At 57.3% G+C, this 92,902-nt stretch carries 84 protein-coding genes (2 of these 84 cut by a window edge); 8 read left to right on the forward strand and 76 right to left on the reverse strand.

The features are described 5' to 3' along the window. The 16 genes from QGH30_01410 to QGH30_01485 form a co-directional block, all read right to left on the reverse strand. Positions 1 to 1,551 carry the 5' portion of a proprotein convertase P-domain-containing protein gene (locus tag QGH30_01410; protein MDP7020996.1) on the reverse strand. The gene continues 138 nt to the left of window position 1, outside the view, so only the first 1,551 of its 1,689 coding nucleotides appear in the window; it begins with the start codon at positions 1,549 to 1,551; its stop codon lies beyond the left edge, outside the window. 108 nt (positions 1,552 to 1,659) lie between these two features. Further along, complete coding sequence (gene trpS / locus QGH30_01415; GenBank protein MDP7020997.1) at positions 1,660 to 2,637, reverse strand: tryptophan--tRNA ligase; 978 nt, start codon at positions 2,635 to 2,637, stop codon at positions 1,660 to 1,662. 18 nt (positions 2,638 to 2,655) lie between these two features. After that, positions 2,656 to 3,633, reverse strand: coding sequence for an electron transfer flavoprotein subunit alpha/FixB family protein (locus QGH30_01420; GenBank protein MDP7020998.1), 978 nt, complete (start codon positions 3,631 to 3,633; stop codon positions 2,656 to 2,658). Positions 3,634 to 3,645: 12 nt separating this feature from the next. Next, complete coding sequence (locus QGH30_01425; GenBank protein ID MDP7020999.1) at positions 3,646 to 4,413, reverse strand: electron transfer flavoprotein subunit beta/FixA family protein; 768 nt, start codon at positions 4,411 to 4,413, stop codon at positions 3,646 to 3,648. After that, on the reverse strand, positions 4,410 to 5,558 hold the full coding sequence (locus QGH30_01430) for an acyl-CoA dehydrogenase family protein (protein MDP7021000.1): 1,149 nt from the start codon (positions 5,556 to 5,558) through the stop codon (positions 4,410 to 4,412). The genes QGH30_01425 and QGH30_01430 overlap by 4 nt, the downstream gene beginning before the upstream one ends. 39 nt (positions 5,559 to 5,597) lie before the next feature. Then, positions 5,598 to 6,188: a CoA pyrophosphatase gene (locus QGH30_01435; GenBank protein MDP7021001.1), complete on the reverse strand. Its 591-nt coding sequence runs from the start codon at positions 6,186 to 6,188 to the stop codon at positions 5,598 to 5,600. Beyond that, the gene (locus QGH30_01440; GenBank protein ID MDP7021002.1) at positions 6,185 to 6,976 is read right to left on the reverse strand and encodes a nitrilase-related carbon-nitrogen hydrolase; all 792 of its coding nucleotides are present in this window, start codon (positions 6,974 to 6,976) and stop codon (positions 6,185 to 6,187) included. Before QGH30_01440 ends, QGH30_01435 begins: the two co-directional genes overlap by 4 nt. Further along, positions 6,976 to 8,229 carry an ABC transporter permease gene (locus QGH30_01445; protein MDP7021003.1) on the reverse strand — a complete coding sequence of 418 codons (1,254 nt, stop codon included), beginning with the start codon at positions 8,227 to 8,229 and terminating at the stop codon, positions 6,976 to 6,978. The genes QGH30_01440 and QGH30_01445 overlap by 1 nt, the downstream gene beginning before the upstream one ends. Beyond that, complete coding sequence (locus tag QGH30_01450; GenBank protein ID MDP7021004.1) at positions 8,226 to 9,146, reverse strand: ATP-binding cassette domain-containing protein; 921 nt, start codon at positions 9,144 to 9,146, stop codon at positions 8,226 to 8,228. The genes QGH30_01445 and QGH30_01450 overlap by 4 nt, the downstream gene beginning before the upstream one ends. After that, positions 9,133 to 9,960, reverse strand: a complete 828-nt coding sequence (gene dapF / locus QGH30_01455; GenBank protein ID MDP7021005.1) for a diaminopimelate epimerase — start codon at positions 9,958 to 9,960, stop codon at positions 9,133 to 9,135. Before dapF ends, QGH30_01450 begins: the two co-directional genes overlap by 14 nt. Before the next feature lie 42 nt (positions 9,961 to 10,002). Further along, positions 10,003 to 14,685 (reverse strand): C25 family cysteine peptidase, encoded by a 4,683-nt coding sequence (locus QGH30_01460; protein MDP7021006.1) that lies wholly within the window; start codon positions 14,683 to 14,685, stop codon positions 10,003 to 10,005. 103 nt (positions 14,686 to 14,788) lie between these two features. After that, positions 14,789 to 15,565: a rhomboid family intramembrane serine protease gene (locus QGH30_01465; GenBank protein MDP7021007.1), complete on the reverse strand. Its 777-nt coding sequence runs from the start codon at positions 15,563 to 15,565 to the stop codon at positions 14,789 to 14,791. A 6-nt stretch (positions 15,566 to 15,571) separates the two neighbouring features. Continuing rightward, positions 15,572 to 16,507: a hypothetical protein gene (locus QGH30_01470; protein ID MDP7021008.1), complete on the reverse strand. Its 936-nt coding sequence runs from the start codon at positions 16,505 to 16,507 to the stop codon at positions 15,572 to 15,574. After that, entirely contained in the window at positions 16,497 to 18,176 is a 1,680-nt protein-coding gene (locus tag QGH30_01475; GenBank protein ID MDP7021009.1) for a hypothetical protein, read from the reverse strand. Before QGH30_01475 ends, QGH30_01470 begins: the two co-directional genes overlap by 11 nt. A gap of 67 nt (positions 18,177 to 18,243) precedes the next feature. Beyond that, entirely contained in the window at positions 18,244 to 20,604 is a 2,361-nt protein-coding gene (locus QGH30_01480) for a hypothetical protein (protein ID MDP7021010.1), read from the reverse strand. Further along, complete coding sequence (locus tag QGH30_01485; protein MDP7021011.1) at positions 20,601 to 22,076, reverse strand: amidohydrolase family protein; 1,476 nt, start codon at positions 22,074 to 22,076, stop codon at positions 20,601 to 20,603. Before QGH30_01485 ends, QGH30_01480 begins: the two co-directional genes overlap by 4 nt. Before the next feature lie 103 nt (positions 22,077 to 22,179). Here QGH30_01485 and QGH30_01490 point away from each other — a divergent pair, with 103 nt between their 5' ends. Further along, positions 22,180 to 22,788 (forward strand): energy transducer TonB, encoded by a 609-nt coding sequence (locus tag QGH30_01490; protein MDP7021012.1) that lies wholly within the window; start codon positions 22,180 to 22,182, stop codon positions 22,786 to 22,788. On the opposite strand, the gene QGH30_01495 is transcribed toward QGH30_01490, so the two are convergent. From QGH30_01495 to QGH30_01505, 3 genes are all read right to left on the reverse strand, one after another. Beyond that, positions 22,742 to 23,968, reverse strand: a complete 1,227-nt coding sequence (locus QGH30_01495; protein ID MDP7021013.1) for a HAMP domain-containing sensor histidine kinase — start codon at positions 23,966 to 23,968, stop codon at positions 22,742 to 22,744. The two genes, QGH30_01490 and QGH30_01495, sit on opposite strands and share 47 nt — an antisense overlap. 124 nt (positions 23,969 to 24,092) lie before the next feature. Next, the gene (locus QGH30_01500) at positions 24,093 to 24,677 is read right to left on the reverse strand and encodes a CDP-alcohol phosphatidyltransferase family protein (GenBank protein ID MDP7021014.1); all 585 of its coding nucleotides are present in this window, start codon (positions 24,675 to 24,677) and stop codon (positions 24,093 to 24,095) included. A 35-nt stretch (positions 24,678 to 24,712) separates the two neighbouring features. Next, positions 24,713 to 26,356, reverse strand: coding sequence for a hypothetical protein (locus QGH30_01505; GenBank protein ID MDP7021015.1), 1,644 nt, complete (start codon positions 26,354 to 26,356; stop codon positions 24,713 to 24,715). 56 nt (positions 26,357 to 26,412) lie between these two features. On the opposite strand from QGH30_01505, the gene QGH30_01510 reads away from it, so the two are divergent. Then, complete coding sequence (locus QGH30_01510) at positions 26,413 to 27,882, forward strand: bifunctional UDP-sugar hydrolase/5'-nucleotidase (protein MDP7021016.1); 1,470 nt, start codon at positions 26,413 to 26,415, stop codon at positions 27,880 to 27,882. Between the two features lie 56 nt (positions 27,883 to 27,938). Here QGH30_01510 and QGH30_01515 read toward each other — a convergent pair whose 3' ends face one another. The 5 genes from QGH30_01515 to QGH30_01535 form a co-directional block, all read right to left on the reverse strand. Further along, entirely contained in the window at positions 27,939 to 32,627 is a 4,689-nt protein-coding gene (locus tag QGH30_01515) for a C25 family cysteine peptidase (protein MDP7021017.1), read from the reverse strand. Positions 32,628 to 32,816: 189 nt separating this feature from the next. Next, positions 32,817 to 34,166, reverse strand: coding sequence for a TldD/PmbA family protein (locus QGH30_01520; GenBank protein MDP7021018.1), 1,350 nt, complete (start codon positions 34,164 to 34,166; stop codon positions 32,817 to 32,819). After that, positions 34,163 to 35,608 carry a TldD/PmbA family protein gene (locus QGH30_01525; protein MDP7021019.1) on the reverse strand — a complete coding sequence of 482 codons (1,446 nt, stop codon included), beginning with the start codon at positions 35,606 to 35,608 and terminating at the stop codon, positions 34,163 to 34,165. The genes QGH30_01520 and QGH30_01525 overlap by 4 nt, the downstream gene beginning before the upstream one ends. A 66-nt stretch (positions 35,609 to 35,674) precedes the next feature. After that, on the reverse strand, positions 35,675 to 36,100 hold the full coding sequence (locus tag QGH30_01530) for a divergent PAP2 family protein (protein MDP7021020.1): 426 nt from the start codon (positions 36,098 to 36,100) through the stop codon (positions 35,675 to 35,677). Continuing rightward, entirely contained in the window at positions 36,100 to 36,606 is a 507-nt protein-coding gene (locus QGH30_01535; protein ID MDP7021021.1) for a TIGR00725 family protein, read from the reverse strand. The genes QGH30_01530 and QGH30_01535 overlap by 1 nt, the downstream gene beginning before the upstream one ends. A gap of 177 nt (positions 36,607 to 36,783) precedes the next feature. Between QGH30_01535 and QGH30_01540 the strand changes: the two genes are divergently transcribed. Beyond that, on the forward strand, positions 36,784 to 38,502 hold the full coding sequence (locus QGH30_01540) for a FlgD immunoglobulin-like domain containing protein (protein ID MDP7021022.1): 1,719 nt from the start codon (positions 36,784 to 36,786) through the stop codon (positions 38,500 to 38,502). A gap of 12 nt (positions 38,503 to 38,514) precedes the next feature. Here QGH30_01540 and QGH30_01545 read toward each other — a convergent pair whose 3' ends face one another. The 12 genes from QGH30_01545 to QGH30_01600 form a co-directional block, all read right to left on the reverse strand. Then, positions 38,515 to 39,960, reverse strand: coding sequence for an NADH-quinone oxidoreductase subunit N (locus QGH30_01545; GenBank protein ID MDP7021023.1), 1,446 nt, complete (start codon positions 39,958 to 39,960; stop codon positions 38,515 to 38,517). Positions 39,961 to 39,963: 3 nt separating this feature from the next. Next, positions 39,964 to 41,511, reverse strand: a complete 1,548-nt coding sequence (locus QGH30_01550; GenBank protein MDP7021024.1) for an NADH-quinone oxidoreductase subunit M — start codon at positions 41,509 to 41,511, stop codon at positions 39,964 to 39,966. Between the two features lie 10 nt (positions 41,512 to 41,521). After that, positions 41,522 to 43,444, reverse strand: a complete 1,923-nt coding sequence (nuoL, locus tag QGH30_01555; GenBank protein ID MDP7021025.1) for an NADH-quinone oxidoreductase subunit L — start codon at positions 43,442 to 43,444, stop codon at positions 41,522 to 41,524. 4 nt (positions 43,445 to 43,448) lie between these two features. Continuing rightward, the gene (gene nuoK / locus QGH30_01560; protein ID MDP7021026.1) at positions 43,449 to 43,748 is read right to left on the reverse strand and encodes an NADH-quinone oxidoreductase subunit NuoK; all 300 of its coding nucleotides are present in this window, start codon (positions 43,746 to 43,748) and stop codon (positions 43,449 to 43,451) included. A 4-nt stretch (positions 43,749 to 43,752) separates the two neighbouring features. Beyond that, on the reverse strand, positions 43,753 to 44,241 hold the full coding sequence (locus QGH30_01565) for an NADH-quinone oxidoreductase subunit J (GenBank protein ID MDP7021027.1): 489 nt from the start codon (positions 44,239 to 44,241) through the stop codon (positions 43,753 to 43,755). A gap of 8 nt (positions 44,242 to 44,249) precedes the next feature. After that, positions 44,250 to 45,284 carry an NADH-quinone oxidoreductase subunit NuoH gene (gene nuoH, locus QGH30_01570; protein ID MDP7021028.1) on the reverse strand — a complete coding sequence of 345 codons (1,035 nt, stop codon included), beginning with the start codon at positions 45,282 to 45,284 and terminating at the stop codon, positions 44,250 to 44,252. After that, a complete protein-coding gene (gene nuoF / locus QGH30_01575; GenBank protein MDP7021029.1) occupies positions 45,281 to 46,564 on the reverse strand; it encodes an NADH-quinone oxidoreductase subunit NuoF in 1,284 nt (427 codons plus the stop codon). Before nuoF ends, nuoH begins: the two co-directional genes overlap by 4 nt. Beyond that, positions 46,564 to 47,031, reverse strand: a complete 468-nt coding sequence (gene nuoE, locus QGH30_01580) for an NADH-quinone oxidoreductase subunit NuoE (GenBank protein MDP7021030.1) — start codon at positions 47,029 to 47,031, stop codon at positions 46,564 to 46,566. The genes nuoF and nuoE overlap by 1 nt, the downstream gene beginning before the upstream one ends. A gap of 6 nt (positions 47,032 to 47,037) precedes the next feature. Further along, entirely contained in the window at positions 47,038 to 47,532 is a 495-nt protein-coding gene (locus QGH30_01585) for an NADH-quinone oxidoreductase subunit C (GenBank protein MDP7021031.1), read from the reverse strand. Beyond that, positions 47,529 to 47,945, reverse strand: a complete 417-nt coding sequence (locus QGH30_01590; GenBank protein MDP7021032.1) for an NADH-quinone oxidoreductase subunit A — start codon at positions 47,943 to 47,945, stop codon at positions 47,529 to 47,531. Before QGH30_01590 ends, QGH30_01585 begins: the two co-directional genes overlap by 4 nt. 109 nt (positions 47,946 to 48,054) lie before the next feature. After that, positions 48,055 to 48,894, reverse strand: a complete 840-nt coding sequence (locus QGH30_01595; protein ID MDP7021033.1) for a hypothetical protein — start codon at positions 48,892 to 48,894, stop codon at positions 48,055 to 48,057. Further along, positions 48,891 to 52,031 (reverse strand): UvrD-helicase domain-containing protein, encoded by a 3,141-nt coding sequence (locus QGH30_01600; GenBank protein ID MDP7021034.1) that lies wholly within the window; start codon positions 52,029 to 52,031, stop codon positions 48,891 to 48,893. Before QGH30_01600 ends, QGH30_01595 begins: the two co-directional genes overlap by 4 nt. 131 nt (positions 52,032 to 52,162) lie before the next feature. Between QGH30_01600 and QGH30_01605 the strand changes: the two genes are divergently transcribed. Beyond that, the gene (locus QGH30_01605) at positions 52,163 to 52,717 is read left to right on the forward strand and encodes an RNA methyltransferase (protein MDP7021035.1); all 555 of its coding nucleotides are present in this window, start codon (positions 52,163 to 52,165) and stop codon (positions 52,715 to 52,717) included. Positions 52,718 to 53,026: 309 nt separating this feature from the next. Then, complete coding sequence (locus tag QGH30_01610; protein MDP7021036.1) at positions 53,027 to 53,560, forward strand: molybdenum cofactor guanylyltransferase; 534 nt, start codon at positions 53,027 to 53,029, stop codon at positions 53,558 to 53,560. Here QGH30_01610 and QGH30_01615 read toward each other — a convergent pair. The 8 genes from QGH30_01615 to QGH30_01650 form a co-directional block, all read right to left on the reverse strand. Beyond that, entirely contained in the window at positions 53,555 to 54,331 is a 777-nt protein-coding gene (locus tag QGH30_01615; GenBank protein ID MDP7021037.1) for an exodeoxyribonuclease III, read from the reverse strand. The two genes, QGH30_01610 and QGH30_01615, sit on opposite strands and share 6 nt — an antisense overlap. Further along, positions 54,321 to 54,854: an NYN domain-containing protein gene (locus QGH30_01620; GenBank protein ID MDP7021038.1), complete on the reverse strand. Its 534-nt coding sequence runs from the start codon at positions 54,852 to 54,854 to the stop codon at positions 54,321 to 54,323. Before QGH30_01620 ends, QGH30_01615 begins: the two co-directional genes overlap by 11 nt. Further along, positions 54,847 to 55,230: a holo-ACP synthase gene (gene acpS / locus QGH30_01625; GenBank protein MDP7021039.1), complete on the reverse strand. Its 384-nt coding sequence runs from the start codon at positions 55,228 to 55,230 to the stop codon at positions 54,847 to 54,849. The genes QGH30_01620 and acpS overlap by 8 nt, the downstream gene beginning before the upstream one ends. An 81-nt stretch (positions 55,231 to 55,311) precedes the next feature. Next, positions 55,312 to 56,769 carry a leucyl aminopeptidase gene (locus tag QGH30_01630; GenBank protein MDP7021040.1) on the reverse strand — a complete coding sequence of 486 codons (1,458 nt, stop codon included), beginning with the start codon at positions 56,767 to 56,769 and terminating at the stop codon, positions 55,312 to 55,314. Then, positions 56,759 to 57,160 carry a molybdenum cofactor biosynthesis protein MoaE gene (locus QGH30_01635; protein MDP7021041.1) on the reverse strand — a complete coding sequence of 134 codons (402 nt, stop codon included), beginning with the start codon at positions 57,158 to 57,160 and terminating at the stop codon, positions 56,759 to 56,761. The genes QGH30_01630 and QGH30_01635 overlap by 11 nt, the downstream gene beginning before the upstream one ends. Further along, positions 57,160 to 57,393 carry a MoaD/ThiS family protein gene (locus QGH30_01640; protein ID MDP7021042.1) on the reverse strand — a complete coding sequence of 78 codons (234 nt, stop codon included), beginning with the start codon at positions 57,391 to 57,393 and terminating at the stop codon, positions 57,160 to 57,162. The genes QGH30_01635 and QGH30_01640 overlap by 1 nt, the downstream gene beginning before the upstream one ends. Positions 57,394 to 57,395: 2 nt before the next feature. Further along, positions 57,396 to 59,180, reverse strand: a complete 1,785-nt coding sequence (gene ccsA, locus QGH30_01645; GenBank protein MDP7021043.1) for a cytochrome c biogenesis protein CcsA — start codon at positions 59,178 to 59,180, stop codon at positions 57,396 to 57,398. Continuing rightward, positions 59,177 to 60,877 (reverse strand): cytochrome c biogenesis protein ResB, encoded by a 1,701-nt coding sequence (locus QGH30_01650; GenBank protein ID MDP7021044.1) that lies wholly within the window; start codon positions 60,875 to 60,877, stop codon positions 59,177 to 59,179. The genes ccsA and QGH30_01650 overlap by 4 nt, the downstream gene beginning before the upstream one ends. Positions 60,878 to 61,005: 128 nt before the next feature. Here QGH30_01650 and QGH30_01655 point away from each other — a divergent pair, with 128 nt between their 5' ends. Then, a complete protein-coding gene (locus tag QGH30_01655) occupies positions 61,006 to 61,638 on the forward strand; it encodes a hypothetical protein (protein ID MDP7021045.1) in 633 nt (210 codons plus the stop codon). On the opposite strand, the gene QGH30_01660 is transcribed toward QGH30_01655, so the two are convergent. After that, the gene (locus tag QGH30_01660; protein ID MDP7021046.1) at positions 61,622 to 62,440 is read right to left on the reverse strand and encodes an inositol monophosphatase family protein; all 819 of its coding nucleotides are present in this window, start codon (positions 62,438 to 62,440) and stop codon (positions 61,622 to 61,624) included. The two genes, QGH30_01655 and QGH30_01660, sit on opposite strands and share 17 nt — an antisense overlap. Positions 62,441 to 62,497: 57 nt before the next feature. Here QGH30_01660 and QGH30_01665 point away from each other — a divergent pair, with 57 nt between their 5' ends. Beyond that, entirely contained in the window at positions 62,498 to 63,343 is an 846-nt protein-coding gene (locus tag QGH30_01665; GenBank protein ID MDP7021047.1) for an MBL fold metallo-hydrolase, read from the forward strand. 6 nt (positions 63,344 to 63,349) lie between these two features. Here QGH30_01665 and QGH30_01670 read toward each other — a convergent pair whose 3' ends face one another. The 9 genes from QGH30_01670 to QGH30_01710 form a co-directional block, all read right to left on the reverse strand. Further along, the gene (locus QGH30_01670; GenBank protein ID MDP7021048.1) at positions 63,350 to 64,414 is read right to left on the reverse strand and encodes a hypothetical protein; all 1,065 of its coding nucleotides are present in this window, start codon (positions 64,412 to 64,414) and stop codon (positions 63,350 to 63,352) included. A 121-nt stretch (positions 64,415 to 64,535) separates the two neighbouring features. Continuing rightward, positions 64,536 to 65,366: a tetratricopeptide repeat protein gene (locus QGH30_01675; protein ID MDP7021049.1), complete on the reverse strand. Its 831-nt coding sequence runs from the start codon at positions 65,364 to 65,366 to the stop codon at positions 64,536 to 64,538. Between the two features lie 12 nt (positions 65,367 to 65,378). After that, complete coding sequence (locus QGH30_01680; protein MDP7021050.1) at positions 65,379 to 66,620, reverse strand: hypothetical protein; 1,242 nt, start codon at positions 66,618 to 66,620, stop codon at positions 65,379 to 65,381. Beyond that, positions 66,613 to 67,875 carry a hypothetical protein gene (locus QGH30_01685; GenBank protein ID MDP7021051.1) on the reverse strand — a complete coding sequence of 421 codons (1,263 nt, stop codon included), beginning with the start codon at positions 67,873 to 67,875 and terminating at the stop codon, positions 66,613 to 66,615. Before QGH30_01685 ends, QGH30_01680 begins: the two co-directional genes overlap by 8 nt. A 96-nt stretch (positions 67,876 to 67,971) precedes the next feature. Next, on the reverse strand, positions 67,972 to 69,438 hold the full coding sequence (locus QGH30_01690; GenBank protein ID MDP7021052.1) for a DUF6029 family protein: 1,467 nt from the start codon (positions 69,436 to 69,438) through the stop codon (positions 67,972 to 67,974). Next, on the reverse strand, positions 69,428 to 69,952 hold the full coding sequence (locus QGH30_01695; GenBank protein ID MDP7021053.1) for a TlpA disulfide reductase family protein: 525 nt from the start codon (positions 69,950 to 69,952) through the stop codon (positions 69,428 to 69,430). The genes QGH30_01690 and QGH30_01695 overlap by 11 nt, the downstream gene beginning before the upstream one ends. Before the next feature lie 34 nt (positions 69,953 to 69,986). Beyond that, the gene (locus tag QGH30_01700; protein ID MDP7021054.1) at positions 69,987 to 71,783 is read right to left on the reverse strand and encodes a T9SS type A sorting domain-containing protein; all 1,797 of its coding nucleotides are present in this window, start codon (positions 71,781 to 71,783) and stop codon (positions 69,987 to 69,989) included. Then, positions 71,783 to 72,790, reverse strand: coding sequence for a DUF1223 domain-containing protein (locus tag QGH30_01705; GenBank protein MDP7021055.1), 1,008 nt, complete (start codon positions 72,788 to 72,790; stop codon positions 71,783 to 71,785). Before QGH30_01705 ends, QGH30_01700 begins: the two co-directional genes overlap by 1 nt. 118 nt (positions 72,791 to 72,908) lie before the next feature. Then, entirely contained in the window at positions 72,909 to 74,384 is a 1,476-nt protein-coding gene (locus QGH30_01710) for a YifB family Mg chelatase-like AAA ATPase (protein MDP7021056.1), read from the reverse strand. A gap of 190 nt (positions 74,385 to 74,574) precedes the next feature. On the opposite strand from QGH30_01710, the gene QGH30_01715 reads away from it, so the two are divergent. Beyond that, positions 74,575 to 74,796: a hypothetical protein gene (locus tag QGH30_01715; protein ID MDP7021057.1), complete on the forward strand. Its 222-nt coding sequence runs from the start codon at positions 74,575 to 74,577 to the stop codon at positions 74,794 to 74,796. Between the two features lies 1 nt (position 74,797). Here QGH30_01715 and QGH30_01720 read toward each other — a convergent pair whose 3' ends face one another. The 22 genes from QGH30_01720 to QGH30_01825 form a co-directional block, all read right to left on the reverse strand. Beyond that, positions 74,798 to 75,115: a YraN family protein gene (locus QGH30_01720; protein MDP7021058.1), complete on the reverse strand. Its 318-nt coding sequence runs from the start codon at positions 75,113 to 75,115 to the stop codon at positions 74,798 to 74,800. Next, a complete protein-coding gene (locus tag QGH30_01725) occupies positions 75,039 to 75,977 on the reverse strand; it encodes a ribonuclease HII (protein MDP7021059.1) in 939 nt (312 codons plus the stop codon). The genes QGH30_01720 and QGH30_01725 overlap by 77 nt, the downstream gene beginning before the upstream one ends. A gap of 17 nt (positions 75,978 to 75,994) precedes the next feature. Continuing rightward, complete coding sequence (gene rplS, locus QGH30_01730) at positions 75,995 to 76,345, reverse strand: 50S ribosomal protein L19 (GenBank protein ID MDP7021060.1); 351 nt, start codon at positions 76,343 to 76,345, stop codon at positions 75,995 to 75,997. Between the two features lie 14 nt (positions 76,346 to 76,359). After that, on the reverse strand, positions 76,360 to 77,085 hold the full coding sequence (gene trmD, locus QGH30_01735) for a tRNA (guanosine(37)-N1)-methyltransferase TrmD (GenBank protein MDP7021061.1): 726 nt from the start codon (positions 77,083 to 77,085) through the stop codon (positions 76,360 to 76,362). Positions 77,086 to 77,092: 7 nt separating this feature from the next. Beyond that, a complete protein-coding gene (gene rimM / locus QGH30_01740; protein ID MDP7021062.1) occupies positions 77,093 to 77,584 on the reverse strand; it encodes a ribosome maturation factor RimM in 492 nt (163 codons plus the stop codon). A 17-nt stretch (positions 77,585 to 77,601) separates the two neighbouring features. Then, entirely contained in the window at positions 77,602 to 77,838 is a 237-nt protein-coding gene (locus tag QGH30_01745; protein MDP7021063.1) for a KH domain-containing protein, read from the reverse strand. Between the two features lie 2 nt (positions 77,839 to 77,840). After that, positions 77,841 to 78,434, reverse strand: a complete 594-nt coding sequence (gene rpsP, locus QGH30_01750; protein MDP7021064.1) for a 30S ribosomal protein S16 — start codon at positions 78,432 to 78,434, stop codon at positions 77,841 to 77,843. 202 nt (positions 78,435 to 78,636) lie between these two features. Further along, positions 78,637 to 79,326 carry a ribulose-phosphate 3-epimerase gene (rpe, locus tag QGH30_01755; GenBank protein MDP7021065.1) on the reverse strand — a complete coding sequence of 230 codons (690 nt, stop codon included), beginning with the start codon at positions 79,324 to 79,326 and terminating at the stop codon, positions 78,637 to 78,639. Further along, positions 79,298 to 80,020 (reverse strand): PASTA domain-containing protein, encoded by a 723-nt coding sequence (locus QGH30_01760; GenBank protein ID MDP7021066.1) that lies wholly within the window; start codon positions 80,018 to 80,020, stop codon positions 79,298 to 79,300. The genes rpe and QGH30_01760 overlap by 29 nt, the downstream gene beginning before the upstream one ends. After that, entirely contained in the window at positions 80,013 to 81,317 is a 1,305-nt protein-coding gene (rsmB, locus tag QGH30_01765) for a 16S rRNA (cytosine(967)-C(5))-methyltransferase RsmB (protein MDP7021067.1), read from the reverse strand. Before rsmB ends, QGH30_01760 begins: the two co-directional genes overlap by 8 nt. Continuing rightward, on the reverse strand, positions 81,314 to 82,261 hold the full coding sequence (gene fmt / locus QGH30_01770; protein ID MDP7021068.1) for a methionyl-tRNA formyltransferase: 948 nt from the start codon (positions 82,259 to 82,261) through the stop codon (positions 81,314 to 81,316). The genes rsmB and fmt overlap by 4 nt, the downstream gene beginning before the upstream one ends. A gap of 16 nt (positions 82,262 to 82,277) precedes the next feature. Beyond that, positions 82,278 to 82,799, reverse strand: coding sequence for a peptide deformylase (gene def / locus QGH30_01775; protein MDP7021069.1), 522 nt, complete (start codon positions 82,797 to 82,799; stop codon positions 82,278 to 82,280). 7 nt (positions 82,800 to 82,806) lie between these two features. After that, positions 82,807 to 83,094, reverse strand: a complete 288-nt coding sequence (gene yajC, locus QGH30_01780) for a preprotein translocase subunit YajC (GenBank protein MDP7021070.1) — start codon at positions 83,092 to 83,094, stop codon at positions 82,807 to 82,809. An 11-nt stretch (positions 83,095 to 83,105) separates the two neighbouring features. Then, positions 83,106 to 84,245: a tRNA guanosine(34) transglycosylase Tgt gene (tgt, locus tag QGH30_01785; protein ID MDP7021071.1), complete on the reverse strand. Its 1,140-nt coding sequence runs from the start codon at positions 84,243 to 84,245 to the stop codon at positions 83,106 to 83,108. Next, positions 84,242 to 85,291 carry a tRNA preQ1(34) S-adenosylmethionine ribosyltransferase-isomerase QueA gene (gene queA / locus QGH30_01790; GenBank protein MDP7021072.1) on the reverse strand — a complete coding sequence of 350 codons (1,050 nt, stop codon included), beginning with the start codon at positions 85,289 to 85,291 and terminating at the stop codon, positions 84,242 to 84,244. Before queA ends, tgt begins: the two co-directional genes overlap by 4 nt. Next, positions 85,288 to 86,331, reverse strand: a complete 1,044-nt coding sequence (gene ruvB, locus QGH30_01795) for a Holliday junction branch migration DNA helicase RuvB (GenBank protein MDP7021073.1) — start codon at positions 86,329 to 86,331, stop codon at positions 85,288 to 85,290. The genes queA and ruvB overlap by 4 nt, the downstream gene beginning before the upstream one ends. Position 86,332: 1 nt before the next feature. Then, positions 86,333 to 86,929, reverse strand: coding sequence for a Holliday junction branch migration protein RuvA (ruvA, locus tag QGH30_01800; GenBank protein MDP7021074.1), 597 nt, complete (start codon positions 86,927 to 86,929; stop codon positions 86,333 to 86,335). Further along, positions 86,926 to 87,411: a crossover junction endodeoxyribonuclease RuvC gene (gene ruvC, locus QGH30_01805; protein ID MDP7021075.1), complete on the reverse strand. Its 486-nt coding sequence runs from the start codon at positions 87,409 to 87,411 to the stop codon at positions 86,926 to 86,928. Before ruvC ends, ruvA begins: the two co-directional genes overlap by 4 nt. Before the next feature lie 8 nt (positions 87,412 to 87,419). After that, positions 87,420 to 88,169 (reverse strand): YebC/PmpR family DNA-binding transcriptional regulator, encoded by a 750-nt coding sequence (locus tag QGH30_01810; GenBank protein MDP7021076.1) that lies wholly within the window; start codon positions 88,167 to 88,169, stop codon positions 87,420 to 87,422. An 8-nt stretch (positions 88,170 to 88,177) separates the two neighbouring features. Continuing rightward, complete coding sequence (gene fusA, locus QGH30_01815) at positions 88,178 to 90,229, reverse strand: elongation factor G (protein MDP7021077.1); 2,052 nt, start codon at positions 90,227 to 90,229, stop codon at positions 88,178 to 88,180. 139 nt (positions 90,230 to 90,368) lie between these two features. Beyond that, a complete protein-coding gene (locus QGH30_01820) occupies positions 90,369 to 91,067 on the reverse strand; it encodes a YIP1 family protein (GenBank protein MDP7021078.1) in 699 nt (232 codons plus the stop codon). A 54-nt stretch (positions 91,068 to 91,121) separates the two neighbouring features. Then, a protein-coding gene (locus QGH30_01825; protein ID MDP7021079.1) for a putative glycoside hydrolase crosses the window boundary here: on the reverse strand, positions 91,122 to 92,902 show its 3' portion. 205 nt of this gene lie beyond the right edge of the window; 1,781 of the gene's 1,986 nt are visible here — the last part of the coding sequence; its start codon lies beyond the right edge, outside the window; it ends in the stop codon at positions 91,122 to 91,124.

A 92,902-nucleotide genomic window follows, 5' to 3' on the forward strand; every position in this document is an offset into this window, starting at 1 on the left:
CTCTCTGGGGAAAGATCGGACCAAACGCCCCGCTGTGTCAAAGATTTCCAGATGAAAAGTTTCCCCGGGAGGAACTTCAAAGGAAAAACGGGTGCGGGGGTTGAAGGGATTCGGCCAGTTCGGAGAAAGGCGAATCCGGGCTACTTCAGGACTGACGGTTGTGGAAGTGCCATCCAGCCAGTAGATCCGCAGACACCAGGAGTGCAGGATTCCCGTGTCGCCGCCGGCCCGGTCCGAGACATGGAGCTTCCATTCCCCGTCCGTGTGCGTCACCGTTGGCAGGAAGATCGGTGACACAGGATCCAGCTCTTCGGGATACCATCCATAGAGTTCATTGTTGCTTCCTCCGCTGCGGTTATGCAGAAGAAGCGGGGTGCCATCAGGAGCCTGTAACCAGACAATCAGGTCCCCGATCCAGCTGTGCTCGATGTCAACAAAGACGGAGAGAGTTTCAAAAAGCCCCCCCAGGGAAACCGTCAGCGTGTCGGAAACTCCGAAGAGATCATTGTCAGGAATCGGCAGTTCCGGACTGTTCCAGAACTCATCGCTGAGAAGAATCGACAGGAAGGCATTCAGGTTCTCCGAATCCTCGCCCTCCTCCAGTTCCAGGTCCCTGGAAAAGCTGCGGAATCCATCGTGCAAAAATACCAGTTCATACTGGTTGGGATGAAGTCCCGTGAACTGGTAGGCGCCCTCGCTGTCCGTCCAGACAAGCAGGCCTCCGGGTTGAAGGCGGCAGAGGGTTCCTGAGTGGTCGCTCTCCCCTTCCAGAGTCACGGTTCCCGAAATCGAAGCGCTCCCGGGAACTTCAGTCAGTAGCCAGTTGACGCTGTTCTCCAGAAGAAGTACGCGCGCAGTCTCCTCCAGTGCCTCATAGGAAAAACTGTAAAAGAGAATCTGCCCTCCTGATGGTTCAAAATCTGGATCATAGGCCAGAACTCCCGCCTCTCCCGTGTTCCCGGCCCACTCCAGAACCGGCTCAGCACCCCAGGCCGGCAGAACACGATCGGCATCGCCATAGGATTGCCAGGCAAGGGAAAGGGTGTCCGGAAGAACATGGGGAATCGTGGCGACGGGATGAGAGGAGACCGGAAGCAGGGTCTCCCCTTCATCTCCCTGCCAGGAATCAGCATGCAGAACCCAGTCATTGAAAAGCGCATCCTGACTGAGCCAGTGGTAGGCAAGGTCTCCGCCTTCAATCAAAAGGTGACTGCCATTTACGACAGCCTGCCTCAAGGATGCACGCCAAGCTGGATTGCTGAGAGGAAAGGGATGATCTCCCGCAGAGAAGAACAGGAGATCGTAGGCAGCCCAGGTCTCCGGGGCACTGGACTGGATCTCTTCACGAAGAACGGTATGGCCAAGAGCCAGAAGATCCGCTTCCAGAAGAAGGGCAGATTGACCGCTTCGAAGGTTTTCCTGTCTCAGGGCTTCGCTCTTGCAATAGCGAGCACCGGGATCCACCGGATCCTCCAGAAGAAGGATCGAGGCAGCCTGCGCCGTTGAAAACGCAGGGAGAAGACAGAAAACGACTGCGCAGAGAAGACGCATTCAGGCTAGACTCCTGTTAAGGTCTTTCCTCTAAGATATTCTACTGTATTATTTTAGCACATCAGGCTCGTAATCTCAACGCCTGCTGATATCAAGCGTGAAGAAGGCTCAGCGCATCAGGCCCATGGCGTCCCGGGCCTCATTAATCACCTCGCGGGCGATCTTGCGGCTGTGCTCGGCACCCGCCTGCAGGATCTGTCGAACCTGTTCCGGGTTCTCCCGGAATTGGGCATAGCGTTCCCGGATGGGAGCCATGGTGGCGTCGATGTGTTCGGCCAGGATCTTCTTACAGTCAAAGCAGCCGATCGAGGCATCTCGACAGCCGGCGGCAATCTCGCCTCGTTTCTCTTCCGGGGTGAAGGTCTCGTGGATGGTAAAGAGGTTACAGATCTCCGGATCCCCGGGATCGTCGCGACGGACCCGGTTCGTATCGGTAACGGCCGGGCGCAGCTTGTCCCAGATTTCCCCGGAATCGGCCAACATCCGCAGAGTGTTTCCCACGCTCTTGCTCATCTTTGCCTGTCCGTCCAGACCGAGAATCTTCTTGGCCTTGCTCAGTAGCGGGGCCGGTTCGGGGAAAACATCGCCATAGCGGGAGTTGAAACGACGGGCGATCTCGCGGGTCAGTTCCAGATGCTGAACCTGGTCCTCCCCCACGGGAACCCCTTCGGCCTTGTAGAGCAGGATGTCCGCTGCCTGCAAGACCGGATAGTCCAGCAAACCCGCAGTGATGTTCTTGCGGTTCTGGCGGCTCTTGTCCTTGAACTGGGTCATCCGCTCCAGTTCGCCGAGAGGCGTCACGCAGTTGAAAAGCCAGGCCAGTTCCGTGTGCTCCGGAACCTGACTTTGCACGAAGAGAGTACTCCGCTCCGGATCCACGCCGGCAGCCAGAACGGAGCAGGCCATGTCCAGAGTGCGCGTGGAGAGTTCCCCCACCTCGTAGGGCTGGGTGATCGCGTGATAATCCACCACGCAGTAGATGCACTCATACTTATCCTGAAGGCGAACCCAGTTGGCGATTGCGCCCGCATAGTTGCCCAGATGAGCTTCGCCCGAAGGCTGGATCCCGCTGAATACTCTCTTCATGCTGCCTTTCCCGGTCCTCTAGCTCAGGACCTTGCGAAACTCCTCCGTGAGGAGAGGAACCACTTCAAAGAGGTCTCCCACGATCCCGTAGTCGGCCACCTTGAAGATGGGTGCCTCAGGATCCTTGTTGATGGCGACGATGGTGCGGCTGGAACTCATTCCCGCCAGATGCTGAATGGCGCCCGATATGCCGCAGGCAATATAGAGAACCGGGCTCACGGTTTTCCCGGTCTGCCCGACCTGCTCGGCATGGTCCCTCCATCCGGAGTCCACGGCGGCGCGACTGGCACCCACGGCCGCCCCAAGAGTCGTGGCCAGATCTTCAAGAAGGGAAAAGTTCTCGCCCTCTTTCATCCCGCGGCCCCCGGAGACGATCACCGTCGCCTCCTGCAGGGAAACCTTGTCCATGGCACCCGCCACCGCTTCCTTGACCAGGCTGCGTAGATCGGCCACAGAACCCGCAGGCACATCTTCCCGACCGCAGTCTCGTGAAGCATCCTCTTCCGCTGCCGAAAAGAGATTGGGGCGAAGCGTAGCAATCGCCGGCTTGCCCTCAAGGCTGACCGTCTCCAGTGCCTTGCCCGCATAGATCGGACGGGTGAACTTCAATTGACCCTCTTCCGCAGAGATCGCCGTTACATCGGCAGCAAGCCCGCTTCCGAATTGTGCAGAGAGTCGCGCCGAGAGTTCCCGGCAGCGAACATTTACCGGAAGAAACAGATAATCCGCATCTGCACCTTCGAGAAGAGAAATCAGGGCCGGAAGAAGTGCTTCCGGATTCTGGTCTGCAAAGTCACCAGAGTCCGAAAGAAAGAGCCGATCCGCTCCACTACGGCCCGCCTGATCGGCGGCCTCTGTCAGTCCCTCACCCAGCATAACGGCAGAAACCTGTGCGGACAGGGCATCCGCCTGTCTGCGAGCCTCTCCCAGAACCTCCAGGGAAGCTTTGCTCAATCCTGCATTGCCCTTTTCCAGATATACCCAGATGGAAGCCATCGTCATCCCTCCCTATACTGCGTGCGCTTCATCGCGCAGAAGTTGAACCAGTTCGTGAACCTGAGCGGGAATCTCGCCTTCGAGAATCCGGCCCTCGGCTCTCTCGGGAGGCGAGTCCACACGGTGGATCCTTGATTTCGCTTTCAGATCCAGCCCCAGGTCCGCAGCCGAGAGGACTTCCTTCGGCTTGACTGCCGCCTGCATGATTCCCGGAAGGCTGGGGTAGCGAGGCTCATTCAGACCCTTGGTGCAGGTAAAGAGAGCGGGAAGGCTGACTTCCAAAGTCTCCCGAATACCGTCGGCATCGCGCTGAACGAGGGCTTTCTCCCCTTCAAGCTGGAAAGAGTCGATAAAGCTCACCACTGGCATGCCCAGTTTCTGGGCCACAGCGGGACCCACCTGATGGGTGTCACTGTCCACGGACTGCTTTCCGCAGAAAACAAGATCAAAGGAATCCCGGCTCAGCATGGCCGCCAGGCATTCGGCACGAAGAGAAGCATCGGCCTGACCGAGAGCATCATCGCGAAGAATCAGGGCGCGGTCGGCACCCATTGCGAGGGCCGTCTTCACGGCCTCATCGGCTGAATCCGGACCGATGTTTACGATCACCACTTCCGCCTCTTGCGCCTCCTTCAACTGAATGGCCTGTTCCACGGCATACTCATCATAGGGATTGAGCACCTTCTGGGCGCCGGACTCATCCACGCCGCTCCCATCAGAAAGCACGCCGATGCGAGCCGCTGTATCCGCTACCTGTTTTACCAAGACTGCGATCTTCATGAGACTCCTTCCTTCTCGCTCAGCATCTGGCGAATCATCACCAGACGCTGAACCTCACTTGTCCCCTCGTAGATCTCCGTGACTCTCGCGTCCCGGAAGATCCTCTCTACCTTGTAATCCTTCGTATAGCCGTAGCCGCCGTGGATCTGCACGGCAAGCTCCGCACAGCGGACGGCCGCCTTGCTGGCCGCCAGTTTTGCAGAGGCAGCGGCAAAAATGATATCCTGATAATCCTGCGCCGCCCGGTAGACCATCCAGCGGGACTGCTGCACCAGAAGACTCATCTCCGTCAGATGCTCCTGGATGGACTGATTCTCGACAATGGGCTTGCCGAACTGTTCCCGCTCGCGACTGTAAGCGAGGGCAAGGCGAAGCGCCTCACTGGCCAGGCCGAGAGCCTGTGCCCCAATTCCGATTCTTCCCCCGTTGAGCATTTCCAGGGCAATTCCATAGCCCCGGTTCACTTCCCCGAGAAGGCAGGACGCGGGGAGGAAAACGTCTTCTAAACTGACCATGATCGTGGAAGAGGCGTTCAGTCCCATCTTCTTTTCCTCGGGTCCGCAGACCAGCCCTTCGCTGGAAAAGTCCACGAGGAAGGCACTGATTCCCCGGCTTCTGGAGTCCCGGTCCGTGCGGGCATAGAGAATTCCGAAGGCGCTCTCTCCCCCGTTGGTGACGAAGGCCTTCGATCCGTTGACCGTCCACCCTCCCTCACAGGCATCAGCCCGGCAGCTCAGGGATGCGGCGTCACTGCCTGCCTCTGGCTCCGTCAGCATATAGCATCCAAGAACCTCCCCCCGCGCCGCGCTGGGCAGCCACTCCTGTTTCAGTTGCTCGCTTCCGTACTTCAGGAGGGTTCCGCAGGCCAGGGAATTGTGTACCGACAGGGTAACCGCCGTAGAGGCACAGGCCTTTGCGATCTCTTCAATGGCAAGAACATAGGAGAGCGGATCCATCCCCGCGCCTCCGTATTCCGCGGGGACGCTTACCCCCATCAGCCCGAGGGAAGCGGCCTTTTGAAGGATCTCCCGGGGGAAGGTCTTCTCCCGATCATTCCGGGACGCAGCCTCCTCGATTTCCTTGCGGGCAAAATCGCGAACCATGTCCCGGAGGATTCTCTGTTCTTCACTCAATCGAAAGTCCATGCACCACCCCTGCCTTCCAGCCATAGTAGGTCAAGGCTCCTACTTGGGCAAGTATTCACTGAGCCTGGGGAGCTTTCGCAAAATCTCCAGAAAATGAAGCGTAATCCGATAGGTGGCTCCCCAGATCAGCTCCCCTTCCAGAGGAAAAGCCGAGACCTCAAAGACAAGTCCTTCTTCCTCCACGCTTACCCTTTTTCGTGACTCGGGGTCGAGAAGATGGGCGAGGGGAACCGTGAAGATTCTCTCGACCTCCTCCGGGCTTTGAACCCTGTAGTCGTCCTCCGGCCAGAGGCTCAGGAAGGGATGGATGCGGAAGCGTCCCAGGGTGTCCGTGACAGGAAGCCGGGCAAGACACCGGACTCTCGACGGGTCCACGCCCACCTCTTCCACGGACTCTCGCAAGGCGGTTTCATAGAGGCTCTGGTCCCCTTCTTCCCGGATCCCTCCAGGAAAGGAGACCTGTCCACGATGGTGGGGAAGTGCCGAGGAACGACGCGTGTAAAGCAGACTGGGCCGCCCCTGGACTGAAAGAAGAGGAAGCAGCACTGCCGAGGGGCGAAGTTCGCTCTGGTCTTCCGGACTTTCTGCATCAGGAGTCCGGGACAGAGCCTCCGCAAGCCTTTCGATCACTGCCCCTCCAGACGGTAAAGTTCCGGCCTGCGATCCTCCATCAAGTGATTGCCTGCGGTAATCATCTTGTCCCTTGCTTCCCTCGGATCGATATTGACAAGCTCCGAGCCCTCATCCCCAGCACTCAGTCTGAGCAGTCTCTCCCCGCGAGGAGATAGAACCTGAGATTCCCCCGTGAAGCAAAGCTTGCTCCCATCCGGGAACTCTTCGCGCCCGATGCGGTTGGCCGTGGCCACAAAGACCGCATTCTCAAGAGCCCGGGTCTTCATCGATGTCTGACAGAGTCCCGGCATGACGAGGTTTGCAGGATGGGCGATCAGATCCGCCCCTTGCAGTGCAAGGCTTCGAGCCATTTCGGGGAACACCCAGTCGAAGCAGATCATCATGCCCAGCTTCATCCCGCGGTGCTCATGAACCTCGGGGGGCAGGTGACCGGGGTCGAAACAATTCTTCTCTCGATCGAAGAGATGGATTTTCCGATAGAAGACTGCTTCCTCCTTCGGTCTCAGAAGCACGGCGGCATTGTAGAGGGCATACCCCTCCTTGAGGGGAAGGCCCATAATCAGCGCAGTATTCCGGTGCTCGACAAATTCCTGATAGATCTCCAGGCTGGAAAACTCTTCACAATGCTCTTCAAACTGCAGACGGCTTCGCGCATAGCCGGACTCGGCCAGTTCCGGCAGAATGTGAAGGTCCGCATCCAGAGAGGAAATCGCCTGGAGGATCTTCCTTCGATTCGCCTCTCCCCTTCCCGGGAGAATGTCCATCTGGTGCAAGGCTAGTTTCATCAGGCTTCCCTCACCCATCGCCAAGCCTCCGCCAGAGAGGCCCGCTTGCCTGTGATCAGGATTCCGACGCGGAAGATTCTGGCCGAAGCAACAAAGACCAGAGCGGTGGATGCGAGAAGAATGCCGATCGAAAGCAAAAGTTGCCAAACCGGAGGAACAGAAAGGCTGACCCTCATGAACATCACCAGAGGGGATGTCAGGGGAATCATGCTCATGACCACGGCAACCGGAGAATCCGGATTCTGCAGGATGTACATCATGGCCACGATCGGAACAATCACGATGATGATCAGAGGCTGCATCAACTGCTGGGCTTCCTGGTCCGTCGTTGCGATGGCCCCTACCGCAGCAAAAAGACCCGAGAAGAAAAGGAAGCCGAGAACATAGAAAAGGACAAAGAAAAAGAGAGTCAGGGGCTGGATCAGGGAAATCCCGGCGAGGTCCATGGCGGCCAGTCCGCCGGACAGGGTGGCGAGAAGAGCAATGAGTGCCCAGGCAAGGTACTGGGTCATCCCCACCGCTCCAATACCGAGAATCTTCCCCGTGAAGAATGTCGTCGGGGAAATGCAGGACAGGATAACTTCGGTGATTCTCTGGTTCTTGTCTTCGAGAACACTGCGCATGATCATGGTCCCGAAGCTGAGAATGGTCATGTAGAGAATCATCACGAATAGAACGGTCCCCAGAAAGACGCTTTCGAAACCGGAGGAAGGTCTGTCCTTCCCGGAATGCTGAAAAGTCTCCAGATGAATCCGGGTCTTCAGCTTGTCATAGAGACCGGGATCCAGATTCAGCTCTGCGAGTTTTTGCTTGCGGATTTCCGAGGAAAGTCGTCCTTCCAGAGTCTCCAGCAGGGAGAAATTGCTCACGATCCTGCCGTGAAAGGCAACCCGGCCCTCTTCCAGGACATTACCGGGGATCTCCAGATACCAGTCCAGTTCCTTGGACAGGATTTTCGCATCCAGATCAGCGGTGCTTCCCTGAAAGTCCCCTGTCTGGTCAAGAAAGAGAAAACGAGCTTCTCCATTGGGCAACTCTCTTTGAAGCGACTCCTCCAAGCCCTGCTTCAGAGAACCGGTCTCATCGAGAATCAGTACCGTTTCCTGAGTCGTCGATTCCCGACTGGCAAACCAGGCCGGGAGAATGGTCACTGCCGCCATGAAAAGGGGCACAAGAACCAGACCTATGACGAAAGACTTCCTGCGAACCCGCTCCATGTACTCCCGGAGAAACACTGCCCGGAACTTGATCATAAAGCACCTCCCGCAGTTTCAGAAACCCCTCGTCCCACAGACTGAAGGAAGATGTTATGAAGGCTGGGCTGAACCGGCTCCACACTCAGGAGATCCAGTTTCTGGCTCCAGTCCCTCAGGGCTGCGGGAATCTCTGCCTCCGAATTGAGAAGAATCTCCACGCTGCCTTCACCGGTCTTCTCGCAGGATTGAACGCGTGCATCATTCATGAGAACATCCGAAGAACCCTGATAGCGGATCCGAAGCCTCACCGATCCGAAGCTCTCCCGAATCGAGGAGAGATTTCCAGAAAGGACGATCTTCCCCTCATCAATCAGGACGATCTCGTCACAGAGCTGCTCTGCCTGTTCCATCATGTGTGTGGAGAAGATGACGGTCCGTCCTTCATCCTTGAGTTCCAGGATGATCTCTCTCAGGGACTCGGTATTCACCGGATCCAGGCCGCTGAAAGGTTCATCCAGCAGGATCAGTTCCGGTTCATGAAGAAGGGTGCCGGCAAACTGGATCTTCTGTTGCATCCCCTTGGAGAGTTCCTTGATCCTGCTTCCGGAACGGTCCGAAAGACCCAGGCGTTCCAGCCAGTGCTCTGCACGAGCGGCAGACTCGCGGCGCGGAACCCCCTTGAGAGAGGCAAAGAACTGCAAGTGTTCCATAACCTTCATGTCCCGGTAAAGCCCCCTCTCCTCCGGCAGGTAGGCAGTCCGGTTGCGAGCCGCCTCGTTCATGACACGCCCCTCCAGCAGGACGCGCCCGGAATCGGGGACAAGGATATTCATGATCATCCGGATCGTGGTCGTCTTCCCCGCACCATTCGGCCCGAGAAATCCGGTCAGCTTGCCCGGGCTAAACTCATAGGAAAGGGAGTCCACCGCAATATTGCTGCCGAAGTGCTTGCTGATCGATTCAATCTGAATCAAGAGTACCTCCACTGATGCCGGAAACCGGGATGCTCTCCAGAGGATAATCGAATTGTCCCTGCCGTACTACTTCGCCTGCAAGGTGAAAGTACCCGGAACGGTCACGCCGGACTTCCAGAACACCTCCCGGATAGTCCACCTGACAGGACTCCCCCTTCGAAAGAGAGACCAATCCCGAGGCAGCAACCGCAACGGCCCCGGTTCCACAGGAGAGGGTTTCTCCGGCACCCCTTTCCCAGACCCGTACATTGAGGGTGTCTTCCCCCTTCCGCACAAACTCACTGTTGATCCCCTCCGGGAAATCCTGGTGCCGCTCAAGAAGCGGACCCAGTTCGCAGACCCGGGATTGAAGATCCCGGTCGCAGGAAATCACCAGATGGGGATTGCCGGTCCAGACTGCCCAGCCCTCGATCACTTCCTCCTCCAGAGAAACCGGGATCCCGGACTTCATGGAAGAGGGTCGCCCCGGAAGGTCGGCGGCCTTGCCCATCTCCGCAGTAACTCTCTTGCCCGCAATGAGCAGAGAACGCCGGCCCGAAGGCGTGTCCAGTTCGAATTTAGAGGGCCAGTTTCGTTCTTCGTGCAATAAAAGAGAAAGGCAGCGAAGGCCATTGCCGCACATGGCAGAACTTCCGTCGGGGTTGTGCATACGCATGGAATAGTCGGGAGCGTCTGCCAGAATCAGTCCGTCTGCAGAACCTGCGGCGCAGAGTTGCCTCGCCAGGGCAGAAGAGGCTTCTTCCCCGAGTTCTGCATCGAGGAGTACCCAAAAGGCATTCCCCGCAGCACTCATTTTTTCAAGATGAGCAGACATGCGGGGAGAATAGCCCAGGTGCGATAAGGGGTCAACGCGGCGTTATTTAAGTAGCGTCATCTTTCTCGTTTCCACTCGATCTCCCACCCTCAGACGCGCGAAATACACTCCGCTGGACAGGGAATGGCCGAGATCATCTCGCCCCTGCCAGTTCCTTTCATAGACACCCGGCGGAAGTTTGCCGTCTACCAGGAGCGCAATCCGTCTTCCCTGCACATCATGAATGGAAAGACGCACATTGCTGTCCTGCTCCCCATGAAGAGTGAAACGAATGCGGGTTTCCGGGTTGAAGGGATTGGGCCAGTTGGCATCGAGGCGAACCAGATTCGCAGGGGCAATGTCCTCCACACCCACATCCACCCCGATGACCCAGTCGAGAGTTTCCTCATTCCCGCTTCTCATCTGATCGTGGAGGAAGGTGTACCAGGGATTGTTCGTGGAATTGTACTCCGTGGGAAATTCCCAAACATAGAGGAACTTGTCCCAGCCTGCGAGAACCATGTCCAGGTATCCGTCACCGTCCACATCGGCGAGCGTGGGAGTCCCGATAACAGCATCTCCCAGATGGATGGGGAAACCCTCGGCGGCGCTGGCATCGTGGTGCCAGGCTTCGATCACACCCGACTCATTAGCGAGGATGGCTTCCAGATCCCCGTCCCCGTCCAGATCACCAATGACGGGAGAGGACTGGCCGGGATTGACGGTCTCCACGGGCCAGCCGGGCATCCAGTTTCCTAAACGATCCATCCAGCCAGCCCGGGTAATGAGATCATGGCCGAAGCTGGTGATAAACATCTCCGGGCGATGATCTCCGGTGATATCTCCAAAGGCAATGCTCGGGGCCATCCAGTAGGAATACTGGTGGTTCTTCATGTAGATCGGCCAACCGGCGTAGTGCGTTCCATCGTGTTCAAGTACATAGAGCGAGTCGTTCTTGGCGGCAATCGCAATCTCCAAACTCCCATCGCCATCGATGTCGGCAATGCTCGTACTCGAATAGATGGACGCGCCGAGGTTCACGGGGAAACCGGGCATCTGGCTTCCATCGGAATCGTAGGCATAGATGACACCCAGCCCACCGGCGACGATGATCTCCATGTCCCCGTTACCATCGATATCTGCAAAGTTGGGAGTAGAACGGGACCAGGGCCCAAGACCGGAGTCGAAGATCCCCTGCGTTGAGGGATTCTCATCGCCGTCCAGAACCTCCGTGCCGTCATGATGCCAGGCCATCAGGGTACCGGAAATGTCCACCGTAAAGATTTCCAGATCCCCGTCCCCGTCTACATCCCCCATGGAGGGACTGGCCCAGATTCCCGTGACGCTGGGTACTGACTGAGGCCAGCCGGGAGCAACTTCTGCGACAACACTGTCACCCTCCGTGACAAACTCCCAGACATAGACTTCCTGACTGTTCCAGCTTCCTCCCACAAGTTCCTCTGCCCCGCCGGTGATCAGGTCGCCCGCGCTCATGGCGCAGAAGTACTTGTCTCCCGCAGAACTGATCGGCCCTGTGGTATAGGGATCTGCATCTCCATCGAAGATTTCCTCGGCATTGGCGTAGAAGCCATAGACATCATCCGCACCAGCGAAGATCTCCAGGCTGCCATCACCATCGATGTCCACAAGCGCGGGGGTTCCGGCTGTTTCGCTGGCCATCTCTCTCGGCCAGCCGGACTTCATGGCGGGATTTGTCGTCACCTTCCCGGCCGGAGATGGCGAAGCAGAGAGGCAGGATGAGGAGATCGGAAGAACCCGATACCAGTACCCCGTAAAGGGACTGAGTCCCTGATCCAGATAGCTGGCTGAGGGCGCCCAGTCCGGGGTCACTTCCGCATAAGGGCCCGCCTCCTCGTCGGCTCTCTCAAGACGGAATCCCAGCAGTTCCTCCCCCTCGGGCATCTCCCAGTTCACCAGGATTTCCGAAGCATTTTGCCGGTAATCAAACTCCGGCGAAGAGGCAAGGGGCAGAGGACGCTGCAAGTCCAGAGACAGGGTGTCTGTGCGCCCCCGCTGGTCCTGCAAGAGGAGACGCAAAGTCGGTTCATTCGCATTGAGTCGCAGAATCTCAAAACCGGCAGGGCCAAGATCGGTGGAAAGTGCCGGCAGGTCTCCGAGAGATGAAATCGGCTGGAGAATCTGCAGACTGCTGGTGTCCGGTGCCTCGATGCTGGCCTGCACGGAAGGCGCAATGCCCCGCCCCCGGTTTTCAAGATGGATCAGCAGGGAAACACTTTCCCCCACCTCAATCTCACCGTTTCCATTGCCGCTGGCCGTATCGTCGATCTCGCTTCGGAAGAGGCCCAGAAGAGGGGAAGCGGCTTCCAGAAAGAAGTCATCCTCCAGAATGCCGGCATCATGGCTGATCGTGAGATCAAAGGGCAAAATCTCATCGTCGGGAATCTCCCCGACCTGCACAAGATAACCCATCTGCCCGCTCGCAGAAGAGGAAGCTGGAATGTCCTGGAAAACATCGGACCCAGCGAGCACGGTCAGCTCCGGGTGTACGCTGCTCAGGGTCGCCGTAACATTACCCGCCAGAGTGTCACCCTGGTTCTGCAGATCCATCAGGATCCGGAAGGTCTCCCCTCGCTCGGCAATGCCGTTTCCGTTTCCATCGACCACTCCATCATCGGTGTCATCCACCTGAACGCTGCCAATGCTAAGCCAGGAAGCGGAAGAGGGAAGCGTGGCAAAGAGCATCCCCGCCCATGAATTCGCCTTCCGCGCATCTACATGAATCTGGTAGACCCCGGAAGTTTCCATCGCAGGATCAAAGGAGGCATCCCCGTTTCCGTCGCTGTAGACTACCTGATAATCCTCCGTCCCCTTCTGAAGACAGACCCTTGCACCCGGCCAGGGGTCTCCGGAAACACTGGAGACTGAAACCGTGAGGGGGCCGCTCCCCGCCTCATAGCTGCTCGGGTGGCTTACAGAGATAGGATCGGGAAGGTCGTAGAAAACCCAGGAACTGGGATCGCCGAGAAGGGTCAGTGTCTGGTGAGTCCAGCGGTAGACCGAGTTGGAGGAGGTTCCAAAGTGGAAGGCATTCAGACTTCCCACATAGAGTTCACCAAGACTGAGAGAGGGATCATCGTAAAGAGTGTAGAAGAACTCGTTCTGATACTTCATGCAGATGTTTGAGTAGGTTTCGTTGGTGGACCCGATCACGGCATGGGCTCCGCCCTGCGGGTTCTGCAGGAAGTTCTCGGCCAGGCTGTTGTACTCGAAGGCAGCAGCGTTACAGTTGACCATGTAGAGCAGGAACGTCTCCTGGCCATTTGTCAGGTGATCGACATCATTGGAATTGATGCTCGCATCTCCCACGCTCATCGCCTGACGCCCTCCGTGGCCATTGTGCAGGACCACGGAAGGGCCGGCATTCAATGCGGCAATCGAGGCGGAACGGGACAGTTCCGAAGAGCCAGGGAACTCGTAGTAGTTTTCATAGAGCCGGGTCAGGTCATGGCTGGCATCCGTCGCATTGACGGTCACCGACTCGCAGTAGGCCGCGCCATCAGAGTAGATCGTGTCTCCGAGATTCCAGTCCTTGGGGAAGAGTACCTCTCCCAGAAAAAGAAGGGAGTTCTGGTAATCGGGAACGACGCAATTTTGGGAATCCATGGCCTTCTGAAGATGGAGCTCGCACTCCTCCCGATTCCCGGAAGGAATCCGTCCTGTGGCAATTTCGGGCAGAAGGTCTGCCTCATCACCCACGACACTCCCCCCCCCCGGTTCGCACCAGTGGGAATCCTGGTCCCCGTTCCAGGAACCGTCGAGGCAGGAGAAATAGAGGTCTGTTGGGACGAGTCGATCATCGGCAAAGAAGGTGCTGAAGGCATGGCGCACCGGCATGACTTCCACATCTCCCACAATCAGCAAAAATCGAATGGACCACTTCTCGTAAGCATCCTTCACGAAGTTCCGGATCATCTCGGCCCGGTCACTTCCCATGGGGTAGCGACCCTCCATCCACTCCACCGTGCGAACCACCGTGGGGACACCCCATCCACTGCGACTGTTTGCATAGACCTGGCAAAGATCCGCCAGAGAATCCACGGTCACGATGACCATTTCCACCGTGCTGCCTTCAAGAGAAGGAGCCTCCGTGGGGAAACCGCTCCCGCCGACAGCGCGATCGGAAGCAAGGGGCAGACTTTCGGGATTCAGGAGATGGCGACCAAGGCTACGAAGGACTCTCTCCCGGAGAGGAAAGTCCGGGCGCAGGGGGCGGATCGGCTTCTTCGAATCTTCACCGGAAGCAAAACGGATCCTCAGGCCCGCTTCACGAAGGGAATGGAGTTTCCCGTCACTTACAAGGATAGGAAGAAGAGAAATGGACTGGAAGCTGCGACCGTGAAGAAACTGGGGGCTCTCCACCTGAAGGAGGTAGTCCTCTGCGTAGAGCTGCTCCGATGCGGCCTCCCCCAGAAGGGGAAGAATCATGGGACTCTGCTCCAGGCCCGCCTCCACCTCTTCCTGACGGGGGAGCAGTTCCAGAGACTCGATGACCTGCCCTTCTTCAAGAGCCCACCACCAGCGAATCAGGGGGCGATGAGGGCGGTCCGTCCCGGGCCGGGACAAAAAGCGATGAAGTTCCTGCCCTTCAGGAGTTCCCGGGTTCCAGCTTTCTGAAAGGGGAAGGTCCACGATGAGGTCCGAGGCGAGAACCAAAGCGGGAAATGCGGCGAAACAGAGAAGCAGGGCAAGTGAGTAGCGAAGCATCCGCAGCCTTCCGAAAAGGGAAACATGACAAGGTCGTGAGGAGCGATCTTGTCTAATTTTACCGCTTTACAGAAGATAGATCAAGGAGACTGGGAGACAGATTTCAGTGGCGCTTTCGCATGCTTTCCAGAAAAGCCTTCTCGTTGCGAGTCAGGGAATGAATCCCTTCCCGATTTACCTTGTCGAGGATGGCATTGACCCGATTTCGATCCGTTTTCTGTTTCGAGATTTCCCTCTGCCTCCTCCGCTCCTCAATTCCCAGGATGCTTTTTCGATGCCAACCCATTTTCATCATCACAAGCCCGGTGAGCAGTCCTCCGATATGGGCAAGATGGGCAATGTTCCCGGTTCCCTGAATCGCACCGTAGAGATCCAGCACAGCAATGAACCAGATGAAGTATTTCACTCGCATCGGGATCACCATAAAGGCGAGAATTATCCTGTCGGGGAAGAGACGGCCATAGGCAGCCAGAATGCCAAGAACGGCACCACTGGCACCGAGGATGCTCGCATTCCACATCGTCATGCTGAAGAGACCGGCCACCAGTCCGGAGAAGAAGTACAGACGAAGAAAGGCGCGGCTTCCAAGCACAACTTCCACTTCCCGCCCCATCATCCAGAGCAGGAACATGTTGAAGAGAATGTGCATGAGCCCCCCATGAATGAACATGTAGGAGAGCAACTGCCAGATCATGCCCTTGGCGACCAGAGGCGGGTGCAGAATGAGAAGCTGGGTGACCATGTTCCCGAGAGGGCTGTTCTGGAAGACCAGCTGCAGCAGGAAGGCCAGCACATTCAGCGTTACCAGGCGCATCACCCAGGGATAGGGAGAGTCGGCAAAGGGAAGGGATGAAGACTTTCTGTTTCCTTGTCCGTGCATTCAGCCTCAATTTGCCGATAAAGGGCGGGTCAGGGTAATCCGGTGGCGAGCGCCTGCCGCCTCGACTGCAGAAGTCGCATGAGCATAATCAAGATACAGGGAACTGAGTGAAAGACCGAAGCCGAAGGAGAACTCCACAGGAAGCCGCTCATCAGACCAGTGGCGCAGGCCACAACGAAATACGGCAAGATCCTCGATAAAATTCCACTCCAGACCCAGGCCCAGACTTTCCAGATCATTGAAACGGTAGCGGGCCGCTGTCTCCAGCCGGAAATCACCGCGCAGGTAGGGCAGGTGCAGGTCGTTCATGCCAAGAGACAGAACCGGAGAAGCCTCCCGCTTCTTTACCGATCCCCCGTCCCAGAGAAATTCATGAACCAGGTCTTCCAGAAAGAATCCCGCCTCCAGTGAGGGACTCAGCAGGCGAGCCTTCAGGCCCAGTGACAGGGAGAAAGCCCGGCCGCGATCCAGGTCATCCTCGCTTCCCCCGCGTGAATGATCGGCACGAAAGCCGGTAGCAAGCCAGCGGAAGGGGCTCCAGGCTCCTGCGACACTCAGGGTCCACTCCTGCCAGCGGGAAGCATCGGCCAGGTCTGCACCTCGATACTGGAAGGCCGCAGCAAGAGCGGCACTGCTCTGGGGGCTTCCGGAACGGGAATCCTGATGCCCGGATCCCCTTCCAATAAGAAGCGTCGCCTGCTGAAGGGGAATCCCCCCGGACAGGTGTTCATAGACCAGAGCCATCCGGGCTGTTTCATCCAGGCTCAGCAGGGAAGCCGGTTGCAGGAAGAGAGCCTCCAGCCCGGTATCGTGAAGCCCTGCACAGGAGGAAAGGGCAAGCCCCTTCGCTCCCCCGCCACTCAGTCGGAAACTCCCTCCCTCGCTGGCAGAAAGAGCGAGAGGAATCAAAAGAGCAAGGATCAGGGAGCGTCTAGGGAACAAGAGCCACCACCTTCCTCTCACTTCTCAGGCTTCCGTCATTCATCGTACTGAGAACATTGACGAGGTAGAGGCCTCCCATGAGAGGTCGCCCACCGTCACCGAGAAGGTCCCAGTTCGCCAGCCACTCCTGTGGCCCTCCGGAGGCCTCCAGGCTGCGGACCAGTTTTCCCTCCAGGCTAAAGAAGCGCAGTTCCACAGAAAGCGCATCGCCGGGAGTATTGATCCGGATCGTTTCATCACTTCCACCCCGGAAGCGCCCCGGCATCAGAACCTCTGCCCCGGGCTCATAGACCAGTTCCAGTTCCCCGGAGAGAGCAGAGAGGTTTCCCGCCGGATCGAAAGCCTGCACCTGGAAAGTCTGGGGGCCATCTTCCAGTTGCACAAAGAAGGAGAAGTCATAGGAAGAACTGAGCTCCAGAGTATCGCGGGCGGTTTCCGAAGCACCCTGAAAGAGGAGAACCGTCAGATCCGCTTCCGACACCGTACCGTCCAGGGACAGAGAGGACTGAATTCTCCGTCCCCCCGGAGTGGTCCACTCCGGTGCCTCGGGATCCAGAGAGTCCAGCGTAAAGCTCAGGGCCTGGGAGGAGGAAATCTCCGTCATCCAATGGCCGGCCAGATCCCGTGCGTCGACCTGGATGCGGTAGGTACTGTCGACATAAGTGCTGTCGGCTGTCCAGGCCTCAGGGAGAAGAAGAGAGAAGTCCTCGCTGTCCCCACTTCCTGTTCCCAGGCTGATGGCTTCCGTATCAAACTCTGCATCCAGACCCCAGGCCACGCGGCAACTGTCTACATCGTGCCGATCGGAGACCCGAAGGAAAAGCGTGTCGGGGACATCCGCCGGATTCCAGTGGAAACTGCTCGCTGACTCGTAGCCGAAAACAGAAACACTGGGCGCGAGAATGTCCATGTCCAGATTGACGGAGGTGGAATCCGAATTGCCAGCATCATCCTCCAGAACGATCCAGCCCAGATACAGCCCGTCCGCACGACTCTCGAACTCGTCCATGCCGTTCCAGAGAAAGCGGTACTTCCATCCGAACTCCGACTCCACTCGATACCCGGAGTCTCTTTCAAGCAACCTCAGCTCCTGAGAAACACTGCCTTCCTCCAGTTGATAGATCCTCAGAAGGGCGGTGTCCGTCAGAGTGTCAAAGCTCGACGAGGTGAAGAAGACCTGTTGCAGGGAGTCCGCGCCCTCAAGCAGGGGAGTAAAGAAGGGAGAAGGCTCCAGGGCCGTGGAAACGAGATCGGGGGCGATCGTGTTGATTTCCAGTTCCACGGGAGTGTCCATCCAGAGTTCTTCGGTGCCGGTCAGGGCATAGAGGTGAAGATAGTAGAAACCATCGGGGAGAGTCTCGCCATCCTCCCCCTCACCTCCCCACTTCAGGCTGTAGCGGGAATCGTTTGTCCCCAGCGCGGACTCCTCCAGAAGAAGGCGGGCCAGAGTGCCTGAATCCGGGGGCTGAGTGGGATCCGTGTGAATTTCTGCCCGAACCAGTGCAAGATCCTCTTCTCCCCCGTCTACATGAAAGGACAGGGCGCAACTGTCCTGCACGCCGTCAGCATTGGGCGAGAAGGCACGGTCATAGTAGACCTGATCAATCTCAAGGGCGGAGGCAGCAGCCACAGCCAGGAGAAGCAGGATCCCTGTCCCTCTGTAGAACATATCATGCACCTTTCCGATGCAGAATAGACCTCAAAGCCTTGTAGGGCAAGGACTCGCTTTCGTCAAGTCAAAGACGGGTTCGCAGCAGAAGAAGACCGATTCTGGAAGCCGAAGGAGCCTCCACCAACATTTCGAGAATCCCCGGAGCAGCTCCCGTCTCCAGACCCTGAAGATCGAAAGACATGGGCATGAGCGAGGAACTCATGGATCCCGAGTTCAGGGGAATCGCCAGAGGTTCATCCTGATTTGAATAGGGAAAGTCCAGGCGGAGGTTATGGCTGCTGAACTGGTAGCGCGGATCGGAGTCCTCGCCCTCCCGGTCGTCCAGATAGATCGCCGCAATCCAGTCCTTGAAGACCTGTTCGAAATCTTCCTCGCAGGCGGAAGTGACATTCTCCCTGCCCGGCAGGACAGACTGCACCAGGTTCCGGACGCTCCCCGGCCAGCGATCTTCCAGATAGCGGCAGAAGAGATAGGATGCCCCCCGCTCCGCCAGACTGTTTCCCACGGTCGCCGCACCATCAAGAGACGCCAGAGCCCAGTTGCGATGAGCCCTGCTATGTAGATACAGGCTGACCCGGCTCTGGTTCTGCTCATCAAAGCCGCAAAGATTCTCGGCCAGATGGCTGAGCCCCTCGTTCAGCCAGAGCTCTTCCTGCGGAGTCTGGTAATTGCCGTGAACAATGTGCCGCTGGCCCATGTTGATCATGTGCTGAAACTCGTGGGCCAGAATGGGCGGAAGCGAGGAAAGGGTCGAGGAGAGGCTGTGAGGAACCGGGCTGAACTCGCCGACAGGATCCGGAACGATGGCAAAGAAGACCTCCCCATGATTGCTGCAACCGGAAGGAGAGCTCCAGACATCGAGATCCACGGGATTGAAAAAGCCGCCCACATAGCTTCCATCGCTCCAGGTGGTCATGGCATTGACTACCCGACTGAGCAGGATCATCACCTTTCCATTGGAATCAATGTCACTTTCCTCTCCAAAGCTCGCAGTGTCCTGCGGATGTATCAGCGTGTCGAAGAGAAGTCCCAGTTCGTCCACGGAAGCCTGGGGCAGGGAGGAGTCATCCCGGCTGTCCACGTAGAGAAGAGCCTGGCTGCCGCTGTATCGCAGGGTGGCCTGAACCGTCTCGTAATCCGAGGGAGAGTAGATATTGCCGAAGGCATCCGAAAGCACCTGGAAGTCTCGGACGCTGACAGGCGATGAACGAGGCGAGACGGCCGGTGGATTCCCCGGGCGGCTCCCCCGGGCCATCAGAAGCCGCTGGTGAAAGAGATCGACTGGCGAGAGGCTTCGATCCTGAGCGCGAGTCTCCGTCTCCCGATCGGGGCCCGCTGAGTAGGGAAGCAGTTCATAGGGTCCGCTCTCTTTCAGGCTGTAGACAAGAAAGAGATAATCGCTCTCTCCCCCGTCGAGCAGAAGTGACAGGGGGAGTTCTCCTTCGACCAGGCCCAGATCCGTCACGACTCCATAGCCGGGTGCAACGGCCAGGGAATCCAGCGAAGCGTTTGCCGACTGGCTACCCACAGAAAGGGTAAGTTCGTACCAGCCCATGGCCATGTCGTCGGGAAGACGGGAGCGAAGCTGGGTCTCTGTGGCACTTACGATGTCCAGATCACGGCCGCCCAGGCGCAGAGTGTTGAATTCCGGTTCCAGGCAGAAATTCTCTCCATAGACATTCAGAAAATCACCGGGCCCGAGAGGACCCGGAGGAGAGTAGTCGTTTACATGGGGAGGAAGGTCGGCTATGGCCGTCGCCTGCGCAGTGGCAATCCCGGCGCTGCTGGCCAGAAGTTCGTAGTCACCGAGGTCCCCTCCGAGAGTCCAGACAAAGGAACACTGTCCTTCGTCGTCACTGATCCCGCTAGCCGGAGTCACGGAAGATCCTCCCGGCGCTGTCACCCCCACGCTGACTCCTGGAACCCCGTTGCCCCACTCATCGAAAACACCCATCAAGAGGGTTTCCTGAAGAGTGGCAGAAGGAGCGTCCTTCTGCCCGGAACCGAAGATCCACTGCAGGTTTGCCGCATCACCGGGAAGGGCGATAAGCAGAAGAGACTCGGCCCCCGAAAACAGATCCGAATCAATGCCGGGAAGCACCCAGAGGTCTCCTGCCACCGTCCCCAGGGTCACCCGGGTTTCCACCAGGCCGTCTGCGGAACTCGGCGTGGAGGGCGGATCGAAGACAGCCTCCCCGTTTTCCATTTCGAAAAACACGGTTTCTCCCGCCACCGGATCCCCCTCCTCATCCACCACCCGGAAAAGAAGCGGAAGAGGGAGTTCCTCCTGAATGCGGGCTTCCTGATTCTCACCGGAAACCACCAGGATCCTTATCTCATCTCCGGGAGGAGGAAGAGGAGGACCTGTCGGGTGATCCGGGGAACAGGCCGCAAGGAGAAGTAGCGGAAACAGGATTCGCTTCATGAGCTTCCTTCATGAAAGTGGGTAACTTGTCCTGCACGAACCGTCATTGCGCTGGAAAGTGAGCGAGCGAAATCCTGAAGGAGAGGGTCTTCGGCGACAAGGAAAAAGTCTGCACTCTTCCCGGGTCTTACACTCCCCCGCTCTCCGTCTGCGGAGACAAGACGGGCGGCATCGAAGCTCACAGCCGACAAGGCCTGGGCGGGATGATCTGCTTCTTCCCCAAAGAGCGAAGGGTCCACGGCCGCCCTCATGGCAGCCCAGAGGTCCCGGGGCATCCCGTCGGTTCCATAGGCAGGCTGAAGCCCCCGTTTGCGGAAGGCACCCGGAGCCGGAAAGAGAGACTGGAAGTCTTTCCCGAAACGCTGCTCATACAGGCCCCCGGGACGACCCCAGCGATCCATGAAATTGGGTTGCAGGCAGGCTCCGACTCCGAGACGGGCAATCCTCTCCATCTGCTTCGGGTTTGCCATCTCCAGATGTTCGATTCTGGCGGAAGCCTGCGGAGCGGAGAGATCCTCCAAAATATCCAGCGCCTGATCAATGGCACGATCCCCGATGGCATGAAAGGAAACTCCCTGTCCCCGCCGGAAGATCTCATCACATCGTTTCCGCAGAGCATCCCTCTCCCATAGAAGCTGCCCTCGTCCCCCTTCCCGATACTCAGAGCGAAGAGCGGCGCTCCTTGCCCCGAGAGATCCGTCGAGGAAGAACTTGTAGCCGAGAAAGCGGTGCGGAAGCGGGGCGTGAGTAGCTTCGGGAAGTTCCTTCCCCGCAGAAACAGGAAGGTAGTAGTCAATCTCCAGCGGGAAATCGTCGGGAAGACTTCCCACTCTTTCATGAAGACGGGAAGCTCCCATTTCTGTCAGATGAGTAATCCCCTCCGATGCCATTTCCGCGCCCAGTTTGCCGGCTTCATGAAGCAGGCGCTCCTCTCCCGCTGCGAAGACTCGACGGATGGCATAGGCATCCCTTTCCAGCAGAAGACCGGAAGCACTTTCGGAATCCAGAAGGGAGCAACGCTGAAGGGCGGCTGTGGAGCCGACGGCCGCATGGCCACAGATGCGAACCAGTGCGATTTCGCGCCCCGGGAAACGCCGGTCCAGTTCTTCGCGACGGGGGAATCGGGAATCCTCCCACTCACTCTCATCCCAGCTCATCCCCAGCAGCGGGGCATCCCCCTCTGCTTCTTCCAGTCTCTTCCAGAGTTCGTCGCGGGAGGAAAGCCCGGAGAGATCGACCGAGCAATTTCTGTCGGCCTCGTGGAAGAGATGAAGGTGGGCATCGCAGAGACCGGGCAAAAGTGTCCAACCCCGCAGGTTCAGGCGAAGCGCCGCTGAGGACTCATCCGACACAAAACGCTCTCCGGAGATTCCGATCGAGGATTGGCGATGCAACGCACCCTCGCCGTCCCGGATGTTCAGGCCCTCGAGAAGGATCTGCCCAGGAAGGTTCTTATCCAGTGCTTCTTTCAAGGGAAGAAGTTCGTGCAAAGGGAAAACCTGCTTGCTATTCGGGTAAGAAGTCTTCAGGTTTTATACAAGTTTCCCACCCCCTACTGCAACCGGGGAGTCCCTTTTGCACAGGCTTCGCTGGATTCCTTTTATCCTGATCGCAGGTCTCTTGCTGGTCGTGCTGCTCTTTGAGTTCTTCCCGCGCTTCTTCGAGGGAATGCAGGGAGAGCCGGAGACCTGGGCTGCTTCCGGGGAATGGAATCCGGAGATCACCTGGGATCCCAGCGACCCCCGTAAGACGGAAGAGTCGCCCGAAGATCCCGCTGAGAGCAGTGAAGACGCTGTTGCCGAGAACGCGGAAGCTGTTCCCGAAGCGATACTGGAGACCCGGGAAATGACGGCAGAGAACTCCCGCCCCTCCACTCCCCCCAGGGAATCTCCCGGCCAAAGGGGACAGGGAAATCGCTCTGCGCGACTCCTTTATCAGGAATGGCCACGGATTGATGACTTTGGAGAGGGAGGCGTTTTCCGTTACCGGGTCTTTGTGGATCGCAGGGGAGAGGTCACTCGCTGGGAAACCCTGGACACCTTTGACTGCCCGCCCTGCGAGAAAGAGGCCGAGAGAATTGTCCGCGGACTTCGCTTCCGCCCCGCCTTGCGAGACGGGAAGAAGGTGCCCAGCCAGGTCAGTTATGAGATTCGTTTTGGAGAGGGCGGGGGACCGGAAGAGTAAAGGAGAAGGTGGATCCCTGTCCCACTTCACTCCTCACCCAGAGGCGTCCCCCCATGGCTTCGACCAGTTCCCGCGCTAGAGCCAGACCCAGACCGGTCCCTGCTTCCGCCCGGGACTCCAGGGTCCTCACCCGATAGAACTTCTGGAAAATCTTCTCCTGTTCCTCCCGGGGGATCCCCCGGCCCTGGTCTTGTACATCAAGACGCAAGAAATCACTGAGGTCGCTCTTTCTCCGCCCCGGAATGAAGCTCCATGACAGATGAACCGGATTTTCGTCCGGGGAGAACTTGAGAGCATTGTCCAGCAGATGATCCAGTACGCTCGAAAAGTGTCGGCAATCTGCAAGAACCCGGTAGCTGGGAAGCTCTGCAGGAACTTGAATGCGTTCTTCGCCTCCGGATTTCTCCTGCAGGTAATCGCGGATCAGGCTCGGGAAGGCAAACTCCTGCAGATCCAGATCCAGTTGCGGAGAGGACATGTCCGAGAGCGTGAGAAGTTCCCGCACCAGTTGATCCAACTGGGAAGCTGAATTACGGATCCCTTCCAGGAAATCCTGAAACTTGCTGCTCCCGGCTTCGGACTCTTTCATCGCAAGTTCTGAATAGGCAAGAATACTGGTCAGAGGCGTTCGAAGCTCATGACTGATGCTGTTGAGAAAATCCGATTTCCTCTGCTCCAGTTCATTCCCTTCTACAGAAGAGTCCTCCCGTCCGCGAAGCAGATGAAGGCGCTCTGCAGTCATGCTGAGAACCGGAAGAAGATTGCGGATTGTAGGCAGGTCATTCTTGTCCGTCTGCTTTCTCTCCGGGAGAAGCAGTGCGCCACGGAATTGCCCCTCTCCGCAAAAGGGAAAGACCCGAAAACAGTCCCGGGACCGGATCAGGAGCCCGGGCACTTTCATGGAAGAAGCCGTCAGACGCTTGGGCAGCGGGTCGGAGAGAAAGTCGCGGGGTAGAAAGTGACCCTCCGGTACGGGAAAGGGACTGTCGCCACTCAGGGGAAAGAGACTCCACTCCTTCGGCTGAAGGGACGGCAGCAAGAGAAAACCCCGGCTCTTCTTCTGTCCGAGCAGCTTTGAAGTAAGTCGCGCGATTTCCCGATAGCTCTGCAGGCTCGCATAGGAAGCCAGGCCCGAATCCGCCGCGGTCAATGGACTTGCTGGCACGAGAATATCCTGCACCGGTCACTCCTTGCGCAGGGGAAGCCCCCTGTCTCTCGAAAGCACTTTCGGGCAGGCCTCTAGTTGCCTATGGGACAATGACTTGAAGTTTCGCCCGATTTCACAATGAAGAGAGTTGCAACTCTCATTCCACCGTGCTGCGCATGGCTCCGAAGTAGCGAAAAGCGGAGACGGAGGCCAGGACCAGAATCAGGATCAGGGAGAGAAGAAGCAGCAGGGTAAAGGTCGGGCTCTTGGCAGATGCACCGAGGCCGAGCAGAATCAGAAGCCCGTTTCCTAGAATCGACTGAAGAAGCATCTTCCACTTTCCCAGCCGGTCGGCCGGAAGAGAAAGTCCGGTCTTTCTCTGGTAGCGTTCTCTCAGCCAGGTGATCCCCCACTCCCGGACAAGAAGCAGCAGAACAAAAACCCAGGCCAGCAAGCTGCCCGAAAAATGAGCCAGCGCGAGGAAGATCACCGAGATTAGGATCTTGTCCGCCAGAGGATCGAGGTGTTCTCCCAAGCGACTGATCTGGTTGGCTCTTCGGGCAATATAACCGTCGAGAGTGTCCAGCAAGGCCGCCACCGTACAGAGAAGAGCCGGAAAGAGAGTCGGCCCCCGAAAGAAAAAGAGAAGCGCCGCAAGCAGGGCCATCAGTACCCGGATCCCGCTGAGAAGGTTGGGGATCGTCAGAATGCGATCATACTGCCTGTGGGATGACTTACTCATGCAAGGATCCTATCAATTCCTTCGATCAGGATCAACTAGGGGAGGGTGAAAGTGCTGTCCGCATAACCGGTTTCCAGAACATTTCCACCTGCTACCCAGGTCCAGTCTACTCTCAGCGTTACTTCTTCAGTTTCGTAGGTCACGAAATAGATGGAAGATCCATCGATGCCGTCACTTTGCCCGGGATAGTAGGCGAAAGTCTCGTCCATATATCCGGAAGCCCAGTCGATGATGGGGCCTTCTTCCCGGCAGAAATAGACATCATCCGGGCTGCTCCATTCCAGAAAGAGCATGGCCTCTTCCGGATTGCTCAGGCTCAGGCGCAGAGCCGTTGCGGGAAAGCCGGAATGAGGAAGGGAGAAGTCGTAATCCTCGTAGTCCTCGTGGCCCTCCAGGGGATGGTTTTCAGAGTAGGTTTCCAGGCTCTGAAAAGTGACCTCGGCCTCCAGTTCACAGGTCTGGCTGGGCGGCGGCTCCAGAAGAGGGAGGAACTGCACTCCCACCGCCACCGCGCCGGAGTTGACAATTCTGGCTGCAATTTCCGTACTTGTCAGGCCTCCCCAGTAGTTACAGCGGGCATCAATCTGGGGAGCCCCTTCCTCGAAACCTTCGCCAATCTCAAGAAATGTCTCCACGGAAGTCGTAAAGTTGCAGCCTTGGGTAACGAGATAGGAGTTTCCCGACAGTCGAATCCCCAGAGCCGTGGCATCCGAGAAGACAGAATTCAGGCAGTAGCCGCTACTGGAGTTCCTCAGGGCAATGCCGTAGGAGTAACAATTCGTGAAGCCGCAGGTCTCCAGGGAGAGATTGCAGGCATCGGCTTCAATCCCCTTGCGAGTCGAATCCAGAGAAAGCCCCAGAATTTCGATGCGGGTGTCCGATGCCTTGACTCCCTGGTTGCAGTTCACAAACTTCGAAGACTGAATGGAAAGGAGAGCCAGATTCCCCCAAGTCTCATCGAGGACAGCATGTTCCGCGTTCTCAATGACGAGCCCCTTGATCCGCACTTCCTGATTCTGGTACTCCCCCACGCGGAGACCCTTCCACCAGGTTTCCGAAGAAGTGGACATGGTTCGGGGCTGAAAGTGAACGGGACGATCCGTCACTCCTGTTCCCTCGATATCCAGATCTGAATAGACGGTCACCCGACTCGAGGGATCACACCAGAAGCTACAGTTCTCCTCGATGCGGAGACTGACTCCCTCGGGAAGTTCAATCTGCCCGGTAAGAACATAGAAGGGAGGACCACCGGAATCCTCGTTTACCCAGAGGAGCTCACTCCCCTGAATCTCTCCATAGGAGGAGGGACTTAGTTTCAGTCCCACTTCCCAGGATTTGCTGTAGGAATCGCTCTTGTCGCCATCGGTCACGGAACAACTGACCGTCTGCGTTCCGTAGGACGCTGGCACGGTCCAGGCAATCGTGCTGGCGCTGAGAGTATCCGGGCTCAGGCCCTCTCCGCTCCATACAAACAAAAGAGGATCCCCGTCCAGATCCGTGGTCATCACCTGGAGGGTCACGGTCTCGCCTGCTGCGACGACTGGCTTGTCTCCCAGTATTTCCATGCTGATGATTTCCGGTGCATGATTGTCCAGCGGAGGCTGTCCGGGGTTTTCCGCACAGGAAAGCAGGAAAAGAAGCCCGAGGAAAACCTTGCCATGCCCTATCGTCGATTTCATAATCCCTCCCGGATGAAAACTACGCTGAAACAGAGCCTTCCTCAAGGAGAATCCCCATGCGCAGAATCCATCAGCTGACCCTCTTTCTGCTCATTCTTGCCTTCCTTCCTCTTCAGGCCGAAGAGGCTCCTGATCTTGTCATTGCCCATACCAATGACCTTCACGCACACTACCGCCCCTTTGAGAGTCGCAGCGGTGAAATCCGGGGCGGCATTGCGAGAATCGCCGGCAGGATTGCAGAGCTGCGCGCGGAGTACGGCGACCGTTTCCTCTACCTGGATGCAGGAGACCTGTTTCAGGGAACGCCCTTCTACCACTTTCACCGGGGAAGTCTGGGGGTGGAACTCCTCAGCGCAATGCACTGCGACCTGATGTGTCTGGGCAATCATGAACTCGACGATGGGTCGGCGAACTTCTTCCGGGCCATGAAGAAGTCGAGCTTTCCCGTCGTTTGCGCAAACCTGAACCGGGCCGATGGAAGTGCCCTGCTTCCTGCCGCCATGCGACTGGAAGCAGGCGGCTTCAGCATCGATGCAGTAGGACTGCTCACCGGCTCTCTGGACGAAATCTGCGGTGAGGCCGCTAGAGGAGAGCTCCTCGTCCTTCCGCCTGAAAAGGCGCTGGCAAGTTGGCTCCAGGACCGAAAGAGCCAGGCGGATCTGACGCTTGCCCTCAGCCACTGCGGACTGAATGAGGACCGGACCATTGCTGATGCAGTGCCGGAGGTTCCCCTGATCATCGGCGGACACAGCCACAGCTTTCTTTATGAACCGGAGCTTCGGGGCCCGGTTACCATCTGCCAGACTGGCTGCTACGGATACAATCTGGGGGTACTGAAGGCCTGGCAAAACGGAGACGGTAGCTGGCGCTTTGAAGAAACTCTGGAGGAGGTTCGGGAGGACTGGCCCCTTGATGAAAATGTGCAGGCGATTGTGGAAAGAGCCTCACATCTCGTGGACCGGGAAATGAATGTCGTGCTGGGCCGGCTTCGGGGTGACTTCGGCATTCCCGGAAAGTCGTCTCAGCCGGATCCTTTAGGGCAGATGGTTGCGTCCATCATGCAGCAGGCAGCCGGCGCGGACATTGGTCTCCAGAATGTCGGAGGCTATCGGACCTTTCTCAAGGAAGGTGATCTCCGCAGGGAAGATCTCTTCACCCTGCTTCCCTTCGACAATCATATCATGAGACTTCGATTCCGGGGGGACCAGATCCAGACGCTCTTCAATTTCATCGCCTCCGGACTGAACAGCCACCGTTTCGGGCAGACCTCCGGGATCGAGTACCGAATCCATGAGGGCCAGGCCAGGGACATCCGCATCGACGGACAGAAACTGGATCCCGCAAAAGACTATCTCCTGGCTACCCTGGACTTCCTCTATGGCGGCGGTGACGGCTTTACGCTTCTTCAGGAGGCCCTTGAGGCAGAGACCCTTGACATCTTTTCAAGAGACGAGTTTGAGAAGCGCCTATTGGAGGGCTTCTCCCCTGCACCCGAAGACTATGCTCCCAACTTCATCATTGAGTGACATAAAAAGCCCCGCCAATGAAGGCGGGGCAAAATCGCTTTCCTTGGCAAACGAACTTACTTCAAGAGCAGCATCTTCCGACTGAAGCTGTCGCCGTCGATTTCCAGCCGGGTAAAGTAGATCCCGCTCGGCAGAGCCATGCCCGAGGAGTCCAGCCCGTCCCAGTTCAGTTCCTGCATGCTTCCTCGTGCCATCTCTCCATCATGCAAGACCTTTACGCTTCTTCCCCGTACATCATGGATCGAGATCCGCACGGGCAGGGTTCCGCTTCCGGCCGGTGTCACGAAACGGATCGTGGTACTCGGATTGAAAGGGTTCGGGAAGTTGGCGTAGAGCATGGCATTGGCCGGTAGCTGTGGATCCTCATCCACTCCCACCAAGGGCACTTCCGGCGTGAAGACACCGGTGCGTGCGGGATTGGCACGAAACATCTTCCACTGGGCAAGGCCGTTGTAATAGGGCGTCGGCATATCCCAGACATAGACGAAGGCATCCCAGCCCATGAGAGCCACATCCACCGTGAGGTTTCCGTCCAGATCATCAATGGTCGGAGAACTGCGGACTTCCGCCTGTGTCAGAATCGGGAAACCGCTCATCAGGCTTCCATCCAGATTCCAGGCGTAAAAAAGACCCCGCTCGGTGCCGAGCATGATTTCCAGTTCGCGATCGCCATCAAGATCCACGACCACCGGACTTGCCTCACTGCTGTCTTCGAGGTGGACCGGCCAGCCGGGGAGGACATTCCCCTGATTGTCACAGACGATGACATTCATGCTCGTGTAACTCTGGATCCCGGCCGCCACGATTTCCATCTGCCCGTCGCCCTCAAAGTCCACGATTGCAGGACTGGGAGGCAGGCCAAGAGATGTGTTGGACAGAGGAACCGGGAAGCCGGCATTGAAGAGCATCCCCGTATTGCGAACCGCATAGAGGTAGCCGGCATCGGTCAGGAACACGACCTCGTTCACTTCATCTCCATCCAGGTCACCGATGGCCGGACTGGAGTAGACAGCGCCGCCCACGCTCACCGGCCACCCGGGGAGCGTACTACCATCGTGGTTCCAGGCGTAGACCTTGTTCAGCTTGCTTCCGACCACCACTTCCAACTCATCATCGTCATCCAGTTGGCAAAGTGCGGGGCTGGACCTCGACCAGTATCCGATTCCGGTCGCAAAGACTCCCCCTGCCCCCGACAAGTAGCTGCTACCATCGTGGTTGAAGATGTAGAGGATGCTGTTCAGGCAAAGGACTGCAATTTCCATCGTGCCGTCTGCGTCGATGTCTGCAACCGCCGGTGTCGCCCAGGCCCAATCCGGAAGAGAGACCGGCCATCCGGGAGCAACATCCCCGGTTCCACGGAATACATAGAGTTCATTCGTGTTCCTGCTGAAGCCCACAATCTCAAGACCCGGGCTCATGGGTTCCAACTGGGCAAGAGCAAGACTGGCCGTAAAGAGATCCCCCTCATCGGAAAGCACTCCATAGCTTCCCGAGTCGTTGTCCCCGTCGATCACTTCCGTGCCATCGGCATGCCAGGCATAGATGCGATTGGAGCCAACGACGATCTCCTTGCCCTCCTGGCCGTCAATATCCCCGATAACGGGGCTACAGGCTGTCCCCCAGGCGGTTTCCAGAGGCCAGCCTTCAAGCATGGAGGGATTTGTGCTCGCCTGGGCTTCTTCGGTAGGCAGGCTACGGAAACCGGACTCGCTGATACCTTCAATCAGGAAGTAGTAATCCGTGCTCTCGGAAAGCCCATCGTTTCGGAAGTAGGTAAAGTCCAGAGACTCGCTACTGACAAGTTCATAGGGTCCCCCGCTTTGCAGGGAACGGTACACAAGAAAGCCTGCCGCTGTGGTGTCCGGATTGTCCCAGACCATGTCGATGACCGTGCTTGCGAAACTCGAGTCAAGAAGCAGGTTCATGGGACGAGTCGGGCGACGAACAGTAATCGTATCCCGACGCTCTCCACCCCAGGGACCACTGAATACCAACTCGAAACGATTCGCAGAACTGACATCGCTCTCTGAGAACAGGAACTCGCCGCCCTCTGTTCTTTCCATCAGCCCCATCGCAGGAAGCGCAATCGGGGAGGACAGAACACTTCCGGCAGCATCCAGAGCAAAGGCCTCGACCGACCAGGCATCCGTAATGGTGGACCCGTAGTTCTTCCACTCCGGAAGCAGGCGATAGGTTTCCCCGACATTGGGTTCACCATCTCCATTTCCGGAACTGTCATCAATGAAGAAGCGGAAGAGCCGGGGCAGAGGAGCATGGATCGCAAGATCGGAGGCATCTGACTGGGTACCGGAATCGAAAGTGAAATCGAAACCGATCAGGGCATGGAGTCCGTCCTCCAGATTCGTAGGTGCCTGTACCAGGAAAACAAGGTCCAGATCCAGGGATCCCCCGCCCGCAAGATCGCCTCCGTGCGAATGGCTGGACTCCAGAATCAGGAACTCGCCGCCCGGGGAGTTGAAGCCAAGTTGGAGGTTGCTTGCGGTCTGGCTTCCCTCATTGAGGACACGGAAAGAAAGCCGGAAGGTCTCTCCCGCATCCACCAGGCCATCGGCATTCCCGGAGATCGCAAGATCCGTCATGGGATTATCTTCGACCTGCAGGTTCTCCACAGAAAGACGGGGACCACTGCCGGCCATAACCGGAACATCCAGGCGCGTGATCAGGCAGTTGTTGGCAACTGCTGCAAGCTGAAGGGTTCCCGGAGAGTCTGCATGCAGGGGCAGTGTCAGCAGTCCGCTGGCATCCGTAGTTCCCAGGGCCCTATCCTCAGCATCGATGATGGCGGTAATGCGGGCATCACCCACGGGACTCCCGTTCTGGCTCAGGGACAGGGAAAGAGACTCACTGTCCAGATCGAAGGGAGCCGTCAATGCAAGATCCATGCTCTCGGGATTATCCAGCCAGATCTCGATGGAGGGATCCCCGAAAAGCACACAGGACAACTGGCTCCAGCGATGGCTTCCCTCATTCACACCATAGATCGCCCATTTGTTATGGCTCCATGTGAAACTTCCTCCAAGAGAAGAGGAGTCTGCAAGAAGAGCCGCATAGTAGGTTTCCTGATAGATGTCTGCCGTCTGGGGAAATGCTTCCCGTACAGATCCGATCGTGGAAATGCTTCCGCCGTTTTCGGCAAGGAGGAAGGCCTCCCCCAAACAGGAGTAGTCAAAAGCACAGGAAGTACAGTTCATCGCATAAACGCTGATCAGGTGGTCCAGGCCATTCTGCATGGCCAAAGCGTCCGAAGCCATGAAGTTGCCCTCGCCGCAGGACATGTTGTAGCGGAAACCGTGACCCATGTGATGCACCAGGTGAGCGCGTTCCTCCAGATCCGCATGAACGTCCACCAGCAACTCAGGATAGGAACCTTCGTAAAGCCAGTAGGTCTCATAGAGGCGAAGCAGGTCCATGTCACCGGGAACACTCTGTTCAATGATCTCCTGACAGTAGTCAGCGCCATTGGAAGTAATCCATTCCACGGGGTCGGTGATTTCCCAGTCTGCGGGAAAGAGAACCTCTCCCAGAAACGTGATTGCTTTTGCGTAGCCGGGATCCGGGGTTTCGCTGTAGGTGATGATCTTGTCCACCATCAACTGGGCTTCCGCAACATTGGTCACAGGAAGGCGGCCCAGGAAAACATCGGCATACATGTCATCCCCGTCCCCCGTCTCGCTCCCGTAGGTCGGTTCTCCGAAGAACTCGTCCCCGTCTGCATTCCAGTCTCCGTCCAACTGTGCGTAGTAGAGATCCGACGGCAACATGACCCAGGGCTGATGGAAGAAACTGCGGATGTAACGAGCCGGGATACTCGGAGTGTCTCCGGCGAGCAGAACGAACTGCACCCCCCAGTTTTCATAGGCATCCTGCAGGAAGCTGCGGATGGTCTGCTGGAGATCTGCTCCCTGGGGATAGTGACTGCGAATCCAGTCAATGTCTCTTACGACCGTGGAGATTCCGATTCCGGTCTTGTAGTTGGCCAGGCTCTGAAAAATACTTGCGAACTCGGCGTCTGTTACGATCACCATGTCCACGCCACTGCCTTCAATGCTGGGGACATCCCGCGGTTGAAAGACCCCCCGATCCGAGCTTCTCATGCTGGATGGGGCATAGGAATCGATGGCCTCGGGATTGAGAACCAGCGAGAGCACTTCCTCACGACTGCGCTTGGCAGCCTTTCCGCTCTGGCGAAGAGGGAAAAGGGACGAGGGATCCGGCTCCGTCTCGATGATCACCTTGCAGGACTGAAGCCGATGAAGGACGGCTCCTCCCTCCCAGGCCTTCTCGTACTGAAGGGGAGCGAGAAGTACTTCGGCAATCCGGTAACCTCGCAGACTGGCTGTGCTGTAGGAAATGAGATGCTCTGCCGGATAGAGAGAGCTTCTCATGGCAGGAAGGGAGGCAATCGTTCCCTCGCTCCCGGGAAGCCCCTGAAACTCGGGGAGAAGTTCCTCCAGAATCAGTTCATCCGAAGTCCGGACTTCGATGCGGAGGCTGCTTACTTTCTCTTCTGCCGGAATCAGGTAGCGGAGGCTTTCGAGGGGAAGTTGCGGTTGACGGAGATGCTCCGTACTCACCAGCGCGGGGGCTCCTCCCTTGACCGTCTTCAGGTCCTTGCCGTATTCGGTCAACTGGGCCTCATGGACATAGGTAGCCGCCTGCAGGGAAACACCGGGAAACAGGCATAACAGCAGAAAAAGGGTGAAATACCGAAACGGGAGTCGCATCCATGCCTCCAGGATGAGTTCGATTGCGTCTTGCGGTCGAAGGCTAAATCGAGCCGGAACCCCTTAATTATAACACCCATAGATCGCAATGAGAAAGGGATCGGAGCGGGATTGCAAGAAGAATGCCCCTTTCTGCTTTCGCAGAAAGGGGCATAATTACCAGTAACTCCCTCAAAGAGAGAGTGATTTCTAGAAGTCCGTTCCGCTACTGAAGGTGAAATCCCGAACCAGCAAGTGCGGAAGAATTACCCCGCCAAGGGAGACCTCTTCGCCCAGTTCTTCCACCTGGCTGAAAAGGTCCAGAAGTCCCTGATTGAAACGGAAGTTCTTCACTGCAGGGCCGATTTTACCTTCCTGAATACGGAAAGTACCGTCTCGTGTCATCCCGGTAATGATCATGTTCATGGGATCCACGATGTTCGTGTACCAGAGGCGAGTCACCAGAACCCCGTCCTCCACACCGGCAATCATCTCATCGAGATTCTTCTTGCCGCCCTTCAAGAGCGGGAAGCGGGGAAACGCCCCCCAACTGTTGGGAGCGGGAAGCCCGTGGCCCGTAGGTTCAGAGTCCAGTTGCGAGGCACTCTTTCGGTCATGGAGATAGGAAAGAAGCCGACCATCGCGGATGAGATCCATCTTGCGCGAGTCCACCCCTTCTCCATCAAATCGCAGGCCCCAGAGATCCGGGTGATCCGGATCCTCACTCAGGGTGATGTTCTCTCCTACGATTTGCTCGCCGATCTTCCCGGCCAAGGGGCTGCGTCCCTCGGCGACCCCGAGGCCATTGAGACCGATGTAGTGAAAGAAGAAGATCAGATCGCGCACGGCTTCTGCCTCAAAGAGTACCCGGTACTTGCCGGGAGGCAGCGTCTCCGGATTTTGGCTTGCTTCGGCACGGTCACAGGCATCGCGAGCAATCGCAAGAGCATCAATCTTGCCGGCATCCCGGAAGGAAGCACGGGCGCGGCCTGCACCATCTCCTGCCGTAGCACTCACCTCCAGAACGGACTCACTGAGAGACCCGAATCGAAAGAGACCGGAACTGTTGGCCACGGCAAATGGCTCGATTTCTCCATAGTCCCGGATGCTCCCGTCCCGGCTCAGGGCAATTCCCCCGATTTCCATGCCCCGGGATTTCGCATGATCCACGGCAGTTTTCACCCAGCCTGCCCGCTGATCCGCACTCAGTTCGCTACAGGAGGCATGCCAGGCACCATCCTCCACCCTTCGATCCCCCCGGTGGAAAGAAAGAAGCGTCGGGTCATCCTTTTGGGCCCTTGCGATCTGGATCGCTTCGTCGGTCACGCGATTCAGGCTCTCCGAGGAAAAATCATTGGTCGTCGCCACTCCTGATCGTTGTCCCACACGAACCCGGATTCTCAACTCATAGCGCTCTTCGGAAACATTCTGCGTGATCCGGTTCTCGCCGAAACGTGTCAGGTTCTCCATCCCTCCCCCGAGAACCAGTTCCGTCTCGTCGGAGGAACTGTGGGAGAAAACAGTTTCGCATATCTGTTCGAATTCCTTTATCTCGATCATTCGCTCACCCCCACGCGGATGTTCCGGAAACGGGCCGGAGAGGAACCATGAGTCATCCGGGCAATCTGGCCCGGCTCCCCCTTGCCGCAATTCATAACCCCATAGGGTTTCCACCACTTCTCGTTGCAAACCGCATCACAGGCTGCCCAGAAATCCGGCGTCCGGCTCTGGTAGGTCGCTCCCCGCAACATTCGGGTCTTCTTGCCCTTGCGGATCTCCCAGGCCATCTCCGTGGAAAACTGGAAGTTCAGCCGCATCTGGTCGATGCTCCAACTCCGGTTAGTCTCCATCCAGATTCCGTCCTCGGTGTCTGCAATCAGGTCCTCGAGATCCCAGCTTCCGGGGGCAAGGCCGAGGTTCGGGATCCGAATAATCGGAATCCGGTTCCAGCCCTCCGAACGATTGCACCCCCGACTTCGATCCCGCCCCTCGATCTTCGCCAGTTCCCGGCTCGTGAAGTAGGACTCGAACTGACCCCCCCGAACCACATGCCACTTCTGCGAAGCGACACCTTCATCGTCCCAGCCGCGTGTGGCCAGGCCTCGTTCCAGCATGTTGTTGGCCACGATATTCACATGCTCACTGCCGTAAGTGAAATTGCCGAGCTTCTCCAGGGTCAGGAAGCTCTTGCCGGCGAAATTGGCTTCCATCCCGAGCACCCGGTCCAGTTCACTGGCATGTCCACAGGATTCGTGAATCTGAAGAGCCAGTTGGCTCCAGTCCAGGATGATATCCTTCTCTCCCACCGGGCAATCCTCTGCCGACAAGAGGGCCACCGCTTCGGAAGCCGTGCGCTCGGCATTCTCCTCCAGATCGTACTCATCGATGACCTCATAGCCCGCTCCCAGATGCATGCCACCGGCAGAGTCCGGAAAACTTCGACGCTGAATACTGCCCCCGTCCGAAGCAACCGCCATGATCCCACCACCACTGGTGAGAAGATCCTGTTCGAGATCCGCTCCTTCCGAAGAAAGAAAGTGAATCTTCATGCGATCGAAGTGCATCTGCGCAGAGCCCAGCTTCACCCTTTCGTCGCCATGCAGGGAGGCCTCCATTCGATACAGTCGATCCAGCTTCTCTTCCCTGGAAACGCTAAAGGGGTCAATCTCATAGGGAGTCGCCCAGCGGCCTTGCTGAGCCTCCTCGCCCGCCAGGGTCACAGGATCGTTGCTGACCCTTGCACTGGCCTTGGCGATTTCCACCGCTTCTGCGGCGGCACGATCAATCGACTCCTGATCTGCCCTGTCCGTGGACGCAAAGCCCCAGGCACCGTTCTTCAGCACACGAATTCCGATGCCCCGACTCTCTGCGAGACTTGCCTCGGAAATGGACGCATTCTTGACCTGCAGATCCTCCGACAGGGTTTCCTCATGCCGAACATCCGCATAGTCTGCTCCCCTGCTCACTGCTGTGTCCAGAGCTCGCCGGACTCGTTCCTTCATTCTGCACCTCTTTCTTTTGCCTTCCGGATTCTATCTGGCTTCCTCCAGAGAATCCAGACTCAAATCTCAAGCCTTTACGAACACCATCGCAATGAACAGACCCAGCAGGAAACCGAAAAAGACCTCGCTCCAGGTGTGCCCTCTCAACTCTCTCAGTTTTTCACGGGGGAAATGGCGGGTGTCGATCAATTCATCGAGAACTTCATTGAGAACCCGCGCCTGTTTGCCGACCTCCTGCCGAAGGCCGGTCGCTTCAAAGATGAAGTAGATCCCGGCCACCAGGGAGACGGCAAAGACGGGACTGCTGAATCCTTCGCTGACTCCCATCCCGGAGGCCAAAGTGGTGACCGCGGAGGTATGGCTACTCGGCATGCCCCCGGTCTCGAAAAAGCGATAGAGCTTCAGGCGTCTTTCGACCACGCTTTCGGCGATGACCTTCCAGGCTTGGGCGGCAAAGATACTCAGCAGGGTGGCCCAAAAAACCGGGTGCATCAGCTTCCCTCACCCAGAAGCCGGGACAGGAGATCGCAGGCCTCTTCCGGATCAGAAACCGGGTGAATGCGATCCTCCCGGCGATCATCCAGCGCGGTTCCCGCCAGTGTTTCGCTCCAACCACCAAAGCCGGTCACCGCAAGGCAGGGTTTCCCGTAGCCCCAGGCATAGGCAATCTCGCTCAGGGTGCCGGAGCGTCCCCCCAGGGCGATCACGGCATCTCCGGCGAGGACATTCAGGCTGTTTCGGGTCCAGCCCATATTCGTGGGCAGGAGAAAATGGCAGTGTTCATTCCCCTCCGAGTCGTCGTCGCCGGGAAGGATCCCCAAAACCAGACCCCCCTCTTCCCGGCAACCCTGGCTCGCAGCCTCCATCACGCCGCCACGGCCGCCATTGACCAGGTTCCACCCCCGGCGGGCAATCTCCCGACCAAGTGCTACGGCAAAGGCCTCCAGGTCCCCTGTTGCCTCGGAATCACCGATTACGCTGATTTGTTTCTTTCTCATCCTGCTCCCATAAATTGCGCCTCTCCACGAGGAAAGATGATAGTAGAAAGACCGGCATTGAGGGTCAAGGACTAGAGTCCTCCCTTTGCCGGATATGCTCTGGGATATCAAAGAAACTGCCCCCTGATTGTGTTACAATGCAATGCATCTCTCTCTACCCCTGCTGGGAGGTTCTCCATGAACATCCGCCACAGTAGCACTCTGGCCATGGTCCTCTTGATGATCTCCCTCTCCGCTCTTTCCTTTTGGCCCACCGATCCCGCAGCCAACTTGCCAATCGCCATCGGACCGGGCGATCAGGTGCTCCCCAAGATCGCAGCCACGCCGGAGGGAGGCTGCTATGTGGGATGGTACGATGCGCCCACAGGATACAATGTCAGACTTCAGCGCTATGACAATCTTGGGAACGAAGCCTGGGCGCCCGGCGGCATTCTGGTGAGCGACCATCCTCAGAGCAGTTGGATCACCCAATGGGACATGACCGCCGATTCCAACGGGAACGCCGTGCTGGTTTTCAACGACATCCGCTCCGGCGGAGACTGGGATATCTATGCCTACAAGGTCGCGCCCGATGGCTCGATGCTCTGGGGGCAGGACGGTGTCACCCTGTCCGACAACGCTGACTTCGAGCCTTCCCCCAAGGTAACCGAGACCAGCGATGGAGATTTCGTTTTTGTCTGGCAAAGACTCCCTGATGCGGGCAACGGCACGATCAGGATGCAGAGACTCTCTGCCGACGGAACAGCCCTGCTTCCCTCCGGCGGACTGGACATCGCAGGCGAGCCCGGCAAAAGCCCCGGCTTCTGCGTGATCTGCCCGGGCGATGCGGGTAGCAGCATCGTGGCCTGGCTACGAGACACCAACGGCTACATGGCCGACCGCCATTATCGCGCAGAAAAGTTTGACGCTGCAGGAGCATCGCTCTGGGGCGCGCCCGTGGATGTTTACGATGAGACCGTCCTTCCCATTGGCTATGAACCCATCATCCAGAGTGATGCCTCGGGGGGAGCAATCCTGCTCTGGCATCGCTACTACAACGGCCTGTACAATTCCTGTGTGCAGCATCTGGACGCTGCAGGTACAGAACTCTTTCCTCACAACGGGCTGCCGGTTTCCACCAGTACAAGCCACTACCACATTTCCCCCACCATGGCGCAAAGCGGAGGAGACCTCTATGTCTTCTGGGATGAGAGAAACACGAGCCAAACTCAATGGGGAATCTATGGTCAGCGCTTCGCAGCCGATGGAACCCGCCTCTGGGGAAACTCGGGGCAGATGTTCCTGCCCATCAACTCTCTCTACAAGTCCTTCTTGAGAGCGCTTCCGGCTTCCAGCGGGGCCACACTCTTCTGGATTGAAGAACCCTCTGGCTATGGCAGTGACCAGATCAGGGGCTTCGCTGTGGATCCGGACGGAAACTTCACCTGGCCCGGTGACATCATCGATGTAGCCAGCACCCCCAGCACAAAGGGGCGACTGCCCGTGGTGTCTATGCCCTCAGGCGCTGCCTTCCTTGCCTGGGAGGATGATCGCAACGGCTCAGTGGATGTTTACGGTCAGTATGTCAATGCAGACGGAAGTCTGGGCAGTCTGACGGCCGTGGAATCGCCAGCTTATGCATTCGATTCCCCACGGAATTTTCCAAATCCCTTCAACCCTTCAACGAAGATTCGTTTTCACCTGGAGCAATCTGCTGCTGTGAAACTTGCCATCTACGATCCCGCAGGACGCCTCATTCGAGAGCTGCTCCCGGCCACAGTTTTGGAGGAGGGCGAACACGTCATTGACTGGAATGGGTTCGATGATTCGGGCTGCCGCGTCGCTGGAGGCGTGTACTTGCTCCGCATGAACAGCGAAGAAGGGCAGTTCACACGCAAAATGGTCCTGGCAAAATAGCGGGCTTCCCCACTAGAAGGGCAGGGAAGCCGTCGCAGCAAGTTCCAGCAAGCCCGAAGGGAAGATCCCGAACCAGAGAATCAGGATCATGGCAAGTCCCATCAGGATGCCTGCAGAGGCCGGCATCGCCGGAGCCGGTCTTTCGTCGTAGGCGTCCTTCATGTACATCAGGTAGATCACGCGAAGGTAGTAATAAGCACTGACCAGACTGAAGAGAACGCCCACCACGGCCAGAGGCAAGAAACCGCCCTTGATCAGCTCTGAAAAGATCAGAAACTTCCCGACAAAACCGACGGCGGGGGGAATCCCGGCGAGCGAGAAAAGGAAGGTCGCCATCATGGCAGCCATCCAGGGATGTTGCTTTGCAAGCCCGTCGTAATCATAGATCGACTGATAGCGCTCACCCTCTCTTCCCACGAGTGAAACGACAGCGAAGGCTCCCAGATTCATGATCGTATAGGCCGCAAGATAGAAGAGCATCGCCCTCATGGACAGGGAGGTGCCGGCCACGAGCGCAAGCAGCAGATACCCTGCATGAGCAACACTGGAAAAGGCCAGCATCCTCTTGATGTTCGCCTGCGCAATGGCCATCAGGTTTCCAACTGCCATCGTGAAAAGCGAAAGCCACCAGAGTACCGGGAGCCATTCGGCCCGGGAGGAAGCAAATCCCTCAAGCAGGAATCGGGCAAAGACAATCAGCGCTGCAGCCTTCGTTCCGGTCGCCATGAAGCCGGCTACGGGAGCGGGACTTCCTTCGTAGACATCAGCGGTCCAGAAGTGAAAGGGCACGACACTGATCTTGAAGACCAGTCCCACAAAGACCATCCAGAAACCCGCGCGGGCGAGGGAGTGGGAGAGCAGGACCCCCTCCTGCCAGCTTTCTGCAAGCCCGGCAAAATGGATGGTGCCGGCCGTCCCCCACAGGAGCGCCATCCCGAAAAGCAAGAGGGCGCTGGCAAAGGCACCCAGCAGAAAATACTTCAGGGATGCTTCCAGACTGCGACTCTTCTCACGATGGAATCCCACCAGGACATAGAGAGAGAGGGAGAGCAGTTCCAGGCCCAGAAAGAGGGTCAGAAGGTCCCCGGAGGAGGAGAGGATCATCATGCCCATCACCGAAAAGAGCGTGAGGGCGTGGAACTCCATTTTCTCCAGCTTCTCGCGCTTCAGGTAGGGGGAAGAGAGCAGAAGAGTTCCCAGGCCGATGAGAAGAAGGAGAGGTCTCAGGTACTGGGCCAGAGGATCCAGGATCAACCGCCCTCCGAAGGCATCCTGTGCAGGTGCCCCCCACTGGTAAACCGAGAAGAGCAGGGCCGCGAAAAAGCCGAAACCGGTGATCAGGTCGAAGGCGACACTGTCCAGATTCTTTTTCAGGGAAGCCAGATAGGAGAGGATCAGCAGGGCAACCGTCGCCAGGAGAATCAGTTCTGATCCGACAATGCTGAGATTCCAGTCCACGATCTACTCTCCTTCAGGGACAGTGTGTCCTGTGTGAGGGTCCTGTGCATGGGGAGCCGCCACCGGCTCGCCGGAGACCTGTTCCACCAGGGCTTTCACGGAGGCATCCATCTTTCTCAGGAAGGGTTTCGGATAGAGACCAATCCAGAACATAAGCAGAACCACCGGAAGCAGGAGCCCCCACTCCCGGGGTGTCAGATCCTTGAGTACCCGATTCTCCTCATGGCGGATGGGCCCGAAGAGAACCCGCTGCACCATCCAGAGCATGTAGACCGCGCCCAGGACCACGCCCGAGGCCGCCAGAATTGCCGGAAGCATGGCCACCCGGAAAGTGCCCAGCAGAATCAGGAACTCTCCGATGAAGCCATTGAGCCCGGGCAAACCAATCGAGGAGAAGGTGGCAATCAGGAGGAAGAGGGTGTAGAGAGGCATGACACGGGCCAGCCCGCCGAAGTCCTCAATCAGGCGGGTGTGGCGCCGTTCGTAGAGCATTCCGACCAGAAGGAAGAGAGCGCCCGTGGAAAGACCGTGATTGACCATCTGAAGAATGCCACCCTCGATCCCCTGCAGGTTCATCGCAAAGATCCCCAGCATTACGAATCCCAGATGGCTCACACTGGAGTAGGCCACCAGTTTCTTCACATCCTCCTGAACCAGCGCCAGAAGAGCGCCATAGATGATCCCGATGACCGCCAGAGTCATGATCAGGGGAGTGAAATGATGTGCTGCATCCGGGAAAAAAGGAAGACAGAAACGGAGGAAGCCATAGGTCCCCATCTTCAGGAGAACACCCGCAAGGATGACCGAGCCCGCTGTGGGGGCTTCCACATGGGCATCGGGCAACCAGGTGTGAAGCGGGAACATCGGCACCTTGATGGCAAAGGAGAAGGCAAAGGCCAGGAAGACCCAGGTTTCGGCACGGCTACTCAGGACGGTAGTCAAGAGAGCCGCCATGTCAAAGGTCCAGTCTCCACTGAGTGCATGGTGTCGGCTGACAAGATAGAGAATGGCCGCCAGCATCAGGACGGAGCCTGCCATCGTGAAGAGGAAGAACTTCACGGCGGCATAGATTCTGCGGCCGCCGCCCCAGATCCCGATGAGGAAATACATCGGAATCAGCATCGCTTCCCAGAAGAGATAGAAGAGGAAGAGGTCGCTTGCTATGAAGACGCCGATCATACCGGTCTGCAGCATGAGCAGGAAGAAGTGATAGCCGCGCACTCTCTCGCTCACCGCATTCCAGCCGGAAAGGACGGCCAGCGGCATCATGAAGGTGGTCAGGAGAACCATCAGGAGACTGATTCCGTCGATCCCCACGGAATAGCGAATCCCTGCTGCAGGAATCCAGGAAAGAGACTGGATGAATTGCAGGCCAGCCACACTCTCGTCAAAATGAAACCAGAGATGGAGAGACAGAAGGAAAGTGACAAGGGTCACCAGTAGAGACCAGAGCCTTGTCAGTCCTGCCTTTCCTTCTGGAAAGAAGACAATCGGAAGTGCTCCCAGCAGAGGCAGGAAGCAAACCCAGGTCAGGATCCATTGATCAGTCATCTCGCCTACCCTAGTTCAGCATTCGAAAGAGAATCCAGAGGACTCCAAGAACCATAAAGAACGCATATGTCTGCACATATCCTGTCTGGAAAAGGCGAAGTGCCTCTCCCCCCACCCTGACGACCACGCCGGACAGGTTCACCAGACCGTCAATCAGCATCTCATCGATGATGCGCCAGAGGAACTTCGAGAAAGCCTGAATGGGCCGCAGGAATACCGCTTCGTAAAGTTCGTCGATGCGGTACTTGTCTTCCAGCAGGCGGTAGAAAGCTCCCCGCTTCTTGTCCAGCACCGGTTTGGCCGGGAGAAGGAATCTGGACCACGCAAAGAGGAAACCCAGAAGCGCCACCAGAGTGGAAAGGCCCATCAGGAGCCATTCCATTGAATGGGACAGGTGCTCGTGATGTCCGAAGCCGGGAATGTGATGCAGTCCCTCAAAAACCGGCGCGAGGAAATCCGCCAGAAGATGCGGCCCCATCACCGGGGGCAGACCCAGCCAGCCACCGGCGACGCTGAGAGCGGCTAGAATCATCAGGGGAATCGTCATCGTCAGGGGAGACTCGTGGATCTTTGCCTCTTTCTCCGGGTCCACCCGGCTTTCGCCGAAGAAGGTCAGAAAGAGGAGACGGAACATGTAGAAACTGGTCAGTCCCGCAGTCGCCACGCCCAGAAGCCAGAGCCAGAGAGGACCATTCTGGAATGCGGAAGCAAGGATTTCATCCTTGCTGAAGAAACCGGAAAATCCCGGGAAGCCGGAGATCGCCAGAGTGGCAATCGCAAAGGTAGCGAAGGTAATCGGCAGCTTGCGTCTCAGTCCGCCCATCTTGCGGATATCCTGCTCTTCATGCAGGGCATGAATCACACTGCCGGCGCCCAAAAAGAGCAGCGCCTTGAAAAAGGCATGCGTCATGACATGGAAGAGTCCCGCACCAAAGGCCGTCACCCCGAGGCCGAGGAACATGTAGCCCAACTGGCTGACCGTGGAGTAGGCCAGAATCTTCTTGATGTCATTCTGGGTCACCGCAATGGTCGCAGCAAAGAAGGCAGTCAGCCCCCCCACCAGTGCAACGGTCTCCAGAGCTCCGGGCGCCAGTGCGTACAGGACATGGCTTCTCGCCACCATGTAGACACCGGCGGTGACCATGGTCGCCGCGTGAATGAGGGCGCTGACAGGAGTCGGGCCTGCCATGGCGTCCGGCAACCAGACAAAGAGTGGGATCTGCGCGCTCTTTCCCGTTGCACCAAGAAGCAGCAAAAGAGCGATCGCCGTCATCACGCCGGCGGAGGCCGGATGGTGAAGGGCACTTTCAAAGACCGCTGTGTACTCAAGGCTCCCGAAATGACGGAAGATCAGGAAGAGAGCCAGCAGGAAGCCAAAGTCCCCGATCCGGTTGACGATGAAGGCCTTCTTGCCGGCCTGGGCATTGCTCATCGTTCCGGTGAACATCTTGTCATACCAGAAGCCGATCAGCAGATAACTGCAAAGCCCCACGCCTTCCCAGCCCACAAAGAGGACCAGATAGTTGGCTCCGAGGACCAGCGTCAGCATGGCAAAGCTAAAGAGATTCAGATAGATGAAGAAGCGAGGATAATCCCGGTCTCCGGCGATATAGCCAATGGAATAGACATGGATCAGGAAGCCGACTCCGGTCACCACCAGCGTCATCAGGGAACTGAGCGGATCCAGTCGAAGGGACAAGTCAACGCCGAGATCCCCTACCTGTATCCACTCCCAGAGCGGGAAGATCAGCATTCGATCAACAGCGTCCAGTCCCTGCAAGTGGAAGAAGCCACGAAGAGCCCAGACAAAGGAAAGGAACATGGCAAGGGAAGCGATGCCCCCGGTCGCCTGTACCGGGAGCCGCTTGCCAAGGACAGCATTGATTCCCAGGCCCAGCAGGGGGAAGAGAAGAATGAGCGGGAAGTAGTCCATGAACTCAACTCCTCAGAAGTGTGGTCTTTTCGAGATCCACACTGCGGAATCTGCGAAAGAGAGCGATGATGATGGCAAGGCCGATGGCGGCCTCAGCGGCCGCCACTGCCATGATGAAAAAGGCGAAGACCTGGCCGTCCAGATCGCCTCGGATTCCCGAGAAACTGACCAGAAGCAGGTTCACCGCATTGAGCATCAGTTCAATGGACATGAATACGACAATCGCATTCCTTCGGATCAGGAAGCCGGCCACGCCAATGCCGAAGAGGAGAAAGGCGAGAATGATCGAGTGGGTAAAGGGAATCACGCTATAGCTCCTTCTTCGCAAGAATGACGGAAGCGAGAATGGCCATGAGCAGAAGGACGGCTGTCAGTTCAAAGGCCAGCAGGTATTCCCCGAAAATCAGGTCGCCGATGGCCCAGACTTCCCCCGCCGCAGCACCCGTCGCATGGGGAAATGCCTGCGGGGCAGCCAGGCCCAAAAGGAGCGCTACGAGAAGAGCCGTCACCAGAAGGGAAAGCCACTTTATTTTACGGTTCATGAAGGAGGGGATCTCTTTCGGATCCAGATTCAGGAGCATGATCACAAACAGGAAGAGAACCATGATGGCCCCCGCATAGACCGCCACCTGCACTGCGGCAAGGAAGAAGGCGGACATCAGCACATAGATTCCGGCAAGAGAGAAAAAGCACATCACCAGAAAAAGTGCGGAAGTGACGGGGTTCTTTCTCGTGATCACCATCAAGGCTGAAAGAAGAGCCAGGAAGGCAAAGAGGTAGAAGAGAGCGATCTGCACGAAGCCCCCTATCCCATCCTGGCCAGAGCCAGGACGCCGTAGATGAAGAGATTCAAAAGGGAAAGGGGAAGGAGAACCTTCCATCCAAGTCCCATGAGCTGGTCATAACGGAATCGGGGCAGACTCCATCGTACCCAGATGAAGATGAAGAGCCAGAGGGCCATCTTCCCCAGAAAACTGAAGATATGCAAGAGACCCAGCAGAAGCGGGTGAGACTGGAAGAAGGCCAGATCCTCCAGAATCGGGCAATGGTAACCGCCGAAATAGAGCGTCACGATCAGGGCCGAGGCCGTGATCATGTTTGCGTATTCCGCCAGAAAGAACATGGCGAACTTCATGCTGCTGTATTCGGTGTGATAACCGGCCACCAGTTCGGGTTCCGCTTCGGGAAGATCGAAGGGTAGCCGGTTGGTTTCTGCAAAGACGGCGACCAGAAAGAGCAGGAAGCCGAGAGGCTGGCTGAGCGCGAACCAGAAATGGTTGGCCTGATACTCGACAATGCCGGAGAGCATGACTGTTCCGGACATCATGATGATGGGAATCACGGCCAGGGCCATGGAGATTTCATAGGAAATCATCTGGGCGCTGGCTCTCAGCCCGCCGAGAAGGGCATACTTGTTGTTGCTGGCCCAACCCCCAATGGCCAAGCCGTAGACTCCGAGACTCGCAATGGCATAGACAAAGAGGATCCCGATGGAAAGATCCGCCACGATCATCCTCACCTCGGTACCGAAGAGAGGAAGGGTGGAACCAAAGGGAATCACCGAGAAGGTAATCAGTGCAGGAGCCATGGAGAGGACGGGGGCAAGGGCGTGAAGAGCCTGATTAGCACCCCGGGGGACAAAGTCCTCCTTGAGGACGAACTTGAGACCGTCTGCAATCGGCTGCAGAAGTCCCCAAGGCCCGACACGGTTGGGCCCCTTTCGCCACTGGATCCACGCGGAGACCTTTCTCTCGGCAAGAGTCAGGTAAGCCACGGTGGTCAGCGTGACCAGGAAGACAAAGAGAATCTTCCCAAGAGTAATCAACAGGGCCGCAGTCACGAGACACATCCCGCTGTCCGGCTTCCGATGCGAGCAATGAACTCATCACGGAACTTTGCGATCAGAGCTTCCAGAGGCATCCTGGCGGCATCTCCCAGGGGACAGACGGTCTTGAAGGCAATGTTGTCTGCGATGTCTTCCATCAATTCCAGGTCGCCGGAACTTCCGACACCTTCCTCAAAGCGGCTGCAGATCTTTTCCAGCCAGCCGGTTCCCTCCCGACAGGGAGCACACTGCCCGCAGGATTCGTGATGGTAGAAGCGCATCAGGTTTGCCGCCACCCGAACCATGTCCGTAGTCTCGTCCATGACGATCACCGCGGCGGAGCCCAGCATGGAACCAAGGGCTGCCAGAGAGTCGAAGTCCATGTTCGCCTTCATGGCTTCTTCAGCAGTGAGAATCGGCGTGGAACTTCCTCCGGGAATCACGGCCTTCAGCGTGCTCCCCTCTCGCATCCCTCCGCAGACATCCTCAATCAGTTCTTTCAGGGGAAGGCCCATGGGGCCTTCATAGGTTCCCGGGCGTGCCACATGACCGCTGACGCAGTAGAGCTTCGGGCCGCTGTTCTTCTCCGGACCGATGGAAGCAAACCAGTCTCCCCCTCTTTCCACGATCGAGGGAACACAGGCAAGGGTTTCCACATTATTGATCACGGTCGGGCGACCATAGAGTCCCACCACGGCGGGGAAGGGGGGCTTGATTCTCGGATAGCCGCGCTTGCCCTCCAGGCTCTCGAGCAGAGACGTCTCTTCTCCGCAGATATAGGCACCCGCTCCCCGATGAACCACGATCTCCAGAGAAAACCCGCTGCCGAGAATGTTCTCACCCAGCAGGTTATTGTCTTTTGCCTCGGCGATCGCTCGTTCAAGAATCAAGGCCTCTTTCGGGTACTCCCCGCGGATATATATGAAGCAGTGGTTCGCCTGAAGCGCATAGGAACTGAGAATGCAGCCTTCGAGAAGGAGGTGGGGATTGTCCCGAAGGATCACACGGTCCTTGAAAGTCCCCGGCTCACTCTCGTCAGCGTTGCAAACAAGGTAGCGAGGCCCGGGATTGTTTTCCATCGAAGGCAGGAATCCCCACTTCACGCCGGCGGGGAAACCGGCACCACCGCGTCCACGCAGGCCGGAACGCTTGACCTCCTCGGTGATCTCCGAAGGAGAGAAATCGCGAAGCCCCTTGCGAAGAGCCTGGTAGCCTCCCTCGCGCTCACAGACTTCCAGCCTGTGCGAATCTTCCAGCCCGACAATGCGTGTCAGGACGGGTTCAAAGGCAGCCATCAGTTCTCCACCCTGTCAAGAATCTCATTGACCTTGTCGGCATCCAGATTCTCGTAAAGATCGTCACCGATCATCATGGCCGGGGCCGTCCCGCAGGCACCCAGGCATTCCACTTCCACCAGACTGAAACGACCGTCCTCGCTGGTCTCGCCGGGAGCGATTCCGATCTTTCCGGCAATGGCCTCGCGAATGGAAAAAGCACCCATCAGGTCACAACTGAGAGTCCGACAGAGCTGGATGACATGCTTTCCCATCGGACGGGTAAAGTACATGGAGTAGAAGGTGACGACTCCCTCCACGCGGGCCGGGCTCATGCCAAAGAGCTTTGCGATCTCCTCCATCGTCTCCGGGGAGATCCAACCCTCTTCCCCTTGCAGCAGATGCAGGGCGGGAAGAAGAGCGGAATCCGGATTTGGATACCGTGACTTCAGTTCTTCGATTTGACTCAGAATCTCATCGCGAAACATGGTACCTCAAAGGTTGTCGTTATCACGGCCCCGGGTAGGAACCTCTTTGCGAAGGGGATGTCCCCGGTCGTAGTCTTCATGAAGCAGGATTCTGCGCAGGTCCGGGTGGCCCTCAAAGTGGATCCCCATGAGATCCCAGATTTCCCGCTCGTCCCAGTCGGCCGACTCCCAAAGTCCCGTGGCACTCGGCATGGTCGGGATCTCGCCCTCTTCTGTCGCATCGGCTTCCACTCGCACACGAAGAGCGGCCTTCGTGGAGAGAAGCTGGTAGGCAAGTCGGAAACGCGGGCTTCGCCCCAGGTTCAGCCCATCGACTGCACTGATGTCCGAAAGAAGATCAAAGGAAGGCGTGGCCTCGTTCTTGAGCCAGGCCAAAAGGTTCAGAAGTTCCTCCGGCTGAACCTGCAAAACCAGATCCCCCCGAAAATCATCGTGACGGAACAGGGAATCGCCGAAGCGCTCGATGGCGGAATCCCGAAGGGCAATCAGAGCTTCCTTCATTTGCCGACCTCCTCCGTCGCAGAACGCCCATCCCAGCGAAGGGCGCCGGAACCGAGAATGTAGAAGTAGCCCAGGAGAAGGATGAGAAGGAAAATGGCCATCTCCACCAGGCCGAAGAGCCCCAGTTCGCCAAAGCGGACAGCCCAGGGGAAGAGAAAGATCACTTCGATATCAAAGATAATGAAAAGGATCGCCACCAGGTAGAACTTGACGGAGAAGCGGTTGCGGGCATCTCCCTGTGGATCCATTCCGCATTCGTAGGAACCCATCTTCTCGCTGCGGATCACTCTGCGACCGACGAAGCGGCTGGCCGCCACCAGGGCCAGCGAAAAGACGAGAGAAAGGACAAGCAGGATGAGAATCGGGACATAGGAGCCCGAGGAATACTGATCCGTAATGGCAAATAGGGACATGAGTCGACTCCCGGATTCCTGCCTGAACAATCACTACAAGATAAGGGTTGTTCAGGCTTTCACAATGGGGAAGATATTGTTCAGGGTTTTCCCGCCTGTCAACCTCAATTCAGTTTCCAGGGGGCATCAGAAGACCAAAGAGAGCCGCATATCCTTCCCCCACCCAGAGGCTCATGGCACGGATTCCCTCTCCGGTTTCCCGGTAACGGGATTCTTTCGACTTCAGGGGAAATCCATCGGGTCCCCAGGGAGCTGTCCGGCGAAGATAGGGCAAGGAGGGAAGCGCTTCCACCCGGTCTGCGGAATCTGTCCAGGGGTAGAGTTCCAGCAGATCCGGGAGCGAACCAGACTGCCATTGCCAGACATAGGCTTCCAGAAGCAGCGAGGAACCGACACGGTAGATCCCCAGAAGAGTGGTCCCCGCTGTTTCTTTACTATAATGAAGAAGATCGGCCGCAAGAAGAAGGTCCTCCACTTCCGACCACTCCGGAAGTGCGGAAAGCCAGTCTCCATCGACCGGTATCGAATCCGCGGAGGCCAGGAAGTCAGAACCCAGCACTCTGATTTCCCGCATCGGTTCAAAGATCAGCGAAGGGAGAAAGCGCTCCGGCCCGATGAGAAAACTACCGCTCTGGGAATCGGCAAGGATCCACTCTTCTCTTCTGCGAGTCTTCAGAAGAAGTTCCTCCAGCGAAGCGGTCGCTGAAATCCCCGCCTCTGCCAAAGTCTTGGAGAACTTTGCGCTGCGAGGAATCGGGCAATCCCCGGGAAAGGGCGGAGTCCGGTAGCGCTGATACTGGAAATGAAGGGTCTCTTCGGGAAGGAGTGCCAGTGCTGTCCGGAAACTCTGGGCGCGCTCCTCTCTCTGCTGGGCCAGAGGAAGCACCACGGCCCGAAAGGCGATGAGAAATACGAGAATCAGAAAGACGGGGATCAGGACTTTCTTCACTGGTGAACCTCGTTGAAAGATTCCAGAAAGCGACTGGGATCCTGCTGGAAGCCATCTCTTATGGCAACCCTGCTCAGGGTCAGGGACTCAGCCGCACGGGTCATGGCGACATAGAGAAGCCGCCTTTCCTCCTCAACCTCTTCGGGGTCCTGACTTCGGAGAGCGTAATAACCGGGAAGGACATTCTCTTCAAGACCGACGATGTACACACGCCGAAACTCGAGACCCTTTGCCGCATGGATTGTCATCAACTGAACCGCGTCTTTCCCCTCTGCCAGGTCTGCGGCCTGGTAGAGAGCCAGAAAGTCCAGAAAGCTGGCAAGAGAATCCCCGAGGAATAACTCATCGAAGCGGGGAACCAGCGAGAGAATTCGATCCTCCTCGCTTCGCCTGCCACGGAAAAGTTCCGGAGCCTCTTTTTCCAATCCGCTGCTCTTGAGAAGAACTTCCTCCATGCTCGTTCTCTCATCTTCTCCGAGCATGCGGTCGAGCAATTCATTCCCGCTGGAGAGAAGGCGCCGCACTCCCTGACGGAACAGATCCCGGGTGTCTCCCTCAGACTGGGAAGTGTCTTTCCGGGGAGGGAGGATCAGAGACAGGGCCAGAGCCGGAAGAGCTTCCCGCCCGGACCGTCGCGCAAGTTCCTTCAAACTCAGTTTCTGCATCTGCTCGAAGGCTTCTGCAAGGCAGCGACAGTCATCGAGGGCCCGGTGGCGGGCCTTGGCCTCAATGCCGAAACGCTCATTCAGATGCTCCAGGCTGTTGCGCTGTTTCGGAAAGAGCGACCTGGCAAGAATGACCGTGTCAAAGAGAGACTGCCTGGGTCGTTCCAGCCCGCATTCCGCGAGCGTTCGCTGGTAGATCGGAAAATCATAACTGGAGCCATTGTGAGCAATCAGGTCTCTCTCTCCTGCAAAACGAGAGAAGTCCCGGAGGGCCTCCTTCAGTGCCGGAGCATCGAGGAGCATCTCATCGGTAATGCCATGGATTTTGGTGGAAGCGGGTGGGACCGGAGATTTACACTTCACCAGAGACTCAAAGCGGCCCACCTCTCTTCCGTCTTCATAGCGAATGCCCGCAATCTCGATAATCTCACAGGTCTTCGTATCCAGACCTGTGGTCTCCAAATCAAAGACGACAAAGTCCCTAAGAGGCCGGAACTCCGAACTCCTCCAAAGTTGATACAGACGAAAAAGCAGAATCCGCGGATCCTCTCCCCTGACCGGGTAGCTTCGGGAGCCCGTTTCCAGTGAGAGTTGCTCCTTCTCAAAATCCAGGAGAAGGCAATTCTCCTCTTTCCGGCCCTCTGTAATGGATCTGCGATACCAGGGTTCCATTCCCTGACGAAGCATGTCCGCAAGAACCCGGTCAAGAGTGCCATCCCCTGAGGAAATGCCGACCCTCTTTCCCCCCACAAGCAGAGTACGGAACTCCCGAAGAAGCTCATCGAGGCCCTCATGGTCATGGGGGCTTCCCGGGAGAGGATCCCGCTGGCTATCCTCAAAGAGCAGGAGAACTTCCCGAAGAAGTTGCTCCAGCGTTTTTCCTTTTTGACCGGTGCGGAGATTGCTGATCTGCCCGATCAACTGATCCAGCTTCCAGGAGATCCGGCTCAGGGATTCCAGACGATCCCCTGCCGAAAGCAGACTGTCCCTGCTTCCGGACTCGATCTCTCTTTCCGGAAGAAGGCCGGGAAGTTGAAGGCTGTCTGGAAAAACCTGCCCCGCCTGCTCCAGGAACCGGTCATCAGTGAGATCCGCAGATCCTTTCTGGAAATCAGACCAGCGCCGGGAAAGACTGCGAAGCGCGTCCCTCTGGCTTCGGATCGCCTGCAGGGCTTTCAGGTAACTGCTCCCGGTGGACCGGGAGACTTCACGAAAAAGGGAAAAGGCTCCTTCTCCGAGGCGGTCCCGAAGAAGCACTTCCCAAGCCTCCTCGTCATTCCTGTTCCGAAGAAGACGGAGCATGGCAACGCTTCTCCGGATTCGATCCTGGTCAAGAAGTGCGCGCCCCGAGACCAGTTCTGCGGGGATGCGTTCGGACATGAGGCGCCCTTCCAGATACTCTCCGATCGAGTGCTTGGGATAGAGAATCGCAATGTCATTCCAGAGCAGGGAACTGTCGCGAAGGCGGGCTTGACGGATGTCGGAGATCAGGAACTCGGCTTCTTTGGCTTCGCTATCAAAACTCTCCAGATGGAAGTCGCCCTTTCCTGTGGCACTACTGCTCAGAGTCCGGGCCTTCCCCTTCCCCGCATTGAGAAGCCGGGAAGCTGCACTCAGAATCCTCTCCCGATTTCGGTAGTTCTCATGAAGAACAATCTCCAGAGGCTGGTAGTCCTGTCGGTAGCTCTCCAGGTTTCTGCGATCAGCCCCTCTCCAGGAGTAGATGCTCTGTTGGTCGTCCGCGACAAGAAAGCTGCTGCTCTTTTCCGCAAGAAGCAGTTTCAGCAGTTGGTATTGAAGAGCATCGGTGTCCTGGAACTCATCGACCAGGACTCTGCTCCAACGCATCCGGGTCTTCTCGAGAAGTTCCGGTGATTCCTGAAGCAGGGTCCGACTGAGGAAGAGAATGTCATCGAAGTCGATAGCCTGCTCTCTGCGAAGAGAACGCTGGTACTCTTCGAAAAGCTCTCTCTTTAGTGAACTGAGATCCGCTTTCCCGGGATCAGCCCGGTGCATTCCAAAGAGACCCAGCATGGCCCTCAGTTCCTTGGGCTCCGGGTTTCGGGATGAGATCCCAAGCCGCTCCCAAGCCATGCGCAAGATCTGGATCTGGCGGTTCTCGTCGGCCAGCACAAAACCTGGGGCAATTCCGGCCTGTTCCGGATTCTCCCTCAGAAGATGAAGTCCAAAATGATGGAAGGTACCTGCGGCGATGGCGGAAGACTCTTTTCCGAGATAGCCTGACAGGCGGTCCACCATGACCTTTGCAGCCTTGCGAGTGAAGGTCAGCGCGAGGATTTCATCGGCAGGGACGCCTTCCATGCTGGCCAGATAAACGATCCGGTTGACCAGAGTCCGGGTCTTCCCCGTTCCGGGGCCGGCCAGAACCAGACAGTGAGGAGCGCTGCTAAAGACTGCCTCTCGCTGTTCGGGGTTCAGTTCCTTCTTCAGTTGTTCCCAGGGACTTTCCATTCGATTCCTCCAGAAAAGCGAGTATGAAAGGCGGAGGCGGGGAAGTCAAGAATGGCGCTCTCCTCTTGGCATCCGTGAGGCAATCTTCTAGACTAAGGAAAAGGAGTGTCACCATTTCTGAATTGCACGCCATGTGGAAGGATCGTCCCGCCTCCCCCGAAGGGCCGAGAAGCCCGGTCGCAGCCTTGCTGGACAATATCCGGAGTGCTTTCAATGTCGGCGACATGTTCCGCAGCGCCGATGCCCTGCGCCTGGGCCATCTCTATCTTGCCGGCATCACGGCCTTCCCCCCCAACAGCAAGTTGGAGAAGACCGCTCTCGGTTCCACCGACAGCGTCCCCTGGAGCCACCACCTCCGGGTCTTTGACGCCGCGGAGCAGATTCGCAGCGACGGATACCAGTTGGTCGCCATCGAGATGACCCCTTCCAGCCAGTCTCTCTTTGAGTGGCCAGGGCTGGAGAAACCCTGCTTTGTCTTTGGACACGAGGTCCTCGGAGTGGACCGGGAACTGCTTCGCCAGGCCGATGCCGTGCTGCACCTGCCCATGATGGGCATGAAGAACAGCCTGAATGTATCTTCCAGTTTCGCCGTTACCCTCTATCATTTTCTGGACAGATTCGGTCAACTCCCCTCCGGTTCGCCGGAACTGACTGAACACTATCTCCCCAACCGGCGGGAAGAATAGCCCTCAAGTGAATTTTCTCACAAAACTGTCTCGACAGGAGCGGCGGAATCCGTATTTTCGCATATGCGGACAAGCAAATCCTGATTGCCCCTTCCCCACTGGGAGCAGAAAAGGTGGCTATGAGGCCTGGCAGTCAGAGGTCCTGACTCCGGCCAAGGCGAAGGGACAAAGTCTTCTTGAACTGGACTTCGTGAGGAAGCAAAATCAGATTGTCGCTCTCTTCTCGGGAGCAAGGATCGAGGCAGCGGCGGTCGCTCCTCCGCCTCCTCCTCCTGCGGGAAGAAAAAGAAAGCATCGGGAGGCTGCTGATTGCGCTGCTATCTGCTCTGCGGAGGATTGAGTCGGAGAATGGGTCATGACAAGGCTCTTCTCCCCCATCCTTCCGGGGGGACCTTGCTGGAAAAACAGGCCGGGCTACTCGAGTCTCTCGGTGGCCCGGTCTTTTTACTCAGCGGAAACGGAAGCCGCTATCCAGCTCTCGGCTACCCGGAAATCCCCGATGTTCAAAAGGAAGCGGGGCCTCTGGGCGGTATTCTGGCAGCCTTGCGGGACGCTGGCGACGAGGAGGCCCTGATCCTCGCCGTGGACCTGCCCTTCCTTTCGGAAGACTCACTTCGACTGATTCTCGACGGCAAGGCCCGGGCCGATGCCACCCTCGCCTCCATCGACGGGGAGGCCCAGCCGGTGGCGGGACTCTGGCGTGCCTCGGCAAGACCCGCTCTGGAAGAAGCCTTGAGATCGGGAAACTGGAAACTCCACGATGTTCTCTGCAAACTGGAGCTTTGCCTTGTCGATCTGCCAGAGAAGGAACTGGAAAACTGGAACGAGCCCGGGGATCTATAGATTCAGTTCGACTCCTACCGGACAGTGGTCGCTTCCCATCTGCTCGGGACGAATCCAGGCATCCTTCAGTTTGCCGAGAAGGTTATCACTAAGGAAGAAATAGTCGATGCGCCAGCCGATGTTCCTCGCGCGCGCACCACTTCGGAGACTCCACCAACTGTACTGCCCTGTTTCCTCCCCGCGAATCTCCCGGAAACTGTCCCGCCAGCCGGATTCAAGAAAGCGGTCGATCCAGGCTCGCTCCTCCGGCAAAAATCCGCTGGTCCCCCCATTTTCTTTCGGGCGAGAAAGATCGATGGGTCGGTGGGCCGTGTTCACATCGCCACAGACCAGGACCTTTCGGCCCTCCTTGACTTTCCGGTTCACGAGCTTCTGAAACTCCTCGTAGAAATCCATCTTGAAGCTCAGGCGTTCTTCAGAGGCCTTCCCGTTGGGGAAGTAGATATTGTAGAGAAGGAAGTCCCCGAAGTCCGTGCAGATTACACGGCCCTCCCGGTCAAAGCGTTCGATGCCCAGTCCGGCTTCCACGCCCTTTAGAGGGAGTCCGTCCCGGACAAAGGTGACCACACCGGAATAGCCTTTCTTTTCCGCAGAGGCAAAGTGTGAGGTCCAGCCCTCCGGCGCCCTCAGTTCTTCCTCCAACTGATCCGGGTGAGCCTTGGTCTCCTGCAGACAGAGAATGTCCGGGCCGCCGGGCTTGCGAAACCACTGAATCTCTTCCTTGCGCTCGACGGCCCGGATCCCGTTGACATTCCAGCTTTCAATCCTCATCGCGGCTCCCGTGATTCTTGTCCCCGTTTGCTTCATTCCCCGAGGGGCCGTCTCCCGCGCCGAACTGTTCCAGCCAGTAATCCACTTCCTCGGAACTGATCCTCTGCGGCTTCTCTTCCACTGCCTTTCCTCTTCTATTCTTTCTGATTCTGGCAATCAGTTCCTCGGCGCTCATCACTCGGGCTCCCAGTTGGCGAGCAGGGCCGGCAATGTCCTTCTGGTCACTGGACACAAGCAGGATCTCATCCGGCTTCTTCCGCTTCCGGAGAGATTCGATCATCCAGTCATCCGCGCTGGGAGCATACTGAATATGCAAAGGTCCCGGCGCTATCTCCTGCCCGTAACGGGAACCGTCCACCACCAGGGTCCACCTCTTGCGGTCACGACTGAGCAGGGGAATCAGCAGTCGCTGTAATTCCAGGCGTGCTTCTCTTCGTCCTTCCACGCTTCCCTGGTCGAGAAGCGGTCGAAGCTCTTCCATGCGATGCATCACATTGAAGGCATCGATCCAGACCTCACTCATGGCCCTCCAGAACTACCTGGGCAATGCCAAGATCCTCAAGATGACTGAGAGAAAGATGGATTTTTCGTGCCCCGAGGTCCTGAAGAAGCTCAGCAGCCGTCCCGGTGCAGTGGAGATAAGGGCGTCCCAGATCATCCTTCCGCACTTCCATTTGCTTCCAGGCAAGTCCCTTGCGAAGCCCGGTTCCCAGGGCTTTGAGGAAGGCTTCCTTGGCGGCAAATCGAGCCGCAAAACCGGGCCAGGGATTCCGGTGCCTCTGGCAGTCAGCAATCTCGGCGGGCGTAAAGAGTCTCTGCAACAGGGACGGCCCCCTGCGAGCATGCGCCTCCTGCAATCTGCTCGGGGAGGCCAGATCTATGCCGGTTCCGAGAATCATGATGAAATGCTATCCCGCCTTCAGGAAAAAGACAAGGCCCGGCAGAATTGCCGAGCCTTGAATCCACATAATTATATTAAGCTAAAGCTCTGCATTTTCAATGAAATCCAGTAGCAGGCGAACCCCAAAACCGTTTCCACCCTTGGGAATATAGGCCCGATCGCTATCTCTCCAGGTGACTCCGGCGATGTCCAGGTGCATCCAGGGACTGTGATCGGCGAAGGTCTGCAGGAACTTCCCGGCGGTGATCGTTCCCGCCGCGCGGCCGCCGGTGTTTCTTACATCAGCCACTTTGCTCCGGATCTGCTCTCCATATTCCTCGAACATGGGAAGCGGCCAGACCCTCTCTCCGGTCTTTCCTCCGCTCTCGATCATCGCATCCCGGAAGGCCTCCCCCTTCTTGTTGCAGAGCATGCCCGCCGTCAGTCCTCCAAGAGCAATAACGCAGGCTCCGGTGAGCGTGGCCAGATCAATCATGAAGTCCGGCTTGAACTCCTTCGCATAATCGAGTGCATCGGCCAGCACCACGCGGCCTTCGGCATCGGTATTGATCACCTCGATGGTCTTCCCGCTACGGGAAGTCACAATATCGCCGGGCTTGTAGGCACGCCCGCTGGGCATGTTTTCGCAGGTGGCCACCAGGCCGATGATGCGCAGGGGAAGGTCGAGCTTTGCCAGGGCCTCGAAGACACCCAGCACAGCAGCAGCACCGCCCATGTCGTACTTCATGTCTTCCATGCCTGCGCCGGGCTTGAGCGAGATTCCGCCGCTGTCGAAAGTCAGGCCTTTTCCGACCAGCACGAGAGTCTTCTCCGCTTCGGAATTGTAGTCCATCTCGACAAGCCAAGGCTCCTCGTCGCTTCCCCGGGCAACCGCAAGATGAGCGGTGAAGCCTCCCTCTTCCAGAGCCTTGCGATCCTTGAGACGGGTTTCGATCCTTCCTCCCGACTTCTCTGCGATGGCCTTTGCAGTTTCGGCAAGATAGGTCGGTGTGGCCAGGTTCCCCGGCGCACACAGCAGGTCACGAGCCAGCAGAGTCCCCTTCGCATGAGCTTCCGCCTTGCGGCGCAGGGCATTCGCCTGTTTGAGATTGACACTCGCAGGCATGAGAATCGTCACCGTGGAAAGCCGCTTCCCATGGTCCTTGCGACTGCGGAAACGGTCATAGCTGTAGCCGGAAAGAATAAGCCCCGTGACGAGTTCAAAAATGTCCGCCTCTTCGGAAAGCAGGAGGGTGGCCTTCTTGATACCAAGGGAAGAATAGGCCCGCTGGGCTTGATCAGCAGCCTTCCGCCAGTCTTCCGGAAGAAAAGGTGCCTTGTTCCCCAGACCCACGAGAAGCCATCGGGAGGACTTACTCCCATAAAAGAGGTGGCTCTTGCCGGCCTCTCCGGTGAAATCTCCCAGCTCCCGGATTCCGGCAATCCGCTTCCTCTCGGGCAAGCTTCTCCCTGAGAAGTTCTCCCCCTCTTTGCTTTCCAGAACCACAAAGTTCTCAAATTCCTTCAACCCGGCCTGCGCCTTGATACTAATCCTCACGCTTCTCCTCCTTTGCGGGGATGTCTTTCTTCCAGATTGGCACGATTTCCTTCAGGCGGTCTATGAAAACCTGTATCGCCAGAAGAGCCTCTTTTCGGTGGGGTGCTCCCACGGCAAGAGCCAGCGAGGCCTCTCCCACCCGGAGAACTCCAATCCGGTGACGGGCCACAATGCAAAGCGGCCCGTACTCCTCTTGTAGGTCTCGAGCGATTTCCTGCATCTTCTCCTCGGCCATTTCGCGATAGGCACTGTAGTCGAGAGCCTCGACTTCCCGATCTCCACTGTGATCCCGAACCACGCCGAGAAAACCGAGAACGGCACCATGAGAGGGATCCTTCACAAGGTCAAGAAGGCTCTGCAGCTCCAGGGGATCGCGGGTGACCTCAAACATCATCCCCCCGACACTGGAGGGAAGAAGGCCACTTCGTCCTCGTCCTTCAGGGAGTGGTCGAGCTTCACATAGTCCCGATTGACCGCGACAAGAAGACTTCCAGACAGTGTCTTCAGTTCGGGTGATTCCTCGCAAAGCCTCTTCCAAAGGTCGGAGACCCGGGGAAACGGTTCCACTTCCCGCTCATCACAGCCGAGGGCTTCGGCAATCTCCCCGAAAAAGAGAAGTCGCAGGCTCAGGACTTGACCTCCCAGTGACGGTTCTTGTCAAACCAGCGGGAGCTGGCCAGAAGGAGAAGCATGAAGGCCGATCCGTAGTACACCCAGGCGGGCAGGCTCACGGCCTCTCCCCCTGCATAGGAATGCAAGCCGGAGAGCAGGTAGTTCACGCCGAAGTAGGTCATCAGAACAGAAGACAGGGCAAAGAAACTTCCTGCAGCCAGAGTCCAGGGGCGATTGAGGGCCTTTACCCAGCGGAAGTGCACCACGGAGGCATAGACCAGGATGGTCACCAGGCTCCAGGTCTCCTTGGAATCCCAACCCCAGTAACGGCCCCAGGATTCATTCGCCCAGACTCCGCCCAGCAATGTTCCGATGCTGAGCATGCCAAGACCTGTGGTCAGGACCTTCCAGTGCAGGTCGTTCAGACGGCGAATTGCCTGCCGAATGAAATCCTTGTCCGGGCCCTTGAAAAAATGGAGGGCCAGAATGGTCACGGCCATCAGTGCGCCCAGACCGAGGAATCCGTAGCTGCCGGTAATGACGGTCACATGAATGATCAGCCAGTAGGAATTGAGAACGGGAACCAGGGGTCCAATGGCAGGATCAAAGGTAGCCATCATTGCAACGCCCAGAACCGAAGCACTGAGGAAGGAAGCAAGTCCCGCCAGGATTCCCCGACGATCCTTCCACTCGAAAATCAATCCCGCTACCGCAACCGCCATGGCGATAAAGATCAGGGATTCATAGCCGTTGCTCAGGGGCGCGCGCCCGGAAGCAAACCATCGAAGCACATAGGCAATAAGGTGAAAGAAGAAACTCGCAGCAAAAAGCAGGAAGCCGATCGCATAGAGCGGGCTCTTCAAGGTCCAGGGTTCCCCCTTCCTGCGCAAGAGACTGATGACATAGGCCAGGGCCAGAAGAATAAACGCGCCCAGATAGGGAAGCGTCACCCGGCTGAATGGCTTCCAACGATTGAGCAGGAGTTCGGAGCCCAAAGACAGGGAAGAGGGCAAGACTTCGGAGCCGTACTTCTCTTGAAGGTCCGCTAGCGAGGAGACCGAAACCAGCAGGCCCGAACCATTCATGTTCCGGAGAGCTTCATGGAATCCTGTCTCCACTCCCCGGTACTCCTCCAGAGTTTCCCCTGAAAGTTCAGAAAAGATCTCTGCAGACCCTTCCCAGGTGTTGTTCTCGTCGCCCGGAACCGGGTAGATGCGAAGCGTCTGCCCCTGCATGCTCATCAAAAGAAGATTGAAGCGCTCATCAAAGATAAGGAGCTTCCTCTGCAGTTTGCTGCGGGAGCGGTCGGCCGTCCTCAGGGCCTCTTCGACCTTGCTGCCGAGAAGGTAGCGGCCCTGCCCGTCCATCAGGCTGGCGGCACTGACATGATCCGTGTCTTCGGAAAGCCCCAGAAGCTCCTTCAGCCCGGGAAAACGGATCGCAATCAGGGGCTCCTGTAACCAGTGTTCGGGATGAACCGTCCAACTGAGGAAGAGATCCAGCGGCTCCCATCCTTCATAGCTGCTCTTCTTGGTGACCTTCATGAGCATCTCACGACTCAGGGTATCCAGAGGCTTCATCCTGCCCCGGAAGTCCTGCACGAAGAGGGAGCCGAGACGATCCCGGGAGGCCCCGGAAAGAAAGTTCATCCGGGGATTGACCGGCATGGGCGCATGAGCCGAATGGTCGTGAGTATTTTGCGACATGAGGTCAGTTTCCCCCTCCGACTTTGGAAACGCATAGACGGAAGGAGACAATAGAAACAGGGAGAAGAAAATGAGGATCAGGGTTTTCTTCATGAGGATGCCTTGCCGACAGGCCAGATCCAGTTCTTGGCAAGCACCAGAATGAATCCAAGCGTGATCAGGATGTAGCTGATATAGGTGGGCCATTTGCCGGGATCATGATTCACTGAAAGAACCGTTCCCTTGCGATCGGGGTCATAGGAGGACTGGAAGTGCTTGTTCCCCCGATGCGAGAGTGGATGGTTCATGTAGATTCTGAACTCCTGCCCGTCGATGCCGGCTTCTTCATCGAAAAGGCGAACATGGCTCTCATAACTGGCCGGGTTGTTGGAACCCGGATAAGTCAGGAGCTGGAAGTCGTCCAGATAGAGAGAATAGTCCAGTTGGATCTTCCTCGAGCCCCAATGCAGTGACAGGGTTTCATCCCCCAGGGTCAGACGGTTCGCGCCACGCCCTCCCTGTGTCAGGAGGATCTTGCCGCTCTCGCCTTCAGGATTCCTCACTTCTACCCAGACACCGGCGGGCTTCTTCTCGTTCTCGCTCGGCCCGGGCACCCAGATCGCCGACTCGTAAATCTCGACCGGCACAAAGGAAAAGTCCCCGGCGCGAAGTACTTCTTTTTCGCCCACGGAGAAGGTCGTTCCCGCGGTCAGCGTTTCTTTTGCTTCCCCGGTCTCCATGTCGACCTTCTCCATGTCGACACTTGCACGGGCCTCAAGACTGCCATCTGCCTTGAGGAGAAGGGCCAGTCCGTTCTCATAGCGGTAGCGCAGGGGAAGTTGCGCCAGTTCTTCGGACTGTCCGGCATGGCCCATTCCAAAGTCCGGGAAGAAGGCGAAGAGGATCCTCTCTCCGAGAACTCCCTCGGGCCCTTCCACCTCGACCCGAATCATGGGATTCTTCATTTCCTCCGGCGCATGAACCATGTCCCTGCGAGCATAGTCGGGGTGGAACTCCAGGATGCGGAAGATGCGGTCCCCCACCTTTTTCTCCAGCGGGAGATTCGGGGTCAGGAGCAAAGATACTGGATCTCCTTCGGAGGGAATCTCCAGACTTCCGTAATTGCCTCCGCCCTTCACTGCCGGAAGGGCGTCTTTCACAAAATGAACCTGCAAGGATCCCAGACTCTGGGTGTCTCCCACGAAGATCGTCCCCTGCTTCATGGACCCCTGCGTGAATGTGGCGTAATTGAGAGCCGACACTCCCCCTTCGCCTTCCTGCAGGGTTTCCTCGTAGTGAGGCCAGTACTCCCGCACGGAGACCCGATAGCGCTCTTCTCCCAACTGGTAGGACTTGCGGAAAGACTGCTTCCCCGGTCGATAGAGATTGATGGGTTTGTACTCGGACGCGCCATCATTGGAGAGGCCAATGTACTGGAGCCTGCTGTAGAGATAGTCCGTGGACTGCCCCTCACGAATGGGCATGTTACCCTCATAGCCGAAGAATCGGGTGATGCCGGCACTGAGCAGAATCAGAATCACGGCAATGTGCACCATGACAAAACCAGTCTGCCGTCTACGATAGGGCATCCTGAGCAGGAGGAGAGCAACAAGATTGATGGTCAGGGCTGCGAGAAGAATCTCAAACCAGAGGGCATCGTAGACCATCCCGCGGGCACCCTCCAGCCCGTAACTTCCCTCAAGAAAAGTCGCCGCAGCAATGCTCACGGCGAATACGAGGAAGAGTAGGAGAGTGATTTTCAGGGAAGCCAGGAATCGGAAAAGAGGAAAGCGCTTGAAAGCGGGGCTCATTTACCACTTCCTGTTGAGAGAAACGATTGACAGGATTCACCCGTCTTTTCAGATTGGGGATTCCATCTTGAATCTTTTCCAATATACAAAGATCCAAAGCGGGAGCAAGGATTCTCAAAATGCGGAACATGGGACGCTATATTCGACTTCCCGAAACACTGGGAAGCCTTGAACTCCAGCTTCCTCCGGGAGTGGAAGAGCTGTTTGAGAGCATGGACACGGATGACAGCGATGCGGAAGATCGCATTCCCTACTGGGCGGAGATATGGCCGAGCGCAGACGGACTGATCCGCTTTCTCCTCTCCGGCAGAGGACCCTCAAGACCCGGCTTGGCACTGGAGCTGGGAAGCGGATTGGGGCTGGCCGGGCTGGCTGCGCTGCGGATGAACTGGAATCTGTATTTGAGCGATTTCCGCCCTGAGGCTCTGGAGTACCTAAGAATCAACCTGAAGAACAACGGTTATGCTCCTGAAAGAGCAAGGCTTGTGGACTGGCGATCCAAGCCTCTTTTGCAATACAACAGCATTCTGGGAAGCGACATTCTCTATGAGCAGCGATTCCTCGAGCCCCTGAGCCACTTCCTGCAAGAGGCTCTGCTCCCGGGTGCGGCCGCCTGGATTGCTGAGCCTGGACGGCCCGTTTCCGATGCGATTGTCCATGGCTTCCGAGAGCACTTCCGGGTTCGGGAACACGCCGCCAGAAGCCGGGTCGATGGCAAATGGAAGAGGATCCGGGTTCTGGAAATCAGGACTCTGCGCTGAAGCGGGGATCCAGTTCCAGTTCCTCGAGCATCCAATCATGCACCAGCCCATTGGAAGCCAGGATGGACTGACCGTAGACCAGATCCTCCCGGCCCAGAAGGTCACTCACTCTCCCCCCGGCAGATCGAACCAGACAGATCCCTGCCGCAATATCCCAGGATTGGAGACCCATCTCCCAGAAGGCATCGAAGCGTCCTGCAGCAACATAGGCCAGGTCCAAAGCTGCGGAACCCGCTCTCCTCACTCCCCGGCTTGCGTGGAGCATCCGGTCCATATTGCGAAGATTGACCTCTGCGTGTACCTGCCGAGCTTCTGCAAAGCCGGTGGCAAAGAGCATGTTCGCGGGATCCTTGCGAGGGCTCACCTTCAGTGGACGATCATCGAGAAAAGCCCCCTGGCCATCAATGGCATGAAATGTTTCCCGAAGAGCGGGAGCATGGATGATGCCCAGAACCGGATGCTTGCCCTTGAGAAGTGCTATAGAAATGGCAAAGAAAGGGTGGCCATAGGAGTAATTGCTGGTCCCATCCAGGGGATCGACAAGCCAGCAGAGCTCGCCCCGGCCCTTGCGTTGACGACCCTCCTCGCCCCTGAGAGCGGCCTCGGGCAGGGATTCCTCCAGAACACGAGCCAGCCTGTCTTCGCTCTCCCGATCCACCCAGGTGACAAGATCCCGCGTTCCCTTTTCGTCCACCTGCTCGGGATCCAGATTCCCGAACTCCTCCAGTTGGAAGTCCCCCACCTTCCGGACTTCCTCGAGCAATTGCTCATGCAACACTTCATTCCATCCGGGAATCGGCATGTCTCCTCCTTGCACGCCAGATCAAGTTCCCCTATAAAGGGTGCAGGAAAGGATAGAATGGCACACAAAATTGTCAATCTTCGCGATGGAAGTTTCCGCCTTGATGGCGGCGCCATGTTCGGAGTGGTTCCGCGAAATCTCTGGGAAAAATGCAATCCGCCGGACGATCAGAACCGGATCCTTCTCGGACTCAACTGCCTTCTTGTTGAGGGTGATGGATTTCTGGCCCTCATCGACACGGGAAACGGAGCCAAGGGGGACGACGATTTCCGGAAGATCTACGGCATGGAAAATACGGGCAAACTTGCCGAAGCCCTCCGGGCGCACGGGCGGCGACCCGAAGAGATCAGTCATGTCATCAATACCCATCTTCATTTTGACCACTGCGGCGGCAACACAATTCTCGAAGGCGGAAGTGTCCTTCCCGCCTTCCCCCAGGCCCGATACATCGTGCAGAAGCAGGAGTGGCTGGACGCCTGCAAACCCAGTGAAAGAAGCCGGGCCAGTTATCTTGCGGACGATTTTCTGCCCCTAAAGGAAGCCGGGCAACTGGACCTTGTGGAAGGCGAAGGGGAGGTCCTCCCCGGGATTCGGCTGATCCCCACGCCCGGACACACGCGCGGGCATCAGTCCCTTCTTGTCGAAGCCGAAGAGGGACCGGTCTTCTATGCAGCAGACCTCTTCCCGACCAGCAGTCACCTTCCCCTGCCCTGGATCATGAGCTACGATCTCTATCCGCTGGAAACTCTGGAGACCAAAAGACAGATCCTGATACGAGCCCGGGATGAAGGGTGGCTCTTCTTCTTCGAACATGAGGCAGATGAAAACGCGCTCGGGAAAATCGAGTGGGTGAAAACAAAAAAGGGGGAGAAGCCGGTATTCCGACCTCTCCCCCGTGTCTAGAGGAAGCTACATCTCGTCGAAGAAGTAAGGCTTCAGAGCATTCAGCCTCTCGGTGACCTCATCCGGATAGAGATGCCAGACCGCTGCGGACACGCTGGACAGAAGGCTGTTGCCGTCCTGGGGCGTGAAACAGTAGCCGGTGACTTCTTTCCCGTCCTCACTCACATGCAGGCTGGGCAGGGCAAACACGGTCTGATTGAGAATCCTGCCATAGTGCCCGTGATCCCGACCGAAGGAGAAGACCACACCGGAACTCTTCTGGCGAGTCTGGGCAAGGCGATCATTCCCGGCGATCTGCTCGAGGATGGTCTCCTTCTCCGTGGGCCGGTTCAGCTTCAGGCTGAACTGGATGATGTGCATGTACTGGGTGTTCACCTTCATCGCACTGGAGAAAACATTCAGGGGAATGTCCTTCGTCTCATAGAGGTGGAAGACATCCCTTGCATGGTGGGTGCCGAACTTTGCATCCCCGTGACTTCCCACTTCAGGGGAAGGGATGAACTTGCTCGATTGCGTAATGTCATTGGCACGGCGGATGCAGACGAAACGCCCTTCCGCCAGATTGTCGTCTCCGTGGGGCTTCAAGGCAATGTTCTCGATGACCACGGCAACATTGTGAGTGTTGCAACTGACGATCTGGAGGAACTCCTCCTTGCCGTGCTCAAGAACCTCGTCATTGATCCCCCGTGCATAGGGCTTTCCAAAACCGAACTCACTGCCCTGGGCAAGAAAGAGGCGGCTACCGTCTGCGTACTTTTTGTAGAGACGCTCCTTTTCCTCGTTGCCCGCAGGAGTACAGTCAATGATCACGGAAGCGCGCTCGATGGCTTCTTCTGCCTCGTAACTTGCTTCGAGATCCATTTCGGCAAAGCCACCCCGAGCCGAACCATCCACGCAGAGCTTGGCTCCCCGTTGAAGGAGATCCTTGATCTTGGGCTGATCCAATGGAGTGGGAGTCCGCTTATGGAAGGTCACCTCATCGATGCCCAGTTCCTTGCCAAAGCTCGTCAGAAGTCCGGTCAGGGGTTCCCCGATCGTTCCCGTTCCGACGACATGTACGATGCGTTTCATTGCACCAGTCCTTTGTTTCGACACTTCCGCCAGCACCTAGCCGGGGTCGCTCCCCGGAATATCAAAGCACCAAACATCCGTATCGTTCCAAACCCATCCCCCCAGAGGAGAGCACATCCATCTACCGGGATTGGGTTTCCTGCCCCAGCCCCAGCCTCCGGATCTTTTTGCCTTCACGGTAGACGGTTTCCTGCAGGACATCCCGCAGGAGTTTCGCATTGGTGTCCGCCTGCGCTGCAACTGGAGTGGTGGGATCGATGGCGACCACTTTTTCCCACTCCACGACTGCTTCGCCATACATTCTGCTTTCCGCAAAGGCGACACCGAGATTGTAGTGAGCGTCCTGGCTCCCAGGATCCGCCGCCAGTGCCCTCCGATAAAAGTCCATCGCAGCGTTCACATTGCCGCGATTGTATTCGGCTCCCCCCGCATTACAGAGAGTGGGAACATGCAGGGGCGCCAGTTCCAAAGCTTTCTCGTACCAGTAGACCGCCTGATCGTAGTCTTCTCTTTCATCATAGAGACGCCCCACACTGCCAACAGCCGGCAAGAAGTCCCCCATTTTCAGGGCGGCATTCTCGTATGCGTAAAGCGCGCTGTCCAGATAGCTCTGCCCGCCTTCATCTCTTGCGTAATCAAAGAAAGCGTCGCCAAGAAGCTTGGACAGAAGCGCATTGTCAGGATCTTCGCGCAGACGAATCTTTATGGCCTCGATCTTTTCCAGAAATCCCAATTCACTGTCCTGCTCCCAGATCCGATCACACCAGATCTGTCGCAAATCGTCCTTGGACTGAAAGGGCGCCTGTAGAGATACAAGATCCAAAGGAAGGCCCAGCTCCATCAGGAAACTGGCGCGGGAGACTGCCAGCGGCTCTCCCTTCGACTTCAGGGTGAAAACGGCCAGGCCGATCAGGAACAGAATCAGAAGAAGGACTATTTTCCGCGCTTTCATCAATTACCTCGTCTAGAAATGATGGGTTCTGCGTTTCCACTTTTCAGTGCTTCGCAAGCTCAAGGCCATCCCCCAACGAAACTCCACTCTCTTTCCCGAAGCCTGATACTCCTGAAGGAAAAAGGCAAGGTCACAATCGCCCTTTCCATCCTGAACCTTGAAGCCGGTTCCCAGAGACCAGAGGATCTCCTCCAGATAGCTTCCCTCCAGAGGATCCAGTGTCGGAAGATTCGCATGACGGAAACCGAGGCGAAGGGGGATATTCCTCTCCTCGCGAAGCCCCACGCGGGGCAATAAGAAGTTCCACTCCAGGCCCAGGCCCAGACGCGAGAGATCCCGCAGCTTCCCGGTCGTAAGCGGCAAGGAGGACTGACTCCAGGACTGCTGGAGCCAGTTCGCAGAAAGGACCAGATTCGTGCGCAGACTTCCGAGGCACTGTGTGCCGGGCAACTTCCATGCAAGTCCCGCCGACCAGGAAGCCGGAAAAACTCCTTCAAGGCCTGTAGGGGTATCCTCTTCTTCCCCGCTCACTTCTTCGGACTGTTCTCCCTGGAGATTGCTCTCCCCGCGATAGTGAAGAGACAGGCTGAAGCCCTCGGCAGGCCGGGCCTGAAGTCCCGCTCCCCACTGTGTCCCGCTCCACTCCGCACTTCGACGGATTTTCCGGTCATAGATTCCGGACGCTTCGGCAGGGAAATCATATTCCCACTCCTGGAGGAGGTTCCCCCGCAAGAGAGATAGATCCGCTCCCAGACGAAGATGGTTCTTCCAGGCCCAGGCCAGGGAAATCGGAAAGGAGCCCTGCCCCCCGCTTTGACTCAGGTGAGTCTGATAGCTTCCATCCCAGTCACCCTCCGGCACATCCTCGACCACTCCTGAAAGCGAGTAGGAAGCACGAGTTCGGAAAAGTGATCGATATCCAATCCCGAGTCTCCAGTCCTTCGGAAGAGCCAGAGTAAACTGGAAGGCCGGGAAATCCTGCCTTCCCTCCTTCCAGGTTCCTCCGATCGTGTCCCGACTTGCAATCCGAAACTGCAGGACGCTGGCATAAGTCACTCCATCGAGCGAGGCCAGAAGGGCCGGGTTTGAGGGAAGCCCGCTGGCAAGATCCCAGCGCGCTTCTGCGCTTCCGCCCAGAGCAAGGTCGTGGGCGTCTCCGTTGAGAAGCATTTCGCCGGGCAGTTGAAGTTCGATCGGACTTTCGGCAAGAGCAAGGGAGGCTACGGCAAGGAGGAGGAGGAAGAACCTAGTCAAAATCAGGCCTCCCCGTACTGAAGACTTCCAGCCTCGGACTCAGCCCGGGGCCTTCCTGGTGCCATCGGAACGATCGCAGGCGTTCGTCTAATCCGTTCAGTTCCAGAATCAGACCGTGATTGTCCGCTTCCCCGTGAATCCAGTCCTGCAGCCAGGATGTGATGGTCAGCACCAAAGGATCCTGGAGCTGTGACGAGGAGGTATAGAGGTCTACCGAACTTTGAAGAACTCTTGCATCCTCCGGAAGCAGCGGCGAAGAATGATCCAGGGAGTCAAGCGGAGCGAGAAGGCGAAGACTGATTCCCCAAGGCCCGTCTTCCTCGGGTCCGACCCCGAAGGTGGCCAGAGAGTCCGGGTAGAGTGAAAGGCGCGCACCAAGAACCACGATGCTCGAATCTAGCAGGCTTTCTGGCAGATCCAGTTCAAGGTGGCAGTATCGGGGAAGTCCGCTGGCCAGTTCCAGCGTAGCATCGGCTTCAGAACTTCGGCCGAGAGCCAGACCGTTTCTTTCGCAATCCTTGTTCCAGTCCGGTGTGTCTCCCCCATCCGTTTCATACTGAATCTTCAGGGAAGCCCTGGTCGCCGAAGCTTCTTCGGAATCGGCATCATGAGCAAGAGAGGAAATCGCATAGATCCGGAGAATCCCGTCGTCGCTGTCCTGGGCGAGTTCCAGAGCGATATGAACTTCCTCCCCCACGGCACTCGAATCGACCCAGGCCTGCACACTGTCGAGAGGAAGAGGAATCCCGTAGAGCGTCTGATAGTCGGTAATCCGGAAATACTCGTCGCTGATCGCCCAGGCATCCAAAGCCTCCAGAGACTCCAGAGGTTCTTCCGGATCCGGCCAGGAGGAAAGACGAAGAAGGCGAACCTGCAGGTCGCGTTCAATGTGAGGATTGTCCCAGGGGGCATCTTCTTCCACGGGCCAGAACTGCGGTGGTAGATGGAGAAGCAGTCCGGCCTGCAGAAGGGATGAGGGCGAACCTGCGAAATCGTCCAAGTGAAAACTGAAAAGGGGCTCGGAGTGAAATCCGCTCACACTGTCTCGCCCACAAAAGAGCATTGTGGGATTGAAGAGGGGAAGCGGCTCATCCCATGAGAAGATGGAACTGACCAAAGTGGAGTCCACCATCCGTTCCACCACAGGAGGAACCGGCAGATCCGAAAGCTCGGGGCCCAGAGGAGTAGGGCCGGGTCTCAGGCAGGCCGCCGTCAGCAAGAGCAGAAGCCCGAGTGCGATCAGGGAGTTTCTCACGCAATCCATCCAGAATTCAGGTTTCAAAAGAAGCTGCCGAGAATTATCACAGCCCCCCAAGCTTGTCAAACAAGCCCTTGATCTTGTGAAAGATAGCTAAAATCTGCTGAGAAGAAAGAGTTCCACCCCGTCAAATGCGGGTTCGTAACGGCAGACCCCGCCCACGCAGAGATACCCGGAGCGGCGGCCACCCACTCCCAGGCGCAGTTCATGGTGCTTGCCCAGGTGCCTTGCGAACTGCACACCGGTCCAGCGTGTCCGCTCTTTTTCCTGCCTCTCCCAGATCTGCTGATCCCTTGACCAGTTCAGAAACTCGGTGTAGAGGGACAAACTCCAGCCGTCCCAGTCCTGATACTCCAGCATCAGGAACTCGTCATCGTACTGGCCAACGATGTCAGAGTTCTTGTGTTGATGCTCCCACTGGAAAGTCCAGTTGCCATGCTCGCTGCTGATATGGAGATCCATCACCAGAGTCAGATAATAGTCCAGACTCCAGCGTGCAAGAGAATCACTGGCGGCCACCTGTTGGAAGTCAAGCATCAAGTGCAGGGGCGCATCAAGAGCGGCCAGAGTCCCATCCCACTCGAGGAAGGACTCCCGGAACTCCCCGTCCAGCTTGCCCTCTTCCAGAGACCGACTCTCTGCATAGGAAACGGTGAAGATCCCTTTCGAAGTACTGGCCGAGAGGTCCAGCAGGATTCCCTGTTCGTCCTCCGGGTCGAGTTCGTGGGGATGCCGGTTCAGCAGCGTCGCCCGCGCGTCATGCAGAAGAACCGGAGGCTGGTTCATGAGCTTGCCGTCATGGGTCTTCAAGGCAAAGTTCTCGTACTGTTTCAGGGCTCCAAAAGCCGTAAAGGGCCCCGACTGCCAGGAAGCTTCCAGGACATGACCCTGCCCGTTCTCCCGTCCCGGTCCCCGCAGCTTCCGGCCTCCCTCCCAGTCCAGAGAGAAGGTCTCATTCTGAAAACCCGCACGAAGGGACTGCATCTGGGGGGAGAATTCCGAACCATCCTCCATGACCAGAGCACTGCCCCCGAAATGATGGCAATTCAAGCGGTAGTCAAAGTCCAGGCCGCTAATCCGGTCCCCGCGCTTGCGCTCGCCCGTTTCCATTTGACCATTTTCCACGCGCCCCGTCAGAAGAGAGGCAGTCCAGTTCTCTTCCTCCTGCTCAAGAAGCAGTCCATCCAGATTCGTGTCCACTCGCAGATCCCGGTTCTCAAAACTGCGGAGAACCATCCCCCGACCGAAGAGCTTGGTGAAAGTACCGACCCTCAGCCTGCTCTTCCCCATCGTGAACTCCGCAAAGCGGTGACTCAAGCCCTCGCTGGCTTTCCCGTCCGTACTCACCGTGGGGTCAGGCGGAGAGAAGGAGGAATATCTCAGCCCGAATCTCCAGGCCTCGCCATAGAGATCCAGATCCAGCCAATCCTCGATGATGTCGATCTCCCTTTCGGGGTCGTGGCTTGCCTGAAGCTCATTGGAGGCCATCAGGGAGAAATCCTGCGCAAACACAGGCAGGGCCAGAGGCAGCACCAAAAGGCAGAGGGAACTAGTTTTCACGGCTCTTGTCCTCCGGGACGGATAGCGCGGGCAGTTCTTTTTCCAGGAGCGCCTCCCAGCGTTTTACGGTTTTGGGAGGAAAACCCGTCTGCAAATCCAGCATCCGGCCATCGGGGGCAATGAGGACATTGTAGGGAACTCCCCGCCCCCCCATCATCCGCAAGGCCTTCTGGTTCGGATCCGTGTAGACCGGAAACTGGAATCCGTGGCGCTTGACGAAGGGCTTTACCTGTTTCTGCGTTCGCGGATCATCGATACAGACCGTCAGGAGGGTCAGCCCCCGCTCTTCCCACTGCTCGTGGAATTTCTCGATCTGGGGAAGCTCGGCAAGACAGGGCTTGCACCAGGTCGCCCAGAAGTTCAGGAGAACGGCCTCTTCTCCCAGGAAGTCATCGAGTTTGTGCTTCTTCCCGGACAAGTCCTGAAGAATCACATCCGGAGCCCTGCGCGCTTTCTCCGCCAGTGCAGAAAAAGCCATCAGAAGGACAAGAACACACAGGAGAATCCTCTTCATTGCGATTCCTTTCGCAGAATGCTGATCAAGCAATCTATTTCAGCAGGAGCATCCGGCCCGTGGCCTGCCCCGCATCTCCCTGAATTCGATAGAGGTAGACTCCGCTGGACAGGGCCCTTCCCCCCGCATCCTCCGCCTGGAAAGGCAGCCGGTTGCTTCCCTCATGAACCGTGAGCAGGCGTTGCTCGATAAGTCTCCCCTCAGGCGAGTAAATCAGCAAGGTTGCCAGGCCTGCAAGCTCTGAATCGAAGACGATTTCCGTCTTTGGGTTAAAGGGGTTTGGGAAGTTTCCGCGAAGGAGCAGACCCGCAGCAAAGTCCCCGGGATCCACGCCCACCAGATTCTCGTGTACGCCCCGCAGTTGATAGGACTCGCTGTGGGTGAGCGGAATGTCTGCGACCGTCATGTCCACAGTGCCCACGCCCTCGACAGCGCCAAGATTGATATAGACCCGCAGTTCGGAAATCCCGAGACCTGCGATGTTTGCAATCACATCATGCACCGTGGGACCGTAACAGAATCCGTCCACGCAGATCATGGCCATCCAGTCAGCGGGCAGGGCCTCCGACTTGTGGATATCAAAGTCGGCGGCGGAAGCCCCGAGATTGCTGATGTAGGCGTAGTAGGTCAACTGCTCGTAATCCGCGCCCGCATCGGCCAGTTCCACGGTCGTCACCGTAAAGGGAGGAATGGAGGCAAATCCGGAATGGTAGGCCCGCAGGACAAGATCTTCGATGTCAGCACCGCGACCGGCGGAGAGATCCAGCAACACGCGACCTTCATCGGGGACATCATCCAGATTCACATAGAGCTTCAGTTCCGTGCTGCCCCCCGGAGCCAGATCAAAGGTGACCGTGTTCTGCGAAGGGCTATAGCAATAATCATCCAGACAGATCATCGAAAGCCAGCCGGAGGGCAGAGAGCCTTCATCCTTGCTCAGGGTGAAAGACTGGGAAACGGGAGCCAGGTTCCGGATGTTCGCAAGGAAGGTCAACTGCTCATAGTCTCCTCCCACGGCACTGAGGACCTGAGGCTCAAAGAAGAACTCCACCGGTGAGTCCTCGTGCACCCCCACGACCTCATAGTCTTCCCGCAGGGTTTCCGGATTGTCGGCCACACTCATTGCCACTCTTCCCACGCCCGTAGCCACTCCGACATTCATGTAGAGGCTCAGGATTTCCAGAGCCCCCGGATCCACACTGGCCATGACATCGTAAACTTCCGGACCGTAGCAGGTAACCCCCACGCAGATCAGGCTGATCCAGTCTGCGGGAAGATCGTTGACCTTCGAGATATCAAAGCTGAGAGCGGCTTCACCCAGATTGCTGATGTAGGAGTAAAAGGTCAGCTGCTCGCCGGTTCCTCCCACCTCATTGAGATTCAGTGGCGTTACGGTAAAGTCGGGAATGTCACTGCTCCCACTGTGCCAGGCTTGAAGAGGCAGCCCCGTGAACCCGTCACCAGCACTGCTGGAAAGGTCCATGGTCATGCTACCGGAAACCGGAGAGTCGGAGAGGTTCATATAAAGATGGAGAGTCTCACTGGCTCCGGGTGCAAGATCGAAGCTGGCCTCATCCACTTCCGGCCCATAGCAGTAATCCCCGACACAAATCAGTCCCATCCAACCGGCAGGAAGATCCTCATCGTGCTTTCCTACGGTGAGAGTGATCAATTCAGTGCCCGTGTTTTCCACGACTGACTGAAAATCAATCTGTTCGTAGTCACCGGCCACTGCCGAGACAAGCGATGGCGTGAAACTGAAGCTGTCCTCAGCCAGGGTCGGAACAGTGAGAAGAGAGATCATACAAAGCGTGAATAGCATGCTACGCATCAGGGTCCTCCAGAGTTGTCTTCCATGGCTGCGTCAAGAATGAGTTGATCCCCGGACGAGCTTTGCACAAAGGCTGCCGCCCGGAGACTGTCGGGGTTTACTTCATTGAAGTCGGGGGTGAAAACCACCAAGGCGGAAAAGGACTCGCCCACATTCAAGGAGATCGGAATACCGAGGGCACCGCTCTCACTGTTCACATGCCGCACTGAGTTCAGAAACTCGGTTTGACCGTTGTCTGCGGCATATTCCACATGGGTTTCGTATAGAAGAAGGTAAAGCCTCCAGGCTCCGGCTCCCGGATCCAGAAGCACCTCCCCCTCGGCGCTGACCGTAATCTCACTCTCGGAGCTGTGACTCTCTACCTGTAGCGAGAGAGAGGGTTCGGCAAGAAGCCGATACTCTGCGGCCGCACGGATGGCATCACTGTCAAAGGGATCCCCGACTACGGCTCCATCCACACGGATGTTCGGGGCGGAGGAGATCCCATAGAACTGGTAACGCTGATTCTGCATAGCGGGATTGTACTGATAGAATGGATCCCCCCACTGGGGCCAAAAGACATGGAAGGCCAAAGGAAGAACCTCTCCGGAGATCACCTCCACCGCCTCCCAGAGCGCCTCATCCGCCTGTGGGCAGGTCGAGCAGTCCGTGTTCGAGAAATCCTCGATAATCACCAGGCGCTGAACTTCCTCCGGCAATTCTTCTGCAAGGAAGGTCAGGGTATCGTGGCTTCCGGCATGCAGGGACAAACTGGTTTCAGCGGGGCTGAAAAGGAAACCATCCTGCTCAAGTGCAAAGAGATAGGACTCTCCTCCCGGCAGTTCCAGTTGCAGGGGAATCGTCCCTTCCTGCAGGTTTCCCGCAACCCTCAGGCTGGCCCCTTCATGCGAGAGACCCGCCTCATCGCGAGCTTCAAGCCAGAGAAAGGCAGAGTCCGAAGGATCCGGAGCCAGAGGGTCCTCCTGACCACAGACAGTAACCTGCAGGAGAAAAATCAGGGGAGCCATGAGAAGAAGACGCACAAATAACCTTCACTTTTCGCGAGGGCGGAAAGTTCTAATTGCCTAGGTTAACAATAGGATACCAGAAATAACCAAGCCTCGCAAGGAAGAGACTCCGGGGGTATCAGACAGGGCTGCCCAGCGTTGCGGCGATCGCCAATCTCTGCTCCAGTCCCAGTTCCAGAGCTTCCAGCAGTTGGGGCCGAGACACCCTTTCCACATCGTCCAAAGCGGCAATACTTTGCGAGAGGGAACGCACCTTGAGACGGAGACGAAAGCTGGATCCCAGAGATTCGAGTTGCCGGTCCAGCCAGTCAGATTCCGGTTTTTCAATCCTGGGGGAACTCTGGAGCAGTCGTATTCTCGACTCCAGGACCCTTGATCTGGCGGTCCTTCTTCCCTGCTCCTTTTCCCTGGAAGGACTCCAGGGAGGAACTTCCAGAACAAGGTCCAGACGATCGAGGAGGGGGCCGGAAACTTTACCCAGATAGCGCCGGACCTGTGAAGGCATGCATCGGCAGTGTTCTTCTCCCCGCAAGCTCTGCCCACAGGGGCAGGGGTTCATGGCCGCCACCACTTGAACTCTGGCCGGCCACCGGATCCTGCCAGCGCCTCGACTCAGTACAAAGGAGCCACTTTCAAGAGGACCCCGAAGCGCCTCCAGAACATTGCGATGGAACTCTGGAATCTCATCCAGAAATAGAAGGCCCTGATGGGCAAGGCTCAATTCCCCCGGCCTTCCGCCCCGCCCCGTTGATCCGAGGAAACCGGCCAGACTGATCCCGTGGTGAGGGTTTCGAAAGGGACGAGGGCCGGGAACAGAAAGCGGCAGTCCGGCCAGTGAACGCAAGGCCATCACTTCCCGCTTTTCCTCGGGAGCAAGGTCCGGCAGAAGTGTCGCCAGAGTCCGGGCAAGAAGTGTCTTGCCATTTCCTGGAGACCCGACCAGAAGCAGGTGATGCCCGCCAAGGGCCGCCAGCTCCAGCACCCGCTCAAGGCGCGGAAGCCCTTCGATCAGGGGCAATGGTTCCGGTTCTCCGGGAGAGTGGCTGCTGCTATTCCCGGTGGAGATAGGCAATCGAGCCTCCCTCTTTTTTTCCACCCACTCGATCACCTCGCGTAGATTGTCCAGCACCCTGACGGGAATGCCCTCGATGAGAGCAGCTTCCTCCCGGTTGCCCGAAGGGAGCAAGACCCCCGCAGCTCCCGCCTTCCTGGCAGCATAGGCAAGAGCCAGAGCACCGCGAACCGGGCGAAGGCTTCCATCGAGAGCCAGCTCTCCGAGAATCCACCAGTCTTTCCCTCGTTGCGCCCTGACTTGTCCGGAAACTTCCAAAAGACCCAGAGCGATTGCAAGATCAAAGGAAGCACCTTCCTTCGGCTCTTCTGCAGGCGCGAGATTGACCGTGGCCCTGCCCCTTGGCGGAGAAAAGCCGTTCTCTTTCAGGGCGCCCAGAACCCTGTCACGGCTCTCCCTGGTTGCCGCGCCGGCCAGACCCACCAGAGCGAGAAAGGGAATTCCCCGACTGAACTGAACCTCCACTCGAACCGGAATCGCCTCCAGCCCGCGGAGACTTCCTCCACTCCAGCGACAGTGCATCTAGACCTCCTTCCGGGGACTTGCAAATCACGAGCCGGTGGATTTGAAGCCCGGCAGAAGGAAACAGGCCGATTTGGAAAACTTGCCGGACAGTTCCCAAAAATGCGTCCAGACTCTTGACGCAGTCCCCTCGAGTTTTGCATTCTTGGGCTGTTCCCATTTAGGACTTTCCGATTGAGGTCAGAAGAGGATGAGCGAAGAAACCAGGTTGGTGAACTGCGAAGAATGTGGCGGCACCGGAATGGTCGAAGACGACGAGTGCAGCTTCTGCATGGGTAATGGAAAAGTGGAGGTCGACGAAGAGGAGACCTGGGATGTTTCCGAGACCGGCGAGGTCGCCACAGATGTGGACGAAGGGGATCTCGAGGAAATGGACGAGATCCTCGAGCCTCTCGAAGAAGAGGACTTCTAGTTCAGGCAATCCCCCGGTAATGTTCCAACTGCAGTTGTCCGCCTTCGGGGCATCCGTCAATGGTGATCAGGTCCAGCCGCATTTCTCCATTCCAATGCATCCGGCACTGCACTCTCTGCATCGCGGAATGAAGCCTGCGCAATTTCCCGGGATGCATACTGTCGAGTGAAGTACCGAAGGACCTGCCGCTTCGCATCCTCACTTCCACGAGAACCAGACAGTCCCCTTCTCTTGCAAGGAGATCAATCTCGTGGCGATCCACGATCAGGTTCCTTGAGAGAATGACATGGCCTGTCATCTCCAGAAAGCTCTCTGCCATCCTCTCCCCGAGCCTTCCGAGAAGAGCGCGACGATTTCTCTTCGAGGATTCGCCCAAGAAAACTCCTTCGATGAATCGGGCAGGGGCCGTGAAGACGAATCGCATCCTCATGGGAGGAGGAACCGTAGCCTTTGTGAGAGTCGAAACCGTAGTCGGGATATTGGAGGGAAATTGATTTCATCCAGCGGTCCCGATGCACCTTCGCAAGAACGGAGGCCGCAGCAATGGAGAGGCTTCTGCGGTCACCCCCCACATGAGCCTCCGAAGGGGGCAAACCGGAAGGGCAGTGATTGCCGTCTACCAGAAGAAGCTCGGGCTGTAGCGGAAGTTGCATAACCGCTTCTCTCATGACATGGTCCACCGCCTTGCGAATCCCGACCCGGTCGATCTCACCGGCAGGAAGGTCTGCGATGGCCCAGGCCAGTGCTTCCTTCCGGATTTCCTCCGCCCACTTCTCTCGAGCCGCCGGCCCCAGCTTCTTGGAATCATCCAGTCCCGGCGCATGAAAGTCGCGGGGAAGAATCACGGCGGCCGCAGTTACCGGACCTGCCAGGGGTCCTCTGCCCACCTCGTCAACACCTGCGAGAATACGGCCCTTCGCTCGATCCCTGTCAAAGTCGCGAAGTTCCCGGAAACGCTGAAGGAGAAGCCGCTCACCGGCCTCCTGTCTTCGCAAGAGAGAGGCCAGATTCTGACGACCCTTCCGGGGATCCTTTTCAAGAAGGAGAATCCAGGGCTCCCGCTCTTCGAAGGGAAGAGATTCGAGATACTTCCTTTGAAGAGGGAGCGGGGAAGCAAGAAAGCTCTCCGGTTTATCCCATGAAAAGACCGGAACCTCAGGAAGGTCCCGGTCAATATTCATGTTCCTCTCCACCCTGACTACTTGCTGTCCCTGCGCTCGGAGATCCGGGCCTTCTTGCCCTTCAGCTTTCTCAGGTAGTAGAGCTTGGAGCGGCGAACCTTGCCGCGGCTGAGGACTTCGAGTTCGCTGATGCTCGGGCTGTGCAGGGGGAATACCCGTTCAACGCCCACACCCCCGGAGATCTTTCTCACGGTGAAGGTCGCGGCTGCACTGCTCCCGCGGCGCTGAATCACTGTCCCCTGGAAGGGCTGATAACGTTCCTTGCTGCCTTCGACAACCCGGACCCTGAAGCGTACGGTGTCCCCCACATTGAAGTCGGGAAATTCGTTTCTCATTTGCTGGCTGTTGATCGTGTCGACGATGTTCACCGTCTACCTCCGGTCTACAACCCGGGTTCATCCGGGTCTTCATGATTCAACGAAGGAAGCAGGTCCGGCCGATGTTCTTCCGTAAGAAGCCGGGACTGTTCTTTTCGCCACTCCTCGATTTTTGCGTGGTTCCCGCTCAAAAGCAATTTGGGAACCGTCAGACCCCGAAACTCCTCGGGGCGAGTGTAATGGGGCCAGTCAAGCAGGCCCATCTTGTCCTCTCCAAAGGAATCCGTTTCCGCAGATTCCAGATCACCCATCACATCCGGGAGAAGTCGAACGACCGAGTCGATCACTGCCGCTGCGGCCGGTTCCCCTCCCGTCAGAATGTAATCCCCGAGAGAAATCTCCTCGCTGATCACCAGATCGCGAACTCTCTCGTCGATTCCCTTGTAGCGCCCGCATAGCAGGGTAATTTCCGCTTCCCGGCTCAGACGCTGGGCTGTCTCCTGCTTGTAGGGACGGCCTCTGGGAGAAAGGAAAATCACCGGATGACCCGGATGATCGCTTTTCTCCTGAATCGACTCGATGGCTTTCACCAGAGGTTCCACCATCAGGATCATTCCTGCGGCGCCTCCATAAGGCGCATCATCAATCGTTCCGTGGCGATCTTTCGCAAAATCCCTTGGATTTACGAAACGGTACTCGACCACCTGGTTCCGGATCGCTCGGCCGAGAATCCCCGTTTGGACAGCCGTTTCCAGAAAGTCCGGAAAAAGCGTGACCACGTTGATGACCATGGCCCTCCTAGAGATCCAGCAGACCGTCGGGAGGATCAATCAGAATCCGGTGTTCTTTCAAATCCAGATCCCTGACGATCGGCTCCACGAATGGAATCCGGTACATCTTCTCCTCGCCCTGAACCAGCAGGAGATGCTGGGCCGGGATCATTTCCAGACCCCGAACTTCCCCGAGTTTTTGTCCATCGGGGAGAAGAACCTGAAATCCGGCAATCTGAAAGGGCAGGACTTCCGGTGGATCCTCCACATCAAGGGTTTCCCCCTCAAAAACGAGGATCCAGTCCCGATGACTCTCCGCTTCTTCCAGACTTTCAATCCCTTCCAGCCCCAGAACCCAACAGTTTCCTGCTGGACGCCTGGACAGGATTCTTGCGGGCTTCCCAAGATCCGCCCCCTCAAGCCGAAGCTGAGCGGAATCAAGAACCTCGGGCCAGAAGTCCTGGGAAAGGAGAAGCTTGAACTCGCCTTTCAGTCCGACTGATCGGACGACCCGACCCAATTCCAGTCGCACGAGACCTAGTCCAGTTCCCGAATCCGAAGAAAGACCCTACGGTCTTCCTGGTGACTCTTCGTGGAGAGAAGCGTCCGGATGGCCTCTGCCGTCTTCCCGTGACGACCGATCACCCTTCCCAAGTCCTTCTGTTCTACCAAAAGGGTATAGGTCAGATCCCCTTCGCTCTCTTCCATCTCGATCTGGACTTTCTCCGGGAAGTCCGCCAGAGAGTCAGCAACAAAGCGTATCAACTGATCCATCGCTACGTCTCTTCCGAAGCTTCGGGGGCGGCTTCCTCTGCGGGAGCCTCCTCGGCGCCAGCTTCTTCTTCAGTCCCGGCTTCTTCCGCGGGAGTTTCTTCCGCAGCCGCCGCTTCCTCGGCAGCCTTGGCGGCCGCCGCTTCTTCCTCGGCAGCCTTGGCAGCAGCTTCTTCGGCAGCCTTGGCCGCGGCCTCTTCCGCTGCCTTGGCAGCCGCAATGTCCGTCTTCTTCTGGGCCTTCTTGTCAGCGCGGCTCAGACGGCCTTCTTCAGGCTTGGGCTGTTTGCTCTTCCATTCCTCCAGGCGACTGTCCAGTTCCTCCGGGGAAACGCCGCTCTTGAGCAAGGAGTGCTTCTCCAAAATACCGGCACTGCGCAGAAGGCTCTCGACGGTATTGCTCATCTGAACACCTTCGCCGAGCCAGTAGAGAATCCGGTCCTCTTTCAGGGTAATTTCAGCCTGGGCGGGCACCGGGTTATAGGTTCCCAGGTTTTCAAGGTACCGGCCATCCCTGCGCTTGCGGGAATCCAGCACCACGATGCGGTAAAAGGGGCGCTTCATCGCACCCATGCGGGTCAGTCGAATCGTAGCCGACAATCTAGTACCTCCGCTATGCCCACCGGGACTGAGACTGCTTTGCAGACTCCCGGGAGAGCTGATTTCTCAATGGAATCCGTTCAGGACGCGTTTTCGGACACATTCCCCCAGATGCGGGAGAGTCAGAATCTCACGACCGAGTTGGAAAGTCGGCAATATAGCAGAACTTATGAGGGTGTGCAAGCCCCCGCAGAGCAAGAAATCAGGGACCGGAAGAAGCCTCCCTAATCCCCTGAATGGCCGATTTTCTGTCCTCTGCGCCCAGGACAGCAGAAGCGGCCACCAGAATGTCCACGCCCGCAGCTCGACAAGAGGCCGCCTGCTCCTTTCCCAGCCCCCCATCCATGGAAATCGCAAAATTCAGCCCCCTCGACTCTCTCAGATTCCGGGACTTTTCCGCTTTTTCCAGAACTTCCGGCAGGAACTTCTGCCCGCAAAAACCGGGAAACACGCTCATAATCAGAAGCAGGTCCAGTTCCTCCCAGGGAAAATCCTCCCCGGGAAGTTCCGTATCGGGGTTCAGGGCCAGTCCGGGCAATCCCCCCAGCTTTCGAATCTCTCGAAGAAGAGGAAGCGGATCTTCCACCGCCTCAGCATGGAGGGTGATTCCATGACAACCCGCACGAAGGTATTCCTCCAGGAGGTCTCCCGGATTCGATATCATGAGATGGGCGTCCAGAGGAAGAGAACTGCTCCGGGAAATCGCGGCACAGACTCCGGGGCCGAAACTCAGGTTGGGAACGAAGTGCCCGTCCATGATGTCGAGATGCAGGAGATCCGCTCCTGCAGCCTCCACGGACTCGGCTTCCGAAGACAAGGCTCCCAGATCGCCCCCCAAAAGAGAAGGAGCAATGGAGAGTTTCTCAGGATCCAGATGAGACCACCAGTTCAAGTTTGTCCCCCTTTTCGATCCGGCTTCCCGCCGGAGGGTTCTGCTCCAGAACTTTCCCGGACTTCCGACCGGGAAGCGAGCGAAATCGGACTTTCGGCTTCGGCAAAGATGCAGCCGAGAGTAGCTCCCGAACTGCCAGAAGACTTTTTCCCTGAAAGTCAGGCAGGAGATAGACAGGAGTCTCCTCCCCCGCACTGAGCAGAAGATCCACACGGCTTCCCCGGGGAAGTCGCCGGCCCGAGGGAGGGCGAAGCGCCAGGACCTGACCGGCCGGGATTTGACCCGAAACCCTCAGGCGATCTCCGGGACGAAGACCGCGATCTTCCAGACTGAGCACTGCCTGTCTTTCACTCTCTCCCCGAAGTTCCGGAACCAGAATCATCTCGGGACCGGAGGAGAGTGTCAGTTTCACCCTGCGGCCCGCCTTGACCTGCCGCCCGGGAGCCGGAGACTGGCGAAGCACAAATCCCTCGGGCAGGCGAGCATCGTACTCTCTGGCCTTGAGTTCCACGACCAGGCCCTGCTCCAAACAAAGAGCATTGGCTTCTTCAAGAGGCAGCCCGGAAAGAGTCGGCATGGGATGAGAACCGGAACTTCGGACTACACGGTGGAGCACCTGGTCGAGCAACAGGTAGCCCAGTGAAAGAGAGAGAATGAGTGTGAGGGGAAAAAGAAAAACTCGCTTCCTAGCCATGCGTCCTCCGGAAGCAAGCTGCGTAGGAACCGGAGCCGCCGGTCTCATCAGGCCAGAGGAGGAAACCGGGTTCTTCTGCATCGAGTTGAAAATCCGGGTGACGTTCGAGAAATGCTTCTATCTGCAAGCGGGTCTCCTCGGGACTCAGTGTGCAAACCGAATAAACAAGCCGCCCTCCGGGGCGAAGCCACTGGGAAGCGCGGTCCAGAAGCCGGGACTGCAATTCCACAAGTTCCACGATCTGTGCTTCTGATTTCCTCCAGCGAGCGTCAGGATTCTCGGCAAGAACTCCCAGAGCGGAGCAGGGAGCATCCAGCAATACTCCATCAGAGAGAATCGGTTCCCTTTCCAGAAGATCCTCACTGAGGCATTCAACTTCAGAAAATCCGAGCCGCTTCAGGTTGGCAAGGACTTTCTCCATGCGCACTTCACTGCGGTCCAGAGCAATCAGACGCTGCTCTTCCATAGCCAACTCTGCAAGGTGTCCGGTCTTCCCGCCGGGAGCGGCACATAGGTCTGCCCAGATCTCTCCCCCCGCTGAAGCCAGAAGCGGAGCCACCCTTTGCGCTGCCTCATCCTGAACGGAGAGCTTTCCGTCTTCCAGAGCTTCCCAGACACGCGGGGTCACCGCGCCCAGACAGCGAAAGGCAAAAGGACTGGATGCAGGTCGAAGGAAGTTCTGGCCCTCTTCTTCCAGAGAGCGAAGAAATTCCTCCAGCCCTTCTCGCCTGCGATTCCATCGGAAGGTGATGCCGCTTCGCCCGTTCATGGAGTCCATCACTCTGTGGGCGCGCTCCCGCCCCAGTTCTCCGATCCAGCGCCGGGCCAGCCAGCGCGGATAGCTCAGCACATCCACGGCATAGTTCAGGGGACTGCGTTCAGGATCCGGATCCCGACCCGGGAGACCCTCGCGAAGATAGTTGCGCAATTGCGCATTGACCCAGGCAGCCAGCCTTTGATTCCCGGTCTGTTTCACCCACTCCACCGCATCATGCACGATCGCATGGGGCGGGAGCCTGTCGCTCTCCTCCAGTTGATAGAGCGCCAAACGCAGAGAGGCAAGAACGGCAGAGTCGAACTTCTTTCTTCCTGTGAGCCTGCGAAGGCGGGCGTCCAACCTCTGCTTCAGGCGAACCGAACCGGAAACGAGATGGGTGAACAGTCGCCGGTCACGACTGTCTTCCAGAGGAAACTCATCCAGAATCCTCTCCTGAAAGCGGTCCCAGTCAGGAGCATGCAGCCAACGATCCTCCCGAAGGAATTCCAGTGCGGCCCTTCGTACCGGAGCGATCTTCATCCCTGCTCCAGAATGCTGCCAGCCGCCAGGGGACGGCCTCGAAGGTAATCGGCGACCGCTTGCGCCTTGCGGCCCTCAGGACGCAGGTGCAGGATCCTCAGCACTCCCTTCCCACAGCTAACATCAAGACCCTCATCCGACGCAGAGAGAACCTCTCCGGGACGGGTAGTTTCGTCCTCGCTAAGAATCTCTGCGTTCAGAATGCCCAGACGCTTCCCTTCCCTTCTGCACCAGGAGCCGGGGGCAGGATCAAAAGCCCGGATTCTGCGCTCCAGTTCGACAGCGTTCCGATTCCAGTCGATCGCCCCTGCAGAAGCAGGAATCTTCGGGCAATGAGTGGCCTCTTCCTCCTTTTGCGGGGAAGACTGAATTTCCCCGGCCCTCCATTTCTGGAGAACTTCCATGAGAAAGCCCGCGGATGTCTCCTTCAGTGCCTCCTGAAGGTCCCCTGCGGTCCAGCGAGAAGCAATTTCAAGGGGATGCTGTTCCAGAATCTCTCCGGTATCGAGTCCTTCGTCCATCTTCATGGCTGTCCACCCGGATCGGGGCAGTCCCTCCAGAATGGCCTGCTGGATCGGGCTGGCTCCGCGGCCCCAGGGAAGAAGGGAGGCATGCAGATTCAGGCAGGCAAGTCGGGGGATTTCCAGAAAGGTGCTTTTCAGGATGCGGGAAAATGCGAGTACAATCACCAGATCCGGGGCTTCTGCCCGAACAGCCTTTTCCACGCTGAGCCGGTCGCCGCGTTCCCACTTCAAGAGGGGAAGCCCCAGTTCACCGGCTCTCTGCCCCACAGGCGTCGGGCTTGCGGCACGGCCTCTTCCCCTGCGGCGGTCTCCCGGAGTCACCACAAGCCGCAGGTCCACATCCTGCGCCCCGTGGAGAACCTCCAGGCAGGGAATCGCCAGTTCGGGAGTGCCCAAAAATACAATACGGAGAGAGTCCATGTCCCTCCCGACTCAATCAGTCGGAGTGCTCTTCGCGAATTTCCGCCAGTTTCTTTTTCAGGAGAGCCTGTTTTGCGGAACTGAGACGGTCGACAAAGAGGAGACCGTCGAGATGATCCACCTCATGCTGGATAACCCGGGAAAGGAAATTTCCTGTCTCCAGTTCCCGAAGCTCTCCTTCGATATCATGAAATCGTACCCGAATCCTGTCGGGACGACGAACATCTTCCCGAATCCCCGGAATGGAAAGACAGCCCTCTTCGATCAGGACCTCTTTCCGGGACTTCTCCAGTATCCGGGGATTTGCCATCAGAAGAATCTCGTCCCTTTCCCTGTCTTCTTCGTCCACATTCGCAATCACGATGCAGAAGCACAGATCCAGTCCCACCTGGTTGGCCGCCAGACCAACTCCCGCCTCTGCTCTCATGATCTCCACCATTCTGGGGAGCCAGGCACGCAGCGGATCTCCAAACTCGCTGACCTCGCGAGTGGCTTTCCTGAGAAAGGGATCTCCGAAATAGGACAGGGACAGATCCATCGAACGGTCAGGAGGTCTTCGCGGACACATTGTCCTTGAGGATTTCAATTTTCGTGTTTTCGCTGATCTTCAGAACCACGACATTGTCCTTCACGCTGTCGACAGTTCCGAAAATCCCGCCGGAAGTCATCACCTTGTCGCCCCGGGAAAGGCCTTCCAGTAGGGCGCGATGTTCCTTCGCCCTCTTTTGCTGGGGACGGATGATCAGGAAGAAAAAGACCGCAAACATAAGGCCCAAAAAGAGGAAGTTTCCCATCATGGGAGCGGGTGCGGCAGTCTGGAGAAAGAAACTCACGGCATCACCTTTCATTTTTCAGTAGCCATCTCGTAATCGAGAAAGAAGTCCTTCACAAATGCGGAAAGTCGACCTTCGAGGATAGCTTCCCGCATCTTTCGCATCAGATCCAGATAAAAGTACAGGTTGTGGAGAGTTGCAAGTTGCATCCCGAGGATCTCACCAGCCTTGAAGAGATGGCGCAGATAAGCACGACTGTAGTTGCGGCAACAGGGGCAGGCACATTCCGGATCGACCGCTTCAAAATCTCGTGCGTAGGGAGCGTTCCTCACCACCAGCCGCCCCTTGCGTGTAAAGAGCGTGCCCTTCCTTGCATTCCGGCTGGGCATTACGCAATCAAACATGTCGATCCCGCGACAGACCATTCGCAGTAGATCCTCCGGGAAACCGACTCCCATCAGATAGCGAGGACGATCGGCCGGAAGAAGCCCTGCGCAGAGTTCTGCAAGGTCCAGCATCTCCTCTTTCGGCTCCCCGACGGCCAGTCCGCCGATGGAGTAACCGGGAAAATCCAGTTCCACGGTTCTCTCTACACTCTCCCGCCGAAGAACCGGAAAGGTCGATCCCTGCACAATCCCGAAAAGACGCTGCTGATAACCGTGGTGCTGGAAAGAGCTGCCAAGAGTGTCCCGGCTCCTTTTCGCCCAACGCAGGGTACGGGATGTGGAATCTTCAGCATAACTCCGGTCCACGGGATAGGGCATGCACTCATCGAGAGGCATGATAATATCCGCTCCGATGGAGGCCTGAGCATGGATAATATCTTCAGGACTCAGGAAGTGCTTTGCTCCGCTCAGGTGGCTGCGGAAATCCACCCCCTCTTCGCTGATCCTGTTCAGTTCCGAGAGCGAGTAGACCTGAAATCCTCCGCTGTCTGTCAGCACCGGACGATCCCAGGACATGAAGCGATGGATCCCGCCGGCCTCCTCCAGAATCTCCGTGCCGGGCCGGAGATAAAGATGATAGGTATTGGCGAGAATGACCGAAGCATCCAGGTCCCGCAGGCTTTGTGAGCCCAGTGACTTGACCGTGGCCTGCGTCCCCACCGGCATAAAGATCGGCGTGGGGATGTCACCATGATCCGTGTGGAGGATGCCCGCACGCGCTCCGGTTTCCGGGCAGCAAGCCTGCAGTTCAAAAAAGGGCTTCATTTGCTTCCCCCATCGCTGATCAACATGGCATCCCCATAGGAATAGAAACGGTAGCCGCGATCCACGGCTTCCCGATAGGCCAAGAGCAGTGCTTCCCTCCCGCAAAAGGCAGAAACCAGCATAAGCAGGGTGGAGCGGGGAAGATGAAAATTGGTAATCATCCCGTCGACCCTGCGGAACTGAAAAGGAGGACGGATGAAAAGTTGGGTATCCGAAGACAGGTCCTCCGAAGAGTTCCACTCCTCTTCGCTCAAGGATTCGAGGGCACGAACGACCGTAGTCCCCACGGCCAGCACCCGTTTCCCCGCAGCCCGAACCTCCTCCATCTCTCTTCGGAGTTCGGCGCGGAGTTGAAAGGCTTCCCGGTGCATCGGATGCTCCTCCAGATTCTCGCTGCGAACGGGAAGGAAAGTCCCCGGTCCGACAAAGAGAGACAGTTCTCCCCTTCGAACTCCTTGATCCCGAAGTTTTTCAAGAAGTGCTTCGCTGAAGTGAAGGCCTGCCGTTGGGGCCGCCACCGCTCCCGGCTCACTGGCAAAGAGCGTCTGATAGTCTTTCCGGTCGCGTTCATCTGCACTGCGCTCGATGTAGGGCGGCAGGGGAATCTCCCCTGCCAGGGACATGGCTTCTTCCCAACTCTCCGGACTTTCAAGAAAGACCCGGCGGCTCTCTTCCACTTCCTCAGCGATACGAATCCGCAATCCTCCAGCACCGACAAAAAAGGAGCCGGGTTTCATTCGCTTTGAAGGGCGAATCAGAGCCAACCAGGATCCGTCCGGCATCGGTCGATGAAGGAGAATTTCCGCCTTTCCCCCGCTCCCTTCTCTCTGCCCCTGAAACCGGGCCGGAAGGACTCTCGCATTGTTGACGATGAGCATGTCGCCCTTATCCAGATACCGGGACAGATCGTGGAAATGCCGATGATCGAGACCGCCATCGGAACGGTTCATGACAAGCAGTCGGCTTGCGTCTCTCTTCTCCGCGGGTCTTTGGGCAATCAGGGCAGGCGGAAGAGAAAAATCGTAGTCCCCAAGAGTCGAACTCACGCAGGATCCTCAAAGAGTCCGGGGGAAGTCGAGCGATCCGGAGGAGTCAAACCCAATTGCTCCCAGGCTCTCGCCGTGGCCACACGCCCCCTGCGAGTTCTGTTGAGAAAGCCCTGCTGAATCAGATAGGGCTCATAGACATCTTCCAGAGTTTCCACTTCCTCGGCCAGAGCCATAGCAAGGGTGGAGGCACCCACAGGGCCGCCCCCGTGATGCTCGATCAGGGTGCGAAGGATCCGTCGATCCATCTCATCCAGACCACTCGCATCCACGCCCAGTCGCTCCAGTCCAAACTCGGCAATCTCGCGGGTGACACGCCCACTGCCCTCGACTTCTGCGAAATCCCGCAAGCGACGCAGGAGGCGATTGGCGATTCTCGGCGTGCCACGGCTTCGGCTCGCAATGATCTCCAGACTGTCCTCATCGGACTCCAGTTCCAGAATACGGGCACTGCGTACAAGAATCCTGGTCAATTCCTCCGGGGAATAGAACTCCAGACGAGCTACCACTCCGAAGCGGCTTCGAAGAGGAGAAGTAATCATGCCGGCGCGAGTGGTCGCTCCCACCAGAGTGAAAGGAGGAAGGGGAAGGCTGTACTGCCGTGCGTTCGGCCCTCGATCCACGATCAGTTCACATCGATAGTCTTCCATGGCCGGGTAGAGGTGTTCCTCAATGACCCGGTTCAGTCGATGGATTTCGTCAAGGAAGAGAACCTGCCGCTCTTCCAGTTGTGTCAAGAGTCCGACCAACTCCGCAGGGCTCTGGAAAACCGGACTACTGGTGGACTTGAAGGGAACCCCCAACTCCTCTGCAAGAATGCCGGCCAGAGTGGTCTTGCCGAGACCCGGAGGTCCATAAAGGAGAACATGATCCAGAGCATCGCCCCTGCCTCGGGCAGCCTGGATAAAGACACGGAGATTGTCCTTCAGGGCTTTCTGGCCTACGAAATCATCCATACTTCGCGGGCGGAGAGAGGTTTCCTCTCGCCTCTCGGGAGCCGCCGCTACTGGATTGGAAATGCGAGTCTCTTCCTGTGCCATGCTAGACCTTTGCTCCTGCCTTCAGGGCCTCCCGAATCAGACCCTCAACCGGCAGGTTTTCGTCCCGGGGCAGAGTGTCAAAAAGACGAGCCGCCTCAGTCCGGGGAATCCCCAGACCCTCAAGTGCCATGAGTACCTCTTCGCGCCGGGGATCGCCCTTTGCGGAAGAAACTGTCGCAGAAAGATCCGCAGGAAGGAAACTCTCCAGACGGTCTTTCAATTCCAGAAGCAGTCTACTGGCCTTCTTGCGCCCTACTCCCGGAACCGTGGAGAGAAGCCGCTCGTCGCCGGCACGCACGGCTCCGGCCAGTTCTTCCACAGACAGGGTGGAAAGGATGGAAAGAGCCAGACGAGTTCCCACTCCGGAGATCGCTGTAAGAATCCGGTAGAGGTCCCGTTCATCCCTGCGTGCAAAGGCCACCAGTTCCATGCGGTCTTCCCGGATCAGCAGAGTGACAAAGACCTCCTGAGCCCCGCTTTCCCGAAGAAGCTCATCACGGCTCCGTTGGGAACTATGGAGCAGAAAAGAAACCGGCCCTGCACTGAGGATGAGATTCTCTCCACTGGCTCGCAGAATACCTCTCAGGGAGTCGATCATGCGTGGGCCTCTTTGGCACGACCCGCATGGCAGATTGCCACTGCCAGCGCATCGCTCTGGTCATCCGGTAAATCCTTGAGGCCAATCCCGAGGATTCTCTCCACCATAAACCGCACCTGCTCCTTTTCTGCGCTTCCCTGCCCGGTCAGGGCAAACTTGATCTCCCGGGGCGCATAACCCGTCAGGGGAATCTCTGCGCTGGCCACCGCAATCACAGAGGCAGCCTGCGCCTGTCCCAGAAGGAGCATACTCTTTGGGTTCTTGTGATAGAAGACATTTTCTACGGCGCATGCATCGGGAGAGTGGCGTTTGAGAACATCCAGGATCCCCTGGTGGAGGATCAGAAGCCTATCCTGGATCTCCAGTTTTGGATCGGGGGAAATAACCCCGGAGTCAATGTGACGGAAGAGGGAACCCTCGCAGTCGATCAAGGCAAAACCCGTGTGCCTCAGGCCGGGATCGATACCGAGGATTCGGGGCATGGGACTCCTTATTCTTCTGCGAGTTTCTCGATGACCTCGTCGTCGATATCAAAGTTGGCGGTCACTTTTTGTGCATCATCAAGGTCTTCGAGCATTTCCAGAAGGCGAAGAACACCGGCTGCCTCTGATTCCTCAACGGCCACCGTGGTCTTTGGGAGATTCTCAAGTCCCACGGATTCGAATTCATAATCTGCCTCGAGATTTTTCTGAACCACGTTGAAGTTTTCAACAAGGCTGATGACCTGAAAGCTGTCCCCCTCCGGCTGGATATCCTCGGCTCCAGCTTCCAGGGCGGCCATCATGAACTCGTCTTCCTCCAGCCCTTCTGTGGCAATCCGGATGACTCCCCGCTTTTCAAAGATCCAGGCCACCGCACCCGGTTCTGCCATCTTGCCATTGTACTTTCCGAAGACATGGCGCACTTCAGCAGCCGTGCGATTCTTGTTGTCCGTCAGGGTGTCTAGAAGGATGGCAACGCCTCCCGGACCATAACCTTCGTAGGTGATCTCATCGTAGATCACCCCTTCCAGTTCGCCGGTTCCCTTCTTGACTGCACGGGTGATGTTTTCGAGTGGCATGTTCGCAGCCTTGCCTGCGGCAATGGCCGTGCGAAGCCGGGGATTCATCTCCGGATCGCCGCCACCCATCTTGGCGGCCACCGTGATTTCACGAATCAGCTTGGTAAAGACCTTGCCCCGACGTGCGTCGAGGCGGGCCTTCTTGTGCTTGATTGTAGACCATTTGGAATGACCGGACATCGATTCTCCTAATCGTCGGAGGAAGCCGCCTCCGCAAGAATCTTCTCCATCTGATCGTGAGGGACCGGATCATAATGAGAGAAGTTCCAGGAAAAGCTGGCCCTGCCCCCGGTGATCGAACGAAGCTGGGTTCCATACTTGTGCAGTTCTGCAAGAGGAGCGGAAGCTTTCACGATCTGGTACTTGCCGCACTGATCGGTTCCGACAATCCTGCCCCTGCGCCCGGAAATGTCTCCCATGATATCTCCCAGATTCTCATCGGGAACGGTAATCTCCAGATCATAGATGGGTTCAAGAAGGATCGGGGCCGCCTGTTTCACGCCTTCTTTCAGACTGTTGGCACCGGCCAGTTTGAAGGAGTGCTCATCGGAGTCCACATTGTGGAAAGAACCGAAGTGCAGACGAGCTCGCACATCCACCACCACGAAGCCTGAGTTTGCACCCGCCTCCATGGCTTCACGAATTCCCTTTTCTACTGCAGGGATAAACTTGCCGGGGATCACTCCGCCCGTAATCTCGTTGAGGAATTCAAAGCCATCGCCACGGGTCAGGGGCTCGTACTTCACATACACTTCCCCGAACTGCCCGCGCCCACCGGTCTGCTTCTTGTGCCGGTAGTGTGTATCCACAGGTTTACTGATCGTCTCGCGGTACGGGATCCGGGGTTTCTCCGTTTCGACCCCCACATTGAACTTTCTCTTGAGTCGGTGGAGGATGACATCCATCTGCGTGTCTCCCTGCACCGAGAGGATGCTCTGTTTCACATCCGGATCGAAGCGGAAGGAGAAGCTAGGATCCTCATGAGCCAGGCGGTTCAGTCCCGTTCCCAGTTTTTCCTCATCGCCCTTGCTCGAGGCAAAGATCGCCATTTCGTTCATGGGCTGAGGGAATTGAAACTCCGGCAGTGGCTTCTCGCCCTTTCTGCCAAGCGTATCCCCCACCTTGGTGTTCTTCAGCTTCACCGTTGCACCGATGTCGCCGGCCACCAGACTGGGAATCTCGCTCCGGTTCTTGCCGGTCAACTGATAGACCTGCCCCACTCGCTCCCCGGTGTCTGCACTGAGGTTGTGGTAGTCCTTGCCATGCTCAAGAGTCCCGGAAAAAACGCGCAGGAAATAAAGGTCTCCGAGATTCATCTCATTGATGTTCTTGAAAACCAGCGCCAGAGGTTTTCCGGAGGCATCGGCCGCGATCGTTTCTCCATCGAACTCAAGGGGACGCTGTTCAGGGGAGGGAAGAAGTTCAATGACTTCATCCATCAGCATACGGACACCGCGACCGTTGTAGGCATCTCCCACGAGAACCGGCGAGAGGGTCGCCTCGCGGATTCCCTTCGAAAGACCCTCGACCACTTCCTCGTCACTCAGGGTTCCTTCTTCGAAGAACTTCTCCATCAGTTCTTCGCTGGCCTCGGCCGCTCCCTCCACCAAAACAGAACGAAGTTCCTCGACTTCGTCCGCAATGCCTTCAGGGATGGTCGTTTCTTTCGGTGTATTGTCCGCATCGAACTCATAGGCCTTCATGTGAACGAGATCGACGTAGCCCGTGTAGGCTGGCCCGGAGCCAAAGGGAACCTGAAAAGGAACCACGGAAGAGCCAAGAAGCTGCTCCCGGATCTGACCCAGAGTTTCCGAATAGTCGGCGTGCTCCTTGTCCATCCGGTTGATGAAGATGATGCGGGGCATTCCCTGATCATTCAGAACTTCCCAGGACTTTTCCGTTCCCCCTTCCACACCGCCATCGGCGCGAACCAGAAGAATGGCTCCTTCCACCGCACGAAGCGCGGAGACCACTTCCCCGCGGAAATCATCGTATCCGGGAGTATCGATGAAGTTGATCTTCTTCTTTTTCCATTCACCCCAGCCCACGCTTGCGACAAGAGACATCTTGCGCTCGATCTCATCCGAATCGAAATCGAGACTGCTGTTCCCCTCATCCACACGCTCGAGTCGGGAGGTTGATCCGGTCACATAGAGTATTCCCTGCCCAAGTGTTGTTTTGCCGGCACTCTGGTGTCCAAGGAGAACGATATTGCGGATATCCCGGGTCTCGAAACTCATCTTCTTTCCAACCTTCCTGTTACGTGGAAGCACCCGCGGCATGCGGGCCACGGAATCCTGATTCACCCTTGAAAGCAGGGAAATTGCAAGGTATCACCGTCGCTCTGCCCTGTCAACGAGCGCAGGTGAGATTCAAGGATCAGCCCATGGCACCGAATTTCCCCGCAAGAGTGGATGTAAATGCGGCAAAGAGAGCGCCGAGAATGGCGATCATGAGTACCGGCCAGAGAGTCTTCGAACGCTCCCGGTCGAGCACTACGGATGAACCTGCGACCAGAAGCCAGATCTTCCAGACCTGAAAGAGTCCGAAGCGACTGAGGAAGGCTCCCGGGAAACTCAAGGGGTCAAAAAAGGCACCGAGGCTCAGATTCAGGGAGACCGCTGCCAGATCCAGATGAGAGGAGATCTCCGGGCTCGTTGTCGCAAGATACACATTGTTCAGGAGCCCCAGAAGGAGATCCACAAAACCGGCGTAGAGGGCCAGCGTGAAGATTCTCCCGAAAGGAACCGCGCCGAAAAAGACCAGAAAGGCAAGCCAGAGGAAGAAGGCCATGACCAGCAGGTTGAAAAGAAATCCCAGAGTCGGTGCGACCTTCAGGGAAAAGACCATCACGGGAGAGGACATCATTGCGTCTACATCCTCGAGGGCCACCTGCCCGCTTTCCAGCATGGAGCTTCTGGCCATCTCCTGCATGAGAGGAGCCATCATGGAAATGATAAGAAAAGCGAGAAGAAGATAGACCAGCAAGCCCGCCCAGGGCTTCATCCCCCGCTCGATCGAATGGAACACTTCCATGGGGGAATAGAATACCTTCAGAAATGACATCAACGCTTCCATGAGACCCTCCTTGTGAGACCAAAGAAGGACACAGACCCGCAGGAATGTCAAGAATCAGGGGAGCAGAAGCCACTTTCGGGACAGGGTCTCTCCCTCACTCTCCACCCGGATCAGGTAGAGCCCTGCCGCCAGGCACGGAAGCGGCGCCTGTCCGCTTCGGAAATCAAGACGAAGGCCGTCCGGCCCAAGCGGCCCACTCCAGAGACTTGCAATCCGTCGCCCCCGGATGTCGTGAAGCGACACCTCCGCTCTCTCGCCTTCCCTGCCCTGCAAGAGCAGGGAAAAGGCCGGGTTCCCCGGATTGGGCCAGGGACCTTCCAGCCGGAGCTTCTGCGTTGGAACCGGGGGAGAGGAAGTCCATACCTCCGCCCGGCGGAAGACCAGGCCATCTTCGTGAGGAAGGTAGATGGGATGCCCCACCTGCCAACCCGGATTATGTTCTCTCTGCAGGTCAGCATCGACCATGACCCAATCGGGATTGTAGGGCAGGATCCTGCTCATCTCGCTGTTATTGCAGACCACTGTGCCGTAGTCATAGTCTCTGGCCCAGAGTCCCCCCCTACCCTCCACAACCGTCAAAGAGTCGATAAGCAGGGTTACATTTTCATGGGAACGGAGATAAAGCCGATAGTCCGGAAAATCTTCCAGATTCATCTTTGCTCGAAAGAGGCCCTCTGCCCCCGCTTCCACCTTTGCCTCCACGGAACTGAGAGCGCTGGCCGGATCTCCGCTCAGATCCCAGGCCTTGAGCCAGATCTTCCCGTGCTCGGCTTCGGTGTCCAGAACCCGGTAGCGGAAGGAGATCACATAGGGCTGATCCGGAGTAAATCCATTCGAAAGCTGGATCTCCGCCAGAAAAGGGTACTCGTATTCCTGTTGGCTCTCCAGGTATAGGCTCTTCTCGCCCTGGATCACATGATCAGGATTGTCTGAATACGACCAGTTCACAGAATCTGACGGGATCACTGTATGGCCCATTCCCAGTTCGAAATCCTCCACAATCAGGGGATCTTCCAGAAGGGTGTATCGATGGCCCCGGGGGAAGCCCAGTTCGAAATCGAAGAGCTCAAACCAATCGAGCTGGAAGTGATCATAGGTGTCATGGTCGTAGCTGAAGTAGTTGTCCGAGAGAAGGCTGGCCGTATATCGGTGTCGAAAGCGACGGATGTTGTCACTGGGATGAAGCCCGTTCACCGTGATGGCATTCGGCGCCCCTTGTACGGAGTTCCAGATATCCAGATCATGGAGTGAGCCGGGAAGATCGTTCTCCCAGAATGCCGGAAAGGCCTCATAAAACTTGCCATCCAGTCCTCCATGATAGGGTTTGCAGTTGTTGCCCTGAATCAGGGAGCCGGGAGGGTTGTTGCCCCCCACGAAATCGGCCACCTCGATGAGACCCTCCAGCAACCAGACCGCAACACTGTCCGGTTCGTCGGGGACAGAATCGTTGTTGTAATCAAAGGTGCCTTCAAAGAGCGGATCCCACCAGAGATATCCTCCGCCGCTCATCTCATCCAGGAATATGCCATCGATCGCTCCCTCCTCGATAAGAGGGAAGAACCGCTCCTCAATGAAGCCCAGCATATAGTCCCGGTAGCTCAGGCCTTCCACCTCCGGGCAGTGGCGGGTGATGTTCATGTGAAAGGTGCTGGGCCAGTATGAAATCGGATCCCCGAATTCGGTATAGGCGTACCACTCAGGATGCAGACCCTCGTAGTAATCGTACTCGAGTTCTCCGGGAGCCGACCTGGGAATTTCCGTAACCAACACCGGATTGAAGTAGACCAGGATCTTCTGCTCAGGGTTCAGTTGCCGAATCTGGTGAAAGAAAAGCG

It is taken from the genome of Candidatus Krumholzibacteriia bacterium (assembly GCA_030748535.1).
Taxonomy (GTDB): Bacteria; Krumholzibacteriota; Krumholzibacteriia; order JACNKJ01; family JACNKJ01; genus JASMLU01.

Bases quoted from the DNA above. Each gene is read 5' to 3' on its own strand.
- trpS (MDP7020997.1), bottom strand. From the start codon at position 2,637: ATGAAGAGAGTATTCAGCGGGATCCAGCCTTCGGGCGAAGCTCATCTG.
- QGH30_01420 (MDP7020998.1), bottom strand. From the start codon at position 3,633: ATGGCTTCCATCTGGGTATATCTGGAAAAGGGCAATGCAGGATTGAGC.
- QGH30_01425 (MDP7020999.1), bottom strand. From the start codon at position 4,413: ATGAAGATCGCAGTCTTGGTAAAACAGGTAGCGGATACAGCGGCTCGC.
- QGH30_01430 (MDP7021000.1), bottom strand. From the start codon at position 5,558: ATGGACTTTCGATTGAGTGAAGAACAGAGAATCCTCCGGGACATGGTT.
- QGH30_01440 (MDP7021002.1), bottom strand. From the start codon at position 6,976: ATGAAACTAGCCTTGCACCAGATGGACATTCTCCCGGGAAGGGGAGAG.
- QGH30_01445 (MDP7021003.1), bottom strand. From the start codon at position 8,229: ATGATCAAGTTCCGGGCAGTGTTTCTCCGGGAGTACATGGAGCGGGTT.
- dapF (MDP7021005.1), bottom strand. From the start codon at position 9,960: ATGTCTGCTCATCTTGAAAAAATGAGTGCTGCGGGGAATGCCTTTTGG.
- QGH30_01460 (MDP7021006.1), bottom strand. From the start codon at position 14,685: ATGCTTCGCTACTCACTTGCCCTGCTTCTCTGTTTCGCCGCATTTCCC.
- QGH30_01465 (MDP7021007.1), bottom strand. From the start codon at position 15,565: ATGCACGGACAAGGAAACAGAAAGTCTTCATCCCTTCCCTTTGCCGAC.
- QGH30_01475 (MDP7021009.1), bottom strand. From the start codon at position 18,176: ATGTTCTACAGAGGGACAGGGATCCTGCTTCTCCTGGCTGTGGCTGCT.
- QGH30_01480 (MDP7021010.1), bottom strand. From the start codon at position 20,604: ATGAAGCGAATCCTGTTTCCGCTACTTCTCCTTGCGGCCTGTTCCCCG.
- QGH30_01500 (MDP7021014.1), bottom strand. From the start codon at position 24,677: ATGAGTAAGTCATCCCACAGGCAGTATGATCGCATTCTGACGATCCCC.
- QGH30_01505 (MDP7021015.1), bottom strand. From the start codon at position 26,356: ATGAAATCGACGATAGGGCATGGCAAGGTTTTCCTCGGGCTTCTTTTC.
- QGH30_01510 (MDP7021016.1), top strand. From the start codon at position 26,413: ATGCGCAGAATCCATCAGCTGACCCTCTTTCTGCTCATTCTTGCCTTC.
- QGH30_01515 (MDP7021017.1), bottom strand. From the start codon at position 32,627: ATGCGACTCCCGTTTCGGTATTTCACCCTTTTTCTGCTGTTATGCCTG.
- QGH30_01520 (MDP7021018.1), bottom strand. From the start codon at position 34,166: ATGATCGAGATAAAGGAATTCGAACAGATATGCGAAACTGTTTTCTCC.
- QGH30_01525 (MDP7021019.1), bottom strand. From the start codon at position 35,608: ATGAAGGAACGAGTCCGGCGAGCTCTGGACACAGCAGTGAGCAGGGGA.
- QGH30_01530 (MDP7021020.1), bottom strand. From the start codon at position 36,100: ATGCACCCGGTTTTTTGGGCCACCCTGCTGAGTATCTTTGCCGCCCAA.
- QGH30_01535 (MDP7021021.1), bottom strand. From the start codon at position 36,606: ATGAGAAAGAAACAAATCAGCGTAATCGGTGATTCCGAGGCAACAGGG.
- QGH30_01540 (MDP7021022.1), top strand. From the start codon at position 36,784: ATGAACATCCGCCACAGTAGCACTCTGGCCATGGTCCTCTTGATGATC.
- QGH30_01550 (MDP7021024.1), bottom strand. From the start codon at position 41,511: ATGACTGATCAATGGATCCTGACCTGGGTTTGCTTCCTGCCTCTGCTG.
- nuoL (MDP7021025.1), bottom strand. From the start codon at position 43,444: ATGGACTACTTCCCGCTCATTCTTCTCTTCCCCCTGCTGGGCCTGGGA.
- nuoF (MDP7021029.1), bottom strand. From the start codon at position 46,564: ATGGCTGCCTTTGAACCCGTCCTGACACGCATTGTCGGGCTGGAAGAT.
- nuoE (MDP7021030.1), bottom strand. From the start codon at position 47,031: ATGTTTCGCGATGAGATTCTGAGTCAAATCGAAGAACTGAAGTCACGG.
- QGH30_01585 (MDP7021031.1), bottom strand. From the start codon at position 47,532: ATGAAGGAAGCTCTGATTGCCCTTCGGGATTCCGCCATCGAGCGCTTC.
- QGH30_01590 (MDP7021032.1), bottom strand. From the start codon at position 47,945: ATGTCCCTATTTGCCATTACGGATCAGTATTCCTCGGGCTCCTATGTC.
- QGH30_01600 (MDP7021034.1), bottom strand. From the start codon at position 52,031: ATGGAAAGTCCCTGGGAACAACTGAAGAAGGAACTGAACCCCGAACAG.
- QGH30_01605 (MDP7021035.1), top strand. From the start codon at position 52,163: ATGTGGAAGGATCGTCCCGCCTCCCCCGAAGGGCCGAGAAGCCCGGTC.
- QGH30_01615 (MDP7021037.1), bottom strand. From the start codon at position 54,331: ATGAGGATTGAAAGCTGGAATGTCAACGGGATCCGGGCCGTCGAGCGC.
- QGH30_01620 (MDP7021038.1), bottom strand. From the start codon at position 54,854: ATGAGTGAGGTCTGGATCGATGCCTTCAATGTGATGCATCGCATGGAA.
- acpS (MDP7021039.1), bottom strand. From the start codon at position 55,230: ATGATTCTCGGAACCGGCATAGATCTGGCCTCCCCGAGCAGATTGCAG.
- QGH30_01635 (MDP7021041.1), bottom strand. From the start codon at position 57,160: ATGTTTGAGGTCACCCGCGATCCCCTGGAGCTGCAGAGCCTTCTTGAC.
- ccsA (MDP7021043.1), bottom strand. From the start codon at position 59,180: ATGAAGAAAACCCTGATCCTCATTTTCTTCTCCCTGTTTCTATTGTCT.
- QGH30_01650 (MDP7021044.1), bottom strand. From the start codon at position 60,877: ATGAGCCCCGCTTTCAAGCGCTTTCCTCTTTTCCGATTCCTGGCTTCC.
- QGH30_01655 (MDP7021045.1), top strand. From the start codon at position 61,006: ATGGGACGCTATATTCGACTTCCCGAAACACTGGGAAGCCTTGAACTC.
- QGH30_01660 (MDP7021046.1), bottom strand. From the start codon at position 62,440: ATGCCGATTCCCGGATGGAATGAAGTGTTGCATGAGCAATTGCTCGAG.
- QGH30_01665 (MDP7021047.1), top strand. From the start codon at position 62,498: ATGGCACACAAAATTGTCAATCTTCGCGATGGAAGTTTCCGCCTTGAT.
- QGH30_01670 (MDP7021048.1), bottom strand. From the start codon at position 64,414: ATGAAACGCATCGTACATGTCGTCGGAACGGGAACGATCGGGGAACCC.
- QGH30_01675 (MDP7021049.1), bottom strand. From the start codon at position 65,366: ATGAAAGCGCGGAAAATAGTCCTTCTTCTGATTCTGTTCCTGATCGGC.
- QGH30_01695 (MDP7021053.1), bottom strand. From the start codon at position 69,952: ATGAAGAGGATTCTCCTGTGTGTTCTTGTCCTTCTGATGGCTTTTTCT.
- QGH30_01700 (MDP7021054.1), bottom strand. From the start codon at position 71,783: ATGCGTAGCATGCTATTCACGCTTTGTATGATCTCTCTTCTCACTGTT.
- QGH30_01705 (MDP7021055.1), bottom strand. From the start codon at position 72,790: ATGGCTCCCCTGATTTTTCTCCTGCAGGTTACTGTCTGTGGTCAGGAG.
- QGH30_01710 (MDP7021056.1), bottom strand. From the start codon at position 74,384: ATGCACTGTCGCTGGAGTGGAGGAAGTCTCCGCGGGCTGGAGGCGATT.
- QGH30_01715 (MDP7021057.1), top strand. From the start codon at position 74,575: ATGAGCGAAGAAACCAGGTTGGTGAACTGCGAAGAATGTGGCGGCACC.
- QGH30_01720 (MDP7021058.1), bottom strand. From the start codon at position 75,115: ATGGCAGAGAGCTTTCTGGAGATGACAGGCCATGTCATTCTCTCAAGG.
- QGH30_01725 (MDP7021059.1), bottom strand. From the start codon at position 75,977: ATGAATATTGACCGGGACCTTCCTGAGGTTCCGGTCTTTTCATGGGAT.
- trmD (MDP7021061.1), bottom strand. From the start codon at position 77,085: ATGGTCATCAACGTGGTCACGCTTTTTCCGGACTTTCTGGAAACGGCT.
- QGH30_01745 (MDP7021063.1), bottom strand. From the start codon at position 77,838: ATGGATCAGTTGATACGCTTTGTTGCTGACTCTCTGGCGGACTTCCCG.
- QGH30_01760 (MDP7021066.1), bottom strand. From the start codon at position 80,020: ATGGCTAGGAAGCGAGTTTTTCTTTTTCCCCTCACACTCATTCTCTCT.
- rsmB (MDP7021067.1), bottom strand. From the start codon at position 81,317: ATGAAGATCGCTCCGGTACGAAGGGCCGCACTGGAATTCCTTCGGGAG.
- fmt (MDP7021068.1), bottom strand. From the start codon at position 82,261: ATGGACTCTCTCCGTATTGTATTTTTGGGCACTCCCGAACTGGCGATT.
- def (MDP7021069.1), bottom strand. From the start codon at position 82,799: ATGGATCTGTCCCTGTCCTATTTCGGAGATCCCTTTCTCAGGAAAGCC.
- tgt (MDP7021071.1), bottom strand. From the start codon at position 84,245: ATGAAGCCCTTTTTTGAACTGCAGGCTTGCTGCCCGGAAACCGGAGCG.
- ruvB (MDP7021073.1), bottom strand. From the start codon at position 86,331: ATGGCACAGGAAGAGACTCGCATTTCCAATCCAGTAGCGGCGGCTCCC.
- ruvA (MDP7021074.1), bottom strand. From the start codon at position 86,929: ATGATCGACTCCCTGAGAGGTATTCTGCGAGCCAGTGGAGAGAATCTC.
- ruvC (MDP7021075.1), bottom strand. From the start codon at position 87,411: ATGCCCCGAATCCTCGGTATCGATCCCGGCCTGAGGCACACGGGTTTT.
- QGH30_01810 (MDP7021076.1), bottom strand. From the start codon at position 88,169: ATGTCCGGTCATTCCAAATGGTCTACAATCAAGCACAAGAAGGCCCGC.
- fusA (MDP7021077.1), bottom strand. From the start codon at position 90,229: ATGAGTTTCGAGACCCGGGATATCCGCAATATCGTTCTCCTTGGACAC.
- QGH30_01820 (MDP7021078.1), bottom strand. From the start codon at position 91,067: ATGGAAGCGTTGATGTCATTTCTGAAGGTATTCTATTCCCCCATGGAA.